Source organism: Streptomyces sp. NPDC001852, assembly GCF_042891825.1.
Classification (GTDB): Bacteria; Actinomycetota; Actinomycetes; order Streptomycetales; family Streptomycetaceae; genus Streptomyces.
Genome location: NZ_JBIATN010000020.1, coordinates 1 through 112537, shown reverse-complemented (window position 1 = coordinate 112537; position 112537 = coordinate 1). Strand labels below are relative to the sequence as shown.

110 protein-coding genes, 1 pseudogene and 1 riboswitch (1 of these 112 cut by a window edge) are annotated in these 112537 nt (G+C 70.5%); of the genes and pseudogenes, 65 read left to right on the top strand and 46 right to left on the bottom strand.

Going from position 1 to position 112537, the window contains the following annotated elements; translation table 11 throughout:
• The 9 genes from ACFYZB_RS30385 to ACFYZB_RS30345 all read right to left on the bottom strand — a co-directional run.
• Nucleotides 1-484: the start of a 50S ribosomal protein L11 methyltransferase gene (locus ACFYZB_RS30385; RefSeq protein WP_388764053.1), read on the bottom strand. Its footprint begins 734 nt before the window's first position; the window shows 484 of its 1218 coding nt (coding positions 1-484); it begins with the start codon at nt 482-484; its stop codon lies beyond the left edge, outside the window.
• A 7-nt stretch (nt 485-491) separates the two neighbouring features.
• Nucleotides 492-1097: a flavoprotein gene (locus tag ACFYZB_RS30380; RefSeq protein WP_388764051.1), complete on the bottom strand. Its 606-nt coding sequence runs from the start codon at nt 1095-1097 to the stop codon at nt 492-494.
• The gene (locus ACFYZB_RS30375; RefSeq protein ID WP_388764050.1) at nt 1094-2044 is read right to left on the bottom strand and encodes a phosphotransferase; all 951 of its coding nucleotides are present in this window, start codon (nt 2042-2044) and stop codon (nt 1094-1096) included. The genes ACFYZB_RS30380 and ACFYZB_RS30375 overlap by 4 nt, the downstream gene beginning before the upstream one ends.
• A complete protein-coding gene (locus ACFYZB_RS30370) occupies nt 2041-3045 on the bottom strand; it encodes a T3SS effector HopA1 family protein (RefSeq protein WP_388764048.1) in 1005 nt (334 codons plus the stop codon). Before ACFYZB_RS30370 ends, ACFYZB_RS30375 begins: the two co-directional genes overlap by 4 nt.
• Nucleotides 3042-4142, bottom strand: a complete 1101-nt coding sequence (locus ACFYZB_RS30365; protein ID WP_388764046.1) for a phosphotransferase — start codon at nt 4140-4142, stop codon at nt 3042-3044. Before ACFYZB_RS30365 ends, ACFYZB_RS30370 begins: the two co-directional genes overlap by 4 nt.
• Nucleotides 4143-4228: 86 nt before the next feature.
• Nucleotides 4229-4492, bottom strand: a complete 264-nt coding sequence (gene tvaA, locus ACFYZB_RS30360; protein ID WP_107481433.1) for a thioviridamide family RiPP peptide — start codon at nt 4490-4492, stop codon at nt 4229-4231.
• 1067 nt (nt 4493-5559) lie between these two features.
• Nucleotides 5560-5778, bottom strand: coding sequence for a hypothetical protein (locus ACFYZB_RS30355; RefSeq protein WP_388764147.1), 219 nt, complete (start codon nt 5776-5778; stop codon nt 5560-5562).
• Between the two features lie 14 nt (nt 5779-5792).
• Entirely contained in the window at nt 5793-6209 is a 417-nt protein-coding gene (locus ACFYZB_RS30350; protein ID WP_388764044.1) for a hypothetical protein, read from the bottom strand.
• On the bottom strand, nt 6209-6628 hold the full coding sequence (locus tag ACFYZB_RS30345; RefSeq protein ID WP_388764042.1) for a hypothetical protein: 420 nt from the start codon (nt 6626-6628) through the stop codon (nt 6209-6211). The genes ACFYZB_RS30350 and ACFYZB_RS30345 overlap by 1 nt, the downstream gene beginning before the upstream one ends.
• Nucleotides 6629-6747: 119 nt before the next feature.
• Here ACFYZB_RS30345 and ACFYZB_RS30340 point away from each other — a divergent pair, with 119 nt between their 5' ends.
• The 5 genes and pseudogenes from ACFYZB_RS30340 (at nt 6748) to ACFYZB_RS30320 (ending at nt 9783) form a co-directional block, all read left to right on the top strand.
• Entirely contained in the window at nt 6748-7791 is a 1044-nt protein-coding gene (locus tag ACFYZB_RS30340) for a helix-turn-helix domain-containing protein (protein ID WP_388764040.1), read from the top strand.
• On the top strand, nt 7788-8477 hold the full coding sequence (locus ACFYZB_RS30335) for a YdcF family protein (RefSeq protein WP_388764038.1): 690 nt from the start codon (nt 7788-7790) through the stop codon (nt 8475-8477). Before ACFYZB_RS30340 ends, ACFYZB_RS30335 begins: the two co-directional genes overlap by 4 nt.
• Nucleotides 8413-8781: pseudogene (locus tag ACFYZB_RS30330) on the top strand (WbqC family protein); the annotation flags it as partial. The gene ACFYZB_RS30335 and the pseudogene ACFYZB_RS30330, both read left to right, overlap by 65 nt.
• 76 nt (nt 8782-8857) lie before the next feature.
• Complete coding sequence (locus ACFYZB_RS30325; protein ID WP_388764036.1) at nt 8858-9232, top strand: WbqC family protein; 375 nt, start codon at nt 8858-8860, stop codon at nt 9230-9232.
• Nucleotides 9229-9783, top strand: a complete 555-nt coding sequence (locus tag ACFYZB_RS30320; protein ID WP_388764145.1) for a flavoprotein — start codon at nt 9229-9231, stop codon at nt 9781-9783. Before ACFYZB_RS30325 ends, ACFYZB_RS30320 begins: the two co-directional genes overlap by 4 nt.
• Here ACFYZB_RS30320 and ACFYZB_RS30315 read toward each other — a convergent pair whose 3' ends face one another.
• The 4 genes from ACFYZB_RS30315 to ACFYZB_RS30300 all read right to left on the bottom strand — a co-directional run bounded on the left by ACFYZB_RS30315 (nt 9784) and on the right by ACFYZB_RS30300 (nt 14311).
• Nucleotides 9784-11454, bottom strand: coding sequence for a mobilization protein (locus tag ACFYZB_RS30315; protein WP_388764034.1), 1671 nt, complete (start codon nt 11452-11454; stop codon nt 9784-9786). It abuts the gene before it with no gap.
• A complete protein-coding gene (locus ACFYZB_RS30310; RefSeq protein WP_388764032.1) occupies nt 11451-11900 on the bottom strand; it encodes a plasmid mobilization protein in 450 nt (149 codons plus the stop codon). Before ACFYZB_RS30310 ends, ACFYZB_RS30315 begins: the two co-directional genes overlap by 4 nt.
• Before the next feature lie 355 nt (nt 11901-12255).
• Nucleotides 12256-13422, bottom strand: a complete 1167-nt coding sequence (locus tag ACFYZB_RS30305; RefSeq protein WP_388764030.1) for a DUF3631 domain-containing protein — start codon at nt 13420-13422, stop codon at nt 12256-12258.
• A 667-nt stretch (nt 13423-14089) separates the two neighbouring features.
• Complete coding sequence (locus ACFYZB_RS30300; RefSeq protein WP_388764028.1) at nt 14090-14311, bottom strand: helix-turn-helix transcriptional regulator; 222 nt, start codon at nt 14309-14311, stop codon at nt 14090-14092.
• A gap of 678 nt (nt 14312-14989) precedes the next feature.
• Between ACFYZB_RS30300 and ACFYZB_RS30295 the strand changes: the two genes are divergently transcribed.
• Nucleotides 14990-16327: a tyrosine-type recombinase/integrase gene (locus ACFYZB_RS30295; RefSeq protein ID WP_388764143.1), complete on the top strand. Its 1338-nt coding sequence runs from the start codon at nt 14990-14992 to the stop codon at nt 16325-16327.
• A 66-nt stretch (nt 16328-16393) separates the two neighbouring features.
• Here the strand turns inward: ACFYZB_RS30295 and ACFYZB_RS30290 are convergent, their stop codons facing one another.
• Nucleotides 16394-16831, bottom strand: coding sequence for a hypothetical protein (locus ACFYZB_RS30290; RefSeq protein ID WP_003974483.1), 438 nt, complete (start codon nt 16829-16831; stop codon nt 16394-16396).
• A 573-nt stretch (nt 16832-17404) separates the two neighbouring features.
• Between ACFYZB_RS30290 and hemL the strand changes: the two genes are divergently transcribed.
• From hemL to ACFYZB_RS30250, 8 genes are all read left to right on the top strand, one after another.
• Complete coding sequence (gene hemL, locus ACFYZB_RS30285) at nt 17405-18721, top strand: glutamate-1-semialdehyde 2,1-aminomutase (RefSeq protein ID WP_388764141.1); 1317 nt, start codon at nt 17405-17407, stop codon at nt 18719-18721.
• 8 nt (nt 18722-18729) lie between these two features.
• Nucleotides 18730-19443 carry a histidine phosphatase family protein gene (locus ACFYZB_RS30280; protein ID WP_388764140.1) on the top strand — a complete coding sequence of 238 codons (714 nt, stop codon included), beginning with the start codon at nt 18730-18732 and terminating at the stop codon, nt 19441-19443.
• Between the two features lie 156 nt (nt 19444-19599).
• On the top strand, nt 19600-20859 hold the full coding sequence (locus ACFYZB_RS30275) for a hypothetical protein (RefSeq protein ID WP_388764026.1): 1260 nt from the start codon (nt 19600-19602) through the stop codon (nt 20857-20859).
• A 103-nt stretch (nt 20860-20962) separates the two neighbouring features.
• Nucleotides 20963-21553: a TlpA family protein disulfide reductase gene (locus ACFYZB_RS30270; RefSeq protein ID WP_388764024.1), complete on the top strand. Its 591-nt coding sequence runs from the start codon at nt 20963-20965 to the stop codon at nt 21551-21553.
• Nucleotide 21554: 1 nt separating this feature from the next.
• Nucleotides 21555-22325, top strand: a complete 771-nt coding sequence (locus tag ACFYZB_RS30265; RefSeq protein ID WP_351211356.1) for a cytochrome c biogenesis protein CcdA — start codon at nt 21555-21557, stop codon at nt 22323-22325.
• 3 nt (nt 22326-22328) lie between these two features.
• Nucleotides 22329-24053, top strand: coding sequence for a cytochrome c biogenesis protein ResB (locus tag ACFYZB_RS30260; RefSeq protein ID WP_388764022.1), 1725 nt, complete (start codon nt 22329-22331; stop codon nt 24051-24053).
• Nucleotides 24050-25129, top strand: coding sequence for a c-type cytochrome biogenesis protein CcsB (ccsB, locus tag ACFYZB_RS30255; RefSeq protein ID WP_388764020.1), 1080 nt, complete (start codon nt 24050-24052; stop codon nt 25127-25129). The genes ACFYZB_RS30260 and ccsB overlap by 4 nt, the downstream gene beginning before the upstream one ends.
• 25 nt (nt 25130-25154) lie before the next feature.
• Entirely contained in the window at nt 25155-25634 is a 480-nt protein-coding gene (locus ACFYZB_RS30250) for a hypothetical protein (protein WP_388764018.1), read from the top strand.
• Between the two features lie 17 nt (nt 25635-25651).
• On the opposite strand, the gene ACFYZB_RS30245 is transcribed toward ACFYZB_RS30250, so the two are convergent.
• The 3 genes from ACFYZB_RS30245 to ACFYZB_RS30235 form a co-directional block, all read right to left on the bottom strand.
• Nucleotides 25652-27067 carry a condensation domain-containing protein gene (locus tag ACFYZB_RS30245; RefSeq protein WP_388764017.1) on the bottom strand — a complete coding sequence of 472 codons (1416 nt, stop codon included), beginning with the start codon at nt 27065-27067 and terminating at the stop codon, nt 25652-25654.
• A 157-nt stretch (nt 27068-27224) separates the two neighbouring features.
• On the bottom strand, nt 27225-28184 hold the full coding sequence (locus ACFYZB_RS30240) for an isopenicillin N synthase family dioxygenase (RefSeq protein WP_388764015.1): 960 nt from the start codon (nt 28182-28184) through the stop codon (nt 27225-27227).
• A gap of 59 nt (nt 28185-28243) precedes the next feature.
• Nucleotides 28244-28843 carry a TetR/AcrR family transcriptional regulator gene (locus ACFYZB_RS30235; RefSeq protein ID WP_388764013.1) on the bottom strand — a complete coding sequence of 200 codons (600 nt, stop codon included), beginning with the start codon at nt 28841-28843 and terminating at the stop codon, nt 28244-28246.
• A gap of 87 nt (nt 28844-28930) precedes the next feature.
• Here ACFYZB_RS30235 and ACFYZB_RS30230 point away from each other — a divergent pair, with 87 nt between their 5' ends.
• Nucleotides 28931-29695: a hypothetical protein gene (locus ACFYZB_RS30230; RefSeq protein WP_388764011.1), complete on the top strand. Its 765-nt coding sequence runs from the start codon at nt 28931-28933 to the stop codon at nt 29693-29695.
• A 15-nt stretch (nt 29696-29710) separates the two neighbouring features.
• Complete coding sequence (locus ACFYZB_RS30225; protein ID WP_388764009.1) at nt 29711-31636, top strand: protein kinase; 1926 nt, start codon at nt 29711-29713, stop codon at nt 31634-31636.
• Between the two features lie 186 nt (nt 31637-31822).
• On the opposite strand, the gene ACFYZB_RS30220 is transcribed toward ACFYZB_RS30225, so the two are convergent.
• The 3 genes from ACFYZB_RS30220 to ACFYZB_RS30210 all read right to left on the bottom strand — a co-directional run bounded on the left by ACFYZB_RS30220 (nt 31823) and on the right by ACFYZB_RS30210 (nt 34015).
• Nucleotides 31823-32176 (bottom strand): hypothetical protein, encoded by a 354-nt coding sequence (locus tag ACFYZB_RS30220; protein WP_388764007.1) that lies wholly within the window; start codon nt 32174-32176, stop codon nt 31823-31825.
• Complete coding sequence (locus ACFYZB_RS30215) at nt 32173-32910, bottom strand: DUF6232 family protein (RefSeq protein ID WP_388764005.1); 738 nt, start codon at nt 32908-32910, stop codon at nt 32173-32175. Before ACFYZB_RS30215 ends, ACFYZB_RS30220 begins: the two co-directional genes overlap by 4 nt.
• A 130-nt stretch (nt 32911-33040) precedes the next feature.
• Complete coding sequence (locus ACFYZB_RS30210; RefSeq protein WP_388764003.1) at nt 33041-34015, bottom strand: zinc-binding alcohol dehydrogenase family protein; 975 nt, start codon at nt 34013-34015, stop codon at nt 33041-33043.
• Between the two features lie 67 nt (nt 34016-34082).
• Between ACFYZB_RS30210 and ACFYZB_RS30205 the strand changes: the two genes are divergently transcribed.
• Nucleotides 34083-34478 carry an ArsR/SmtB family transcription factor gene (locus tag ACFYZB_RS30205; protein ID WP_388764001.1) on the top strand — a complete coding sequence of 132 codons (396 nt, stop codon included), beginning with the start codon at nt 34083-34085 and terminating at the stop codon, nt 34476-34478.
• A 53-nt stretch (nt 34479-34531) separates the two neighbouring features.
• On the opposite strand, the gene ACFYZB_RS30200 is transcribed toward ACFYZB_RS30205, so the two are convergent.
• Nucleotides 34532-34819 (bottom strand): PLD nuclease N-terminal domain-containing protein, encoded by a 288-nt coding sequence (locus ACFYZB_RS30200; RefSeq protein WP_388763999.1) that lies wholly within the window; start codon nt 34817-34819, stop codon nt 34532-34534.
• Nucleotides 34820-34894: 75 nt separating this feature from the next.
• On the opposite strand from ACFYZB_RS30200, the gene ACFYZB_RS30195 reads away from it, so the two are divergent.
• The 9 genes from ACFYZB_RS30195 (at nt 34895) to ACFYZB_RS30155 (ending at nt 42031) form a co-directional block, all read left to right on the top strand.
• Complete coding sequence (locus ACFYZB_RS30195) at nt 34895-36346, top strand: menaquinone biosynthesis decarboxylase (protein ID WP_351211330.1); 1452 nt, start codon at nt 34895-34897, stop codon at nt 36344-36346.
• A complete protein-coding gene (gene mqnP, locus ACFYZB_RS30190) occupies nt 36343-37245 on the top strand; it encodes a menaquinone biosynthesis prenyltransferase MqnP (protein ID WP_388763997.1) in 903 nt (300 codons plus the stop codon). The genes ACFYZB_RS30195 and mqnP overlap by 4 nt, the downstream gene beginning before the upstream one ends.
• A gap of 94 nt (nt 37246-37339) precedes the next feature.
• Nucleotides 37340-37987 (top strand): UbiX family flavin prenyltransferase, encoded by a 648-nt coding sequence (locus tag ACFYZB_RS30185; RefSeq protein ID WP_388764138.1) that lies wholly within the window; start codon nt 37340-37342, stop codon nt 37985-37987.
• A gap of 81 nt (nt 37988-38068) precedes the next feature.
• Entirely contained in the window at nt 38069-38524 is a 456-nt protein-coding gene (locus ACFYZB_RS30180; RefSeq protein WP_059251851.1) for an Lrp/AsnC family transcriptional regulator, read from the top strand.
• Nucleotides 38525-38562: 38 nt separating this feature from the next.
• Nucleotides 38563-39726 (top strand): aminofutalosine synthase MqnE, encoded by a 1164-nt coding sequence (gene mqnE / locus ACFYZB_RS30175; protein ID WP_388763995.1) that lies wholly within the window; start codon nt 38563-38565, stop codon nt 39724-39726.
• Nucleotides 39727-39761: 35 nt separating this feature from the next.
• The gene (locus ACFYZB_RS30170) at nt 39762-40424 is read left to right on the top strand and encodes a UdgX family uracil-DNA binding protein (RefSeq protein ID WP_388763993.1); all 663 of its coding nucleotides are present in this window, start codon (nt 39762-39764) and stop codon (nt 40422-40424) included.
• A gap of 16 nt (nt 40425-40440) precedes the next feature.
• Nucleotides 40441-40965, top strand: coding sequence for a GNAT family N-acetyltransferase (locus tag ACFYZB_RS30165; protein WP_388763992.1), 525 nt, complete (start codon nt 40441-40443; stop codon nt 40963-40965).
• 75 nt (nt 40966-41040) lie between these two features.
• Nucleotides 41041-41349 carry a DUF4229 domain-containing protein gene (locus tag ACFYZB_RS30160; RefSeq protein WP_351211320.1) on the top strand — a complete coding sequence of 103 codons (309 nt, stop codon included), beginning with the start codon at nt 41041-41043 and terminating at the stop codon, nt 41347-41349.
• A gap of 10 nt (nt 41350-41359) precedes the next feature.
• Nucleotides 41360-42031 (top strand): TetR/AcrR family transcriptional regulator, encoded by a 672-nt coding sequence (locus ACFYZB_RS30155; protein ID WP_388763991.1) that lies wholly within the window; start codon nt 41360-41362, stop codon nt 42029-42031.
• Here ACFYZB_RS30155 and ACFYZB_RS30150 read toward each other — a convergent pair.
• Complete coding sequence (locus ACFYZB_RS30150; RefSeq protein ID WP_388763990.1) at nt 42028-42855, bottom strand: MaoC family dehydratase; 828 nt, start codon at nt 42853-42855, stop codon at nt 42028-42030. The two genes, ACFYZB_RS30155 and ACFYZB_RS30150, sit on opposite strands and share 4 nt — an antisense overlap.
• 240 nt (nt 42856-43095) lie before the next feature.
• Between ACFYZB_RS30150 and ACFYZB_RS30145 the strand changes: the two genes are divergently transcribed.
• A complete protein-coding gene (locus ACFYZB_RS30145) occupies nt 43096-45054 on the top strand; it encodes an AMP-dependent synthetase/ligase (protein ID WP_388763989.1) in 1959 nt (652 codons plus the stop codon).
• A 152-nt stretch (nt 45055-45206) separates the two neighbouring features.
• A complete protein-coding gene (locus ACFYZB_RS30140; protein ID WP_388763987.1) occupies nt 45207-46109 on the top strand; it encodes a LysR family transcriptional regulator in 903 nt (300 codons plus the stop codon).
• Here ACFYZB_RS30140 and ACFYZB_RS30135 read toward each other — a convergent pair.
• Nucleotides 46039-46533, bottom strand: coding sequence for an ATP-binding protein (locus ACFYZB_RS30135; RefSeq protein WP_388763985.1), 495 nt, complete (start codon nt 46531-46533; stop codon nt 46039-46041). The genes ACFYZB_RS30140 and ACFYZB_RS30135 overlap by 71 nt on opposite strands.
• 105 nt (nt 46534-46638) lie before the next feature.
• Between ACFYZB_RS30135 and ACFYZB_RS30130 the strand changes: the two genes are divergently transcribed.
• The 5 genes from ACFYZB_RS30130 (at nt 46639) to ACFYZB_RS30110 (ending at nt 52701) form a co-directional block, all read left to right on the top strand.
• Nucleotides 46639-47493, top strand: a complete 855-nt coding sequence (locus tag ACFYZB_RS30130; protein ID WP_388764136.1) for a helix-turn-helix domain-containing protein — start codon at nt 46639-46641, stop codon at nt 47491-47493.
• Nucleotides 47490-47762 carry a DUF397 domain-containing protein gene (locus ACFYZB_RS30125; RefSeq protein WP_388763983.1) on the top strand — a complete coding sequence of 91 codons (273 nt, stop codon included), beginning with the start codon at nt 47490-47492 and terminating at the stop codon, nt 47760-47762. Before ACFYZB_RS30130 ends, ACFYZB_RS30125 begins: the two co-directional genes overlap by 4 nt.
• Nucleotides 47763-47805: 43 nt before the next feature.
• Entirely contained in the window at nt 47806-48642 is an 837-nt protein-coding gene (locus ACFYZB_RS30120) for a hypothetical protein (protein ID WP_388763982.1), read from the top strand.
• A gap of 75 nt (nt 48643-48717) precedes the next feature.
• Entirely contained in the window at nt 48718-49512 is a 795-nt protein-coding gene (locus tag ACFYZB_RS30115) for a BTAD domain-containing putative transcriptional regulator (RefSeq protein WP_388763981.1), read from the top strand.
• Nucleotides 49513-49653: 141 nt separating this feature from the next.
• Nucleotides 49654-52701 (top strand): BTAD domain-containing putative transcriptional regulator, encoded by a 3048-nt coding sequence (locus tag ACFYZB_RS30110; RefSeq protein WP_388763980.1) that lies wholly within the window; start codon nt 49654-49656, stop codon nt 52699-52701.
• A gap of 150 nt (nt 52702-52851) precedes the next feature.
• On the opposite strand, the gene ACFYZB_RS30105 is transcribed toward ACFYZB_RS30110, so the two are convergent.
• The 4 genes from ACFYZB_RS30105 to ACFYZB_RS30090 form a co-directional block, all read right to left on the bottom strand.
• The gene (locus ACFYZB_RS30105; protein WP_388763978.1) at nt 52852-53055 is read right to left on the bottom strand and encodes a hypothetical protein; all 204 of its coding nucleotides are present in this window, start codon (nt 53053-53055) and stop codon (nt 52852-52854) included.
• A gap of 204 nt (nt 53056-53259) precedes the next feature.
• On the bottom strand, nt 53260-53925 hold the full coding sequence (locus ACFYZB_RS30100; RefSeq protein ID WP_388763977.1) for a class I SAM-dependent methyltransferase: 666 nt from the start codon (nt 53923-53925) through the stop codon (nt 53260-53262).
• A gap of 68 nt (nt 53926-53993) precedes the next feature.
• Nucleotides 53994-54308: an AzlD domain-containing protein gene (locus ACFYZB_RS30095; protein WP_388763975.1), complete on the bottom strand. Its 315-nt coding sequence runs from the start codon at nt 54306-54308 to the stop codon at nt 53994-53996.
• Entirely contained in the window at nt 54305-55000 is a 696-nt protein-coding gene (locus tag ACFYZB_RS30090) for an AzlC family ABC transporter permease (RefSeq protein ID WP_388763973.1), read from the bottom strand. The genes ACFYZB_RS30095 and ACFYZB_RS30090 overlap by 4 nt, the downstream gene beginning before the upstream one ends.
• Nucleotides 55001-55068: 68 nt before the next feature.
• On the opposite strand from ACFYZB_RS30090, the gene ACFYZB_RS30085 reads away from it, so the two are divergent.
• Nucleotides 55069-55644 (top strand): helix-turn-helix domain-containing protein, encoded by a 576-nt coding sequence (locus ACFYZB_RS30085; RefSeq protein WP_388763971.1) that lies wholly within the window; start codon nt 55069-55071, stop codon nt 55642-55644.
• A gap of 93 nt (nt 55645-55737) precedes the next feature.
• Here the strand turns inward: ACFYZB_RS30085 and ACFYZB_RS30080 are convergent, their stop codons facing one another.
• Nucleotides 55738-55941: a cold-shock protein gene (locus ACFYZB_RS30080; protein ID WP_003992177.1), complete on the bottom strand. Its 204-nt coding sequence runs from the start codon at nt 55939-55941 to the stop codon at nt 55738-55740.
• 297 nt (nt 55942-56238) lie between these two features.
• Here ACFYZB_RS30080 and ACFYZB_RS30075 point away from each other — a divergent pair, with 297 nt between their 5' ends.
• From ACFYZB_RS30075 to ACFYZB_RS30055, 5 genes are all read left to right on the top strand, one after another.
• Nucleotides 56239-57087, top strand: a complete 849-nt coding sequence (locus tag ACFYZB_RS30075) for a menaquinone biosynthetic enzyme MqnA/MqnD family protein (protein WP_388763968.1) — start codon at nt 56239-56241, stop codon at nt 57085-57087.
• A 52-nt stretch (nt 57088-57139) separates the two neighbouring features.
• Nucleotides 57140-59068 carry a protein kinase gene (locus ACFYZB_RS30070; RefSeq protein WP_388763967.1) on the top strand — a complete coding sequence of 643 codons (1929 nt, stop codon included), beginning with the start codon at nt 57140-57142 and terminating at the stop codon, nt 59066-59068.
• The gene (locus tag ACFYZB_RS30065; RefSeq protein WP_388763965.1) at nt 59065-59808 is read left to right on the top strand and encodes a prepilin peptidase; all 744 of its coding nucleotides are present in this window, start codon (nt 59065-59067) and stop codon (nt 59806-59808) included. Before ACFYZB_RS30070 ends, ACFYZB_RS30065 begins: the two co-directional genes overlap by 4 nt.
• Before the next feature lie 71 nt (nt 59809-59879).
• Nucleotides 59880-61079, top strand: coding sequence for a cyclic dehypoxanthinyl futalosine synthase (mqnC, locus tag ACFYZB_RS30060; protein WP_388763964.1), 1200 nt, complete (start codon nt 59880-59882; stop codon nt 61077-61079).
• A gap of 7 nt (nt 61080-61086) precedes the next feature.
• A complete protein-coding gene (locus tag ACFYZB_RS30055; protein ID WP_388763963.1) occupies nt 61087-61737 on the top strand; it encodes a hypothetical protein in 651 nt (216 codons plus the stop codon).
• A 10-nt stretch (nt 61738-61747) separates the two neighbouring features.
• Here ACFYZB_RS30055 and ACFYZB_RS30050 read toward each other — a convergent pair whose 3' ends face one another.
• Nucleotides 61748-63907, bottom strand: coding sequence for a PQQ-binding-like beta-propeller repeat protein (locus ACFYZB_RS30050; RefSeq protein WP_388764135.1), 2160 nt, complete (start codon nt 63905-63907; stop codon nt 61748-61750).
• Nucleotides 63908-64225: 318 nt separating this feature from the next.
• Here ACFYZB_RS30050 and ACFYZB_RS30045 point away from each other — a divergent pair, with 318 nt between their 5' ends.
• Nucleotides 64226-64921, top strand: a complete 696-nt coding sequence (locus ACFYZB_RS30045; RefSeq protein WP_388763962.1) for a demethylmenaquinone methyltransferase — start codon at nt 64226-64228, stop codon at nt 64919-64921.
• A 26-nt stretch (nt 64922-64947) separates the two neighbouring features.
• On the opposite strand, the gene ACFYZB_RS30040 is transcribed toward ACFYZB_RS30045, so the two are convergent.
• The gene (locus ACFYZB_RS30040) at nt 64948-65256 is read right to left on the bottom strand and encodes a PASTA domain-containing protein (RefSeq protein WP_228625056.1); all 309 of its coding nucleotides are present in this window, start codon (nt 65254-65256) and stop codon (nt 64948-64950) included.
• Between the two features lie 109 nt (nt 65257-65365).
• The gene (locus ACFYZB_RS30035; RefSeq protein ID WP_388763960.1) at nt 65366-65923 is read right to left on the bottom strand and encodes a GNAT family N-acetyltransferase; all 558 of its coding nucleotides are present in this window, start codon (nt 65921-65923) and stop codon (nt 65366-65368) included.
• Between the two features lie 97 nt (nt 65924-66020).
• Here ACFYZB_RS30035 and ACFYZB_RS30030 point away from each other — a divergent pair, with 97 nt between their 5' ends.
• Nucleotides 66021-67313: a geranylgeranyl reductase family protein gene (locus ACFYZB_RS30030; protein WP_351211275.1), complete on the top strand. Its 1293-nt coding sequence runs from the start codon at nt 66021-66023 to the stop codon at nt 67311-67313.
• Between the two features lie 7 nt (nt 67314-67320).
• On the opposite strand, the gene def is transcribed toward ACFYZB_RS30030, so the two are convergent.
• Both def and ACFYZB_RS30020 read right to left on the bottom strand, forming a co-directional pair.
• Complete coding sequence (gene def, locus ACFYZB_RS30025; RefSeq protein WP_388763957.1) at nt 67321-67947, bottom strand: peptide deformylase; 627 nt, start codon at nt 67945-67947, stop codon at nt 67321-67323.
• A gap of 202 nt (nt 67948-68149) precedes the next feature.
• A complete protein-coding gene (locus tag ACFYZB_RS30020) occupies nt 68150-68959 on the bottom strand; it encodes a C40 family peptidase (RefSeq protein WP_351211271.1) in 810 nt (269 codons plus the stop codon).
• Nucleotides 68960-69711: 752 nt separating this feature from the next.
• Between ACFYZB_RS30020 and ACFYZB_RS30015 the strand changes: the two genes are divergently transcribed.
• From ACFYZB_RS30015 to recQ, 15 genes are all read left to right on the top strand, one after another.
• The gene (locus ACFYZB_RS30015; protein WP_003992243.1) at nt 69712-70071 is read left to right on the top strand and encodes an NADH-quinone oxidoreductase subunit A; all 360 of its coding nucleotides are present in this window, start codon (nt 69712-69714) and stop codon (nt 70069-70071) included.
• Nucleotides 70072-70084: 13 nt separating this feature from the next.
• Nucleotides 70085-70639: an NADH-quinone oxidoreductase subunit B family protein gene (locus ACFYZB_RS30010; RefSeq protein WP_007383964.1), complete on the top strand. Its 555-nt coding sequence runs from the start codon at nt 70085-70087 to the stop codon at nt 70637-70639.
• Complete coding sequence (locus ACFYZB_RS30005) at nt 70636-71406, top strand: NADH-quinone oxidoreductase subunit C (RefSeq protein WP_388763956.1); 771 nt, start codon at nt 70636-70638, stop codon at nt 71404-71406. Before ACFYZB_RS30010 ends, ACFYZB_RS30005 begins: the two co-directional genes overlap by 4 nt.
• A complete protein-coding gene (locus ACFYZB_RS30000) occupies nt 71403-72743 on the top strand; it encodes an NADH-quinone oxidoreductase subunit D (protein ID WP_351211267.1) in 1341 nt (446 codons plus the stop codon). The genes ACFYZB_RS30005 and ACFYZB_RS30000 overlap by 4 nt, the downstream gene beginning before the upstream one ends.
• Nucleotides 72740-73606, top strand: a complete 867-nt coding sequence (gene nuoE / locus ACFYZB_RS29995) for an NADH-quinone oxidoreductase subunit NuoE (protein ID WP_351211265.1) — start codon at nt 72740-72742, stop codon at nt 73604-73606. Before ACFYZB_RS30000 ends, nuoE begins: the two co-directional genes overlap by 4 nt.
• Complete coding sequence (gene nuoF, locus ACFYZB_RS29990; RefSeq protein WP_351211263.1) at nt 73603-74952, top strand: NADH-quinone oxidoreductase subunit NuoF; 1350 nt, start codon at nt 73603-73605, stop codon at nt 74950-74952. Before nuoE ends, nuoF begins: the two co-directional genes overlap by 4 nt.
• Nucleotides 74949-77453: an NADH-quinone oxidoreductase subunit G gene (locus ACFYZB_RS29985; protein WP_388763954.1), complete on the top strand. Its 2505-nt coding sequence runs from the start codon at nt 74949-74951 to the stop codon at nt 77451-77453. Before nuoF ends, ACFYZB_RS29985 begins: the two co-directional genes overlap by 4 nt.
• Nucleotides 77450-78814 carry an NADH-quinone oxidoreductase subunit NuoH gene (gene nuoH, locus ACFYZB_RS29980; protein WP_388763952.1) on the top strand — a complete coding sequence of 455 codons (1365 nt, stop codon included), beginning with the start codon at nt 77450-77452 and terminating at the stop codon, nt 78812-78814. Before ACFYZB_RS29985 ends, nuoH begins: the two co-directional genes overlap by 4 nt.
• Nucleotides 78807-79448: an NADH-quinone oxidoreductase subunit NuoI gene (nuoI, locus tag ACFYZB_RS29975; protein WP_351211257.1), complete on the top strand. Its 642-nt coding sequence runs from the start codon at nt 78807-78809 to the stop codon at nt 79446-79448. The genes nuoH and nuoI overlap by 8 nt, the downstream gene beginning before the upstream one ends.
• Nucleotides 79445-80287 carry an NADH-quinone oxidoreductase subunit J gene (locus tag ACFYZB_RS29970; RefSeq protein WP_351211255.1) on the top strand — a complete coding sequence of 281 codons (843 nt, stop codon included), beginning with the start codon at nt 79445-79447 and terminating at the stop codon, nt 80285-80287. Before nuoI ends, ACFYZB_RS29970 begins: the two co-directional genes overlap by 4 nt.
• Nucleotides 80284-80583: an NADH-quinone oxidoreductase subunit NuoK gene (gene nuoK / locus ACFYZB_RS29965; RefSeq protein WP_023547474.1), complete on the top strand. Its 300-nt coding sequence runs from the start codon at nt 80284-80286 to the stop codon at nt 80581-80583. The genes ACFYZB_RS29970 and nuoK overlap by 4 nt, the downstream gene beginning before the upstream one ends.
• A gap of 15 nt (nt 80584-80598) precedes the next feature.
• A complete protein-coding gene (gene nuoL, locus ACFYZB_RS29960) occupies nt 80599-82545 on the top strand; it encodes an NADH-quinone oxidoreductase subunit L (RefSeq protein ID WP_388763950.1) in 1947 nt (648 codons plus the stop codon).
• A 5-nt stretch (nt 82546-82550) separates the two neighbouring features.
• The gene (locus ACFYZB_RS29955; protein WP_388763948.1) at nt 82551-84122 is read left to right on the top strand and encodes an NADH-quinone oxidoreductase subunit M; all 1572 of its coding nucleotides are present in this window, start codon (nt 82551-82553) and stop codon (nt 84120-84122) included.
• Entirely contained in the window at nt 84119-85768 is a 1650-nt protein-coding gene (gene nuoN / locus ACFYZB_RS29950) for an NADH-quinone oxidoreductase subunit NuoN (RefSeq protein WP_388763947.1), read from the top strand. The genes ACFYZB_RS29955 and nuoN overlap by 4 nt, the downstream gene beginning before the upstream one ends.
• 177 nt (nt 85769-85945) lie before the next feature.
• Complete coding sequence (gene recQ / locus ACFYZB_RS29945) at nt 85946-87928, top strand: DNA helicase RecQ (RefSeq protein WP_388763945.1); 1983 nt, start codon at nt 85946-85948, stop codon at nt 87926-87928.
• A gap of 33 nt (nt 87929-87961) precedes the next feature.
• Here the strand turns inward: recQ and ACFYZB_RS29940 are convergent, their stop codons facing one another.
• The 8 genes from ACFYZB_RS29940 to fahA all read right to left on the bottom strand — a co-directional run bounded on the left by ACFYZB_RS29940 (nt 87962) and on the right by fahA (nt 97649).
• A complete protein-coding gene (locus ACFYZB_RS29940) occupies nt 87962-90727 on the bottom strand; it encodes a fumarate reductase/succinate dehydrogenase flavoprotein subunit (RefSeq protein WP_388763943.1) in 2766 nt (921 codons plus the stop codon).
• Between the two features lie 11 nt (nt 90728-90738).
• Complete coding sequence (locus ACFYZB_RS29935; protein WP_388763942.1) at nt 90739-91527, bottom strand: ABC transporter ATP-binding protein; 789 nt, start codon at nt 91525-91527, stop codon at nt 90739-90741.
• The gene (locus tag ACFYZB_RS29930; RefSeq protein ID WP_388763940.1) at nt 91511-92425 is read right to left on the bottom strand and encodes an ABC transporter permease; all 915 of its coding nucleotides are present in this window, start codon (nt 92423-92425) and stop codon (nt 91511-91513) included. Before ACFYZB_RS29930 ends, ACFYZB_RS29935 begins: the two co-directional genes overlap by 17 nt.
• Nucleotides 92422-93765 carry an ABC transporter substrate-binding protein gene (locus ACFYZB_RS29925; RefSeq protein WP_388763939.1) on the bottom strand — a complete coding sequence of 448 codons (1344 nt, stop codon included), beginning with the start codon at nt 93763-93765 and terminating at the stop codon, nt 92422-92424. Before ACFYZB_RS29925 ends, ACFYZB_RS29930 begins: the two co-directional genes overlap by 4 nt.
• A 14-nt stretch (nt 93766-93779) precedes the next feature.
• The gene (locus tag ACFYZB_RS29920) at nt 93780-94007 is read right to left on the bottom strand and encodes a ferredoxin family protein (protein WP_031166915.1); all 228 of its coding nucleotides are present in this window, start codon (nt 94005-94007) and stop codon (nt 93780-93782) included.
• 48 nt (nt 94008-94055) lie between these two features.
• The gene (locus ACFYZB_RS29915) at nt 94056-94844 is read right to left on the bottom strand and encodes a GntR family transcriptional regulator (RefSeq protein WP_388763936.1); all 789 of its coding nucleotides are present in this window, start codon (nt 94842-94844) and stop codon (nt 94056-94058) included.
• Between the two features lie 133 nt (nt 94845-94977).
• Complete coding sequence (locus ACFYZB_RS29910; protein WP_351211235.1) at nt 94978-95916, bottom strand: M56 family metallopeptidase; 939 nt, start codon at nt 95914-95916, stop codon at nt 94978-94980.
• A 515-nt stretch (nt 95917-96431) separates the two neighbouring features.
• Nucleotides 96432-97649: a fumarylacetoacetase gene (gene fahA / locus ACFYZB_RS29905; RefSeq protein WP_351211233.1), complete on the bottom strand. Its 1218-nt coding sequence runs from the start codon at nt 97647-97649 to the stop codon at nt 96432-96434.
• A gap of 305 nt (nt 97650-97954) precedes the next feature.
• Between fahA and ACFYZB_RS29900 the strand changes: the two genes are divergently transcribed.
• The 3 genes from ACFYZB_RS29900 to ACFYZB_RS29890 all read left to right on the top strand — a co-directional run bounded on the left by ACFYZB_RS29900 (nt 97955) and on the right by ACFYZB_RS29890 (nt 101369).
• The gene (locus ACFYZB_RS29900; RefSeq protein WP_388764133.1) at nt 97955-99199 is read left to right on the top strand and encodes an ATP-grasp domain-containing protein; all 1245 of its coding nucleotides are present in this window, start codon (nt 97955-97957) and stop codon (nt 99197-99199) included.
• Between the two features lie 49 nt (nt 99200-99248).
• Nucleotides 99249-100451 carry an FAD-dependent oxidoreductase gene (locus ACFYZB_RS29895; RefSeq protein WP_388763934.1) on the top strand — a complete coding sequence of 401 codons (1203 nt, stop codon included), beginning with the start codon at nt 99249-99251 and terminating at the stop codon, nt 100449-100451.
• Nucleotides 100452-100556: 105 nt separating this feature from the next.
• Complete coding sequence (locus ACFYZB_RS29890; RefSeq protein ID WP_388763933.1) at nt 100557-101369, top strand: HAD family hydrolase; 813 nt, start codon at nt 100557-100559, stop codon at nt 101367-101369.
• A 112-nt stretch (nt 101370-101481) separates the two neighbouring features.
• Here the strand turns inward: ACFYZB_RS29890 and ACFYZB_RS29885 are convergent, their stop codons facing one another.
• Entirely contained in the window at nt 101482-101976 is a 495-nt protein-coding gene (locus ACFYZB_RS29885) for a transglycosylase SLT domain-containing protein (protein WP_351211227.1), read from the bottom strand.
• A 4-nt stretch (nt 101977-101980) separates the two neighbouring features.
• A riboswitch (cyclic di-AMP (ydaO/yuaA leader) is annotated at nt 101981-102163 on the bottom strand.
• Between the two features lie 521 nt (nt 102164-102684).
• Between ACFYZB_RS29885 and ACFYZB_RS29880 the strand changes: the two genes are divergently transcribed.
• The 4 genes from ACFYZB_RS29880 (at nt 102685) to ACFYZB_RS29865 (ending at nt 107311) form a co-directional block, all read left to right on the top strand.
• A complete protein-coding gene (locus ACFYZB_RS29880) occupies nt 102685-103695 on the top strand; it encodes a polyprenyl synthetase family protein (RefSeq protein WP_351211225.1) in 1011 nt (336 codons plus the stop codon).
• A 444-nt stretch (nt 103696-104139) separates the two neighbouring features.
• Nucleotides 104140-105339: an outer membrane lipoprotein carrier protein LolA gene (locus ACFYZB_RS29875; RefSeq protein WP_388763930.1), complete on the top strand. Its 1200-nt coding sequence runs from the start codon at nt 104140-104142 to the stop codon at nt 105337-105339.
• Nucleotides 105340-105408: 69 nt separating this feature from the next.
• Nucleotides 105409-106431: an ATP-binding cassette domain-containing protein gene (locus ACFYZB_RS29870; protein WP_388763929.1), complete on the top strand. Its 1023-nt coding sequence runs from the start codon at nt 105409-105411 to the stop codon at nt 106429-106431.
• A complete protein-coding gene (locus ACFYZB_RS29865) occupies nt 106418-107311 on the top strand; it encodes an ABC transporter permease (protein WP_388763928.1) in 894 nt (297 codons plus the stop codon). The genes ACFYZB_RS29870 and ACFYZB_RS29865 overlap by 14 nt, the downstream gene beginning before the upstream one ends.
• A 2-nt stretch (nt 107312-107313) precedes the next feature.
• Here ACFYZB_RS29865 and ACFYZB_RS29860 read toward each other — a convergent pair whose 3' ends face one another.
• A complete protein-coding gene (locus ACFYZB_RS29860; RefSeq protein WP_388763927.1) occupies nt 107314-107907 on the bottom strand; it encodes a flavodoxin family protein in 594 nt (197 codons plus the stop codon).
• Nucleotides 107908-108103: 196 nt separating this feature from the next.
• Between ACFYZB_RS29860 and ACFYZB_RS29855 the strand changes: the two genes are divergently transcribed.
• Nucleotides 108104-109267 (top strand): hypothetical protein, encoded by a 1164-nt coding sequence (locus ACFYZB_RS29855; protein WP_388763925.1) that lies wholly within the window; start codon nt 108104-108106, stop codon nt 109265-109267.
• A gap of 120 nt (nt 109268-109387) precedes the next feature.
• Here ACFYZB_RS29855 and ACFYZB_RS29850 read toward each other — a convergent pair whose 3' ends face one another.
• The 3 genes from ACFYZB_RS29850 to ACFYZB_RS29840 all read right to left on the bottom strand — a co-directional run bounded on the left by ACFYZB_RS29850 (nt 109388) and on the right by ACFYZB_RS29840 (nt 111924).
• Entirely contained in the window at nt 109388-109855 is a 468-nt protein-coding gene (locus ACFYZB_RS29850) for a VOC family protein (RefSeq protein WP_388763924.1), read from the bottom strand.
• A gap of 152 nt (nt 109856-110007) precedes the next feature.
• A complete protein-coding gene (rarD, locus tag ACFYZB_RS29845) occupies nt 110008-110958 on the bottom strand; it encodes an EamA family transporter RarD (RefSeq protein ID WP_388763922.1) in 951 nt (316 codons plus the stop codon).
• Between the two features lie 111 nt (nt 110959-111069).
• Nucleotides 111070-111924: an SDR family oxidoreductase gene (locus tag ACFYZB_RS29840; RefSeq protein WP_388763921.1), complete on the bottom strand. Its 855-nt coding sequence runs from the start codon at nt 111922-111924 to the stop codon at nt 111070-111072.
• A 102-nt stretch (nt 111925-112026) separates the two neighbouring features.
• Between ACFYZB_RS29840 and ACFYZB_RS29835 the strand changes: the two genes are divergently transcribed.
• On the top strand, nt 112027-112431 hold the full coding sequence (locus tag ACFYZB_RS29835) for a winged helix-turn-helix transcriptional regulator (protein ID WP_388763919.1): 405 nt from the start codon (nt 112027-112029) through the stop codon (nt 112429-112431).
• The last annotated feature ends 106 nt before the right edge of the window (nt 112432-112537 follow it).

Below are 112537 nucleotides of genomic sequence, written 5' to 3'. Positions count from 1 at the left end.
CGTAGACCTTGCGGGCTCCCGCCTGCGCGGCGGTGATTGCCAGGATGCCGGAGCCGGTCCCCAGGTCGAGGACGACATCCCCCTCCCGGACCGTCTCGCGAACGGCTTGTTGGAAGGCGGCCTTGCGCACTGGGTCGTCCAGCATGGCGATGTGGACGAACGCAGCGTCGTAGCCGCCTTTGGGGAACGGCTGGTTGCTGAATCCCGCGGACGCATCGGTGCGCAGCAGGCCGGCCTGGTGGAGCGAGACCACGGTGGTCAGCGCTTCCTGAGCGGCCCGGGGCCCCTTCAGCCGGGGGCTGAGCAGTGTCAGCGCCTGGCCGACCGTGCGGGGCTGGTGAAAGAGATCGAGGAGGCCGAGCGCGTCATGGCCGAGTTTGAGGATACGGCTCTCGAAGTGGATCTTCACCTCGTTGCTGGTGTCGACCTCCGCGATGAAGGACGGCGCCCGGTGGAGCACGGTGTCGGGTGAGAGTTTCGGCATGTGCTGATCACTGTCCTCGTGGATGTGTAAGTCGGGCGGCCGCCTGCACCAAGGCGGCGGAGATGGCCGGCTGGAAGTCGCCGAGCGAACCGGCTTCCCGGCGACCTTCGGTGAGGGAGATGCCTTCCTTCGGCTCGACGATCTGGTAGCCGTCCTCGCGTAGTTGGTCGGCGTTGCGGCGTACGGCGGGCTTGGACCACATGGCTGCGTTCATGACGGGCGCGATGATCACGGGGCACTCGGCGGCGAGGAGGGTGGCCGTCAGGACGTCGTCGGCGATGCCGTGCGCGGCCTTCGCTAGGAAGTTCGCGGTGGCCGGAAGCACCACCAGCACGTCCGCCCAGGAACCGAGGGCGACGTGCGCGGCGCCGCCGCCTGTGTGGTCCTCCCAGTCGGTCACCGGGGCGTGGCCGGTGACGGCCTCGATCATGCGCGGCCCCATGAGGGCGTGCGCCTGCGCGGTCATGATGGTGCGGATCTCCTGGATCCCCACGGTGCCGCGCAGCCATGCGTTCACATGGGGGACCGCGACGGCGGAGAAGGAGCCACACACCCCCCACAGCAACCGCACCTCGGCGAACGCCTCCTCTGGGCTGCTGGCGCGCTCGCTCATCGGCCGATCACCTCTTCGGGAGTGCCGACGGCACGCAGGACGCCCGGAAGGGCTAGTTCGCCCTGCCGCAGCAGTGCCTCGGCGCCCTGCTGATCGGACGCTGACCAGGCGCGCAGGGCCACGTGCTGGAGGATGCCAGCGGCGAGGTGTGTTGCCAGCCGTGCATGCTCGTCCTTGCTCAGCTGAACGCCCCGGGTCGTCTCGTAGCCCCTGACCGTCTGTTCGGCCCGCCGTTCCTGGAGTTTCCGCGAGCCCATGGCCGCGGCGGCCTGCACCAGGTCCCGCAGCAGGAACGCGAGGTCGGTCATGGGGTCGGCGATGCCGGCTTCCCGCCAGCCGAGCACGCGCGGAACGGTGCCGGGGACGCAGGAGCCGATTGACAGCCGACCGTGCACGACGGCCTGTGGACAGGCATCGGGCCCCGGTACTGAATCCGTGTCGGCGAGACACCGGATGCGTGGAGCTGTGTTTTGGTCCAGCCGGTCGCGCGCGGCGCGGATGCCCGCTGCTGCGTCCGGTGCCGCGTCCAACCAGGCCGGGCGGGGCCTGACCGGCAGGGCGCGCACCCGTGCGACGGGGATGGCGTGCAGGTGCGCGAGGAAGATGCCGAGCTCGCGGAATACCTGCACGTCGTTTGGGTCGGCTGCCTCACCGGGCGCCGAGCCGCTGAAGACGGCGTCGCCGAGCAGCGCCGGTGTGCCCACAACGGGGTGGATGGCGGTACGGGCGTCGGCCAGTTGCGGAAGGCAGGCGTACCGGGCGGCTGGCGTCGGGGTGATCGCGTCGGCGAGAGCGTTCAGCGCGTCGGCGTCGAGATAGGCGGGTGTGACCTCCGGGATGCTCTCTCCCCAGCGGTACCCACCGTCGACCCGAAGACAGACGCGGGTGACGAACGGGCCAGGAAGCGAGCGCACCGGCTGCCCGGCCTGCACAGTGGTGTGAGTCATCGAGCGGTGCTCCCTTGCGCGTTGAGGTACGGCTTCGCGGGATCGAGTCGCTCGGCCCGGTAGCGCTCCTCGATGGCGCCGAGCCGGTCCGCCGCGGTCGTCCGGCCGTCCCGCCAGGCCGCCACGAGCCCCTCAGCGACCAGCAGGCAACGGTGCTGGCCGAAGCTCATCAGTCGGCCCTGTCGCTGCTCGGGCTCGTCCGCCAGCCACCAGCCCCGGCCCAGCTCCAGCGCGAATGCGGGGCCGGTGTCCCGGAGCGTGCCGCTGTGCTCCTGGTGCAGGTCCGTCAACGCGCGCTCTTGCGAACGCCAGTCGTCCCGGTACAGATAGAGGACCATTGCGTCCCGCCGCTCGTACCCCTCCGGGTGGTTGGCCGCCTTCAACTGGTACGGGACACCTGCGCCGCACAACAGCTCGGTGATCGCACGCATCAGGCCGGCGGCCGCCGCCGGATCCAGGGGCGTGTAGTACAGGCGTACGACGGGACGTTCGCCGTGGCGGGGCAGTCCCGCGTCACCGATGGCGAGGTACCAGCCGGGGTACATGTACGGGCGCTCGGGCGGAAACCTGACGCTCACCGGTTGCCCCGGTCCGGCCGTCGGCGGAAGCATCTCCTCCGCGGTGACGGTCAAGGTCAGGCTGTTCTTGCGCACGCGGCACCTCTCCGGCCCCGCCGTGACCGTGCGCCAGTCAGAGTCCCAATACCCGCTGCCCTGATTTGCTTCGGACAGGGCATGGGCCACGGCTGGGGCCTCCCGCCTGCGCGTGCCCAGCACCACGGGTGCGCCGTCGATGAGCCAGCGTGCGGCGCGGGTGTCGCCCGCGTAGTAGCTCAGGTACAGGAACCGGGACAGGTGGGGCAGGACGGGGAGATCCTCGGGCACGGACTCGACGCCAGGGGCGGGGCGAAGCTCTCCCCACTCGCGGTGGTGGAAGGCTGACTCGTTCAGCACCTCCACGTCCTCGGCGATCGCGGCGAACGCCGCCTGGTATCGGTTCATGCGCCTGCCTTCCGGAGGATGCCGGGAGCGAGTAGCTCGGCCACGCCTCGGGGGTCGTTCAGCAACGTGCGGCCCACGAAGAGGCACAGATGCCCGATCCGCCCTAGTGAGCCGATCTGCTCCAACCGCCCGGCCGCGTACATCAGGACGGACAGTCCGGCGTAGCGGAACGCGAGGTCCCGCTGCTCCAGCGAGAGCGGGGCGCTGTGTTCGTATGCGGTGAGGAAAAGGCCGACGTTGCGTCGCACGGTGGCCCACGTGCTGGCGTCAGCCAGACGGCCGGCGTCGCCCCGCACGGTGTGCAGCCACTGGATCAGGAACTGTCCGGCGAGGGTGCCCACGTCGAGCATCGGGTCGCCGAAGCCTGACAGTTCCCAGTCGACGAGCGCGACTTGGGGGCGCGCACCGTCGGCGTCCTTGACCAGGATGTTGTCGTCCCGGAGGTCGAAGTGCACCAGCCGGCTCGGGGTCCACTCCTCGCGCATCCGGGCCACGCTGTTGTCGACCGCCTGCATGGTGGCCGCGTAGTCGGAGTAATCCATTCCCGGTCCGCTCGCGAGCTCGCTCGGGGTCAGGGTGACGAAGGAAGCGAAGGGAAAATCGATGAGTTGCGGACGGTACCCCGGGTCCGTGGTGAAGCGCTCGACCGTGGAGGTGTGAAGCCCGGCGGTCACGGAGGCCAGCGACACCAGTAGTGGTACAGGGATCTCGGGGAATTTCCGGCCGACATCCCGCATCGAAACGAAGCCGGTCTTTCCCTCCATGACGAGTGTTTCGGTTTCCGGGTCGGTTGCAATGAAACGAGGAACAGCCGCCCTAACGTAATGTGGAACGTCGGATTCGGGTATCAGTCTGAGCATTTTCTCTTCGTTGCCGGTTGCCGTGCCGACGGCTCTGGCCGTTGCTGGATCAACCTGTTTCAGGAAGAGTGCCGTCCCGTCCTCGAAGTGCAGCATTGCCACGCTGTTGCGAGCTGCGAAGGTCTGTATCCGAACGATGCCGCCCCGGTCGATACCGAGCGAAGAGAGCCAGGAACGAGTCCGGGCCTTTTCGGGCCCGGACTCGTTCGGCAGCGCCCCGCACCAAGGCGAAGACATGCTGCCGCCCTCCCGTCCGGTCTTCGGCGACGCGACACCGGCTGGGCTGTGCGAAGCGCTTGTCATCATGAGATGAACGACTCAGATCAACAGTGGAAGGCCACCGTCGCGGCAGCGGCCATCACGCTGCCCTGAGCCTCCTCGTCGGGCGAGATGCCGGCCTTCTCCTCCAGGAACGCCTGCAGCTCCTCCGGGCTGACGCCCGCGAGCTCCTGCAGGGCCTTCTCGCCGGAGGCGGGGTCGATGACCGCGCGCTGCTCGTCGGTCATCGACGCCTCGGCGTCCTGGATCTTGCTGACGAGGTCGGCGAACGCGGTCTCGTCGACCGCGGAAACCATTGCTTCAGACATGTGATCCTCCTGATTCGGCCCCTGCCAGTCGGCGGGGGAATCGAATGGACGGATGTGATCTAAACAAACGTTCCCACCCCCCTGTCAACGGGTTTCCTGTATTCCGCTTATGTGTGTTGGGAATTCAAATCCGGACATGCCAATGAGCCTGTCGGCGATTTTCCGGCAGGTGATTGTTGCGCCATCTAGCTAAGTGAGTGAGCCGAGAGCTGGCGTCGTGAGGGTTACAAGGGTGCGGGAACCCAGGAGCTGGCGCGCGCGCATGGCGAGTAAGTCATCAGAAGCCCCCGTGGACAATCTCGTGGTCGAGAGGAGGGTAGGCATATGTCGGCGGCTGCGGCCAGAGGTTGCTTGGCTGGGAGAAAAGATCAAGACGTTCCCGGAGGTGCGATCCTCGGTCGTCGCTGGCTTGCGTGTGTCCCGTTTGGCGGAAACAGCACCCAGCTGGTCGACAGGACTACCGGTTGAGGATTTGACCATCTTGTTTTCGGCCGTCGAAACCCATCTGGCCGGTGCCATGGCGAGATATGGACCATCTCGACGGCCCCTTTGTCCCTGGTGAGAGACGTAATATGCGACGGCAACGCTATGGCGGGCACTCACCGATGGTGGCTTGATCAATGCGGAAGCGGGCACGCCGCTTCATGCCAACGCGACTCGGCGGGCTGTTCCAGCCGGAACACCGCAGCAGAGCCAAGCATCCGGGACCGGAAAATGGAAGGGGCTCAAGGCCGGTGAAGAGGCCGACGATGCCACATTCTCCGCCCACGAGCGGGACTGTCTGAAAGACGCTCCGGGCCTCACACGGTGCATGGTGGGGGTGCTTGCGCCTGCCACGGGTCGGTTGGGCGGTGGAGCCGCCCGGGACGGGGCTTGCGACCCGCCCCTGTCGGGGCTTCTCGAAGTGGGGGAACCTCTCGATCGGCTACGTTCCGGCAGGGACGGGGGTTCAGGGGCCACCAGGGCGGTGGAGACCGCGACGTCGATCACGAACCCGCAGGACGCGGGGATCAGTACGATCAGCAGCGGTCCCGTGTAGCGCGCCAGCCAGCTCATGGCGTGGCCCATCACGGCTTCCACCACGCCTGCCACGGCCGGGTGATGATCTCGCGGTAGGTGTGGTGCGAGGGGTTGCGGCCACCGTGCTCGAACACCCAGCTCTGCGGTTCGGCGAAGCCGACGCCGGGCGACGAGCTCTCACCACAGACCGCGCACTGCATCGCATAAGTGGTGGGCTCGGCGTCGGGCTCCCGGTCGGGCTGGAGGGTCCATTCCTTGTGGCACATGATCGCTCGGGTACTCACCGGCTCACCTCCTCCAGTGCGGCAGTGACGAACGGGTGCTGGAGTGCGGAGAGGAGGGCGTCGGCGTCGGTGAGGGTGTCGTCGTCGGGCAGCTCGCACCAGCCGCCGAACCAGTCGTCGAACCGTTCCAGGCCGGGCGCGACGAGCCATGAGTTGGCGGACAGATGCCGTACCGGCAGTCCGTCCCAGCGATCCGCGGTGCCGGTCTCGACGGCGTAGTAGAGGCGTTCGTTAGGTCCGTCGTAGAGCACCGGACCGATCGCCGCACCGGTGGCCCGCAGGTGGGCCAGGGCCAGGAATCCGATGTCCGCGGGGGCCCGTACGAGGTCCCAGCCGTCGCCGACTCGGAGCAGGCGCAGGCTGGGGGCGTCGTTGACCATGGGTGCGCTGCGCAGCGCATCACGAACGGACATCACGTGTCTCCCCCTTGATGCTGGAGGCCGGGGCTCGCGCAGAGGGAGGGCGCGGGGTGTGTCGCCAGCCTGGTGGAGCGGGCCACGATCAGGCGGGTACCTGTCGCTGCTATCTGCCGCTGCCGGTCGGCCGCAACGCGTTTCGGGCCGAGGTGGCTGAGGGCGGGAACCACGGCGCCATAGATGTCGGGCAGTTCGAGTGCGTCGAGGAGGCCGACGAAGGCGGGAGACCGGATGGCAGCCGTTGCCTCTCGGTCCGTGAACACTCCGCACAGGCGTAGTTCGTGCTGCCGGCAGTACTCGGTAAGACAGGAGACGAGCGCCGCGTGGCGGGCCAGGCCACCGGTGACATGGCGCAGGTAGCCGAAGACCTGGGGGAATGCGACGGGGCGGCGTTCCGTGATGAGTTCGTCGTCCATGTCTCCAGCGTCGGCCGCCGCGAACGGCCTTGAAATGAACCGCTGTTGCACTTCCGTTGCACTTCTCGCCCCGCGCCGTCACCGAGAGTGCTTCTATACGTGACGGAGGGAGGACATTCGTGGTCAGCGTGCAGCAATGGACCGGCCGGGAAGCGAGCGTCCTGCGCGCAGCCCTGCGCATGAGCACGCGCGCTTTCGCCGAGCACCTCGGTGTTGCGCTACGGACGGTCGCCAAGTGGGAGAGCCTCGGCACCGAAACCCAGCCCCGCCCGGACACTCAAGCCATCCTTGATACCGCGCTCTCCCGTGCGGACTCCGCCGCCCAGACCCGGTTCGAGACGTTGCTGTACCCCGAGCGCAAGAGCGCGCGGCCAGCGGACTACGAGACCTGGACCGAGGACATTGAGCGCGCGGTCGTCTGCATCAGCCGCCAGGACTTTCCCTTCGCCACCACCTTGCTGAACCGCCGACTGGGATGCCTTGACCCGCATTACCTGGACGGCACGGGGTTGTACCTGTACGGCCGCTCCCTCGTCCTCCTCGGCGACCTGCAACGCGACCAGGGTGTGATCCTCGGCCCGCTCTCCGCCCGGCACTCTTACCTGACCGCACGCGATATGTTCACCGAACTCGACATCCCACGCCGAGTTGCCCAGATCGATCTTTCCCTCGCCGTCGTCCAGGAGATGGCGGGTCAGCTCGACGCCTCGGCCCGCCAGTACGAACTCCTCACAGGCGACGAGCGCCTGAGCCCTCGCGACCGAGCCAGGGCCCGGCTCTGGGTGGGTACCGCCCTGAGCAAGGAGGGCAACAACGAGTACGCCACCCAGGTCATGACAGCCGCCACCCGTGCCTTCGAGGACCTCGGCGAGCCGGAGGACTGGTCGGTCGCCCACCAGAAGCTGGCCCTCGCCCACCGAGGCGCCGGCGACCTGACCCAGGCACTGCACTACATCGACATCGCGCGCACCACCGGCACGGTCGACTCCCCGATGCAGCGAGTGAGGCTGGACACCGCCTACGGGCACATCCTTCTGTCGGATGCGGCGACCCGGAATGATGGGCTGTCCGTCCTCGATCAGGCGGCACAGGTGGCCCGCCAGTACGGGCTGAGCCACCAGCTGCGCAGTATCGAGGGCATCCGAAAGGGCCAGCAGGGATGAGCCAGGGAGTGCCAGTGCCGGAGCACGAGCAGCGCCAGATCACCGACGAGCAGTTCCACGACGCGACTCTGATCTGGAGCTACCACCAGATGGGCCACGAGCAGCGGCCCTGCTCGGCGGCGATCGGCCTGGGCAGTCACGACCTCGGGGTGGCCACTACGGCCGCCGACCTCTACCGCGCCGGCCTCTTCCCGGTCGTGGTGTTCAGCGGGGGCAACAGCCCCACGACTCGGGCCCGCTTCCCGCGCGGTGAGGCCGTCCACTACCGCGAGCATGCCCTGAGCCTGGGCGTGCCGGACGAGGCGATCCTGGTTGAGCCGAAGGCGGCCAACACAGGCCAGAACATCACCTTCTCCCGCGAGCTGCTGGCCGAGGCAGGCATCGCGGCCGAGTCGCTGCTGTTGATCTCCAAGCCGTACATGGAACGCCGCTCGTATGCGACCTGCCGCAAGCTGTGGCCCGAGGCTGAGGTCGTGTGCGCTTCCGAGCCGCTGGAGTTGGACGACTACATCAAGTCCATCGGCGACGAGAAGCTCGTCGTCGACATGCTCGTCGGCGACCTGCAACGGGTGATCGAGTACCCCAAGCTCGGCTTCGCTGTCGAGCAGGACGTACCGGGGGATGTGTATGACGCTTACGAGCGCCTTCTGCGGGCCGGCTTCGACAGCCGTCTCATCAGCACCTGATCGGCTCCGCGTCGGGGCGCTGGGCGGGGTGTGTGCGATCCACCAACCAAACCTGTTCCCGCGGCTGTCCACTCTGGCGAAGCTGTACGCCGCTGGCCGGTGGATCGCCCTCGACGACGTCCAGTTCGCCCGGCGCGACTATCAGCACCGGGCTCGGCTCGCAGCCCTGGACAGCCCCGCCAGGCAACAGTGGCTCACGCTCCCCACACACCTGCCCAATGGGCGCACGACACTGATCAGCCAGGCGCGGCTCGCCGACCCCAGGCGCTCCCGCCGTACCGTCAGCCTGCTGATTCGCCAGTACTACGGCCGAAGTCGCCACTGGCCAGCGGTGCGTGGGGTCTTGGACGCGGTTCTCGATCAGTTCGAGGCCGCCGACCGTGTCTCCGAACGTAGCCAGGGCGTCGACGATCGCGCTGCTCACCGCCCTTGGCTGGAGCGGCGAAGTACTGGACAGCAGCACGATCCCGACTCGGGAAGGCCGATCAGAACGGCTCGCCGACCTGGCCGTGGCCACGAGCAGTACCCACTATCTCTGCGGCACGGGTGGCTGGCGCTACCTCGACCCGGCTCCGTTCGAGGCCCACGGCATCCCGGTGCTGGCTTTCCACACTCCTGTGGATACGGAAGACCCACTCTGGCGGTGGTCCCGAGGGATCAGCAGTCTCTGGGCGCTGAGCCAAATCGGGCCGGAAGCCCTGGTCGCCATGCTGGTGGCCCAACGAGACCAACTGCTTCTGGAGGGCTTCACGTGACCGAACCGCAGGCGCCGGGCAACAAGCCGTTCCTGTACGTAGTCGTCTGCGCGGCCGGGGTCGCCAGCGACGTCGGCAAGCTGATCACGGTTGCTCAGGAGGCGAACTTGGACGTGGGCGTTGTGGCCACCCCGCAGGGTCTGGGTTTCATCGACACGGAGGCGGTCGAGGCCCAGACCGGCTACCCGATTCGCTCGGCTTGGCGCTCACCCGGGGATCCTCGCCCGCTGCCGCCCGCCGACGCCATCGCGGTGGCCCCGGCCACGTTCAATACCGTCAATAAATGGGCGGCAGGGATCTCCGACACCCTGGCGCTGGGCATCCTGTGTGAGGCGTACGGCATGGGCATCCCCACTGCCGTCCTGCCGTACGTGAACTCAGCCCAGGCCGCCCATCCCGCGTACCGGCAGAGCCTGGAGCGCTTGCGTGAGATGGGCGTCCTGATCGGTTCGTACGAGCCGCATCGGCCGAAGGCCGGCGGCGGGGCCGACCGCTACCGCTGGGAAGAGGCGCTGGAACTGCTCACTCCCAAGGTGTCCGCGCGGCCGTAATCAGCGCTGCCGTGCCGACTGGGGTTGTGAGGGAGGTGCTGCTGCCGCAGGTTGGACGGGATGAGCCCGGGCTGCCTCGGCTCGTGGACTGGGCGGACGGCGTTCGCCGAGGCGGCGGATGCGCCAGGTCAGTGCGCGGGCGGGGCTGCGGGCGTCGTCCAGGGTGCGCTGTCCGAGCGCCTGGTCGAGGACGATGGCCGCTTTGTGTCCTGCTGATTCGGCCTCGGCGAGCACGGTGGCGAGTGCGTCCCAGGCGGAGTCAGCCAGGATGCGCTCGGCGTGTTCCGGTACCGCCTGCTGGAGGTGGTGGGCGAAGCGGCGTTTGGTCTGCGGGCTGGGTGCCCGGCTGGCGAGGCCGACCAGGACCGGCCCGGCGACCTGTGCGTACGCCACCTGCAAGTGGAAGAGGGCCTGCTCGGTTGCGGCCTCCTGCTGTGCGTGCTGACGGATGCGGTGCCAGTGAATCGCGAACGCCACCGCGGTGAGCGCGGCATCCAGGAGCATCGCGAATCCGGCCCCGTCCCTGTCCTGGGGCCGGTCACGCCAGATCGTCTGGACGCTGCGGCGGAGGACGCGGGTGCTGTCCAGGTCGGCGGTAATGCGGGAGCGGGTAGCGCGCTCGAAGACGGCGGCGGCCTGTTCGAGTTTGGCCTTGAGCGCGGCCGGTGCGGTGACGGGCAGGAGGTCCAGTGCGGCGCCGAGCGCGACCAGCTGTCCTTGGGCCGTGGAGTCGTCGCCGTGAGTGAGGTGGTGGGGGATGCGCTCGATGGCGGCAGTGGCCTGGTGCCACGGATTGCCCGGCCGGACGGCGACCGGTTCGGGGCTGGTGGTAGCGAGGCGTCGGCGAATCTGGGGGAGGGAGAGGTCGGGGGCGAGGGTGGAGCCCGTGTAGAACACGGGCTCGCCCTTGTCGTTGGTGTCGCCGGGCAGGGCGAAGTTGCAGCCGAGCGCGTCGCCGGAGGGGCCGCGCTTGAGGCGCACGGTCACGCCGGTGGCGTCCAGCAGGGCGAAGAACTCGGCCTCGTCGACTGCGGCGGCGACGGCGCGGCGGACTCGCTGGCGCAGGACATCGCGGGTGGTCGCTTCCTGGCCCAGGCGCTTGGCCTTGAAGTGCTCCTTGCTGGTGGGGCGTTTGGCGGCGGTGCCGTCGCCCGGCTTCAACCTCCGCAGCCCGTAGTCGACTTCGATCTGGCGGGCCTCACGTTGGACCGCCCGGATGTCGAAGTCCCGTCTGGGGCGTCGGCCGTCCTGGCGGACGAGGGTGGCGGCGATGTGGATGTGGTCGTCGGCGTGGCGTACGGCCACCCAACGGCAGGCTTCGGTGTCCCCGGCGGGGGCGATGCCGGCGGCGGCCACGATCCGGCGGGCGATCTCCGCCCACTGGGCGTCGGACAGGATGGGGTCCTCGGGGGCGGCGCGGACCGGGCAGTGCCAGACCGTCGTCTGAGGAGCCCGTCGCCCGAGCATCGCCACCGGCTGGTCGAGCTGAGTGAAGAGCTGCTTCTCCACCTGCTTCGGGTCGCGGTGCGGGCTGCGGCCGGGATCGGGTGCGAAATCGTTCCAGGACGCGACCAGGTGCGGGTCGACGTGTTCGTTGGCGTCGCCCTTGCCGAAGAGGTAGGCGATCAGGCGGCGGGTGCTGCCCTTGCCGGTGATGATCTTCGGTATCACCGGCCCTGCCTTCCCTCGGTGACCTGGGCGACGGCGGTGTCCACGTCGGCGATCGATGCTTCGACGCGGGCCAGGAGCCGGTGGACGACATCGGGCTCGGGCCAGGCGCCGTCCTTGTGGAGGTGCCAGGTGAGCTGGTTGAGGTTGTTGCCGATCATGCCGAGCTGGCGGTTGGCGGCCATCAGTGCCTTCACCATGGCGCGGTAGTCGGCGATCGCGGCGGTGGGGTCCTCGGCGTGGGCTGCGGCGAGCGACGCCTCGGCGACGTAGCCGCCGATCTGCATACGGCTGAGTGCGGCGGCGTGGGCGAGGTCGGTGAACTCGCTGTCGCTGTAACGGGGGTGGACGCGGCGCTCGCGCAGTCGCGGCTGACGCAGGCGGCGCTGCGGCGTCGGCGTCTGCGTGGCGTGCGGCGACGGTCTGGTGTCTCCCGTCTCGGTCGGCACCCCCGGGCCGACCGATCCCTGCGCCCCCTCGGCGCCGGGTGCCCCGGCCACCCCTGGGGCGGAGGCCGGGTAAGGACTCCTTACCCGACAACTTGCTGCGCTGTCTGGGGCTGAGGTGGTGTGCGTCGGCTGTTGAGCTGTGGGGAGTTCGTGGTGCTGTTCGTGCATGGTGATGCTCCGGCGGTGATGGGGCGGGGCTGTGTCACGTGCGTCGCATGCGTCCCACGCCTGGTCAGGACAGGTACGGACACTTCGGCAGGTACGGAGAAGTCCGTCCCGGTGAGGACATCCGTCCCCGCGCTGACCTGCGCGGGGACGGATGCGACGCAGTGATACGGACCCAGCGGGAGGCGGGTCAGCGGGCGCGTTTGGGGCCGGCGGGTCCGCCGGGCGGGCCGATGGGCAGCTGACCCGCCGGGGCGGCAGGCGGCTTGCCCCGAGCCGGGGGCGCGGGTGTGGCGTCGTGCGCGGGGGCGGGAGCCGGCTCGGTGAGGTCGGGGCAGTGCCGGGCCCAGCTGTCGAGGAACCGGTTACGGGCGTACCCCTTGGCCTGCCTACCCTTGTCGAACCGGTAGTTGGCCGGGCGGATGTCGAAGTCCCGGAGCATTCTGCCCAGGTGGTAGGCGTTGAGCCCGTTGGTGCCGTGCTCTGCCCAGGGGGCGTCGGGGTCCTGGAGCAGGGCGGTGACCAGATCCAGGGAGGACAGGGCTTCGGGGTTGCCGTGTGCCTCGAAGACGCGGTGGATGTCGCGCAGCAACCTTGTCTTCAGGTTGGTCTGCTCGTCCTGGACGGCCTCGTACCGGGTCATCGCGACACAGGCCGCACGGGCGCTGGCTGGCCAGTGGCCGCCGGCCAGGTCGGCGATGATGACCAGCGGTTCCCAGGTGTCCGCCGCCCGGTCCTCCACCGGCATGGTCGGCGCCATGTGGCCGGCCGTGCCGCGCAGCGGGCCCAGCCAGGCGGCCAGCTTGTCCCGTAGCGCGTTCAGTTCCGGTGTGGCGTAGCGCGAGCGGAACGGGGTCACCTTCTCGCCCGGCTTGCGTTTTTGCATGCGGAGCACGACCGCCCGGTCTGTGATCGTGTCGGGCAGGTCGCCGATCGAGGCCAGTGCGGCCATGGCGAAGGTCGGATACGGGGTCGGCTTGTGTTCCGGGCCGGAGATGCGCCAGGCGGGCCGGTTGCGCTGGTGTCCGGCGTTCAGCAGGCCGCGCAGTTCCTCGTTGTCACCGGCCTTGCTGAAGATGGTGTCGGCCTCGTCCACCAGGATCGTGCGCGGGTTCTTGCCGATGATGCGGAAGAGCACCGCCGTGGACATGTTCACCGTCATGATCGGCTGGTGGACGGTCTCGTGGAGCACGTCCAGAACGCGGGACTTGCCGCAGCCCTTCGTCGGGCCGACGACCGCCAGACGCGGCGCGTGCTGCAGAACGGTCTGGATGTGCGTGGCCGCCACCCACAGGGTGACCGCTGTCAGCGCCTCGTCACTGGGCAGCACGACGTACTTGCCGATCGCCGCCCGCAACTCATCCAGCAGTTCCGCACCCTCACCGGAACCCCATTCCCCAGGGTCTGCCGATCCCCGAGGAGGCCGGGAGTCGGTCCCCTGATCCGGTTCCCGTGCGTCGACGGGACCGGTCCCCGCCTGCTGGGCGGTTCCCGCCACGGGGGTGTCGGTCCCCAGCGACTGGCGGGGACCGTGACCACGGTCCCCTGGTGCAACTACAGCCTCTTGGGGACCGGTCCCCATTTTTGCGCCGCTGACCTGCAGGTTTGCTTCGGATGTCGATACGGGGACTGGGACGTGCGGGGACCGAACAGCGGACACTTCGCGGGGACGGTCCCCAACAGCGGCATCAGCAGACGGCTGGGGACGGTCCCCGTGTGCTTCCACATCCGCCGAGTGCTCGACAGTCCCCGACGCCGGGGACCGTGTGTTCGCCTGATCCCTGCGGCGCCATGGGATGCCTTCGCCGGGGACCGCGGGAGTGGGCCAGCCGGTCGGGGAGGTGTTCGTGGAGCTGGGGGACGTAGAGTCCTCCATAGGCGTTCCTATCCGGTGAGAGGCAGGACGGGCAAGGTCCCGCCCCTCACCAGCTCATTCGTTCAGGGATGGGCGATCAGTTGGGAAGTCTTCGGCCCTCGGCGTTGGCGCGCCGGGGGCCGCTTCGTTGTCCGCGCCAGAGGCGGGGTCAGGCCGAGAGGTCGTACGACGTCTGGGCGTCCAGCCACGCGTTCACCTCCCGCCACCGGTAGCGCAGGTGACGGCCGACCTTGTGGACGCTGGGGCCGATGCCCCGGTACTTCCACTGGTAGAGGGTCTTGACCGGCACCCCGAGGTACGCGGCCACGTCGGTGGGAGTGGCGAGCTGGTCACGCTCGGCGCCGGCAAGGCGCGGGGAGTGGTTCGGCAATGAGGTCTCCATATCGGAATCAGGGTTTTGGATGGCAGGCGTGGGCAACACAGCCACACCACCTGGGAAGCGTCCAGAGTGAATTCTGAAACCCCCGGCTACTTCCCTCAGCGTCGCCGGGGAAGACCAAAACAGTAAGGGTGGATCCCCGGTTGCCGAAATCGCTCCCACGGAAGCCGAAATTTTCTGCGGAGAAGCAACCGGCTGAAGTGCCGGAATCCGGTACCTCAGCAGCTCAGAGGTGGCGCCCAGCGCTGAGAAGTGGCGTGGCTCGTCCAGCGGACATCGCATCCGATAGCCGCTCAAATCGCCCACTTCTTTGACGCGGAGGGAAGGTAGCACAACCTCCCCGCCGAAACGGCTCGTGATGTGCCGGAATTCGACGAGACGAACACCACTTCGCCTCCGGGCGACTTTTGGAGAGTTTAAGAACTAACTCTTGCCATGACGGCCGACTGCAAGTTACAGCTATTTGTCATGCCCAACCGACCTGTCGAAATAGGCCCCGCCGGCCTCCACGCCGCCCGCGCCATCGAGCACCCACGCCTCGTGCCAGCCGGCCCCAGCACCAGCTCGCCGCTCCTCCCGCAGCCCTGCTGCCCCCGTGGCTGACGCACACCGCCGCGACCCACACCCCCCAGTCCCCAAACCCCATCCAGGAGGCCCTTCTTGGCTGACGTGTACGACCGCTGGCACAAGTCCCACCCCAAGCCCACCGAGGCCGAGTGCCGCGAGCACAAGAGCCGTACGAAGCGGATGGTCCCCACCGGCGACCACGGCATCGGCAAGCGCTGGCAGGTCCGTTACCGTGACCTGGATGGCCACCAGCGCAAGGAGAACTTCCACACGAAGGCCGAGGCGGACAACCGCGCCGCCGAGGTCGACGTCGAGATCCGGCGCGGCTCCTATGTCGTCCCGGCCGAGACCAAGCAGACGCTCGGCGCCTACGCGCAGAAGTGGCTCGATGCGAACTCCGTCGGCCCGACGACTGCGCTCCGCTACGAGGCGACCGTCCGTAACCACATCGTCGAGCACATCGGCCGACGTGAGCTGCGGTCCCTCAACCAGCCCTCGGTCATTCAGGGTTGGATTCGCACGCTCCAGGACGCCGAACTGGAGGTGTCGACGATCGAGGGCATCTTCGACATCCTCTCCAGCATCCTCGGCATGGCCGTGGAGGACGGACTGCTGCCGAAGAACCCCTGCAAGGCGAAGTCGGTCAAGCTGCCGACCGCGACCAAGAAGAAGATCATCCCTTGGTCGCTGGAGCGCGTCCACGCGGTCATCGCCGGACTCCCGAAGCGCTTCCAGGGCGGCGGCAGACTCGCTTTCGGCTGCGGCCTGCGGCAGGGCGAGGTGTTCGGCTTCGCCGACGAGGACATCGACTTCAAGGGCGGTTGGATACACGTCAACCGTCAGGTGCGGCTCGTCGGTACGAAGCCCGTCTTCGCGCTGCCCAAGGGCAACAAGATCCGGTCAGTACCCCTGCCGGCTCAGATCGCCCTCGGCCTCAAGGCCCACATGAAGGAGTTCCCGCCGGTCCAGATCACCCTGCCGTGGGGCAAGCCGGACGGCGAGCCGAAGACCTTCCGCCTCCTCTTCGTCGATGCGAAGGGGCGGGCCTACAACCGCAGTGTCTTCAACATGGGCGACTGGAAGCGCGCCCTGGCCGCCGCCGGCGTGGTCCCTCCCCGTGAGCGCGGCGCACGCTACCTCCAGGCGGCCCCGGAGGACGGCATGCACGCCCTCCGGCACGCCTACGCCTCCGTGCTCCTGGACGCGGGGGAGAGCATCAAGGCGCTCTCCGAGTACCTCGGCCACTCGGACCCGGGCTTCACGCTCCGGACGTACACGCACCTGTTGCCGTCCAGCGAGACCCGCACCCGCAAGGCGATCGACGATGCCTTCACGGAAACGGAAGCCGAGGCGGAAGGCGAGGGCGACCCGCCCGCCTCCCAGGGCACATCCGTGCCCCCAGCAAAACCAATGTGCCCTCAATGTGCCCTCGCGGCCTGACGGCCCTTCCCGGCACATGACGAGGGCGGGGCTCAAAACCCCGCCCGAAACCAGTGAAACCCCAGCTCAGGGCCACACAAGGCAATACGGCTGATGCCCCGCCTCATGCAGCCGATGGCTGAAGTCCTGCCACTCGTGCAGCAACTGGTACACGTTGAACGCGTCCCGCGGGCCGCCCCGGTCGGGGACCGTGGACCAGATGAAGGCCGCCGCGCCGACCGCCTCCTCGCCGATGCCGCGCAGGGGGTCGACGACGGTCATGGGGAGCTTGACGACGGCGTAGTCGGGGTGGAGGACGACCAGTTCCAGGGGCGGGACCTTGTGCAGGGGGACGCCCTCGATGCCGGTCAGCACCATGGCGGCCATGGTCTCCGGCTTGATCTTGGTGAACATGCCGTTCATGCCCAGCTCGTCGCCGCCGAGTTCCTCCGGGCGCATCGAGATGGGGACGCGGGCCGCGGTCGCGCCGTCCGGCGCGCCGAAGTATTTGTATGTCACCCCCACTCGACCACCATTTCTGCTCCCCGCCCTCAGGCGGTCGGCCCGGTGGTCGAGCCGGCGGTCGCCCGGCCGGTCCAGCTGGCTCTCCAGCTGCCGGTCGGTCCGCCGGTCGTACCGCTCGGGCTCACCCGGTACACCCTGTGTCTGACGTGCGTCGCTCTGCCGTGCCTCGGTCGTTTCCTCCGCGTCGCGCCGGTGCCTTCCCCGCCGGGCACGTCGAGGACCCAGGTCATCAGTCCCCTCGCCCAGTCCGCCACCGCGATGCATATCTCCACCCGACTGCTTTTCTAGGACGCGTGGCCCCCGCCGCGCAACCCGATCATCGTGTCAGTGACCTCCCCCACGGCCGCCCGCCGAAACGTGCGGTGGAACAACAGTCCACGGGTTCTTTTCCGGCCTCTGATCATTACGTGCGTAAGAGCTGTGTGTATCAGGTCTCAGTCTCGCAGATGGGACGCGCGGGGTGCTGCGGACCGGAGGTCGGCCGCCCCGCGCCCGGCCCGCGGCCTACCCTGAGGGGGTCACCCAAGCAGCCCGGAGTCCGAGAAGCCGGAGAAGTCGCACGTCATGAGTGCCCTGAGCGAAACGCCCTATCCCTACGATGCGCCCGTCTCCCAGGCGCTCTTCGACCGCGCCTCCGCCGTCACGCCCGGCGGTGTGAACTCCCCGGTGCGCGCCTTCCGTGCCGTCGGCGGCACGCCCCGTTTCATGGTGTCCGGCCGCGGCCCCTATCTGACGGACGCCGACGGGCGGGAGTACGTCGACCTCGTCTGCTCCTGGGGGCCCATGATCCTCGGGCACGCGCACCCCGAGGTCATCGCCGCCGTCCAGGAGGCCGTCGCCCGCGGTACGTCCTTCGGCACGCCCGGTGAGGGCGAGGTCGCACTCGCCGAGGAGATCGTCGCCCGGGTCGAGCCCGTGGAGCAGGTCCGGCTCGTCAGCAGCGGGACCGAGGCGACCATGTCCGCCATCCGGCTCGCCCGTGGGTTCACCGGGCGGTCGAAGGTGATCAAGTTCGCCGGGTGCTATCACGGGCATGTCGACGCCCTGCTGGCCGCGGCCGGGTCGGGGGTCGCCACGTTCGCGCTGCCCGACACCCCCGGTGTCACCGGTGCGCAGGCCGGCGACACGATCGTGCTGCCGTACAACGATCTCGAAGCCGTGCAGGAGGCCTTCCACCGGCACCCCGGCGAGATCGCGTGTGTGATCACCGAGGCCTCGCCCGGCAACATGGGCGTCGTGCCGCCGGACCCCGGGTTCAACCAGGGGCTGCGGGACGCCTGCCACAAGAACGGCGCCCTCTACATCTCCGACGAGGTGATGACCGGGTTCCGGACCAGCCGCGCCGGGTGGTACGGGGTCGACGGGGTCGAGCCGGACCTGATGACCTTCGGGAAGGTCATGGGTGGCGGGTTCCCCGCCGCCGCCTTCGGAGGACGGGCCGATGTGATGGCCCATCTCGCGCCCGCGGGGCCCGTGTACCAGGCCGGCACCCTCTCCGGTAACCCCGTCGCCACCGCCGCAGGGCTCGTCCAGCTGCGGCTGCTCGACGACGCCGCGTACGACACGGTGAACGCCGTGTCCGCGCAGATCCAGGGCCTGGTCAGCGAGGCGCTGAGCAAGGAGGGTGTCGCGCACCGGGTGCAGACCGCCTCCAACATGTTCTCGGTGTTCTTCACCGACCGGCAGGTGCGCACCTACGAGGACGCCAAGCGGCAGGAGTCGTTCCGCTTCACCGCGTTCTTCCACTCGCTGCTGGCGAACGGCGTCTATCTGCCGCCGTCGTCCTTCGAGTCCTGGTTCGTTTCCACGGCCCATGACGAGCGGGCCGTCCAGAAGATCGCCGACGCCCTTCCGGCGGCGGCCCGGGCGGCTGCGGAGGCCACCGCGTGAGCAGCAGCATGAACAGCAGCAGCGGCAGCAGCAGGGACAAGGACGTCACCGTCGTCCATCTCATGCGGCACGGTGAGGTCGAGAACCCGACCGGGATCCTCTACGGGCGGCTGCCCGGCTACCACCTGTCCGAGCTGGGGCGGCAGATGGCCGACCGGGTCGCCGAGCACCTCGCCTCGCGGGACGTGACGTACGTCTGCGCCTCGCCGCTGGAGCGGGCGCAGGAGACGGCCGGCCCGATCGCCAAGGCGCACGGTCTCGACCTGGACACCGACGAGCGGCTGATCGAGGCCGACAACGTCTTCCAGGGCAAGACCTTCGGCGTCGGCGACGGCGCGCTGCAGCGGCCCGGCAACTGGAAGCACCTGGTCAACCCGTTCCGGCCGTCCTGGGGTGAGCCGTACATCGACCAGGTGGTGCGGATGACGGGCGCGCTGAACGCGGCCAAGGACCAGGCGCGCGGGCACGAGGCGGTGCTGGTCAGCCACCAGTTGCCGATCTGGATCGTGCGGTCCTATGTCGAGCGGCGGCGGTTGTGGCACGATCCGCGCAAGCGGCAGTGCACGCTGGCCTCCCTGACGACGTTCACCTATCTCGGCGACAAGATCGTGTCGGTCGGTTACAGCGAGCCCGCCATCGATCTCGTCCCGGCCCATCTGCGGGCCGGTGCCAAGCCGCAGAAGGGCAAGGGCGCCGCCCAGGGGAAGGCCTTCGGGGCCTGAGGACGTCTGATTGCCGTTTTCTGACGGCCCGTTTGACGTCACTTAGGGTGCCTTTGCCGCAACTATTGCGAAAAACATAAGAATTATCGGAACCCCCCCGATCGTCGTCGCCTCTCAGTGAGTGACCACGAACAGGCGCGATGATCGGGGAACTCCATGCGCACCGTCTCCCGGACCTTCTCCCGCCGGGGCATACTCGGCCTCGGCGCGGGTGCCGCGGCCGCAGCCACCCTCGCCGGATGCGGGAGCCACACGTCATCGGACGGCACCGGGGCCTCGGACGGTTCCGGCGGCGGCAAGGGCGGCGACGCGAGCGGCGCGCCGCAGGGCCGGCTCATCGGCGACGGCTCCACGTCCTTCACCGGCAAGCAGCCGCACCAGCCGGCCGCGCCGGAACCGCTGCAGCCCGGCCAGACCCCGCCGCAGTTCGTGGTCTTCTCCTGGGACGGCGCCGGCGAGGTCGGCAACGGGCTCTTCCCGCGCTTCCTGGACCTCGCCAAGGAACACGGCGCGAGCATGACCTTCTTCCTGTCGGGCCTGTATCTGCTGCCCGAGTCGAAGAAGCGCCTGTACGTGCCGCCGAACAACAAGATCGGCGCCTCCGACATCGGCTACCTCAGCGACGACCACATCAAGGCGACGCTGACCAACGTCCGCCGGGCCTGGCTCGAAGGCCACGAGATCGGCACCCACTTCAACGGTCACTTCTGTGGGGATGCCCACACCTCGGTCAAGTGGTGGACGCCCCAGCAGTGGCACAGCGAGATCAAGCAGGCCAAGTCCTTCGTCAAGAACTGGAAGACCAACACCGGCCTCACCGACATGCCGGCCCTGCCGTTCGACTACGACAAGGAACTCGTCGGCGGCCGTACGCCCTGCCTGCTCAACCAGGAGAACCTGCTGCCCACCGCCCGTGAACTGGGCTGGCGTTACGACGCCTCCTCGCCCGGCGGTCTGCAGATGTGGCCGGTGAAGAAGCACGGCCTGTGGGACTTCCCGCTGCAGGAGATCCCCTTCCCCGGCAGGAAGTTCCAGGTCCTGTCGATGGACTACAACATGATGTTCAACCAGTCGCAGAACTCGACCAAGGCGCCGGCCTACAACTACCCGGCCTGGCGCGAGCAGGCGGCCGGGGCGTACATCGCCGGCTTCAAGCGGGCATACTTCTCGAACCGGGCGCCGTTCTTCATCGGCAACCACTTCGAGCACTGGAACGGCGGCATCTACATGGACGCCGTCGAGCAGGCCTTCAAGCACATCGCGCAGGCGAAGGAGAAGGGCGCCGACGTCCGCCTGGTCTCCTTCCGGCAGTTCTGCGACTGGATCGACGTACAGAAGCCCGAAGTGCTCGCCAAGCTGCGCACACTGGCGCCGGGGCAGGCGCCGGCCGGCGGCTGGAAGACCTTCCTGGCCTAGCCGCGTGCCGGAAATGTCCCGTGTAAATACGCCCTGAAATGCGGTTTTCCGCCCGGCAGGGGGGTGCCACAGAGCGCCGGAGGGGACATGCGAAACTTTTCACATGAGTACCCGTAGCCGCGCCGTCCTGCTCAGCGCCGTGGCCGCCGCCCTGGCCCTGACCCTGTCCGCGTGCGGCAAGGGCGGCACCTCCGGCGGCGGTGGCAACACCAACTTCGTCACCGGCAACAACGGCATCGACACCGTGCCGTCGGGCAAGCGCGCCGCGGCCCCGGAGCTGTCCGGCAAGACCATCGACGGCAAGACCCTGGACGTCGCCGACTACAAGGGTCAGGTCGTCGTCATCAACGTCTGGGGCTCGTGGTGCAGCCCGTGCCGGGAAGAGGCGCAGTACTTCGCCAAGGTCTCGAAGCAGTACGAGGGCAAGGGCGTGCAGTTCGTCGGGATCAACACCCGCGACACCAGCACCACGCCCGCGGTGAACTTCGAGAAGGAGCACGGGATCTCCTACCCCAGCCTGTACGACCCGACCGGCAGGCTGATGCTCCGCTTCAAGAAGGGCACCCTCAACCCGCAGCTGATCCCCTCCACGCTCGTCATCGACAGGCACGGCAAGGTCGCCTCACGGGCCCTGGAGGCGCTCGACGACACGACCCTGCTGAAGATGCTCAAGCCGGTCATGGCGGAGAAGTGACGTGAGCGCGGTCGTGACGCTGGCCCTGACGGGCCAGAACGAGACGGTGCGCAGCGGCGCCCTGCTGATCGCGCTGCCGGTCGCGCTGCTCGGCGGGCTCGTCTCCTTCTTCTCGCCCTGCGTACTGCCGCTGGTCCCCGGCTACCTCTCCTATGTCACCGGGGTCGCCGGCACCGATCTGGCCGAGGCCAGGCGCGGGCGGATGGCCACCGGCGCCTTCCTGTTCGTCCTCGGCTTCACCGCCGTGTTCGTCTCCGGCGGTGCGCTGTTCGGCTTCTTCGGCTCCACGCTCCAGGAGTACAAGGACACCCTGTCCAAGGTGCTCGGCGTCCTCATGATCCTGCTGGGCGTCTTCTTCATGGGGCTGATGCCCTGGCTGACCCAGCGTGAGTTCCGCTTCCACAAGCGGCCCACGGCGGGTCTGGTCGGTGCGCCCCTCCTCGGCGCCCTGTTCGGAGTCGGCTGGACCCCCTGCATCGGTCCGACCCTCGCCTCCGTCATCGCCCTGTCCTCCCAGCAGGCGAGCGCCGGCCGGGGCGCGATACTGACCGTCGCCTACTGTCTCGGCCTCGGCGTCCCCTTCGTGCTCACCGCGGTCGCCTTCCGCAAGGCCCTCGGCGCGTTCGGCTGGGTCAAGCGCCACTATGTCTGGGTGATGCGCGTCGGCGGCACGATGATGATCGTGACCGGTGTGCTGCTGCTGACCGGCGCCTGGGACAGTCTGGTGCAGCAGATGCAGACCTGGTCCGACGGCTTCACTGTGGGGATCTGATCGATGAGCAAGACCGAAACGGACAAGAGCCGGGACCAGGCGAGCCAGGACCAGGAGGACCTCGGCGCGGCCGGTTCCCAGCTGTCCACCGCCCCGGCGGAGGAGCTCTCCGCCCCGCCCGGCCTCGGCGTCATCGGCTGGGCCCGCTGGTTCTGGCGGCAGCTGACCTCCATGCGGGTCGCGCTGCTGCTGCTCCTGCTTCTCTCGCTCGGCGCGATCCCCGGCTCGCTCATCCCGCAGACCGGCGCCGACCTCAACAAGGTCGACGACTTCCGCAAGGCCCACAGGACGCTCGCGCCGATCTACGACAAGCTCGGCCTGTTCCACGTCTACAGCTCGGTGTGGTTCTCCGCGATCTACATCCTGCTGTTCGTCTCCCTCATCGGCTGCATCGTCCCGCGCACCTGGCAGTTCGTCGGCCAGCTGCGCGGCCGCCCGCCGGGCGCCCCCAAGCGGCTGACCCGGCTGCCCGCGTACACGACGTGGCGTACGACCGCCGAGCCCGAGCAGGTCCGCGAGGCAGCGCTCGCCCTGCTGAAGAAGCGCCGCTTCCGTGCCCATGTCGCCGGTGACGCCGTCGCCGCCGAGAAGGGCTATCTGCGCGAGCTGGGCAACCTGGTCTTCCACATCGCCCTGATCGTGCTGCTGATCGCGTTCGCCTCCGGCCAGCTGTACAAGTCGGACGGCACCAAGCTGATGGTGGAGGGCGACGGCTTCTCCAACGCGCTGCCGATGTACGACGACTTCAAGTCCGGCAGCCTGTTCCAGAACGACGACCTGGTGCCGTTCAGCTTCGACCTGAAGAAGTTCACCGGCACCTACGAGGTCACCGGCCCCAACAGGGGCACGCCGCGCACCTACGAAGCGAGGATCGACTACAGCGAGGGTGCGTTCGGCAGGCAGAAGTCGACCACCATCAAGGTCAACCAGCCGCTGCACATCGGCGACGCCAAGGTCTACCTCGTCAGCCACGGCTACGCGCCGGTCATCACGGTCCGCGACGGCAAGGGCAACGTCGTCTACCGCGACGCCGTGCCGCTGCTGCCGCTCGACGGAAACGTCACCTCCAACGGTGTGATCAAGGTGATGGACGGCTACAAGAACGCCCAGGGCCGGCAGGAACAGCTCGGCTTCCAGGCCTTCTTCGTGCCGACCTTCGACCCCAAGAGCGGCACGATGCTCTCCCAGTTCCCCGCGCTGGTGAACCCGCTGCTCGCGCTGAACGCCTACCACGGCGACCTCGGCGTCGACTCGGGCATTCCGCAGAGCGTGTACCAGCTGGACAAGACGCACATGAAGGCGTTCAAGGACGGCAAGGGCCAGCTGCTGAAGAAGCTCCTGCAGCCGGGCGACACCCTCACGCTGCCGAACGGCGCCGGGTCCGTCACCTTCGAGAAGGACATCAAGGAGTGGGCCGGCTTCGAGATCGTCCAGGAGCCCGGCAGCGGCTGGGCGCTCGGCGGTGCCCTCTCCGCGATCTTCGGCCTGGCCGCCTCCCTGTTCATCCAGCGCCGCCGGGTCTGGGTGCGCGCGGTGCGCGGAGCCGACGGCGTGACGGTCGTCGAGATGGCCGGGCTCGGCCGCAGCGAGTCCGCCAAGGTGCCCGAGGAACTGGGCGACCTCGCCGGAATCCTCTACGACCAGGCGCCGGGGGCACCCGACCCCGACGACGAACCTTCAGAATCCCCCGACACCCCAGTCGTACCTGCCGAAGGGGCTGAGAAGTGACTCTCGCCGCCGCTACCAACGAACACCTCGCGAGCATCAGCAACACGCTGATCTACTCGTCGATGGCCGTCTACACCCTGGCCTTCTTCGCGTACATCTTCGAATGGCTCCTCGGCAGCCGCAGCAAGGTGGCCCGTACAGCGGCAGCGCTGACGGCGGACACCTCGGCGAAGGCCGCTCCCGCCGTCACCGTGAAGCAGGCCGGCGGCACCGCCGTGCTGGAGCGGCCCAAGGTCGTCGTCCGCTCGGCCTCCGGCGCCCGCGACGTGCCGGACGGCCCCGGCGCGCACGGCGGGGACGCGCAGGGCGACCTCTACGGCCGTATCGCGATCTCGCTCACCGTGCTCGCCTTCCTGGTGGAGCTGGCCGGTGTCGTCGCCCGCGCGGCCTCCGTGGAGCGGGCGCCGTGGGGCAACATGTACGAGTTCAACATCACCTTCTCCACGGTGGCGGTCGGCGTGTACCTCGCGCTGCTGGCGCTGAGGAAGAACGTGCGCTGGCTCGGCCTGTTCCTGATCACCACGGTCCTGCTGGACCTGGGCCTCGCGGTCACCGTCCTGTACACGGCGAGCGACCAGCTCGTGCCCGCGCTGCACTCGTACTGGCTGTACATCCACGTCTCCACCGCGATCTTCTGCGGCGCGGTGTTCTACGTCGGTGCGGTCGCCACGATCCTGTACCTGTTCAAGGACTCGTACGAGAACAAGCTGCAGACCGGAGGCAAGCCCGGCGCCTTCGCCACCTCGGTCCTGGAGCGGCTGCCCGCCTCGGCCTCGCTGGACAAGTTCGCCTACCGGGTGAACGCGGCGGTGTTCCCCCTGTGGACGTTCACGATCATCGCGGGCGCCATCTGGGCCGGCGACGCCTGGGGCCGCTACTGGAACTGGGACCCGAAGGAGACCTGGTCCTTCATCACCTGGGTCGCCTACGCCTGCTACCTGCACGCCCGCGCGACGGCCGGCTGGAAGGGCCGCAAGGCCGCCTACCTGGCGATGATCGCCTTCGGCTGCTGGCTGTTCAACTACTACGGCGTCAACATCTTCGTCAGCGGCAAGCACTCCTACGCGGGCGTGTGAGCGGAGGTTCGCCCACACTGGTGTCATGAGCGGTTCCATCGCACAGGGCACCAGTCGGACCCACGGGAACACGCACATACTCCACTTCCTGGTGCGGCTCCCGAGGCCCATGGAAGACGTCTGGCCGGCGGTGGCCACCCCCGAGGGACTCGGGGCGTGGTGCACCGCCGTCGACGTTCTGCAGCCCCGCCTCGACGGCGCGGTCGCCCTGCGTGACCTGGGCTCCGGCCGGGTCACCGCCTGGGACGTGGACCGGGTCGCGGAGTACACCGTCGGGAGCGGCGGCCGGATCCGTTTCCATCTGGAACGCGGCGGGGAGGGTGGGAGCGTGCTGCGTTTCACCCATGAGTTCCGGGGCGAGGCGGCGTCGGAGTCCGACTGGCGCAACAGATTCGAACGTCTGATCGAAGTGCTGGAGTCTCCGGGGCCCGCCGAGCCTGTAGGGCCCGCCGAGGCCGCCGAGGCCGCAGAGCCCGCCGAGCCCCTTCCCGGGCAGCTCACCTAGGGCCTGGGGCGGCGGGCTCAGGACACCGCGGGCAGGCTGCCGTGGGCCACCGAGGCGATGTGGTCGCGCAGCCGCTCGACGTACAGCCGCAGGTTCTTCGCCGCCACGTCCGTGTCCGGATACCGGCTCGCCAGCCACAGCCCCTCGTGCAGCCGGTTCACCCACACGCACACCTGGTCGCCGTACGACACCCGCAGCAGCGCGTGCGCCCGCTGCTCCGTCCAGCGCTCGGCGCCGACGACGGTCCGGGTGTCGACGTAGGAGACGATCGAGTACAGGTCCGGCGAGGTCGGCCGGAAGTCCGCCCCGAGCAGGCTCAGCACCCGGGCCAGCGGCATCCGGGCCAGCGAACGGTTGGCCTGCAGCTCCGCGCGCACCGCCCGCAGGGTGCCCGGGAAGCCCGTCGTACGGTCCACCGGGACCTCGATCGGGGCGCCGCCCACGTACCAGCCCACCGAGTCGCTCCAGCGCGACTTCACCCGGGTGTGGAACGGCACCACCGTCCGGTACACCGGCTGCCCGCCCAGCTCGTGCAGGATCAGCCCGGTCGCGGCCAGCAGACCGACCAGGCTGCCGCCGTACGGCCTGCAGTACGCCTCGAACGCCGCCGCCTCGGCCGCGTCCGCCAGCGGCTCGCACAGCAACTGCTGCCGCGGCAGCGGGCCGCCCGGCTCCAGCCCGAGGTCGACCGGGAAGCCGGGCAGCACACCGTCGCAGCGCCGGATGAACTCGCGCCAGCGGCCGACGATCGCGTGCCGGGCGTCGATGCCGTCCGCGTCGGCCCGTTCCAGCTCGCAGAAGTCGACGTAACTGGCCGCCGGATCACCGGAGTCGGGGCCGGCGTCGGCCAGGCCTGCCGTGTACAGCTCGTGCACCTCGGCGGCGATCCGGGTCAGGGAGTAGGCGTCGACGTTGCTGTGGTCGAAGGCCATGTACACGCTGGCGCCGTCGTCCCGGACGACCGCCGTGTAGATCAGGTTGGGCCAGCGCAGCGCGTCCGCGACGGTGTCGAAACGGTCCTGGAGGTGCCGGACCAGCTCGTCCGCGTCGGGGAAGTCGCCGGCCTCCGCCCGCTGCAGGGACACGTCGGCGGCATCCAGGGTGAACCGGCGCAGTTCGTCTCGCGCGGGGCCCGCCCAGCGGAAGCCGCTGCGCAGCGTCTCGTGCCGTACCGTCCAGGCGCGCAGCGCCTCCTGGAGCGCGTCGAGGTCGACCGGGCCCGGCAGGTCGAAGGCGGTGCCGAGCCAGGTCGGCACGAACAGCCCGTCCTCCCGCACGCACCGGGCGGTCCTGATGTGCGACTCCTGGATGTAGGCCGGGGGGCGGGAGTCCTCCGGGAGTGCCGTCGCCGCCGCCACCGTCGCCGGGCTCAGTGTCCACTCGACGAGCCGTCCCGGCCGGACCTCGCAGCGCTGGATGTCAGTGATTCGCACGCGTCTCCCATCGCCAGAAAGGGGGCCCTGGTTGCGGGCCCCCTTCAAGGCCAATGCCGGGGGACGCGGCGGGGACATGCCCGTCGGGTTCGTTTCAACACAACGGGTGGTGGTTCGAACGCGGGTGTGAGTGACGGGCGGTGGGCCCAGGGCGGGTTCACCCGACGGTGATCGAGTCGAGCTTCTCGCGCAGATACACATGGGAGTCGACCGGCGGGTACGCCACCCGGCCCACCGGCGCCGGCACGGACTCCACGAGGGTGCCCGGGGTGCACTCGCCGAAGTACACGAGCGACATCAGTTCCTCGGCGGGCGCGTCGACGGGCGGCGGCAGCACCCGGTGCCGTCCGGACCGCCACCGGTCACCGGTCCAACGGGCCAGCAGATCACCGACGTTGACGGTGAACGCGGCCGGGTCGTACGGCGCGTCCTGCCAGCCGCCCGCGTCGGTGTACACCTGCAGCCCGCCCTTCCCGGCCTGCCGGTCGAGGACGGTCACGGTGCCGAAGTCGGTGTGCGGCCCGATCCGGAACTGCCCGGGCAGCGGCGCGCCGACGACGTCCGTCCCCGGATACCAGTTGATGTTGAATCCGTAGGTCGGGTGGTCCATGTGCCGGGAGAAGAAGTCGCGTTCGAGTCCCAGTGCGTGGCCGAGCAGCGACAGCAGCTCCTTCTCCAGGGCGGCCATGTGCGCGAGGTACGCCCTGCACAGGGTCCGGAGCTCCGGCACCTCGGCCGGCCACACGTTGGGCGCGTACCACTCGGCGTTGACGGCCGGGTCCTCGAACGGCTCGTCCGTCGCGAAGGTCAGCGACTCCTTCAGGTCGGGCGGTGTCTCGGTGCCCTCCGCGTACCCGTTGGCCTCGGCGCCCGGCCCGAGCCAGCCCCGGCCGCCGACCTTCGCCTCGTACCGGCGCTTGACCTCGGCGGGCAGCAGGAAGAACTCGCGCGCCGCCCGCCGGATCCCCGCCCGCAGCCCCGGGTCCACCCCGTGCCCGGCGACCAGCAGGAACCCGGCGGTCTGCAGCGCCTGGTCGACGGTACGGGCGAGGGCGGCGCGGGCCTCCTCGCCGCCGGCCGACCAGGGCCGCAGGTCGATGGTGGGAATGCGTTCCATGGCTTCACTGTGCTGTGCGGGGGAGCGCGGGGCAACGGCGCGCCCCGAGGGGGTGGCGCTCAGTCCTGCGCCGCCACCGCCCGCCAGATCCGCTCCGGCAGGAGCACCGCCGCCTGGTCGAGGTCCACGTCGTCCACTCCGGACAGCCAGCGGCGGGCGACCGCGGTGACCGGTCCCAGGATCAGCGACTCCAGCAGGGGCGCCGGAAGGGGCGCGAGGTCGCCGGCGGCCACGTGCCGCCCCGCCCACTCCGCCAGCGGCGACAGGCGGGCCTCCTGGGTGTCCCGGAGGCGTTTGCCGTCGGCCATGCTCTGCCGGTCGGCGTAGGGGGAGTGCAGGAGCAGCGCGGCGTCCCGGTGCTCCTGGACGAAGTTCAGGTAGGCCCGGACCAGGGCCCGGATGCCGGTGTGGGCGGTACGGGTGTGCTCCAGCGCCGCGAGCAGCTCGCCGAGCAGTCGGCCGAGCCACCGCGTCAGCAGGGCGTTCATCAGGCCGTCGACGCTGCCGAAGTGGTGGTACAGGCTGCCGAGACTGACCCCGCTCGTCCTGGTGACCGCCGCGACCGTCACTCCCTGCTCACCCGACTCGGCGTAGACCCGCAGTGCGGCGTCCAGGAGCTGTTCGACGGTGGCCTCGCCACGCTGCTGCTTGGGGCTCATTCTGAAGTACTTTTCTAGAAAGATATTTTAGTTCTGTGGGCTGTTGGCCCACACTGGTTGCCTCATCCTCACATCCAGGAGCGGCTGGTGTCGTCACCCGAGAACCAGGGCATCCCCGAGATCCCCGTCTCCCTCACCCCTCAGCAGGCCGCCTCCGGCACGGTCCTCAGACTGCCGCCGGGCACGGGCGTGCGCGTACCGCCCGTCCGCATACCGCCGGTCCGCGACGGGGACGTCGTACGGCTGCACACCGCCGACGGCGAGGTGCGCCTGCGGATCCGCGTCACGGCCTCGCCGTCGGCGGAGAAGAAGCAGGGCCTCGCCTGCCTCGGGGTGCTCGGTGTCATCGCGGTCGTCGTGTTACTCCTGGTGCTGACCAACCGGAGCGGCGGCAGCGGTGATGCGTCCGACGACGCGGCGGGGTCGTCGTACTCGCCGTCCGCGCCGTCGTACCCGACCGCGACGGCGACCGACGAGCCGTCCACCGGCGATCCGTACAGCGGTACTCCGGACACCGGCGAGCCGTACAGCAGTGATCCGTACGGAACCGGCGACCCGTACGACGGCTCCCCGAGCCCGGATCCGAGCCCCTACACCTCGGGCACCTGCCTCAACGGCACCCTGCCGAACTCCACCACCGCGCAGTCCGTCAGCGGTGTGGAGGAGGTCTCCTGCTCCGCGTCCGACGCGCACTACAAGGTGATCGAGACCATTCCGCTGACCTCGGACATGAGCCGCTGCAACGACAACCCCCGCACCGAGTACGCCTTCTCCTCGCGCTACACGATCAACGGCGCGACCGTGAACGAGTATGTGTACTGCCTGGTCGGCCTCGGGTCCTACGCACGCTGAAACAGGGGGAGAGAGTTGAACGGGGAACACTGCGGAGCCGAGCCGCTGGAGGCCGGTGATCCGCGGAGGATCGGGCCGATTCCGCTCGTCGGGCGGCTCGGGGCCGGCGGTATGGGGCGGGTCTACCTCGGTGTGCACGAGGAGCGGTACGCCGCCGTCAAACAGGTCCTGCCGTCGGTCGTCGGCGAGGACAAGGACTTCGTCCGCCGCTTCGGGCACGAGCTGGACAACCTCCGCCGGCTGCCGGCCGGGGCCACCGCACCGCTGCTCGCCGGGGACCGGGACGCGCGGCCACCGTGGTTCGCGACCGCGTACGTCCCCGGGCTGACCCTGCGCGAGGCCGTCGACGCGCATGGCGGGCCGCTGCCCGCCGAGTCGCTGTGGCTGCTGCTGCGGGAGGCGGCGGCGGGGCTGGCCGCGGTGCACGGGCTGGACATGGTGCACCGGGACGTCAAGCCGTCCAATGTCATGCTGACCCTCGACGGGGTCACCCTCATCGACTTCGGGGTCGCCCGCGCCGCCGAGCAGAGCCGGCTGACCCTGACCGGCATGGTGGTCGGCACCCCGGCCTACATGTCTCCCGAACAGGCCTCGGGCGCACGGCGGTCGACCGGCGCGGTGGACGTCTTCGCCCTCGGGTCCGTGGTGGCGTACGCCGGGTGCGGGCGGCCGCCGTTCGGCGACGAGTCCGGGCACGCGGTGCTGTACCGGATCGTGCACGAGCAGCCCGACCTGTCCGCACTGCACGCCCTGGACCCCGCGTTGGCGTCCGTGATCGCCTCCTGCCTGGACAAGGACCCCGAGGGCCGCCCCACCGCCGCCGAACTGCTGGAAATGACCGCGGACCACCTGCCGTCCGGCACACCCCGGTGGCCTGCCACCCTCACCGAACTCCTCACCGCACGCGCCGAGTTCGCGGCGAATGTGCCGGAACTGTCAGCGGCGGCAGGGGAGTCCAGGACCGTTTCGGCCCCGGAGGGAACAGCCGAGCCCCATCCCGCGTCCGAGCCCGAGCCCGGTCCCGGGAGTGCCGGCCCGGGAGCCGGGAGCGACCGGTCCGAGCCCGAGGTCGTCGTCCGGCCCGCGGGGTCCACCGGGCGCCGGCCCGAGCGGGAGGGGCGGCGTCCGCGTGTGCTGGTGGCCGTCGTGCCGATCGTGGTCGGCGCCGGTGTCGCGACCCTCGCCTTCCAACTGGCCCCGTACGCCACCGACACCCATCGAAACCGCGCCGTCGGCACACCCGGCGCCTCCGTCTCCGCGTCGGCCGCCCCGGCACCCGGCGCCTCCTCGGGGAGCCCGTCCGGGACACCGACGCCCGGCAAGAAGGGCTCCGCCTCACCTGCGGGTGAGAAGCGGCAGCGCGGGAAGGGGGACGCGGGGGGCGGCCGGCAGGGCGGCTCGGACGGCTCCGGTACCGCTGCCGGTGGCGGCTCCGGTACCGGGACCGGCAGCGGTGGCAGCAGTGCGGGCGGCGGTTCCGGCGCCACCGGAGGGTCCGGCGCCACCGGAGGGTCCGGCACCACCGGCGGTTCCGGTGGCCCCACGAGTACCGGTGGTTCGACCGGAGGGGGCGCCGGTTCCGGTACCTTCCGGCTGAAGAACGGCGAGAACGGCAAGTGCCTGATCCAGGTCTACGGCTCCACGGGCCTCGGCGACTGTTCGGACGCGTCGGCCCACTGGACCTTCCGCAGCGCCGCCGGCGGCACCGTCAAGGTCGTCAACGCCTCGAGCGGCGCCTGCCTGAGCGCCAACGGCAACGGTCAGGCCGTCTTCGTCGGCGACTGCTCGCAGGGCGGCGGCAACCTCCGCTGGACGACCGGCTCCGGCAACTCCCTGCGCACGGTCTACGACGGCGGCTGCCTCGACCTCGCCTTCGGAGGCGGCGTGGCCGAGGCGACCTGTCGGTCCGGGACCTCCTCCCAGAGCTGGGCCAGGAGCTAGTGCCCCAACAGGCAACGTTCGCCCCGTCGCGACGCCCGGCACGCACTCTCGCCGCACCGGGCACAAGCCCAAGTACATCCAGTACGAGGACTTGCACCCGGCACTCCCCCAGCCTTCGGCCGGGGGGACCCCCAGAGCACGCACCGGACGCCGCTCCTTGACGGGCAAACGTTGCCTGCCGGGGCACTAGCCGGTGATCATGCCCACCACCGCCCGTACCGCCTCCGCCACCGGCTGGCCGACGGCCCCCACGGTGGCGGCGATCCCGGCGATCGCCATCAGCGCCCGGTGCCGCTCCTGCGCGGGCACTGCGGCGTCGGGGCGGAGGGCGGGCAGGGACTCGTCCAGGAGCTGGGCGCTGGGCGTCGGCACCTGCGCGCGCAACTCCGCGATGAGCCCGTGCAGTTCGGCGAGGGCGGCGACCAGGGCCGGGTCCTGCTGCCCGGCTCCGGCGCCCGCCTGGTTCTTGACGATGCCCTGGTTGCCCTGGCCGCCGTACATGTTCACGTTGTCGCCGTAGTAGTAGTTGCTCCCGCTCATGCGCCGATCCCCACGTTTCCGCTGCCGCCGTACATGTTGACGTTGTCGCCGAAGTAGTAGTTCTTCGGCGAGATGGTGAGGCTTTCCACCGTGACCTTGAACTCCGTGTCCGGGTGGTCGATGGCGTACGAGATCTGGCCGACGACCTGGTCCAGGTACTGCGCGTTCTGGCTGGTGACCAGCGCCGTCGACGCGCCCGAGGTCTCGACCGCCATGACGTGCAGCGGCGCGGCAGTCAGCACGCCGAGCATCTCGATCAAGAAGTAGATCTCGGCGAGGGCGGCGACGATCCAGACGAACACGACATAGCCGGCGGCTCCGGAGTTGCCGTTGGGACCTCCTCCGCCCGAGTTGATGGCGGCCAGCAGCCCCGGCAGCATCACGACGAACCCGACGATCAGCGTCCCGGCGGTGTACCGCAGGAACCGCAGCACCGCCTCCTTGCGCTTGGGCCGCATGACGAAGGTGTAGACACGGGTGATGTTGTGCAGCGGGTACACCGCCGCCCCGATCCACAGGATCCGTTTGCTGACCCGGAGGTCGATCCTGGACGGCGTCGGATGCGCCGGCGGCGCCGGGACGTCCGGCATGGGCGGAGCGGCGTGCGGTGCGGTGGCGGGCGGTGCGGTGGGCGCGGCCGCCGGTGGCGGCGAGGCGGGTGCGGCGGCGGGCGGAACCGGTGCCGTGGACGGACCCTGGTCCGGGCGCTCGGGTGGTGGCTGGCCGTTCTGCATCTGCTTCTGTCCCCCAGAGGTCAGCGATACCTCACATCTCGGTGACGACCATTAACCACACGCCCGGCGAGGGATGGCAAGTCGTTATGGACGGCGAAGTTCCGCCGGGGCGGGGACAGTTGACGGACGCTCAGTCCGCGACCCGCAGCAGCAGCTTGCCCGTGCTCGACCGTCCGCCCATCAGCCGGTGTGCCTCCGCCGCCTCCGCGAGCGGGAACTCGGCCGTCACCGGCAGGTTCACCGTGCCGTCGGCCGCCTTCGCGAACGCCCGCTCCGACAGTGCGCGCAGGGCCTCCGGCGCCGTCCGGGCCAGGCTCAGGACGGAGAAGCCGGAGACCGAGACGCCGAGCGGGTACAGCTCGGGCTGGCCCACGCTCCACGGCTCGGCGCCGCTCGCGTTGCCGAAGGAGACCAGGCGTCCGAAGGGGGCCAGGGAGGCCAGCCCGGCGCGCAGGGTGTCGCCGCCGACGGGGTCGAGCGCCAGGTCGACGCCGCGCCCGCCGGTCGCCGCGCGCACCGGCTCCTGGAAGGCGCCGACGAACACCTCGTCGTAACCGTGGTCCTTGGCGTGGGCGGCCTTCGCGGCCGAGGACACCACGCCGTACACCGCCCCGGCGCCCGCGGCCCGCGCGAGCTGCCCGACCGCCGTGCCGACCCCGCCGGCCGCACCCTGGACGAGGACCGACTCGCCGCGCTGGAGCCGGCCGACGGTGTGGACGAGGGCGTACGCGGTGGTGAGGACCGTCGGGAGGGTGGCGGCGGTGCGCAGGTCCAGGCCGGCGGGGACCGGGAAGACGGTGGTCGCCTCGGCCACCACCACCTCCGCGTATCCGCCGCCCGCGGTGTGTGCGACCACCTCCTGGCCGACGGCCGGGTCCGTGACGCCGGCGCCGAGCGCGCGGACGCGGCCGGAGACCTCCAGGCCGGGGACGTACGGCAGCGCGGGCACCCGGTAGCCGTCCGCGCGGGCCTTGAGGTCGGCGAAGTTCACGCCGGTGTAGGCCACGTCGATGCTCACCTGCCCGGGCCCGGGCTCCGGCGCCTCGGCCGTCACCAGCCGCAGCACCTCGGGACCGCCGTACTCCTGGAACTCCACCGCGCGCATGCCACACCCCTGGCTCTACTCGACCGTTCGACCGACTGTTCAATCAAAAGCGAACACTCGCGAGTGTATGGTTTTCATCGAACACTCGGCAAGCGGAAACGGAAGAGGGGAGCGTGGCGTGACCACCGGCAGTCACCGGGCCGCCCCGGAGCACACCCACCCCGACGACGTGCCCGTCCTCGCGGCGCTCGCCGCCCTGGCCGACCCCGTGCGCCTCGCCCTGGTCAGGGAGCTGGCCGGCTCCGCCGACTGGACCCGCAGCTGCGGCAGCTTCGACGTGCCGGTCGGCAAGGCCGCCCTCAGTCACCACTTCGCGGTACTGCGCGCGGCCGGACTGGTGGAGCAGCGGGACGAGGGCCCCCGACGGGTCAACCGGCTGCGCCGGGCGGAGTTCGAGGCCCGTTTCCCGGGGCTGCTCGGCCTCGTCCTGCGCACCGACGACGGCCGTCTTCCAGCGGGCTGAACTGCGGGTACCGGCACCGCCGATGCCCCCACCAGCGCGCAGGCGGGCCTCCGTCAGCCCTTCTCGGGGTCGTCCCGGTTCAGGGACTTGAGGAACTCGGGGTTGTCGTCGGGGGCGACCCACTGCCCGGCCGCGGTGCCGCCCGCCGGGACCGACCGCCGCGCCCTGCCCGTGATCAGCCAGGCGACCGGGCCGACCAGCACCTCGCCGAAGAGCAGGATGATGAGCACCCACGCCACCTTCGGCAGATGCCGCACCTCTTCCTCCGGGGTGTTCAGGCAGTCCACGAAGGCGTAGATCCACAGGGCCAGGACCAGCAGGAACGGCAGATACCTGAGCATGGTGTGCGATCCCCCGACGAAGTGAGACGGCCCCGGTGACCGGGCCAGAGTAACGGGTGGCAGATACTGGGACACATGGCTTACGACGATCTTCGCTCCCTGTTGCGGGCGCTGGAGCGCGAGGGCGACCTCAAGCGCATCAAGGCCGAGGTCGACCCGTATCTGGAAGTCGGGGAGATCGTCGACCGGGTGCAGAAGTCCGGCGGCCCCGCCCTGCTCTTCGAGAACGTGAAGGGCTCGGCGATGCCGCTGGCCATGAACGTCTTCGGCACCGACCGCCGCCTGCTGAAGGCGCTGGGCCTGAAGTCGTACGGCGAGATCTCCGAGAAGATCGGCGGACTGCTGCGGCCCGAGCTGCCGCACGGCTTCGTCGGCGTACGGGAGGCCTTCGGCAAGCTCGGCGCGATGACGCACGTGCCGCCGAAGAAGATCAAGGAGGCACCCGTGCAGGAGGTCGTCCTGCACGGCGACGAGGTGGACCTGGACCGGCTGCCGGCGCTGTTCACCTGGCCCAAGGACGGCGGCTCCTTCTTCAACCTGGGGCTGACGCACACCAAGGACCCGGAGACGGGCATCCGCAACCTCGGGCTCTACCGCCTCCAGCGCCACGACCGGCGCACCATCGGCATGCACTGGCAGATCCACAAGGACAGCCGCAACCACTACCAGGTCGCCGCGCGGCGGGGCGAACGGCTCCCCGTCGCCATCGCCTTCGGCTGTCCCCCGGCCGTCACCTACGCCTCCACCGCCCCGCTCCCGGGCGACATCGACGAGTACCTGTTCGCCGGGTTCATCGCGGGCAGGCGGATCGAGATGGTCGACTGCAAGACCGTCCCGCTCCAGGTACCGGCGAACGCCGAGGTGGTCCTGGAGGGCTGGCTGGAGCCGGGCGAGATGCTGCCCGAGGGCCCCTTCGGCGACCACACCGGCTTCTACACCCCGCAGGAACCCTTCCCGGCGCTGAAGATCGACTGCGTGACCATGCGCAGGCGCCCGCTGCTGCAGTCGATCGTCGTGGGCCGCCCGCCGACCGAGGACGGCCCGCTGGGCAGGGCGACGGAGCGTTTCTTCCTCCCGCTCCTGAAGATCATCGTCCCGGACATCGTGGACTACCACCTGCCCGAGGCGGGCGGCTTCCACAACTGCGCGATCGTCTCGATCGACAAGAAGTACCCCAAGCACGCGCAGAAGGTGATGCACGCGGTCTGGGGGGCGCACATGATGTCCCTGACCAAGCTGATCGTGGTCGTGGACGCCGACTGTGACGTGCACGATCTGCACGAGGTCGCCTGGCGGGCCCTCGGCAACACCGACTACGCCCGTGACCTCACGGTCGTCGAAGGCCCCGTCGACCATCTCGACCACGCCTCCTACCAGCAGTTCTGGGGCGGCAAGGCGGGGATCGACGCGACGAAGAAGTGGCCCGAGGAGGGCTACACCCGCGACGGGGGCTGGCCGGACATGGTCCTGTCGGACCCGGATACGGCGGCCCTGGTGGACCGCCGCTGGAAGGAGTACGGCCTGTGAGCAGCGCTTCCGCCGCGATCCCCCAGCCGGGACGCACGAAGGCCTTCCTGCGCCTGGTGATGATCGAGCACTCGGTCTTCGCGCTGCCCTTCGCCTACATCGCCTCCCTCACGGCGATGTACGAGTGGGACAGGAACATCCACTGGGGCCGGCTGCTGCTGGTCACCGTCTGCATGGTCGGCCTGCGCACCTTCGCGATGGCGGTCAACCGGATCATCGACCGCGAGATCGACGCCCGGAACCCGCGCACGGCCCACCGCGAGCTGGTGACCGGCGCGATGTCGGTCCGTCACGCCTGGACCGGGGCCCTGATCGCGTTGGTGGTCTTCCTGGGCGCGGCGGCCCTCCTCAACCCGCTGTGCCTGGCCCTGGCGCCGGTGGCGGTGATCCCCATGGTGGTCTACCCCTACGGCAAACGGTTCACGAACTTCCCGCAGGCGATCCTGGGGCTCGCCCAGGCCATGGGGCCGGTGGGCGGCTGGCTGGCCATCTCCGGGACCTGGAACTGGGACGCGGTCGTCCTCGGCCTCGCCGTCGGCATCTGGATCGGCGGCTTCGACCTGATCTACGCGTGCCAGGACGTCGAGACCGACCGCGAGATCGGCGTCATGTCGGTCCCGGCCCGCTTCGGCATCCCGGCCGCGATCTGGGGTGCCCGCGCCTGCCACACCGTCACGACGGCCCTGTTCGTCTGGTACGGCGTCGTCACCGGCGCGGGTGTTTTCTTCTGGCTCGGCCTGCTGATCGTCGCGGGCGCGTTCCTCTACGAGCACTCGATCGTCCGGCCGCACGACCTGTCCCGCCTGAACAGGGCGTTCTTCTCGACGAACGGCTTCATCGGGATCAGCCTCTTCGTGTGCACCCTCATCGATCTGCTGGTCCGCGGCCTCACGCCGTAGCCCCCGCGCCTGCGGGGATCGTGGCCCGGCCGCCCGACACGCACGTCGGACGGCCGGATAGGCTCGATATGTGAACGCAGGAGAAAAGCAGCGCGTGCCTTGGATCGTGGGGGTGTCCGGTGCGTCCGGGACGCCGTATGCGGCAGCCGTGCTGCGGGCGCTGCTCGGCGCGGGGGAGGCGGTCGACCTGGTGGTCAGCCGGGCCTCGCGGCTGACGCTGCTGGACGAGACGGGCATCTCGTTCCGCGACGCCCACTGGCAGGACGACCTGCGGGAATGGCTGGCCCGGGGGGCCGACGGCAAGCCCGGGACGTTCGACGTGGACGTCAGCGGGGTGCGGTACTGGAGCGCGGGCGACCTCGCGGCCGGGCCGTCCTCGGGGTCGTACCCGGTGAAGGGGATGCTCGTCGTGCCCGCCTCGACGGCCTGCGTCGCGGGCGTCGCGCTGGGCCTGTCCAAGGATCTGCTGCAGCGGGCGGCGAGCGTCACCCTCAAGGAGCGCCGCCCCCTGGTCGTGGCCGTCCGCGAGACCCCGCTGAACGGCCAGACCCTGAGGCACCTCGTGGCGCTGGACGACGCCGGTGCGAGCGTCGTACCGGCCTCGCCCGCCTTCTACGCGGGCGCCACCCACATCCAGGACCTGGTGGACTTCGTCGCCGGGCGGGTGCTGGACGCGGCGGGCGTCGGGCACGGCCTGTACCGGCGCTGGAAGGGCGAACTGGGCGGCGGCACGAACCAGTAGCGCACATGGCGGTACGTCCCAGCAGTACGGCTCATCACTTCAGGAACTCTTCAGACCTCTTCAGCGGAAGGCTTCGATCGCATGGACGCGGTGGACAGGCAGCTCATCCAGGCCCTGAGGGAGAACGGCCGGGCCTCGTACGCGGAGCTGGGGCGCCTCGTCGGCCTGTCGGGCCCCAGCGTCACCGACCGCATCAACCGTCTCGAGGCGGCCGGTGTCATCACCGGCTACCGGGCCACGGTGAACGCGGCCTCCCTCGGCCTCGGCGTCACCGCCCTGATCGGCATCTCGCTCTCCGACGCCGCCGACCACGAGGACGTCGCCCAGCGCCTCAGGGACCTCCCGGAGATCGAGGACTGCTGGTTCATCGCCGGCGACGACTCCTACATGCTCAAGGTGCGGGCCACGGACGTGGACGGCCTGGAGCGGATCATCCGGCGGCTCAGCGGCACCAAGGGCGTCTCGCGCACCCGTACCACGATCGTGCTCTCCACGAAGTGGGAGAACCGGGTCGGGGAGCTGCCCGAAGAGGTCTAGGGATACGGTTGGCCGTGCTGTCGTAGAAAGGTGTTGGCATGGACGTCGGGCTGAGGCGCGAGCTGGAGGAGAAGGTCCGCTCCGGTGAGCGGCTGACCCGCGAGGACGGCATCGCGCTGTACGAGTCGGACGACCTGGCGTGGCTCGGCGGCCTCGCGCACGAGGTGCGCACCCGCAAGAACGGTGACGTGGTCCACTTCAACGTCAACCGGCACCTGAACATGACCAACGTGTGCACGGCCTCCTGCGCCTACTGCTCCTTCCAGCGCAAGCCGGGGGAGAAGGACGCGTACACGATGCGCATCGAGGAGGCCGTCAAGCTCGCCAAGGCGATGGAGTCGGAGAACCTCACCGAGCTGCACATCGTCAACGGCCTGCACCCGAACCTGCCGTGGCGCTACTACCCGCGCTCGCTCAGGGAGCTGAAGGCCGCGCTGCCGAACGTGTCGCTGAAGGCGTTCACGGCGACGGAGATCCACCACTTCGAGACGATCTCGGGTCTGTCGGCCTCCGAGATCCTCGACGAGCTGATCGACGCAGGGCTGGAGTCGCTGACCGGCGGTGGCGCCGAGATCTTCGACTGGGAGGTCCGGCAGCACATCGTGGACCACCGCACCCACTGGGAGGACTGGTCCCGCATCCACCGCCTGGCGCATGAGAAGGGCCTGAAGACCCCGTGCACCATGCTCTACGGCCACATCGAGGAGCCCCGCCACCGCGTGGACCACGTCCTGCGCCTGCGTGAACTCCAGGACGAGACGAACGGCTTCCAGGTCTTCATCCCCCTGCGCTACCAGCACGACTTCGTGGACATGAAGGACGGCAAGGTACGCAACACCCTCCAGGCCCGTACCCAGATGGCGACCGGCGCCGAGGCCCTGAAGACCTTCGCGGTCTCCCGGCTCCTCTTCGACAACGTCCCGCACGTGAAGGTCTTCTGGGTGATGCACGGCGTGCAGACGGCCCAGCTGGCCCTCCAGCACGGCGCGGACGACATGGACGGCTCGGTCGTGGAGTACAAGATCACCCACGACGCGGACAACTACGGCACCCCGAACAAGCTGACCCGCGAGGACCTGCTGGACCTGATCCGCGACGCCGGCTTCCGCCCCGTGGAGCGCAACACGCGGTACGAGATCATCCGCGAGTACGACGGCCCGGACCCGGCGCGCAGGGAGTCGCCGCAGCCGATGCGGGTCTGAGTGAAGAGGGCGCTCCGAGGGGGTACCCGGGGGCCGTGAGCTCCCGTACCACTGCCCCCGAGGACGCCTACACGGCGGCGCCCTTCGTGCCGGAGGGCGCCGGTCTCGCCGCCCTGCGCGAAGCCGCCGCCGACTGTCGTGGTTGCCCCCTGCACGAGAACGCCACGCAGACGGTGTTCGGCGCGGGCAACGCGCACGCGCGCGTGATGCTCGTCGGCGAGCAGCCCGGCGACCAGGAGGACCGGCAGGGCAAGCCCTTCGTCGGCCCCGCCGGCAAGCTGCTCGACAGGGCGCTCGAGGAAGCCGGCCTGGACCCGGCGGACGCGTACGTCACCAACGCGGTCAAACACTTCAAGTTCACCCGGGCCGAGCCCCGCAAGCGCCGGATCCACAAGGCGCCGAGCCTGCGGGAGATGACCGCCTGCGGACCCTGGCTCGCGGCGGAGCTGGCGCTGGTCGAGCCGGAGCTGATCGTGGTGCTGGGCGCCACGGCCGGGAAGGCGCTGCTGGGGTCGTCGTTCCGGGTGGGGGAGGTGCGCGGGACCGTCCTGGAGCGGGAGATCCACGGCCGCCCCGAGCGGCTGGTGCCGACCGTGCACCCGTCCTCGGTGCTGCGGGCGCAGGACGACGAGGACAGGAAGGCCGCGTACCAGGGGCTCGTCGCCGATCTGAAAGTGGCTGCGCGCGCCCTTGGGTAATAGGTAGACTCCCCGTATGCCACTTACTTTCACGTTGGACCCCGCCATCACCCCGGCCCTGCGCGACGGCATCCTCGACCTGTGGACGGAGGTCTCCAACGCGGGCGGCGCCGTGGGCTTCGTGCCGCCGGTGAGCCGGGAGGACGTCCGGCCGGAGCTGGTGAAGCACTTCGTGGGCATGGCCGAGGGACGCCACCGGTTGCTCGTCGGCCGCGACGAGACGGGCACCCCGGCCGCGACCGCCTTCTTCGCCTTCAACACGCACCGGCTCCAGACGCACTGGGTGTGGCTGTACACGGTGATGGTCCACCCGAGGCACCAGGGCCAGGGGTACGGCCGTGACCTGCTGGCGGCCGCCGCGGACGCGGCCCGCACCTTCGACGGCATCGAGGCGATCCGCCTCGGCTGCCGGGGCGGACACGGCCTGGAGCACTTCTACGCGTCCTGCGGCTACAAGGAGGTCGGCCGGGTGCCGGGCGCGATCCGGGTCGCCCCGGGGGACGACCGCGACGACATCACCATGCTGCTGCCACTCGGCTGACCCCCGTGCAAGATCCCTCCCCGCTCGTGCTTCACTGGACGATGACCCCTTTTGGAATCGGACGAGTGGATTGAGATGCTCCGCTACACGCTGATGCGCCTCGGCATCTTCGCCGGCTGCCTCGTGGTCGTCTGGGGAGCCGTCTACTCCGGCATCTTCCCGCGCGGCTTCGGCGCCTCCAACGGCCTGTGGGTGCTGCTGCTCGCGCTGATCCTGTCGGCGCCCATCAGCTGGGTGGTGCTGCGCAAGGAGCGGGACCGGGCCTCGGTGCAGATCGTGACCAAGGTCGACCGGATGAAGGCCAACCTGGAGGCCAACCGCAGCCAGGAGGACGGCGCCGACGACACCGCGAGGGCGCGGGGCGAGGCAGCCGCGTCCAATTAGTCTTGCCCTCATGGGTGGGGCGAAGACCAAGCGCATGCCGCGTGCGGTGCGGGAGCAGCAGATGCTCGACGCCGCCGTACACGTTTTCGGGCAACGCGGCTACATGGCCGCCTCCATGGACGAGATAGCCGAACTCGCCGGCGTCTCCAAGCCGTTGGTCTACCTGTACCTGAACTCCAAGGAAGACCTCTTCACCGCCTGCATCCGCCGCGAGGCCACCGCGCTCACCAAGGCCGTCCGCCTCGGCGTGCGCACGGACCTGCCCGCCGACCGCCGGCTCTGGGACGGCCTGCGGGCGTTCTTCGCCCACACCGCCGAGCACCCCGACGCCTGGTCCGTGCTCCACCTCCAGGCCCGCACCCACGGCGAACCCTTCGCGACCGAGGTCGCCGCGATGCGCAAGGAGATCGTCGCCTTCGTGACCGGCCTGGTCGCGGTCGCGGCGAGGGAGGCCCACAGGGACCCCGACCTGCCGGAGCACGAGGTCGCGGGCCTGGCGGAGGCACTGGTGGGCGCGGCGGAGTCATTGGCCGCGTGGGCCAACACCACACCTGGCGTCACTGCCCGCCAGGCGGCGACGACCTTGATGAACTTCGCCTGGTCGGGCCTGGGCAACCTGATGCAGGGCACCTCATGGACACCGCCGGCGGAACCAACCGGCGAAGCGGCCTGCGGCGCCTAGCTCACCTCTCCCAGCAGGTGCAGTCGCCCCCCGTCGCCCCGAAGCTCGAACCGGCCGGATCCGTCCGCCCCATAGGCCACCACCCCCGGCAACAACACCGGCGCCAGAAACCGCACGCTCACCCGCGTCCCGCCGGAGCCCCCCGCCGCCAGACAGCGGGCCACCGTCCACATGCCGTGCGCGATGGCCCGGGGGAAGCCGAAGAGGCGGGCGGTGAACGGGTGCAGATGGATGGGGTTGCGGTCGCCGGACGCGGCACCGTACCGCCGCCCGATGTCCCCGGCGAGCCGCCACTCGGCGACGACCGGCAGCGGGACGGACCTAGGCCGACCGGGCCTGGCATCTCCCGGTTCGGCGGACCTGTCGGTGTGATGCCGCGCGAGGTACGTGCTCCGCGACTCCCATACGACACCTCCGTCGGCCCGCATCACGGTGGCCACCGTGGCCTCGGTGCCGCGCCGGTGCGGAGCCAACCCGTCGATGTGCACCGCGAGTTCATAGTCCCCGCTCGCCGGGAGGGGTGCGTGCCGGACGATCTCGATCGAGGTGTGCACGAGCCCCGGCAGCGGCAGGGGGAAGGCCCGGTCGCTCATCAGCCGCATGGCCAGGGGGAAGCCGAGGACGTGCGGATAGGTGAGGGGGAGGGCGCTGTCGCCGGTGGGGAAGCCGCAGACGCGCTCGTAGGCGGCCAGCCGTGCCAGGTCGATCCGTGGAACGGGCCGCACCAGAGGGGAGCGTGGGAAGTCGCGCTCGGGGGAGGGCCGTTTGAACGGAGCGCGCAGCGCGCCACGTACCAGTAGCAAGCCGAGACCGTGGTCCGCCATGTCCTGCCCCCACCGCTTACTCTGGAGTAAGTTACCGCCGGTAATGCTACGTCACGAGGGAGGTGCAGCTCAAACATGAGCCCCTGTCACACAACCCCCGAGGCTGCACATCCCTGGCTCCGGACCATCCCCGAACCCGCACAATCCCCTCACGGCCGACCCGTACGATCGCCTCCCTAACCTGCGGTAACCCCTTTCCGTCAAGGCGCCGCAGGTACACGCACGCCAGAGGAGCCGCCCGTGTCCACCCCCTTCCCGAACACCCCCGTCTCCTCCGGCACCCCCGTCTCCGCGATCGACTACGACGGCCGCCCGGTTCTCGTGGAGCCCTGGGTCCAGCGCCTGGACGGCGCCGTTCGGGAGGTGTCCGTACCGCCGTTCGTGCCCCCGGTGAAACACGGCTCCCTCGCGGACCTGCCGTTCGACAACGCCGAGACCGCGCCCGCCCGGAGGGTGCTCAGCCGCAAGCTGCAGGACGGCCGCTGGACGGACGTGACGGCCGCGCACTTCGCCGAAGAGGTCCTCGCCGTGGCCAAGGGGCTGATCGCGGAGGGCCTGGTGCCGGGCGACCGGATCGCCGTCATGGCCCGCACGAGGTACGAGTGGACGCTCCTCGACTTCGCCGCCTGGGCCGCGGGCCTGGTCACCGTGCCGATCTACCCGACCTCCTCCGTCTTCCAGACCCGGTGGATCCTGCACGACTCCGGCGCGGTCGCCCTGATCACCGAGTCCGCCGACCAGGCCTCCGCCATCGGCCCCGAACTCCAGCACCTGCCCGATCTGCGCCATCTGTGGGTGATGGAGAAGGAGCACGTGACGCGGCTCGCCGAGGCCGGCGTGCAGGTTCCGGACGGGGAGGTGGCCGTACGGCGCGGCATGCTGGGGCCCGACACCCTCGCCACGCTCATCTACACCTCGGGCACCACCGGCCGCCCCAAGGGGTGCGCCCTCTCGCACGGCAACTTCTTCGCCGAGGTCGACAACGCCATCGAACTGCTCCACCCGGTCTTCAAGGCCGAGACCAAGGAAGAGGAGCCCTCGGTCCTCCTTTTCCTGCCGATGTCCCACGTCTTCGGGCGCATGGTGGCCATCGCCTGCGTCCGGGCCCGCGTCCGCCTCGGGCACGCGCCGAGCCTGGCCGCCGAGGACCTGCTCCCGGACCTCGCCGCCTTCCGGCCGACCTGCCTGCTGACCATCCCGTACATGCTGGAGAAGGTCTACAACTCGGCCCGCGCGAAGGCGGAGGCGGGCGGCCGGGGCGCGGTCTTCGACCGGGCCGCGGCGGTCGCCGTCCGCTACGGCGAGGCGCTGGAGGCCCGGCAGACCAGCACCGGCAGCGGGCCGGGCCGCTCCCTGAAGACGGCCCGCACCTTCTACGACCCCCTCGTCTACCGCAAGATCCGGGCCGCGATGGGCGGACGCGTCCGGTACGCCATCTGCGGCGGCTCCCCGCTCGGCCGGCGCCTGGCGGCCTTCTACGCCGGGGCCGGCATCGAGATCTTCGAGGGCTACGGCCTGACCGAGACCACCGCGGCCACGACCGTCACCCCGCCCCTCAAGCCCCGCCTGGGCACGGTCGGCTGGCCGATGCCCGGCACCCGCGTCCGCATCGCCGCCGACGGCGAGATCCTCGTCGCCGGCGACCACGTCCTGCGCGGCTACTGGGACCCGCAGGCCGGCGGAGTCGTCCCCGCGACGAGGGACGGCTGGTTCGCCACCGGCGACCTGGGCGAGCTGGACGACGAGGGCTATCTCACCATCACCGGCCGCAAGAAGGAGCTGCTGATCACGGCGGGTGGCAAGTCGATCGCCCCGGCCCCGCTGGAGAACTGGCTGCGCCAGCACCCGCTGATCTCCCAGGTGATGCTGGTCGGTGACGGCCGCCCGTACGTGGCCGCGCTGATCACCCTCGACATCGACGGCACCACCCACTGGCGGCAGATGATCGGCAAGCACCCGGTGCCGCCGGAACTGCTGGTCGGCGACCCGGAGCTGGAGGCGGTCCTGCAGCGCGCGATGGACGAGGCCAACAAGCTGGTCTCCCGCCCCGAGTCCATCCGCCGCTTCGCCGTACTGCCCGTGGACTTCACCGAGGAGGCAGGCCATCTGACCCCGTCGATGAAACTGCGCCGCGAGCAGATCATGGCCGACTTCGCGAGCGAGGTGGAGGGCCTGTACGGCCCCGCCACCGGCCCCTGAGGAGGTCTCCGTGAGGGTCGGCACCCGCTCCTCGCGCGCGAAGCGGGTTGCCGCCCGGGTCCGGCCGTGTCCCGGTTCTGATCCTCGTACGGTCCCTGATTCCAGTCAATCCTTGGGTTTCCTCCCCAACCCCAAGCGTTAACTTGGGGGTTGTGACTCTCGACGACCTCCGCGTGTTCGTGGCCGTGTGCCGCGCCGGCAGCCTCAGTTCCGTCGCCCGGGACCTCGGCTGCACTCAGTCCGCCGTCAGCCAGCATGTGAAGAGGCTGGAGAAGGAGACCGGGGTCGCGCTGCTGGAACGGCAACCGCGTGGCGTGGTCCCCACACAGGCCGGGCGGATCCTGGAAGCGGCGGCGGCCGAGGGCATATCCGGACTCGACCTCGCCGTACGGCAGCTGCGCGATCTCGTCGACGGCCACAGCGGACACGTCCGCGTCGCCACCGGCGCCACCACCGTCCGGCACTTCATGTCCGACGCGGTCGTCGCCTTCCGCCGCCGTCACCCCAGGGTCAACCTGGAGTTCCGCACGGTCAGTTCGGGGCGCGGCACCTTCGACGCCCTGGCCGACGGCACCCTCGACCTGGCCTGGATCACCGTCGGCCCCCGAGTCCGCGGCATCGAGCAGCGGACGGTCGCGGAAATGCCCTGGCTGCTCGCCCTCCGCGCCGACGACCCCCTCGCCGAACGGCAGGATCTCGACCCCGCCGAACTGCGCGACGTCCGGCTCATCCGGCTCCCCCCGAACTCCACCTCCGCCTCCCACCTCGACGCGGCCTGCGCCGAGCTGGGCGTCCGCTTCACCTACGACACGAGCGTCGCTGACTGGGACACGGCGCTGCTGCTGGCCGAGCTGGGGGTGGGCCGGGCGGTCGTCCCCGCCGTACCGGGCCTCCCGGTGCCGGGGGTGGGCGAACTGCGGCTCGTCCCGCTGACCGGACTGCGCCCCCTGCCCGTCGGCTGGGCCGTCCGCCGCTGGGACTCCCTCAGCCCTCCGGCCCGGGCCTTCGCCCACACGGTGGCGGAGTTCCGGGGCGGGGTCGCCGGCACGGGCTGAGCGGGAGTTCCGCCCACACCGTCTTGCCCACGGCGCGCTCGGCCACGCCCCACCGCGCCGACAGCACGAACACGACCACGAGTCCGCGTCCGTGCTCGTCCTCCAGGTCGCCGTCCAGGAACCGCAGTTCCCTGTCTCCCCGGGCGTCACTGACCTCGATACGCAAGGTGTCCCTCTCGGGGAGGAGGCGCAGTCGCAGCTCGAAGTCCCGGCCGGGTACACGACCGTGGGTGACGGCGTTCGCCGCGAGCTCGGCGACGATCAGCTGCGCTGTGCAGTTCGGGTCGCTGTCGTGCGGGTATCCCCAGGTGGCGAGCTGATGGGCGGTGAGGCGGCGGGCCAGCCGGGCGCCGAGAGGGGTGGCGCTGAGGCGTTGGACGAGTTCGGTGGCCTCGGTTGTGGGGGTGGAGATTTCCAGATTCACGTCACCGAGCGTGGTCGGTTCTCCCTACGCTGACCAGGGGAGAACCGGCGACTGTGCGTAGTCGTACGGCTGCGTTCGCGTGCAGTACGAGTGTCGGAGGTGACGGTGGAGGAGCGGAGGCCGGAGACGCCCGCCGAGGCCAACGGGTCGGCGGCAGTCTTCGTCGTACTGGGCAAGCAGTTGAAGTTGCTGAGGGAGCGGGCGGGGCTCAGCCAGCGGGAGTTCGGCGGCCTGGTGGGGTACGGCCCCGACCAGATCTCGGCCATGGAGCGAGGGGTGCGGACGCCGAGGCCGGAGTTCCTGAAACAGGCGGACGAACTCCTCAACGCCGAGGGGCTGTTCATCGAGGTCATCCCCCAGGTCGAGGAGGCGATGAGCAGGGCGCGGACGCGGCATCCGGAGTGGTATCGGAGTTACGCGGCTATGGAGGCGGAGGCGGTCGAGCTGCACCATTACAACAACCACGCTGTGCAGGGCCTGCTTCAGACCAAGGAGCACGCACGGGCTGTGTTCGCCAAGCGACGGCCGTTTCTCGATGAGGAGACCATCGAGAAACGGGTGGCTGACCGTCTCTCACGCCAACAGGTCTTCCAGCGGTGGCCCCGGCCCATCGTGAGCTACATCCTCGAAGAGGTTGTGCTCGACCGGCCGATCGGAGGGCGGCGCGTCCACGCGGAGCAGCTCCGTCACCTGCTCAGCCTCAGCAGTATGCAGAACGTCGAGATTCAGGTGATGCCGACGCAAATCGAGGAACACCCCAACCTCGGAAGCGCGTTCAACCTGCTGGTACCCAAGGGACACAGCCAGGTGGCGTACGTCGAGGCGCAAGGATTCCCGCAGCTCATCACCGACCGAGAGGAGGTCCGGAAGATCGCCGACCGCTATGGGATCATGCGCGCAATGGCACTCAGTCCCATGGAGTCCCGGTCTCTGATCGCAAAGAAGCTGGAGGATCTATGAACACCGAGAACCTAGCCTGGTTCAAGTCCAGCTACAGCGACGGTGAGGGTGGCGATTGCGTCGAACTCGCCTACACCTGGCGCAAGTCCACGTACAGCGATGGCGAAGGCGGCGAATGCCTGGAGGTCGCCACCCAGCCCACCACCATCCACATCCGCGACTCAAAACAACCCCCCACCGCCCCCCACCTCACCGTCACCCCCGTAACCTGGTCCGCCTTCCTTGCCCAGGGAACCGTCCGGGACCCGATCGGTAACGCCGGTTCGTAGCCTGCCTTTCCACCCTCGCCGACTCCACCCCCCGAGCAGAGGCATGAAAGAAGACAACGACGTCCGCCGGATCTTCCTGTTGAACCCGGACCCGCGTCTCCTCCACGAAGCCGCACGGACCGGGGTCCAAGTGCGCTCCGCCCAGGCCGACCCGCTCGACGAGAGCGCGCTGCGGCCTGTGCTGGAGGAGGCCGTCACGGCCGGGCTGTTCGTCAACTCGGCCCGTTCCCTGCGGCTGCTCGCGGACCCGGCAGCCGTCCAGCGGCTGGTGCGCGACAACCGGCTCTCGCCGGACGACACCGTGCCCGCCGCAGGCGCGAACGCGACGCGGCTGAGCGTGGAGACGCTCAGTGTGCACGGGATGCACCAGGCCGTGGGGATCACCGCCCGGATGCCGTACGGGCTGCTCCACCCGGCCCCGCTGACGGAGGACGCGGCGGCCGAGGTGCGGGCCGTGGTGACCGCGCTGCTGGATCTGACCGGGTACCAGTACGGACCCGCGCACACGGGTGTCGTGCTGACTTCGCGTGGGCCGGTGATCACCGGGTGCCGGGCGGGGCTGGCCCGGGACCCGGTGCCGGAACTGCTCCGGGTGGCCGGCGGTTTCGACCTGGCGGCCGGGGCCGTGGAGGTGCTGTCCGGGCGGCTGGTGGACGCGGTCCGGCCGGCCCGGTACGCGGCGGCGGCCGTGCTGAACCCGCCGTGGCGGCTGGAGACCGCCGAGGTCGTGGTCCTTCCGCACGTGCGCCATGTCTCGCCGCCGGACTCCCTCGGCCCGGGGCATCTCGTCGTACACGCCGACTCGCCCGAGGTGGCGGCCCAGCGGGTGACGTCCCTGACGGCGCTGGTCACCGGGAACGGATCGGGAACGAACCGGTAGACCCTGCCCCCACTGTTGATACGTCGCCGGAATCAGGACGACGACGCCAGCGACGTCGACAGGAGGCCGAGTCAGATGCTGAAGTTCTCGATCCTCGGGGCACTGCAGATCCGTACCGTGTCCGGGCCCGCGGAGATCTCCGGCGACCTGCAGCGCGTCCTGGTGCAAACGCTGCTGGTCAGCGAGGGCCGACCGGTGTCCGGGGAGAGCCTGGCCGAGGAGATGTGGGGCGAGGCCGTACCCGACAACCAGGCCAACGCGCTGCAGGCGCACGTCAGCAGGCTGCGCCGCAAGCTGCGCGCGCTGGAGCCGGACCGGCCGGCCTCCCGGGTGACCATCCATCCCTCCGGTTACCGGCTCGTCGTCAGTGACGGCGAGCTGGACGCGGCGGAGTTCGTGTGGGCGGTACGGCAGGCGGAGGCGGCGTCGCCCGACGACGCGGCGCACGTGGCCCGGCTGCTCGGCGAGGCCCTGGGGATGTGGCGCGGGCCCGTCTTCGGCGGGTTTCCCGGCGGCACCCTGTGCCAGCTGGCCGGGGCCCGCTACGAGGAGTACCGGATGCGGGCCATGGAGCTGCGGTTCGACGCCGAGCTGCGGCTCGGCCACCACGCGGCCGTGCTCGCCGAGCTGGCCGAGGCGCACACCAACCATCCGCTGCGCGAACGCTTCTGCGAGCAGCTGATGATCGCCCTGTACGGCTCGGGCCGGCAGGCCGACGCCCTCGACGTCTTCCGGCGTATGCGGGGCCGGCTCGACGCGGAACTCGGCATCGAGCCGTCTCCGGCCCTGCGGCAGGTGGAGAGCGCCATACTCCGCCACGATCCGGCCCTCGCCCCGGACGCGGGCTCCGTCCTCCTCCAACTGGCTTGAAAACGGTGCTCATCCCGCTCGTACCGAGAGGCGTTCGAGCGGTAGCGTGAAGACGCCTTCACGCGCTGCCCGTTCGGGTACAACCTAGGATTGGCCCGGACTCTCGGGCTGGACGACGAAACGTAGCGGGGGGATCGGTACGTGGAATCGGCGGCATTGGGCCATCCTGTCGTACGGTTCAACATTCTCGGCCCGCTGGAAGGATGGCACGGCGAGCACCGGGTGCGACTCGGCAGCCCGACACAGGAGCGGGTGCTCGTCACCCTGCTTCTGGAGCCGGGGCGGATGGTTCCGCTGACCCGGCTCGTGGCCGCCGCCTGGGACGACGAGCCGCCGCAGACCGCCTCCCACCAGGTGCGCAAGGCCGTCGCGGCCCTGCGCACCCGCATCCCGGGCGGCTCCTCGCTGATCGTCACGGACGGCGCCGGATACCGTGCCGTCCTCGGTGAACACCAGCTGGACCTGCACGAGTTCGGCCAGTGGTCCCGGCAGGCCCGGCAGGCGACGGCCGACGGCCGGCCCGAGGAGGCGGTCGGCCATCTACGGGCCTGTCTCGACCTGTGGCGCGGGCCGGTCATGGCGGGTGCGGGCGGCGCGGTGATCTCCGCCGCCTCCCTGGCGCTGGAGGAGCGCCACATGGCGGTCGCCGAGCAGTACTACGAGCTCCAGCTCGAACGCGGCCAGTCCACCGAACTCATAGGGCCGCTGCGGGAGCTGGTGACCGCCCACCCGCTGCGGGAGACCCTGCGCGGGCGCCTGATGCTGGCCCTGTACCGGGCCGGCCGGCAGGCGGAGGCGCTGGAGGAGTTCGGCCGGGTGCGCGCGCTGCTCGTGGAGGAACTGGGCATCGACCCGGGCGCCGAGCTGACCGGGCTGTACGAGGCGATCCTGCGCGACAGTCCGGAGGTCGCCCCCCGGGTGCCGCAGTCCATGGCCGACCGCGCCGCCCTCCTGCTGCCGGCCCCGCTCGACCGGACCCCCGACTCCGAGCCCGCGCCCTGCACGCTGCCCTACGACCTGCCGGACTTCACCGGCCGGGACGAGGAACTGGGACGGCTGCTGGAGGTGGGCCGGGCTCCGGCGGGCCGGGGCACCCGGATCATCGGTGTGGACGGCATGGGCGGCAGCGGCAAGACCGCCCTCGCCGTCCACGCCGCCCACCTGCTCGCCGCCGACTACCCCGACGGGCAGCTCTTCATCGACCTGCGCGGTTTCAGCCCCGGCGAGAAGGCCCAGGAACCGGGAGCCGTGCTGCACTCCCTGCTGCGCACGCTGGGCGTCCCCGACGAACGCATTCCGGACGATCTGGAGCGACGCACCGCCCTCTGGCGAACCGTTTCCGCCCAGCGAAAGCTCCTGGTGCTTCTCGACAACGCGGCCAATGCGGCCCAGGTACGGCCGCTGCTGCCGGCCTCCGAGAACTGTCTCGCCCTCGTCACCGGACGGGTGCGCATGCTCGACCTCGACGGCGTCGAATGGCTCTCCCCGGGCCTGCTGTCCGCCGATGAGAGCACCACCCTGCTCACCCGGATGCTCGGTGCCGACCGCACGGGCGCCGAACCCCAGGCCGTCGCCCGGCTGGCCGGCCTGTGCGGCGGCCTGCCCCTCGCCCTGCGCGTCACCACCGCCCGGCTGCGCAACCGGCCCCGCTGGACCGTGCAGTACCTGGTCGACCGGCTCGCCGACGAGACCCGCCGGCTGCGCGAGCTCAGTGCCGGGGAACGCAGCGTCGAGGCCACCCTCCGGCTGTCGTACCAGGCGATGGAGGAGGGCCAGCGCGGCGCCTTCCGGCTGCTCGGCCTGCACCCCGGCAGCGCCATCGACGTCCACTCGGCCGCCGCGCTGCTCGGCACCGACGCGCATGACGCCGAGGACGTCCTGGAGGACCTGCTCGACGCGCATCTGCTGGAACAGCACGAGGCGGGGCTGTACGGCTTCCACGACCTGGTGCGGACGTACGCGATGAGCGTGCGGGAGGCGGAGGACGATGCGGAGGGCGCGGTCGAGCGGCTGGTCTCGTACTACACGCTGGCCACCGACCAGGCCTGCGAGATCCTCTTCCCCGGCCGCAACCGCTACGGCGACCCGCCCGCGCCGGGTGCGGCCGAACTGCCGCGTCTGGACGGCGACGAGCAGGCGCTGCGCTGGTTCGACCGGGAGCACGACGCGCTGCTCGCGACCGTCGCCCAGGCGGGCACCCACGGTATGCACCGAACGGCCGCGCTCCTCGCCCGCAACGTGCTGTTCTACCTGCACCTGCGCGGGCGCTACGAGGAGTTCCGGGCCGTCAACAGGGTCGCGGTGACCGCCTGCCGGCAGCTCGACGACCCGGTGCTGCTGAGCCTGAGCCTGTGCAACCTGGCTGTGGGCCAGTGGTGGCTCGGCAACTTCCACGACGGCATCACCACCGCTCAGGAGGCCCTGGAACTGATCGGCGGCAACGATCCCCGCACCCGGGCCTTCAGCATCGAGGTGCTCGGTCTGCTGCACGGCGCACTGGGGGACTTCGACGAGGCCCGCGCCTACCTCGCCCAGGGCATCGCCCTGCACCGGGAGCTGGGCATGGACCGGGCGGAGGCGGAGGCACTGGTCAACCTCAGCACCGTGCAGACCTGGTCGGGCCACTACGCCGAAGGTGCCTGGCTCGCGGCCCGTGCCACCGACCTGAACCGGCGCCTCGGCGAGCACAACCACGAGATCTCCTCGCTGTCCTGGCTGGCGCTGGCCCACCTCGGCCTCGGCGAGGACGAGCGGGCGCGGGCGTGCCTGTCCCAGGCGCTCGAACTGTGCGACGAGTCCCGGCAGCCGGGCAACGTGGCCTTCGTGCTGGCCCACTGGGCCCGCGTCTGTCAGCGCCTCGGCGAGGTGTCCCTGGCCGCGGAACACGCCGAGCGCGCCCTGGATCTGGTCGCGACCGGGGGCACGGTGCTGCGCCAGTCGTCCGTGGTGAACGTGGTCGGATCGGTCCACCTGCGCGCGGGAGCGGCCGACCGCGCCATGGAACTGCACCGCCGGGCCCACGAGCTGGCCACCCGCCTCGGCTATCGCATCGAGATCGCCCGCGCCCTGCACGGCATGGCGGAGGCGGCACAGGCACTGGGCGACCGCACGGCGGCGTCCCGGCACCAGCGCGCGGCCGAGGCCCTGTACGACGCGATGGGCGTGACGGAGGCGGGGCGGCGTCTGTAGGCCCGCCGTCACATTCCCGCCCCAGCCTTCGGCCGGAGGACGGACCTCCGGAGCACGCACCTGCCCGGTCTCGTGGAAACGGCACCGGCGGGGGTGAGCCCGGTCGGTGCCGTCGGCGCTGTGCCGGCTGGTCCGCGGGACGCCGCGCGATCAGGGTGTGACGCCGAACGGGTCGCGGTCGTCCGCCAGCGCCGGGCCGGGGTGCGCCTGGTGCCCGGTCAGGCCGGCGGCGACGCGCGCGAGCTCGTTCTGCACCCCGGCCGCCGGAACGGCCGCCGCGGTGCCGAGCGCGATGACGCCCGCGCCGGTGAGCGTGACCAGAACCGTCTTCGTACGCAAGGCGATGGAGTGCATGGAGCGCATGAGGAACCCCCAGGAGGAGACGGATCGCATCCGGCCGCCGGGGCTGCTCCCCGACGACGCGACCGATGCTCTTGGGCGCCGATCCCCATGCCTTCCCCACCGGTTCCCGGAGCAGGTCAGGCCACCGGTACTCCAGGATTCAAGCGATTCTCGAGTGGTTCTCAAGCGGTTCTCGAGCGGCTCCGCAGGTGTCTTTCAGACAGGCTTCCGGGCGAACAGGAAGGCCTGCGGGATCGGCTCCGGGCCGGCCTCGGCCTTCCCGCTCTGCTCCTCCGGTTCGCGCACGGTGCTGGAGGCGAGCGTGAAGCCGGCGATCCGGAGCAGCTCGGCGATCCGCTCGGGGCGGCGCCGCTGGAAGTCCAGCACGACGGGGTGGCCCCACGGCCGGTCGAGCCGGCGCGGCTGCTCGCCGACCTGGAAGGCGAGCAGAAGATGCCCGCCGGGAGCGAGCACACGGTGGAACTCGGCGAAGAGGGCGGGGAGTTCGTCCACCGGCGTGTGGATGCTGGAGTACCAGGAGACGGCGCCCGCGAGGGAGCCGTCGGCCAGGGCGAGGTCGAGCATGGAGCCCTGTGCGAAGCGCAGGCCGGGATGGTTCCGGCGGGCGACGGCGAGCATGGACCCGGACAGATCGATCCCGAAGGCGGACAGCCCGAGCCCGGCGAGGTACGCGGTGACCACGCCGGTGCCACAGCCGAGGTCCGCCACGGTCCCGCCCGCCCCGACCGACTCGGCGAACACCCCGAGCAACGCCTGCTCCAGCGGCTTGTCCTGGAGGTGGTCCCGGAACTGCGCGTCGTAGTCCTCGGCGACGGCGTCGTAGAAGGCACGGGTCTCAACAAGAAAGTCAGACTTCTCCATCACGCCCCGCGACCTTACCCACCCCCACCGACACCGCCCCGCTCACATCACCCGCTCACACCGCGGAACTAAGCGACCCCCGCCACCCTCAGCAGCGCGGTCACCGCAGCCGCTCCCACGACCACCACGACGAACGGCGCCCTGAACCACGCCAGGACCCCGCCCACGAGCACCCCGGCCGACCGGGCGAACCCGGCGAATCCCCCGCCCTCGGTCAACGCCCCCGTGGCCAGCAGGGCGACCAACAGCACCACCGCCCCGGCCGACGCCAACTCCTGCACGCGCGCCGGTATCTCGACCCGCCCGTGCAGCACCGGCCCCACCAGCCGGAAGGCGTACGTCCCCACAGCCAGCGCGAGGATCACCACAACGGTGGCGTTCATACGGCGGCCTCCACGGACGTCCGCTGCCGGCGATGCAGGAACAGCCCGCCCAGCGCGAGCAGCACCGGCACCCCCGCGGGCACCGCAGGCGTGACCGCCAGCGCCACCGCCGCCCCGGCCAGCGCACACCGCCGTACCGCCGCATCCGCCCGGACCTGCGGCAGCACCAGCGCCACCAGCACCGCGGGGAACGCGGCATCGAGTCCGTACCGCGCGGTGTCCCCCAGCGCGCCCCCGGCGAGCGCGCCCGCCAGCACCCCGGTGTTCCACACGGCGAACAGGCCGATCCCGGAGATCCAGAACGCCCTGCGCTGCCGTAGGGGATCGGACTGGGCGAGGGCGAAGGCGACCGTCTCGTCGGTGACCAGATGCGCGCCGAGGAAACGGCTCGCCCGGCCGGTCCCGATGATGTCCGCCACCGCCAGGCCGAAAGCGGCCGTACGGGTGTTGAGCAGCAGCCCCGTCGCCGCGGCGGCGACCGGCCCGCCCCCGGCGAGCAGCACCCCCACCGCGCTGAACTGGGCCGACCCGGCGTACACCACCAGGGACATCACCACCGGCACCCACATCGGGAGCCCGCCCGCCACGGAAACGGCGCCGAAGGAGACGCCGACGATGCCACTGGCGAGCCAGACGAGCGCGCTGTCGCGGATCAGGGAACGGTCACGGGATGTTCGGAGTGGCGAACGCATGTTTCCTACAATGGACAGCGGACAGGCTGTCCGTCAATCCGAACGATCGTACCGATGGAGCGAACGACATGACCGAGCCGCCTCCCCGGACCCCCGCCCGGCTCCCGCTGGAGTGGATCGCCGCCTCGCTCAAGCGCGAGCGCACCCGCACCGGGCTGTCCCTGTCCGAACTGGCCAAACGCGCCGGGATCGCGAAGTCCACGCTCTCCCAGCTGGAGGCGGCGAGCGGGAACCCGAGCATGGAGACCATCTGGGCGCTCGCGGTGGCCCTCGGGGTGCCCTTCAGTGTGCTGGTGGAGCCGCCCGCTCCGGCCGTGCAGGTGATCCGGGCCGGGCAGGGGCCCACCGTCCACTCCGAGCAGTCCAGCTACCTCGCCTCACTGCTCTCCGCCTGCCCGCCCGGCGCGCGCAGGGACATCTATTACGTCTGGCTGGAACCGGGATCCGTACGGGATTCAGAGCCCCACATTCCCGGTACCACCGAGCACATCGTGGTCGGCGAGGGGAGGGTGAAGGCAGGGCCGCACGGAGAAGCGGTCGAGCTGGGGCCCGGAGATTACCTGTCGTACCGCGGCGACGTACCGCACACGTACGAGGCGCTCACCGCCGGTGCGAAGTTCGTACTGATCATGCAGCACATGTGAACCGGAAATGAACAGGAAAAGGCAGGAGCCCCGTCGCCGGAACGGCGCGGGGCTCCTTGGGTACTGCTCTCAGGTTCTGCGATCAGGCAGTGATCAGACGGGGGTGACGTTCTCCGCCTGCGGACCCTTCGGGCCCTGCGTCACGTCGAAGCTCACCTGCTGGTTCTCCTCGAGGGAGCGGAAGCCGGAGGCGTTGATCGCGGAGTAGTGAACGAAGACGTCGGGGCCGCCGCCCTCCTGGGCGATGAAGCCAAAGCCCTTTTCGGCGTTGAACCACTTCACGGTTCCGGTAGCCATAAGCCCTCCTTGGGCTCAAAAGGGTTGCCCTGCTCCAGAACCTGCACGTGCGAAACGGTGCTGCGCAACTGCATACGTCTGAAAACGACGAGAGCCTGCGGTTACATGCTCCGCAGGCTCTGTACTGCAAGGGAAACCAAACTGCAACTTGCGGCAAGCCTAGCATCCGGGCTGCCGAAAGCAATAGAGGTCAAGATCACGTCACCCGGATGTTTGAACATCCGTTGGGCCATTTGACGGCGCGTCGACGGTGGGGCCGGTCCCGGCACCGTACAGCACGGGGTCTAGTCTCGCGATGTGGACAATTCTCGCACCCGGCCGCGCGTCGGCCACATCCAGTTCCTGAACTGCCTGCCCCTCTACTGGGGGCTCGCGAGAACCGGCACCCTCCTCGACTTCGAGCTCACCAAGGACACCCCGGAGAAGCTCAGCGAGCAGCTCGTGCGCGGCGACCTCGACATCGGCCCCGTCACCCTGGTCGAGTTCCTGCGCAACGCCGGCGACCTGGTCGCCTTCCCGGACATCGCCGTCGGCTGCGACGGCCCGGTGATGTCCTGCGTGATCGTCTCGCAGGTCCCGCTGGACCAGCTGGACGGCCGCCGGGTCGCCCTCGGCTCGACCTCCCGCACCTCCGTCCGCCTCGCCCAGCTCCTCCTCGCGGACCGCTACGGTGTCCAGCCCGACTACTACACCTGCCCGCCCGATCTCAGCCTGATGATGCTGGAGGCCGAGGCGGCGGTCCTGATCGGCGACGCGGCGCTGCGCGCGAACCTGCTGGACGGCCCCCGCTACGGCCTCGAGGTGCACGACCTCGGCGCGCTCTGGAAGGAGTGGACCGGCCTGCCGTTCGTCTTCGCGGTCTGGGCGGCCCGCCGGGACTACGTGCACCGCGAGCCGGACATCACCCGCCAGGTCCACGAGGCCTTCCTCGCGTCCCGCAACCTCTCCCTGGAGGAGGTCGGCAAGGTCGCCGAACAGGCGGCCCGCTGGGAGGCCTTCGACGAGGCGACCCTGGCCCAGTACTTCACCACCCTCGACTTCAGCTTCGGCAGCCCTCAACTGGAGGCCGTCGCCGAGTTCGCCCGCCGCGTCGGCCCGACGACCGGCTTCCCGGCGGACGTGCGGGTGGACCTGCTGCAGCGGTGAGCATGCGTCACTAGTCTGCTCACCACTGGATGTGGGTCGGGGGGAGCGCTTCATGCAGCCGCTGGACGTGGACGAGCCGGCGAACGTCGGGCCCTACCGGCTGCTCGGCCGGCTCGGCTCCGGCGGCATGGGCCGGGTCTACCTCGGCCGCAGCGCGGGCGGCCGTACCGTCGCCGTGAAGATCGTGCACCCGCACTTCGCGCTGGACGAGGAGTTCCGCGCCCGCTTCCGGCGCGAGGTGGCGGCCGCCCGCCGGGTCGGCGGCGCCTGGACGGCACCCGTCCTGGACGCGGACCCGGACGCCCGGGTGCCGTGGGTCGCCACCGCCTACGCGGCCGGCCCGTCCCTCGCCGCGGCCGTCACCGACACCGGCCCGCTGCCCGCGCACACCGTACGGACCCTGGGCGCGGGCCTCGCCGAAGCGCTGAGGGCCGTACACGACCTGGGCCTCGTCCACCGGGACGTCAAGCCCTCCAACGTCCTGCTGACCCTGGACGGGCCCCTCCTCATCGACTTCGGCATCGCCCGTGCCATGGACGGTACGGCGTCCCTCACCTCCACCGGCGTGTCGATCGGCTCCCCGGGCTACATGGCACCCGAGCAGATCCTCGGCAAGGGCGTCACGGGCGCCGCCGACGTCTTCTCCCTCGGCGCGGTCCTCGTCCACGCGGCCACCGGTGAACCGCCCTTCCGCGGCGACACCTCGGCCGCGCTGCTCTACAAGGTCGTCCACGAGGAACCGGAACTGTTCTCGCTGGAAGGGGACTTGCGGGAGGCGGCGGCAGCCTGCCTGACCAAGGATCCCTTGTCCCGCCCGAGCCCCACCGAGCTGGCCCACCGCCTCGCCCCCGAAGGCGCCACCCGCCTGGTCACGGGCGGCTGGCTCCCCGGGGCCCTGGTGGAACAGGTCAGCCGGAGCGCCGTACAGCTGCTCAACTTGGACACGGGGGAGCCGGCGCCGTCGGGCCCGGTGCCCTTCGACAGCCCCGCGGCAACGGGCTCATCGCTGCCTGCGCCGGTTTCGGGTCCGGCGCCGGTTTCGGGTCCTGCGTCGGTTTCGGGTCCTGCGTCGGTTTCGGGTCCTGCGTCGGTTTCGGGTCCTGCGCCGGTTTCGGGTTCGTCTGCGGTTTCGGGCGTGGCCCCGGACGCGGCGTGGGGCGCCGCGGCCCCGGCCGAGCCGAACCCGGCTCCGGGGAGCGGGGTTTTCGGTCCTGCGCCGGTGATGAATCCGGGGGGACCGGCCACCCCGGGGACCGTGCCGGGGCCCTCCTCGGGGGCCGTCACCGGTGTGAACGGGGTTCCGGTGACGCCGGCCGGCGAGGGCGGCGTCTCCTCGGCAGTGCCTACCGTCGTGCCCGCGCAGCGTGACGCGGCGCCGGGGCGGTTCTCCGTCAGCGTGGCGGCGGCCTCCACGCCGTCCGAGGGCGGCCGTGGGCGCCGGCTGAGCTGCACGGTGGCGCTGGCCGTCGCCGGTGCGCTGGTTGCGGTCGGCCTGGGGCTCGGTGTGCTGTTGCAGCCCTGGTCCCAGCACGACGAGGCCGGCGGCAAGAGCGTGGGCGGCGTTCCCTCCGCCTCCCAGGAGCCGAGTGCGGGCTCCACCGGCGACGTCGAGGGAGGCGGGCCGCCCGGCACGGTCCCGGCCCGCTACCTGGGCACCTGGGAGGGACAGGCCACCGGTCTCGGCGGCACTCTGCCCATGGGCACCTTCCGGCTCACCGTCCATCAGGCCGGTGTGGGCAAGGAGTTGGGACGGCTCCGGCAGACCGACCAGATCGGCGGGGTGTGCACCGACGTCCTCACCCTGAAGAAGGTGACGAAGACCCAGATCCTCGCGACCTCGACCGGCGCCGAGGACAACCCCGGGCACTGCGTGCCGACGCCGCACCAGGTCGAGTTGACCCCGGTCGGCGACGACCTGAGGTTCACCTCGGACAGTTCCGCCGAGGGCAACCCGGTGGCGCGCCTGTCGAGGGCGGGATGAGCACGGGGACGTTGGCGGCCGCCGCCGCACTGTGGGGCGCACTCGTGGGCGCACTACTGCCCCGCGCCGCCTACCGCTTCGCCGTACCGCCCGGTGAGCCCTGGCGGGACCGCTGCCCGGACGGCCACCCGATCCGCGGCTGGCTCGGCCGGATCACGTGCGGCGCCTGCGGGCGAGCGGCCCACCGTACGGACATACCGCCCACCGCCGCCCTCCCCGTCTCCCTCGTCACCGCGCTGACCTGCGCCGCTCTCGCCGCCGCCACCGGCACCCGGCCGGAGCTGGCGGTCTGGCTGGTGCTCGCGCCGGTCGGGGTGCTGCTCGCCGTGGTCGACTTCCGGGTGCAGCGGCTGCCCGACCCGCTGACCCTGCCCCTCGCCGCGGCCGCCCTCGCCCTGCTGGGCCTCGCCGCGCTGCTGCCCGAGCACGCCGGCCACTGGCTCACCGCGCTCTACGGAGCCCTCGCGCTCGGCGCCGGCTACTACGCGCTGTACCTCATCAACCCGGCCGGCATGGGCTTCGGCGATGTGAAGCTGGCGGTCGGCATGGGCGCCGTACTCGGCTGGTACGGCTGGTCCACCGTCCTGCTCGGCGCCTTCGCCGGTTTCCTGCTGGGCGCGGTGTACGGCGCGGCCCTCGTCGTTGTACGGCGGGCGGGCCGCAAGACCGCGATCCCGTTCGGGCCGTTCCTGCTGGCCGGCGCCTTCGCCGGGCTGCTGATCGGCGCGTACGCGGCCTGACGTCCTTAGGGTGAAACCGCTGGCGTAGGCTGGTCCGGTCCGTCCGCACCCTCCCCGAAAGGGACGCCCTGGTGACCGAGAAGGCCGACCTCCAGTCTGTCCTCGACCGTGCCGCTGCCGGTGGGCGGATCACCCCGGAAGAGGCGCTCGACCTCTACCGCGACGCCCCCCTGCACGCGCTGGGCGCCGCCGCTGACGCCGTGCGCCGCCGCAAGTACGCCGGCATCGAGCACATCGCGACGTACATCATCGAGCGGAACATCAACTACACGAACGTGTGCGTCACGGCGTGCAAGTTCTGCGCCTTCTACGCGGCCCCCAAGGACACGGAGAAGGGCTGGACCCGCGACCTCGACGACATCCTGCGCCGCTGCGCGGAGACGATCGAGCTGGGCGGCACCCAGATCATGTTCCAGGGCGGCCACCACCCGGACTACGGCGTCGAGTACTACGAGAAGCACTTCCGGGCCATCAAGGAGGCCTTCCCGCAGCTGGTGATCCACTCGCTGGGCGCCTCCGAGGTCGAGCACATGGCCCGTATCTCCGGTGTGCCGGTCGAGGAGGCCATCACCCGGATCCACGAGGCCGGCCTCGACTCCTTCGCCGGCGCCGGCGCGGAGCTCCTCCCCGAGCGCCCCCGCGAGGCCATCGCGCCCCTGAAGGAGTCCGGCGAGCGCTGGCTGGAGATCATGGAGACCGCGCACCGGCTGGGCGTGGAGTCCACCTCGACCATGCTGATGGGCACGGGCGAGACGAACGCCGAGCGCATCGAGCACCTGCGGATGATCCGGGACGTGCAGGACCGCACGGGCGGCTTCCGGGCCTTCATCCCGTACACCTACCAGCCCGAGAACAACCACCTGAAGGGCCGGACGCAGGCGACGATCTTCGAGTACCTCCGCATGATCGCCATCGCCCGCATCTTCCTCGACAACGTCCAGCACATCCAGGGCTCGTGGCTGACCACGGGCAAGGAGGTCGGCCAGCTGTCGCTGCACTACGGCGCGGACGACCTCGGCTCGATCATGCTGGAGGAGAACGTGGTCTCCTCGGCCGGCGCCAGGCACCGCTCCAACCGCCTGGAGATCATCGACCTCATCCGCAAGGCGGGCCGGGTCCCGGCGCAGCGCGCCACGACGTACGAGCACCTGGTCGTCCACGACGACCCGGCGAACGACCCCGTCGACGAGCGGGTGATGTCCCACATCTCCTCGACGGCGATCGAAGGCGGCACGGCCCACCCCGAACTGAAGCTGCTGGCGTCCAACTGAGGCCGTTTTGCTGACGATTCACACCGCTGACCTGCTGGTTCCCGGGGACGGGCGGCCTTCTCTGCCGGGTGGGGCGGTGCTTGTCGACGGGCGTGAGATCACCGCCACGGGGCCGTACGAGGAACTGACGGCGGCGTTTCCGACCGCGCGGGTGCGCCGCTGGCCGGGGCTGCTCGCGCCGGGACTGGTGAACCCGTACGGGCCCGAACTGCTGGAGCAGGCCTACCATCCCGACCCGCGCGAGGCCGGCGAACTGGGCACCGAGCCGCTGACCGGCCGGGCCCTCGCCGCGCTGGAGCTGACCGACGCCCGCTGGGGCGCGAGCGCGCGGCGCGGGGTGCAGCGGATGCTGGCGCACGGCACCGTCGCGGTGGCGGGGGAGCGGTGGCGGCCCTTCGCGCGCGACGCCGTGGTCCGGGCGGGGATGGACGTCCAGCAGCGCTACGGGGATCCGCCGGGCCGGCCGACCCTCGACCCACTGGCCGGCCGGAGCCTGACGGAGGCCCTGGCGCTGCCGCTCGCGCCACCGGGCCCGGAACGACGGCCCGCGCACTTCGCCGCCTTCGACGCGCCGGACGAGGCCGCCCTCGCCGAACGCGGCGCCGCCTGCTGCGTCGCGACGGTCGTCTCCGGACGCCTGGTGTACCGCCGCCGCTAGACGGCCGACGTCACACAGCGGGGAGGCCGAAGACGTACCCGGCGGTGCAGGCGACGATGCAGTTGCCGCCGTCGGCCAGTACCCAGAGGTCTTCGGTCTTCGAGATCTGGCTGGTGCGGAAGTTCCAGAGGATTTCCCCCGTGCGGCGGTCCAGTGCGTAAACGCCGTTGGACCCGTCGCCGCTGCCGACGTACACCCCGGTCGCGGTCACCACGAGATCCATGCCGTTGGTTCCTCCGTCGATGTTCCGCGACCAGACCTTCCGACCGTCGGAGGCGCTGAGAGCGTGTACACCTCGGTCGTCGCCGACGTACAGCACGCCGTCCGCGACCCGTGGGGCGCTGAAGGCGCTGTCTGAGTCGTGGCTGAGTGCCGTCCACTTCTTTCTGCCCGTGGCCAGGCCGTAGGCGACGATGTGCTGGGCGTTGGTGAACACGGTGCCGTTGTCCACTGCGGGCAGGTAGCCCCCCTCCTCAACAGGCTCGGACCAGGCCAAGCGGCCGTCGGCCGTATCGCGGACGTGCAACGCCTTGGTGGCGTCGTCGGTATAGACGAGGTGGTCGCCCGACACGGTGCCCGAGGACAGTGAGACGGGCTTCTTCCCGTCGAGTGGCACGCGCCAGCGTTCGCGCCTGGTACCGATGTCGATGCTCAGCAGCACCGTACGGCGCTTGCCCGGACCCGGGTCGGGGCCGTCCGTGGTGGGACTGCCGGACCCGAAGGCGTAGATGGCCTTGTCATCCGCGGCGACGAACGTGGCGATGGAGGCGAGGTTCGACGGCTTGGGCCACTGCCACGTCGGCTTGCCGGTGGCCGGGTCCACCTGGATGACATGCGACTTCCGGTCCAGGGCGACGAAGGCGCTGTCCGTCACGAGCATGGGTATCAGCCCGGTCGGGTGAGCGAAGGTGGCCGAGCTCGACCACGTGCGCCGGCCCGTGCCCACGGCAAGGCCGACCGGCGGGACCTGCGGCAGGATCACCGTGTTTCCGGAGACGGCCACGAGCGAGTTCCTCGGGTCGCCGCCGGTGTACGCCCAGAGTGCCGGCGCCACACCGCCCGGGAACCGGGTACGCCGCGGAGCCGGTGTGCCGCTGCCCGTCGGGCTCGGCTTCGGCGTCGGTTTGCCGCCGGGTATCAGCGCGTAGGCGGCTCCGCCACCTGCGACGCCCAGCGCCCCGACGACGGCCGCGCCCGCCAGGAACCGCCGCCGCGTCGGAGTTCCGCCGGCGGACCCGGTGCCCACCAGGCCGCCCGAGGGGGGTACGACCTGCGTCGGCGTGTAGGACGGCCCGGCCGCCGCCGGAACGGGGGACGAGCCCTCCGGCGGCGTGTCCAGGTCGAGAATCCGAGCAGCGTGCTGGGCGATGGTGGAGGCCACCTGCGCCGGCAGCCAGGCTCCGGCCACGACCGAGAACCCCAGGCGCGCAACGCCGTCGACGATCTGCTCGGGTGTGGGCCGCTGAGCCGGATCCTTGACCAGGCATGCCGCGACCAGTGCCCGCAGCGCCTCCGGCACCCCGCTCACATCCGGCTGCTCATGCACCACCTGGTACAGCAGCGACGCCGCGGCGCCCATCCCGAACGGCATCTGCCCGGAGGCGGAGTACGCGAGGACGACACCGAGCGAGAAGACGTCGCCCTCGGGCCCCACCGCCTTCCCCATGGCCTGCTCCGGCGACATGAAACCGGGTGAACCCACCACGACTCCGGTGCTGGTGAGGCGCTCGCCGTCGATGGCCCGGGCGATGCCGAAGTCGATCACGCGCGGCCCGTCCGCGGTCAGCAGAATGTTGGACGGCTTGAGATCCCGGTGCACCAGCCCCGCTCCGTGGATGCCGCGCAGTGCCTCGGCCAACCCGCCGGCCAGCGCCCACACGCTCGTCTCCGGCAACGGACCATGCTGGGCGATCACGTCCTCCAGGGAGGGGCCGAGCACGTACGTCGTGGCCAGCCAGGGCAGCGGGCCTTCGGTGTCCGCGTCCACCACCGGAGCGGTGTACGGCCCGGAGACGGCCCGCGCCACCTCCACCTCATGCCGGAAACGCCGCCGGAACTCCCCGTCCTCGGCCAGGTCGGCCCGTACGACCTTGACCGCGACGGTCCGCCCACCTCCGCTGCGCGCGAGATAGACACGGCCCATCCCACCTGCCCCGAGTCGCCCGATCATCCGGTACGCCCCGAGCACGCGCGGATCTTCCGGCCGCAACGGCTCCACAACCGCCCCCTGTCTCAACCACCGAGCGCTCGGCACACGCCCGGATGACCATGGATTCGGCAGCTTAGCCAACGCGTTCGCCGGAGCATTCGGCGCGGGCGGGCCGCGGGCCGCCCCGCCCGCTCAGCCGGAGAACTCCCTCCCGAATGCCCCCGAACTCTGTCTCATCCCACTGCAGTTGTTCGACCGGCTCTGGAACGTGCCCGCCTTCGAGGCGTACCGCGGGAAGCCGAGGCTCCTGCCGTGGGACCGGGCTGCAACAATGAGCGGGTGACCCGCGCTTCCCTGAACAAGCAGCCGCACGAAGTCGCCTCGATGTTCGACGACGTGGCGGAACGGTACGACCTGACGAACGACGTGCTGTCGCTCGGCCAGGACCGGCGCTGGCGCAAGGAGGTGGCGAAGGCGGTCGACGCGCGCCCCGCGCAGAAGGTCCTCGACCTCGCCGCCGGTACGGCCACCTCCTCGCTGCCCTTCGCGCGGACGGGCGCGTACGTCGTCCCGTGCGACTTCTCGCTCGGGATGCTCCAGGTCGGCAAGAAGAAGCACACCTGGCTGCCGTTCACGGCCGGCGACGCGACCAGGCTGCCGTTCAAGGACGACACCTTCGACGCCGTGACGATCTCCTTCGGGCTGCGCAACGTGCAGGACTTCGACGGGGCCCTACGGGAGATGTACCGGGTGACCCGGCCCGGCGGACGCGTGGTGATCTGCGAGTTCTCGCACCCGACCTGGGCGCCCTTCCGGACCGTCTACACCGAGTACCTGATGCGGGCGCTGCCGCCGGTCGCGCGCGCGGTCTCCTCGAACCCGGACGCGTACGTCTACCTCGCCGAGTCCATCCGCGCCTGGCCCGACCAGCCGGCCCTCGCCGAGCGGCTGCGCAAGGCGGGCTGGTCGAAGGTGGCCTGGCGCAACCTCACCGGCGGCGTGGTCGCGCTGCACCGGGGCTTCAAGGAGAGCTGAGGCCGTCCGGGCTCGACGGGCGGGGCCTAGCGGTTGATCATCTCGAAGGCGTCACCGGGTTCACCGAGTTCGCGTTGGAGGCCACCGGCGGGCGGCCGTGGGATGCGTGGCTCGCGCACGCCTCCGCCGCCCTCTCCCTCACCGAAGTCGAACCACACGTACACCATGGATTCCCTGGGCACCTCGGCGCCGGGCTGCGGGTACTGGCGTACGACGTAGTCGACGACCGCGAGGTGGAAGTCCGGGCGGTCCGGCGCATTGAGGAACAGGCCCTGCGCCCGGGCCGTTTCGCGCGCGTCCACGGCCATCAGTCCGACCAGCCGCGGTACGCGCACTTCGGGTGTTTTGGGTGTTATGCGCACAGATGTCACCCCCAGCGGTACTGGAAGGGTAACCCCCGCGCGCCCCGGCCGGAAGGCGTTGGTGTCTTTCTGTGACAGACGGCTACTCTGTGTGATCGGCGGTGTCGGGCTTCAGGCCGGTTCGGGGCACGGGATCGAGCCGGAGCCGGAAGCAGAGGGCCTGCTCGTCCAGCGTGGGGTGGGGATAGCTCTCCGCCGGTTCCATGCCGAGCCGCCGGGTGACCGCGATCGACCGCTCGTTGCCCGGCCGGACCATCGCCACCACCTCCTCGACCCCGGCCGCCCGCACCCGCTCGAGGGTCTCGCGCGCGGCCGCGGTGACGTACCCCTTGCCCCAGTGGGCGCGGCCCAGCCGCCAGCCGATCTCCGTCTCGCCGACCGGACCCCAGTCCGGCCGCCACGGCTGCGCCCCGGTGAAGCCGATGACCTCACCGGTCTCGTCCAGCATGGTCCACAGGCAGAAGCCGAGCTCGGCGTCGTGCCGTCGCTGCCGCGCGGTGAGTTCCTCGTACACCGACAGCGCCGCCGGTTTGCCGCCGTAGAACTCCATGACCTCTGGGTCGTCGAAGACCCGGTGCCAGGCGATCGCGTCCTCGTGGGTGGGAACGCGCAGCCGTACCACGGGGAGAGGTCGGTTCACAGGGCAGCCCTTCAGCCGGGTGATCAATTCTGCTGAATAGACTGCCCATGTCCAGTGCCGGTCGGCACATTGATTTCGAACTTGGGGAGATCCCGCCGTGACCGTCGTGACCGAGCCCCTCTCCGAGAACACCGCCGATGTGATCGTCGTGGGCGCGGGGCCGGCCGGCTCCACCACCGCGTACCACCTCGCCAAGGCCGGTCTCGACGTCCTGCTCCTGGAGAAGACCGAGTTCCCGCGCGAGAAGGTGTGCGGCGACGGCCTCACCCCGCGCGCGGTCAAGCAGCTCGTCGCCATGGGCATCGACATCTCCGAGGAGGCCGGCTGGCTGCGCAACAAGGGCCTGCGCATCGTCGGCGGCGGCGTCCGACTCCAGCTGGACTGGCCGGAACTCGCCTCCTACCCGAACTACGGACTGGTCCGCAAGCGCGACGACTTCGACGAGCAGCTCGCCCGCAACGCCCAGAAGGCGGGGGCGCGGTTGTACGAGCGGTGCAACGTGAGCGGCCCGGTCATCGACGACCGCACCGGCCGCATCACCGGCGTCACCGCCAAGCTCGGCGAGGAGAAGCGCGAGGTCACCTTCCACGCGCCGCTCGTCGTCGCCGCCGACGGCAACTCCACCCGGCTGTCCCTCGCGATGGGGCTGCACCGCCGCGAGGACCGCCCGATGGGCGTCGCGGTCCGGACGTATTTCGAGAGCCCCCGCCACGAGGACGACTACCTGGAGTCCTGGCTGGAACTGTGGGACCGCCGCGGCTCCCAGGACCGGCTGCTGCCCGGCTACGGCTGGATCTTCGGCATGGGCGACGGCACGTCGAACGTGGGCCTCGGGGTGCTGAACACCTCCGCCTCCTTCAAGGAGCTGGACTGGCGCGAGATCCTCAAGGCCTGGTGCGCCTCCATGCCGGAGGACTGGGGCTACACCCCCGAGAACATGACCGGCCCCATCCGCGGCGCCGCCCTCCCCATGGCCTTCAACCGCCAGCCCCACTACACGCGCGGCCTGCTGCTCGTCGGTGACGCCGGTGGCCTGGTGAACCCCTTCAACGGCGAGGGCATCGCCTACGCCATGGAGTCCGGCCAGATCGCCGCCGACGTCATCGTCCAGGCACACGCGCGTGCCACACCCGCCCAGCGCGAGATCGCCCTGCAGCGCTACCCGCGCGTCCTCAAGGACACCTACGGCGGCTACTACACGCTGGGCCGCGCCTTCGTGAAGCTCATCGGCAACCCGAAGGTCATGCAGATCGCCGCCCAGCGGGGTCTCACGCACCCGATGCTGATGAAGTTCACCCTCAAGCTGCTGGCGAACCTCACCGACCCCACGGGCGGCGACGCGATGGACCGCATCATCAACGGCCTGAGCAAGGTGGCGCCGAAGGCCTGAGCCTTCTTCAGGCCCGGCTCAGCTCCTCGGCGCGGGCGGCCCGGCAGGCGAACACCTCGTCACGCCGGGCCGCCATTTGCCGCAGCGCGTCCTTTTTCTCCCTCTTGGAGAGCCGATCCAGGTAGATGTACCCGTTGGTGTGGTCCGTCTCGTGGATGAGGCAGCGCGCGAAGTACCCCGTGCCCCCGATGACGACGGGGTTGCCGTCCCTGTCCTGCCCCCGCACGACGGCCCGGTCCGGCCGCGGTACGGCCATCACCGCGCCCGGCACCGACAGGCAGCCCTCGCCCTCGTCCAGCAACCGCCGCCCGGTCGTGGGCGTTTCGAGCACCGGATTGACGATGTGCCCGACATGTCGGACTCCTTCGTCGTCGAGGCAGTCGTACACGAACAGCCGCAGATCGACCCCTACCTGATTCGCCGCGAGTCCCGCCCCTTCGGCGACGTACAGGGTGAGGAACATGTCGTCGATGAGTGCGGCGAGGTCGGGCCCGAACTCCGTGACGTCCCGGCACGGCTTGTGCAGGACCTCCTCGCCGACCTCGGTGATCCGGCGCACCGCGCCGCGCCCGGCCTCGGGGGCGTGGCGGGGGTAGTGGTCGGCGGGCGTTCCCTGGACGAAAACGCGTGGCATGGCGCGGTCTCCTTCGCTCATGGACGGACCGCCGGACGGCGGCCCGAGCCGAGCATGTCAGGAACCGGCGCTCTGACGTGCCGGGAACGACGCACTGCCGGGACCGACGCAGCGCCGGGACCGACGCAGCGCCGGGAACGACGCAAGGGCCGCTGCCCCCGAGCGGCTGCGGCCCTACGCGCGTGAGAGGCGCGGGAGTGCTTCAGAGCACCCGCACGGCGCCGGTCGGCGGGTCGTACGACAGCGGGTGCTCACCGACGCCGCTGGAGGGGTTCTGCGCACCGACGAACATGCCGTCGCCCACGTACACCGCGACGTGGTAGGCGCTGCCCGCACTGCCCCAGTACAGGATGTCGCCCGGCTGCAGGTTGCTCAGCGACACCTGGGTGCCGGCCGTGGACTGGTCCTGGGAGACGCGCGGCAGGCTGACGCCCACCTGCTTGAAGGCCGTCTGCACCAGACCGGAGCAGTCGTACGCCGACGGGCCGGTGGCCCCCGAGACGTACGCCTTGCCGATCTGCGCCTTGACGAAGGCGACGATGGCGGCGGCCGAACCGGTGGCCGTGGAACCGCTCGTGGAGGTGCTGCCGCTGTCCGTGGCGGCGAGCGTCGTCCGCTCCGCGTTGCGCGAGGCACGCGCGGCGGCCTCCGTGCGGGCGGCCTCCTCGGCCTTCTTCTTGGCCTCGGCGGCCTTCTGCTTCGCTTCGGCGAGGTCCGCCTTGGCCTGCTTCGCGGCGTTTGCGGCGGCTGCGTCACGCTCGGCCTGCAGCTGGTAGTTCGCGGCGGCCTGCTGGGTGGCGTCCGCGGACTTGGCTGCCTGAGCGGCCAGGTCGGCCGTCAGGGTGGGCAGTTCGAGGGTCTGCGTCACCGGCTCGGCCGCGTTCGCCGCGCCGGACGCCCCGGCGACTGCCAGGGTGCTGAGGACGCCACCGGCAACTCCGGCCCGCATCGCGAGGGTCGACGCGCTGCGGCGGGGTTTCCGGTGGCTGCGTATGTGAGCGGTGTGGGACATGGGAATAACCGGTACCAGGGGCTCCTTCATATCTTCAAGAAACGTGTGCTGCGCCACAGTTGCTCAATCGAGACCTGGAATCCCGGGCGTGTCGCTCTTTATTGACGCCGTAACGGACATTGCGGACGTCGGTGATCAAGGGCTTGATCACGGTCTTTGATCATTACGTCCGAATTGCCCCCCGCCTACCACCGGTTGCGGTTGTTGGCCAAGCCCGGTTCTCGGACGCCTCTCGTCGATGTGGCGGAGGTCACGGAACGGTCACCGGAATCGTGGCGTCCCGTGCGCGCGGAGCTCGTGAATGTGTGCACGCGTCCACACCCGCGTCCACACCGCACCTCACGCCTCCCTCTGATGTGTGAACGCGCCCCTCTAGCAGGCGCCGGCGCCCAACGCCAATTTGCATGCAGCGGAACTCTCTTGATATTGAGACGCACCTTCCGGCCTGCGATGACAAGCAAAAATGTCACTTCTCGTGATCAGCTGAACGCTTCGCGTATGAAGATCACTCATCATCCGACTTCATGATCCTTCGTCAGGTGGTGGAGATCACAAAGCTCGTGCAATACCCCGTGTCGCAGATCACAGAGCGGCGGGCATAAGATGCGTGGCAACTGGGCTTGTGACCTGCTTCACATGTTCTCGATCTTCGCCCGGGACGGCGGGGTTCGTGGGGCCGGTGAGGCGGAAGTGAGCGCAGTGCACCAGTGCAACCGCCAGCAGTCAGCGCCGACTGAGAGGAGCGAGGAGCGGTGAACGCGTATGCGCCCATCCTCGTACTGGGAGCCCTCGGGGCAGGCTTTGCGATCTTCTCCGTGGTCATGGCCACGCTGATCGGTCCGAAGCGGTACAACCGCGCCAAGCTCGAGGCCTACGAGTGCGGCATCGAGCCGACCCCCACGCCGGCCGGCGGCGGGCGCTTCCCCATCAAGTACTACCTGACGGCGATGCTCTTCATCGTCTTCGACATCGAGATCGTCTTCCTCTACCCCTGGGCCGTCACCTTCGACGCCCTGGGGATTTTCGGGCTCGTGGAGATGCTGCTCTTCGTGCTCACCGTCTTCGTCGCGTACGCGTACGTATGGCGGCGCGGCGGCCTGGAATGGGACTGAGGGGCCTTAGGACATGGGACTCGAAGAAAAGCTGCCGAGCGGCTTCCTGCTGACCACCGTCGAGCAGGCCGCGGGCTGGGTGCGCAAGGCGTCCGTCTTCCCGGCCACCTTCGGCCTCGCCTGCTGCGCCATCGAGATGATGACCACCGGCGCCGGCCGGTACGACCTGGCGCGCTTCGGCATGGAGGTCTTCCGCGGCTCACCGCGCCAGGCCGACCTGATGATCGTCGCCGGCCGGGTCAGCCAGAAGATGGCGCCGGTGCTCCGGCAGGTCTACGACCAGATGCCCAACCCGAAATGGGTGATCTCCATGGGCGTCTGCGCCTCCTCGGGCGGCATGTTCAACAACTACGCGATCGTCCAGGGCGTCGACCACATCGTCCCGGTCGACATCTACCTGCCGGGCTGCCCGCCCCGCCCCGAGATGCTGATGGACGCGATCCTCAAGCTCCACCAGAAGATCCAGTCCTCCAAGCTCGGCGTCAACGCCGAAGAGGCCGCCCGCGAGGCCGAGGAGGCGGCGCTCAAGGCCCTGCCCACGATCGAGATGAAGGGGCTGCTGCGGTGAGCGACGCGAACGGCAACGGCACGGGCGGCGTGAACGGGTCCGCGAACGGGGTGAACCCCGAGAAGGACCTCTCCGCCTCCAACCTCCCCGGCCAGCGCGGCCAGGGCGGCGAGGAGATCCGCGTCCAGCGCGGCATGTTCGGCGCCAACAACGGCGGCGACACCTCCGGCTACGGCGGCCTGGTCCGCTCGGTCCGGCTCCCGGGACCGGCGAGTCGTCCCTACGGCGGCTGGTTCGACGAGGTCGCCGACGAGCTGGAGGGGGCTCTGGAGGAACAGGGCCTCCTCCCCGGCAACGCCATCGAGAAGACGGTCGTCGACCGCGGCGAGCTCACCTTCCACATCGAACGCGAGCACCTGCTCCGCGTCGCCCGCACCCTGCGCGACGACCCGGCCCTGCGCTTCGAGCTCTGCACCGGCGTCAGCGGCGTCCACTACCCGCACGACAAGGGCCGCGAACTGCACGCCGTGTACCACCTGCGCTCGATCACCCACAACCGGTTGATCCGCCTCGAAGTCAGCGCCCCCGACGCCGATCCGCGCATCCCGTCCCTCGTCCCCGTCTATCCGACGAACGACTGGCACGAGCGCGAGACCTACGACTTCTTCGGAATCCTCTTCGACGGTCACCCGGCCCTGACGCGGATCATGATGCCGGACGACTGGCAGGGCCACCCGCAGCGCAAGGACTACCCGCTCGGCGGCATCCCCGTCGAGTACAAGGGCGCCCAGATCCCGGCTCCGGACCAGCGGAGGTCGTACTCGTGAGCACGCAGTCAGCATCCGCCGCGTCGGCCGCCTCCGCGCGCGAGACCACCGAGGGCACCGTCTACACGGTCACCGGTGGCGACTGGGACGAGGTCGTCCAGTCCGCGACCCGCGCGGACGACGAGCGGATCGTCGTCAACATGGGTCCCCAGCATCCCTCCACCCACGGAGTACTCCGTCTGATCCTGGAGATCGAGGGCGAGACGGTCACCGAGGCCCGCTGCGGCATCGGCTACCTCCACACCGGCATCGAGAAGAACCTCGAGTACCGCACGTGGACGCAGGGCACCACCTTCGTCACGCGCATGGACTACCTGACGTCCTTCTTCAACGAGACCGCCTACTGCCTCGCCGTCGAGAAACTCCTCGGCATCGAGGACGACATCACCGAGCGCGCCAAGATCATCCGGGTGCTCCTGATGGAGCTGAACCGGCTCTCCTCCCACCTGGTGTGCATCGCCACCGGCGGCATGGAGCTCGGCGCGACCACGATCATGATCTACGGCTTCCGTGATCGTGAAATGATTCTCGACCTCTACGAGCTCATCACGGGCCTCAGGATGAACCACGCGTACATCCGCCCCGGCGGACTCGCCCAGGACCTGCCGCCCGGTGCGGTGGACCAGATCCGCGAGTTCGTGAAGAAGATGAAGAAGAACCTCCCGGAGTACGACAAGCTCGCCACCGGGAACCCCATCTTCAAGGCCCGCATGCAGGACATCGGCTACCTCGACCTGGCCGGCTGCATGGCCCTCGGCGCCACCGGCCCGATCCTGCGCTCCACCGGCCTGCCGCACGACCTGCGCAAGGCACAGCCGTACTGCGACTACGAGACGTACGACTTCGAGATCCCGACCGCCGACACCTGCGACGCCTACGGCCGCTTCCTGGTCCGCCTGGAGGAGATGCGCCAGTCGCTCGGGATCGTCGAGCAGTGCCTGGACCGTCTCCAGCCCGGCCCGGTCATGGTCGCCGACAAGAAGATCGCCTGGCCCGCCCAGCTCGCCCTGGGACCGGACGGACTCGGCAACTCCCTCGACCACATCAAGAAGATCATGGGCACCTCTATGGAAGCCCTGATCCACCACTTCAAGCTCGTCACCGAGGGCTTCCGCGTCCCGCCGGGACAGGCGTACGCGGCCGTCGAGTCCCCCAAGGGCGAACTCGGCGTGCACGCCGTCTCCGACGGCGGCACCCGCCCCTACCGGGTCCACTTCCGTGACCCGTCCTTCACCAACCTGCAGGCCATGGCGGCAATGTGCGAAGGCGGCCAGGTCGCCGACGTGATCGTCGCCGTCGCGTCCATCGACCCCGTGATGGGAGGCGTCGACCGGTGACCACCTCTTCTTCGGAGCGGGGCGTCAGCCTGGGCATGCCCGAACTGCCCGCGCCCGCCTACCCGGACGACGTCCGGGCCCGGCTGGAGGCGGACGCGCGCGAGGTCATCGCGCGCTACCCGGACTCCCGGTCCGCCCTGCTCCCGCTGCTCCACCTCGTGCAGTCCGAGGAGGGCCATGTCACGCGCACCGGAATGCAGTTCTGCGCGGACATGCTGAACCTGACCACGGCCGAGGTCACCGCCGTCGCCACCTTCTACACCATGTACCGCCGCAAGCCCTCCGGCGACTACCAGGTGGGCGTGTGCACCAACACGCTGTGCGCGGTGATGGGCGGAGACGCGATCTTCGAGACGCTCCAGGAGCACCTGGGCGTCGGCAACGGCGAGACCACCGACGACGGCAAGGTCACCCTGGAGCACATCGAGTGCAACGCGGCCTGCGACTACGCGCCGGTCGTGATGGTCAACTGGGAGTTCTTCGACAACCAGACGCCGGGCAGCGCCAAGCGCCTGGTCGACGATCTGCGCGCAGGACGGCCCGTACAGCCCACGCGCGGGGCGCGGCTGTGCACGTTCAAGGAGACCGCGCGGATCCTGGCCGGCTTCCCCGACGAGCGGCCCGGGGCCGTCGAGGAGGGCGGCGGTGCGGGACCCGCGTCGCTGGTGGGCCTTCGCCTGGCAAGGGGAGAGGCCGCACCCGCGCGCGTGGTCCATCCGCGCGGAGGTCCCCACGAGGAACCGCAGGACAGGGTGCACGAGCCGTCGCCGGCCGAGCACCTCAGTTCCCATGATGCGCCGCAGGAGACATCGGCCTCCGACCCGGCTCACCCCGCAGGGCCTACTGCAGAGGAGGGGGAGTGATGACCGTGGCACCCGAACTGAAGGACTCGAGCCCCGAGAAGCTGCTCGCACCCGTGCTGTCGGCCTTCTGGGACGAGGACCGGTCCTGGACTCTGGACGTCTACCGGAGGCACGAGGGGTACGAGGGACTCCGCAAGGCGCTCGCCATGTCCCCGGACGACGTGATCGCCTACGTCAAGGAGTCCGGGCTGCGCGGCCGCGGCGGCGCGGGGTTCCCGACCGGAATGAAGTGGCAGTTCATTCCGCAGGGTGATGGAAAACCGCACTATCTAGTTGTCAACGCCGACGAATCGGAGCCCGGGACCTGCAAGGACATCCCGCTCCTCTTCGCGAACCCGCATAGCCTCATCGAGGGCATGGTGATCGCGTGCTATGCCATCAGGTCGTCGCATGCCTTCATCTATCTGCGTGGTGAAGTCGTTCCCGTTCTGCGGCGGTTGCACGAGGCCGTGCGCGAGGCCTGTGCGGCGGGCTACCTCGGCGAGAACATCCTGGGCAGCGGACTCGATCTCCAGATCACCGTGCACGCCGGCGCCGGCGCGTACATCTGCGGTGAGGAGACCGCACTGCTGGACTCGCTCGAAGGCCGCCGTGGTCAACCGCGGCTCCGTCCCCCCTTCCCTGCGGTGGAAGGCCTCTACGCCTGTCCGACTGTTGTGAACAACGTCGAGTCGATCGCGTCGGTTCCCGCGATCCTGAAAAACGGGAAAGACTGGTTCAGGTCGATGGGCAGCGAGAAGTCCCCGGGCTTCACGCTCTACTCGCTCAGCGGCCACGTCGCGAGCCCCGGCCAGTACGAGGCGCCCCTCGGCATCACGCTCCGCCAGCTCCTCGACATGAGCGGCGGCATGCGGCCCGGCCACCGCCTGAAGTTCTGGACACCGGGCGGCTCCTCGACGCCGATGTTCACCGACGAGCACCTGGACGTCCCTCTTGATTACGAGGGCGTCGGCGCCGCCGGCTCGATGCTCGGCACCAAGGCCCTGCAGTGTTTCGACGAGACCACCTGTGTGGTGCGGGCGGTGACCCGCTGGACCGAGTTCTACGCCCACGAGTCCTGCGGCAAGTGCACGCCGTGCCGGGAGGGGACGTACTGGCTGGTGCAGTTGCTGCGGGACATCGAGGCCGGCAAGGGCGTCATGTCCGACCTCGACAAGCTGAACGACATCGCCGACAACATCAACGGCAAGTCCTTCTGCGCCCTCGGCGACGGCGCCGCGTCCCCGATCTTCTCCTCGCTGAAGTACTTCCGTGAGGAGTACGAGCAGCACATCACGGGCCGGGGCTGCCCCTTCGACCCGGCCAAGTCGACGGCCTGGGCGCACCGCCCGGAGGTGAACGCATGACCGTGACCACCAGTGCTCCCGCCGGTGGGGGAGAGACGGCGGTCCCGCCGGAAGACCTCGTCACGCTGACGATCGACGGCATCGAGATCAGCGTGCCCAAGGGCACCCTGGTCATCCGGGCCGCCGAGCAGCTCGGCATCGAGATCCCCCGGTTCTGCGACCACCCCCTGCTCGACCCCGCCGGTGCATGCCGTCAGTGCATCGTCGAGGTCGAGGGCCAGCGCAAGCCCATGGCGTCCTGCACCATCACCTGCACCGACGGCATGGTGGTGAAGACCCAGCTCACCTCGCCGGTCGCCGAGAAGGCCCAGCACGGCGTGATGGAGCTGCTGCTCATCAACCACCCGCTGGACTGCCCCGTCTGCGACAAGGGCGGCGAGTGCCCGCTGCAGAACCAGTCCATGTCGCACGGCAGTGCCGAGTCCCGCTTCGACGGCAAGAAGCGCACCTACGAAAAGCCCGTACCGATCTCCACCCAGGTGCTGCTCGACCGCGAGCGCTGCGTGCTGTGCGCCCGGTGCACCCGGTTCTCCAACCAGATCGCCGGCGACCCGATGATCGAGCTGATCGAGCGGGGTGCGCTGCAGCAGGTCGGCACCGGCGAGGGCGACCCGTTCGAGTCGTACTTCTCCGGCAACACCATCCAGATCTGCCCGGTCGGCGCGCTCACCTCGGCGGCCTACCGTTTCCGCTCCCGCCCCTTCGACCTCGTCTCCTCGCCGTCGGTGTGCGAGCACTGCTCCGGCGGCTGCGCCACCCGCACCGACCACCGGCGCGGCAAGGTCATGCGGCGGCTCGCCGCCAACGACCCCGAGGTCAACGAGGAGTGGATCTGCGACAAGGGACGCTTCGCGTTCCGGTACGCGCAGCTCAAGGACCGCCTCGACACTCCCCTGGTGCGCAACGCCGACGGCGCCCTGGAGCCCGCGTCCTGGCCCGAGGCCCTGGAGGCGGCCGCGCGGGGCCTGACCGCTGCCCGCTCCCGGGCCGGCGTCCTCATCGGCGGCCGGCTCACTGTCGAGGACGCCTACGCGTACAGCAAGTTCGCGCGCGTGGCGCTCGACACCAACGACATCGACTTCCGCGCGCGCGTGCACAGCGGCGAGGAGGCCGACTTCCTGGCCTCGCGGGTGGCCGGGCACGGCCGTGACCTCGACGGTACGGGTGTCACGTACACCTCCCTGGAGAAGGCGCCCGCGGTCCTGCTGGTCGGTTTCGAGTCGGAGGAGGAGGCGCCCGGCGTCTTCCTGCGGCTGCGCAAGGCGTGGCGCAAACGCAAGCAGAAGGTGTTCGCGCTGGCCACGCACGCGACCCGGGGCCTTCAGAAGGCGGGCGGCACCCTGCTGCCGGCCGCGCCGGGCACCGAGACCGAGTGGCTGGACGCCCTCGCGAGCGGCGTGGGCCTGGAGGAGCCCGGCACCCGCGCCGCCCAGGCCCTGCGCGCCGAGGGCGCGGTCATCGTCGTCGGTGAGCGGCTCGCCGCGGTCGCCGGCGGCCTCACCGCCGCCGTACGCGCCGCCACCGCGACCGGCGCCCACCTGGTGTGGATCCCGCGCCGGGCCGGTGAGCGCGGTGCCGTCGAGGTGGGCGCGCTGCCGTCGCTGCTGCCGGGCGGCCGCCCGGCGACCGACCCGCGCGCGCGGGAGGAGGTCGCGGCCGCATGGGGCCTCGCCGAACTCCCGTCGCGCTACGGCCGCGACACCCACGACATCGTCGAGGCGGCCGCCACCGGCGAACTGTCGGCACTCGTGGTCGCCGGGGTGGAGGTCGCCGACCTGCCCGACCCGGCACGCGCGCGTGAGGCACTCGACAGCGTCGGCTTCCTGGTGTCGCTGGAGCTGCGGCCCAGCGAGGCCACCACGCACGCCGACGTCGTCCTGCCGGTCGCCGCGGTCGCCGAGAAGGCCGGCACGTTCCTCAACTGGGAAGGCAGGGTGCGCTTCTTCGACGCCGCCCTCAAGCCCGACCAGATGACCCGCCACCTGGCACCGACCGACGCGCGCGTGCTGCAGATGCTGGCCGATGCCATGGACGTCCACCTGGGTCTGCCGGATCTGCGCACCACGCGCGCGGAGATCGACCGGCTCGGTCCCTGGGACGGTCCGCGCGCCTCCGAACCCCAGGAGTCGGCGGGCGCGCTGCCCCGTCCGGCCGCCGGCGAGGCCGTACTCGCCGGGCACCGGCTCCTCCTCGACCAGGGCGTTCTCCAGGAGGGCGACGAGGCGCTCGCCGGCACCCGGCACGCCGCGCACGCGCGCGTGTCGGCGGCGACGGCCGCCGAGGCGGGCGTCCAGGAAGGCGACGTCCTCGCGGTCACCGGCCCCTCCGGCACCGTCGAACTCCCGCTGCGGATCACCGAGATGCCCGACCGGGTGGTCTGGCTTCCGCTGAACTCCGTCGGCGCGGGCGTCGCCTCCGACACCGGCGCACAGCCCGGCTCACTCGTCCGCATCGGCCCGCCGGCACCCGCCGAACAGGCCCCCAAGGAGGTGGAGGCATGAGCCCGTACCTCGCAGCTGAAGACCTCTCGATGTTCGGCCGCGACCCCTGGTGGCTGGTCGTCGTCAAGGCCGTGTTCTGCTTCGCCTTCCTGATGGTCACCGTGCTGTTCTCCATCGTCTGGGAGCGCAAGGTCGTCGCCTGGATGCAGCTGCGCATCGGCCCGAACCGGCACGGTCCCTGGGGCATGCTCCAGTCGCTCGCCGACGGCGTGAAGCTGATGCTCAAGGAAGACATCATCGTCAAGCGCGCCGACAAGGTGGTGTACGTCCTGGCGCCGATCGTCGCGGCCATCCCGGCCTTCATGGCGATCGCGGTGATCCCCTTCGGCCCGGCCGACAACGAGATCTCGATCTTCGGCACCCGCACCACGATGCAGCTCACCGACCTGCCGATCGCGCTGCTCTACATCCTCGCGGTCGCCTCCGTCGGCATCTACGGCATCGTGCTGGCGGGTTGGAGTTCTGGATCCACCTACCCGCTCCTCGGCGGCCTGCGCTCCTGCGCGCAGATGATCTCCTACGAGATCGCCATGGGCGCCGCGTTCGCCTCCGTGTTCCTGTACTCGGGGTCGATGTCGACGTCCACGATCGTGGCGCAGCAGCACGACCGCTGGTACATCCTGCTGCTGCCGGTCTCGTTCGTCCTCTACATCGTCACGATGGTCGGCGAGACCAACCGCGCCCCCTTCGACATGCCGGAGTCCGAAGGCGACCTGGTCGGCGGCTTCAACACCGAGTACTCGTCGATCAAGTTCGCGATGTTCATGCTCGCCGAGTACGTGAACATGGTGACGGTGTCGGCCGTGTCGACCACGCTGTTCCTCGGCGGCTGGCGCGCCCCCTGGCCGATCAGCTCCTTCTGGCAGGGCGCGAACCACGGCTGGTGGCCGCTGCTCTGGTTCGTGATCAAGGTTCAGCTGCTGCTGTTCTTCTTCATCTGGCTGCGCGGCACGCTCCCTCGCGTGCGCTACGACCAGCTGATGAAGCTCGGCTGGAAGGTCCTCATCCCGGTCTCCGTGACCTGGCTGATGCTGGTGGCGACCGTACGGGCCCTGCGCAACGAGCACTACGACTTCCCGAGCATCGCGCTGCCCGTCGTGGGCGGAGTGCTCGCCCTGCTGCTGATCTCCTTCGTCGCGGACATGTTCCGGGAGAAGGCCAAGGCGGCCGAGCAACCTGCCGCCGAGCAGACCGGATTCGACCCGATGGCGGGCGGATTCCCCGTACCTCCGCTGCCCGGACAGGAGCTGCCTGCGGTGCCGAGGCGCCGCCCGCGCCACGAGCGGGAGCTGATTGTCAGTGGTGGGTCGGACACTGTCAGTGACGGATCTTCGGATGGAAAGGAGGCGTCCGATGGCTGAGGAGCCCAAGGAGACCAAGCCCGGTTTCCTGAACCCCGTGGCCGGCTTCGGCGTGACCTTCAAGGCCATGTTCAAGAAGCGGCTGACCGAGCAGTACCCGGAGCAGAAGAAGACCACGGCTCCGCGGTTTCACGGACGGCACCAGCTCAACCGCCATCCGGACGGCCTGGAGAAGTGCGTCGGCTGCGAGCTGTGCGCGTGGGCGTGTCCTGCCGACGCCATCTACGTGGAGGGCGCCGACAACACCGACGAGGAACGCTACTCGCCGGGCGAGCGGTACGGCCGCGTCTATCAGATCAACTACGCCCGCTGCATCCTGTGTGGCCTGTGCATCGAAGCGTGCCCCACGCGCGCGCTGACGATGACCAACGAGTTCGAACTGGCCGACTCCAGCCGCGCCAACCTCATCTACACCAAGGAACAACTCCTCGCCGGGCTCGAAGAGGGCATGGTCGACACGCCGCACGCGATCTTCCCGGGGACCGACGAGCAGGACTACTACCGGGGCCTCGTCACCCATGCCGCTCCCGGCACGGTCCGCCAGGTTGCCCTGTCCAAGGGAGAGGTCCCGCAGGAGGCCGCGTCCACCTTCGGCGAGGAGGAGCCGGCCTCGGAGAAGGTGATCGGCCGATGACCGCGCAGCTCGCCGCCTACACCACCTCCACCGGTGAGGCCTTCCAGTTCTGGGTCCTCGGCACCGTCGCGGTGATCGGCGCCCTGTGCACCGTCTTCATGAAGAAGGCCGTGCACAGCGCGCTCTCCCTCGCCGGGACCATGATCGTCCTGGCGGTGTTCTACCTCGCCAACGGCGCCTACTTCCTGGGCATCGTGCAGATCGTCGTCTACACCGGCGCGATCATGATGCTGTTCCTGTTCGTGGTGATGCTCGTCGGCGTCACGGCCGCGGACTCGCTGAGGGAGACCATCAAGGGCCAGCGCTGGCTGGCCCTTCTGTGTGGCGTCGGCTTCGGTGTCCTGCTGTTCGCCGGCATCGGCAACGCCTCCCTGAAGGAATTCGCCGGCACGGGCCAGGCGAACGCGAACGGCAATGTGGAGGGCCTCGCCTCCCTCATCTTCACCAAGTACGTCTTCGCCTTCGAAATCACCGGCGCCCTGCTGATCACGGCCGCCGTCGGCGCCATGGTGCTCACCCACCGCGAGCGCACCGAGCGCGCCAAGACCCAGCGCGAGCTGTCCGAACAGCGCGTCCGCGAGGGCAAACACGTGCCGCCGCTGCCCGCCCCCGGTGTCTACGCCCGGCACAACGCCGTCGACATCGCGGGCCTCCTCCCCGACGGCACCCCGTCCGAGCTGACGGTCAGCAAGACACTGCGCGAACGCGGCCAGATCCGCGACGTGTCGGCGGAGGCGCTCAATGACCTGCGGGCGCTGGAGCAGCGAGCGCAGGAACGCCTGGAGCGCAAGGCGATCGAACCGGCGACGTTCAAGCGGCCCGAGGAGGCGTCGAAATGAACCCGGTCAACTACCTCTACCTCGCCGCCCTGCTGTTCACGATCGGCGCGACCGGCGTACTGATCCGGCGCAACGCCATCGTGGTCTTCATGTGCATCGAGCTGATGCTGAACGCCTGCAACCTCGCGTTCGTCACCTTCTCCCGGATGCACGGCAACCTCGACGGCCAGATCATCGCCTTCTTCACGATGGTCGTCGCCGCCGCGGAGGTCGTGGTGGGCCTCGCGATCATCGTGTCGCTGTTCCGTACCCGCCACTCGGCCTCGGTCGACGACGCCAGCCTGATGAAGCTGTAAGGGGTCGGAAGAATCGTGGAGAACCTGATCGCGCTGCTCATCGCGGCGCCCCTGCTCGGAGCGGCCGTCCTCCTGGTCGGCGGCCGGCGCCTGGACCGCGTCGGCCACTGGATCGGCACGCTGCTCTCGTTCGTCTCCTTCGCCATCGGCCTCGTTCTCTTCGCCGATCTGCTCGGCAAGGGAGCCGAACACCGGACCCTGATGCAGCACCTGTTCAGCTGGGTCCCGGTGGCCGGTTTCCAGGCGGACGTCACCTTCCGCCTGGACCAGCTGTCGATGACGTTCGTCCTGCTCATCACGGGCGTCGGCTCGCTGATCCACCTGTACTCGGTCGGATACATGGAGCACGACGAGCGCCGCCGCCGCTTCTTCGGCTATCTGAACCTGTTCCTCGCGGCGATGCTGCTGCTCGTCCTCGCCGACAACTACCTGCTGCTGTACGTCGGCTGGGAGGGCGTCGGCCTCGCCTCGTACCTGCTGATCGGCTTCTGGCAGCACAAGCCCAGCGCCGCGACGGCAGCGAAGAAGGCCTTCCTGGTCAACCGGGTCGGCGACATGGGCCTGTCGATCGCGATCATGCTGATGTTCGCCACCTTCGGCACCTTTGCCTTCGGCCCGGTCCTCAGCCACACCGGCGACACCTCCGAGGGCAAGCTCACCGCCATCGGCCTGATGCTGCTCCTCGCCGCCTGCGGCAAGTCCGCCCAGGTGCCGCTGCAGTCCTGGCTCGGCGACGCCATGGAGGGCCCGACCCCGGTCTCGGCCCTGATCCACGCGGCGACGATGGTGACCGCGGGCGTGTACCTCATCGTCCGCTCCGGAGCCGTCTTCAACGCGGCACCCGACGCACAGCTGGCCGTCACCGTCGTAGGCGCTGTCACACTCCTCTTCGGTGCGATCGTCGGTTGCGCGAAGGACGACATCAAGAAGGCGCTGGCCGGCTCGACCATGTCGCAGATCGGCTACATGGTGCTCGCCGCGGGCCTCGGCCCCATCGGCTACGTCTTCGCGATCATGCACCTGGTCACGCACGGGTTCTTCAAGGCCGGGCTGTTCCTCGGCGCCGGCTCCGTTATGCACGGCATGAACGACGAGGTCGACATGCGCCGCTACGGCGGCCTGCGCAAGTACATGCCGATCACGTTCATCACCTTCGGGCTCGGCTACCTGGCGATCATCGGCTTCCCGTTCCTGTCCGGCTTCTACTCCAAGGACAAGATCATCGAGGCCGCCTTCGCCAAGGGCGGCACCGAGGGCTGGATCCTCGGCGGCGCGGCCCTGCTGGGCGCGGCCATCACCGCCTTCTACATGACGCGGGTGATGCTGATGACGTTCTTCGGCGAAGAACGCTGGCGCAACGCCCCGACCCCGTCCCCGGCCGAACCGAGCGTGGAACCCGCCGCGGAGACACACGGCGAGCACGCCGTGCCGCACCCGCACGAGTCGCCCAAGGTCATGACGATCCCCATGATCGTGCTGGCCGTGGGTTCGGTGGCCGGCGGCTTCTTCTTCAACCTCGGTGACCGCTTCCTGCACTGGCTGGAGCCGGTCACCGGGTACAGCGAGGGACACTCCCCGGTCAGCACCTGGACGGTCACCGGCGCCACTCTGGTCTGCCTGGTCGTCGGCGTGGGCATCGCCTGGGCCCAGTACGGCCGCAAGCCCGTCCCTGCCCTCGCCCCGCGCGGCTCGCTGCTCACCCGCGCGGCCCGCCGTGACCTGCTCCAGGACGACTTCAACCACGTGGTCCTGGTACGTGGCGGCGAGCACCTGACGCGCTCCCTGGTCTACGTCGACCACACCCTGGTCGACGGCGTCGTCAACGGCACGGCGGCCGGCTTCGGCGGCCTGTCCGGGCGGCTCCGCCGGATCCAGAACGGCTTCGCCCGCTCCTACGCGGTCTCGATGTTCGGCGGTGCGGCACTTCTGGTCGCCGCGACCCTGCTGATGAGGGCGGTCTGATACCGATGTCCTTTCCTCTGCTGACAGCGACGGCGGCGCTCCCGGCCGTAGGGGCCGTCGCAACGGCCGCCGTACCGGCCGCGCGGCGCACCGCCGCCAAGTGGCTGGCGCTGCTCGTCTCGCTCGCCACGCTCGCCCTGGCGATCACCGTGCTGGTCCGTTTCGACCCGAACGGCGCCCGCTACCAGCTCACCGAATCCCACGCCTGGATCAAGGACTTCGGGGTGAGGTACGAGCTGGGGGTCGACGGCATCGCGGTGGCGCTGATCGCGCTGACCGCCGTACTGATCCCGTTCATCATCCTCGCGGGCTGGCACGACGCGGACCCGCTGGAGACGGGCAGCCGCCGCTGGCGGCCCACCCAGGGCTTCTTCGGGCTGATCCTCGCCGTCGAGGCGATGGTGCTCATCTCCTTCGAGTCCACCGACGTATTTCTCTTCTACATCTTCTTCGAAGCCATGCTCATCCCGATGTACTTCCTCATCGGCGGCTTCGGGGACCGCGCCCACGCGCAGGGCGAGGAGGCGGCGTCGACGCAGCGGTCGTACGCGGCGGTGAAGTTCCTGCTCTACAACCTGGTCGGCGGTCTGATCATGCTGGCCGCGGTGATCGGCCTCTACGTGGTGGCCGGAAACTTCAGCCTCCAGGAGATCGCGCAGGCCCGCGCGAACGGCTCGCTGCACATGGCGACGAGCACCGAACGCTGGCTGTTCCTGGGCTTCTTCTTCGCGTTCGCGGTGAAGGCCCCGCTGTGGCCGCTGCACACGTGGCTGCCCAACGCGATGCAGGAATCCACCGCCCCGGTGGCCGTCCTCATCACCGCGGTCGTCGACAAGGTGGGCACCTTCGCGATGCTCCGCTTCTGCCTCCAGCTGTTCCCCCAGGCCAGCAAGTGGGCGACGCCCGTCATCCTCGTCCTGGCGCTGATCAGCATCGTCTACGGCGCACTGCTGGCCGTCGGCCAGCGGGACATCAAGCGGCTGGTCGCCTACGCGTCGATCTCCCACTTCGGCTTCATCATCATGGGCATCTTCGCGATGACCAGCCAGGGCCAGTCCGGAGCCACGCTCTACATGGTCAACCACGGCATCTCCACGGCAGCGCTGATGCTGGTCGCCGGCTTCCTGATCTCCCGGCGCGGCTCGCGGCTCATCGCCGACTACGGAGGCGTGCAGAAGGTCGCCCCGGTGCTCGCCGGCACCTTCCTGATCGGCGGCCTCGCCACCCTCTCACTGCCCGGTCTCGCGCCGTTCGTCAGCGAGTTCCTGGTCCTGGTCGGCACGTTCACGCGCTACCCCGCGATCGGCATCATCGCCACCTTCGGCATCGTCCTCGCCGCGCTCTACACCCTCGTCCTGTACCAGCGGACGATGACGGGCCCGGTGAAGCCCGAGGTCTCGGCAATGCCCGACCTGCGCGTGCGTGAACTTGTGGTCATCGCCCCGCTGATCGTGCTGCTGATCTTCCTGGGCGTCTACCCGAAGCCCGTCACGGACATCGTCAACCCGGCGGTCAAGCAGACGATGTCCGACGTACACAAGACCGACCCCAAGCCCTCGGTGGAGGCGGCCAAGTGAGCACAACAGCCGTCCACAGCCTGTGGACAACCGCGGCCGACCCGATCGCGAAGATCCCGGCACCGAAGATCGAATACGGACAATTGTCGCCGACGCTGATCGTCGTCGGTGCGGCGCTGGTCGGGGTGCTGATCGAGGCATTCGTCCCGCGCAAGTCCCGCTACTACGCCCAGGTGTTCGTGTCCGTCGTGGCGCTCTGCGCCGCCTTCGCCGCGGTGGTCGCGCTGGCGGCGGACGGTTACGGCACCACCAAGGCGCACATCGCGGCCATGGGGGCGATCGCGGTCGACGGCCCGTCCCTGTTCCTGCAGGGCACGATCCTGCTGGCCGGCCTCGTGGGCCTCTTCACCTTCGCCGAGCGTCGCCTCGACCCGGCCGCGCACGGCAACCGCGTCGACTCCTTCGCCGCGCAGGCCGCCTCCGTACCGGGCAGCGACAGTGAGAAGGCCGCAGTAAAGGCCGGTTTCACCACCACCGAGGCCTTCCCGCTGCTGCTCTTCGCGATCGCCGGCATGCTGGTGTTCCCCTCGGCCAACGACCTGCTGACGCTGTTCGTGGCCCTGGAGGTCTTCTCGCTGCCGCTGTACCTGCTGTGCGCACTGGCCCGCCGCAAGCGGCTGATGTCGCAGGAGGCCGCGGTCAAGTACTTCCTGCTCGGCGCGTTCGCCTCCGCGTTCACGCTGTTCGGCATCGCCCTGCTGTACGGCTACGCGGGCTCGGTGTCGTACGCGCGCATCGCACAGGTCGTCGACGGCACGGTCACCAACATCGATCCGGCGCTCGCCAACACCATGGGCAACGACGCGCTGCTCCTGCTCGGCGGCGCCCTGATCGTGATGGGCCTGCTGTTCAAGGTGGGCGCGGTGCCGTTCCACATGTGGACGCCCGACGTCTACCAGGGCGCGCCGACCCCGGTGACCGGCTTCATGGCGGCGGCGACGAAGGTGGCCGCGTTCGGCGCCCTGCTGCGACTGCTGTACGTCGTCCTGCCCGGGATGCGCTGGGACTGGCGGCCGGTCATGTGGGCGGTGGCGATCATCACCATGCTCGGCGGTGCGATCGTCGCGATCACCCAGACCGACATCAAGCGGCTGCTGGCGTACTCGTCCATCGCGCACGCCGGATTCATCCTTGCGGGTGTCATCGCCACGTCGAAGGACGGCGTCTCGTCCGTCCTCTTCTACCTGGCCGGCTACTCGTTCGTGACGATCGGCGCCTTCGCGGTGGTCACGCTGGTGCGCGACGCGGGCGGCGAGGCGACCCACCTGTCCAAGTGGGCCGGGCTCGGCCGCCGCTCCCCGCTCGTGGCAGCGGTCTTCGCGGTGTTCCTGCTGGCCTTCGCCGGCATCCCGTTGACGTCGGGCTTCGCCGGGAAGTTCGCCGTGTTCAAGGCGGCGGCGGACGGTGGCGCGGCCCCGCTGGTCGTGGTCGGTGTGATCTCCTCGGCGATCGCCGCGTTCTTCTACATCCGCGTGATCGTCCTGATGTTCTTCAGCGAGCCGAGGCCGGAGGGCCCGACCGTGGCCGTTCCGTCCCCGATGACCACGGCGGCGATCGCCGTCGGTGTCGCGGTGACGCTGGTGCTCGGCGTGGCGCCGCAGTACTTCCTGGACCTGGCGAGCCAGGCGGCAGTGTTCGTCCGCTGACGCTCCGCTTGCCCGTGCCGCTGCCCGGCACCCTCGTTTCGGAGGGGCCGGGCAGCGGCATGTGGCCGGCGGTGCCGACCGGTGCTTGTGGATAACTCCGAGGCTGTCGGTCCCGCCCCCTATCGTGGAGGCAGTGGTCGAGGAACGACACGCGGGGGACCGACGGGGGACACGACGATGGGTGCGACGGGCGGGATCAGCGAGATGTCACAGGTGACCGAGGGGCCGGGCGCGGCCGACAGCGAGGCGCTGGCCACGCTGCACCGGGTCTTCGGATACGAGGCCTTCCGGGGCGAGCAGGAAGCGATCATCGAGCATGTGGTGGCGGGCGGCGACGCGGTCGTCCTCATGCCCACCGGTGGCGGAAAGTCGCTGTGCTACCAGATCCCGGCCCTGGTCAGACCCGGTACGGGCGTGGTGATCTCGCCGCTGATCGCACTCATGCAGGACCAGGTGGACGCCCTGCGCACCCTCGGCGTGCGCGCCGGCTTCATCAACTCCACGCAGGACTTCGACGAGCGGCGCGTGGTCGAGGCCGAGCTCCTGGCCGGCGAGCTGGACGTGCTGTACCTGGCGCCGGAGCGGCTGCGCCTGGAGGGCACGCTCGACCTGCTCTCGCGCGGCAAGATCTCCGTCTTCGCGATCGACGAGGCGCACTGCGTGTCCCAGTGGGGCCACGACTTCCGCCCCGACTACCTCACCCTGTCCCTCCTCGGCGAGCGCTGGCCGGACGTCCCCCGTATCGCCCTGACGGCCACCGCCACCCACGCCACCCACCAGGAGATCACTCAGCGGCTGAACCTGCCGACGGCTCGCCACTTCGTCGCCAGCTTCGATCGGCCCAACATCCAGTACCGGATCGTGCCCAAGGCCGATCCCAGGAAGCAGCTGCTCGCCTTCCTGCGCGAGGAGCACCCGGGGGACGCCGGCATCGTCTACTGCCTGTCGCGCAACTCCGTGGAACGGACGGCGGAGTTCCTGAGCGCCAACGGCATCGAGGCAGTGCCGTACCACGCAGGCCTGGACGCGGGCATGCGCGCCGCCCACCAGGCCCGGTTCCTGCGCGAGGACGGGCTGGTCGTGGTGGCGACCATTGCCTTCGGCATGGGCATCGACAAGCCGGACGTACGGTTCGTCGCCCACCTGGACCTGCCCAAGTCGATCGAGGGCTACTACCAGGAGACCGGCCGCGCGGGCCGCGACGGACTGCCGTCCACGGCCTGGATGGCGTACGGCCTGAACGACGTCATACAGCAGCGCAAGCTGATCCAGTCCGGCGAGGGCGACGAGGCGTTCCGCCGCCGGGCCGGCGCCCACCTCGACGCCATGCTGGCACTGTGCGAGACGGCCCGCTGCCGCCGCGGCCAGCTGCTCGCCTACTTCGGCCAGGACCCGGATGCGGCGGGCTGCGGCAACTGCGACACCTGCCTCACCCCGCCGGAGACCTGGGACGGCACGATCGCCGCCCAGAAGGTGCTGTCGACGGTGGTACGGCTGCAGCGGGAGCGGGGGCAGAAGTTCGGCGCCGTGCAGATCGTCGACATCCTGCTCGGCAAGCGCACCGGCAAGGTCATCCAGTTCGACCACGACCAGCTGTCCGTGTTCGGCATCGGGCAGGACCTCGCCGAGGCCGAGTGGCGGGGTGTCATCCGGCAGCTGCTGGCGCAGGGGCTGCTCGCGGTCGAGGGGGAGTACGGCACTCTGGTGCTCACCGAGGCGAGCGGCTCCGTGCTGCGGAGCGAGCGCGAGGTGCCGCTGCGCAAGGAGCCGAAGAAGCCGGCCGCCTCCCGGTCCCGGTCGGCCGGTGGCTCCGGCGGCGACCGCAAGGCCAAGGCCGTCGCGGCGGAGCTGCCTGGCGAACTCCTGCCCGCCTTCGAGGCGCTGCGTGCCTGGCGCGCCGAACAGGCTCGCGAGCACGGTGTGCCTGCCTATGTCATCTTCCACGACGCCACCCTGCGGGAGATCGTCACCCGCAGGCCCGGCTCGGTGCGTGAGCTCGGCACGGTGAGCGGTGTCGGCGAGAAGAAGCTGGCGACGTACGGGGAGGGCGTGCTGGCCGTGCTGGCCGCTCTGGACGACCCGGCCCCGGCCGACGGTGACTCGCAGGACACCGACTGGCCGGAGCCGGACGAGGCGCCGGAGCCGGACGACTGGATATAGCAGGGCCGGTCCGGAGCGTACGCGGCGTCGCCGTCACAGCCCCCGAGCCGCATACGCCCTGACGTCCGCGTCCGTGTCGGCCGTGGCCGTGGCCAGGGCCGCGCGGGCCTCTTCCGTGGCCCGGTGCCGGGTCAGGGCGAGCACCGCCGCCTTGCGCACATCGGCGTTCGGATCGGCCAGCGCCTTGGCCAGGGCGGGGACGGCGGTTTCGGCGGACGCTGCCGACAGCGCGGTGGCGGCGCCGGAGCGGACCTGCCAGGCCGGGGCGGACAGCGCGGCGACGGCGCGGTCGGCGAGCGGGCCGGGACAGCCGGTGCCGGACAGCGCGGCGAACGCGGCCCCCCGCACCAGGGGGTCGCTGTCCTCGGTGAGCCGGTCCAGAGCTGCGGTCAGCAGCTCCCGGTCGGCCGCGGTCAGGGACACCGGGCCGACGGCGGCCAGAGCCTTGGCCACGGTGACCCGGACCTCCCGCGAGGGATCGTCCGCGGCCCCAGCCAGCGGCCGGACCGCGTCGACGGAGACGAGCGCTCGTACGGCCTCGGTGCGCACAGCGATGTCGGGGTCGTCCAGTGCCGCGGCGAACACGCCTGCCTCGCCGAGCCGCAGGGCGCGCAGCACATCGAGGGCGGCGGCACGGACCACGGGGTCGGCCGAGGCGAGGACACCGGCGAGGGCGGCACCCAGGGCGGGTTCGGGCGGCAGGGTTTCGACCAGTTCGCGCAGCGAGGCAGCGGCGGCCGCGCGGACCTCGGCATCGGGATCGGACAGGGCGTCGGCCAGGGCCTGCCCGGCACCGGGCGGCACGGTCTCGGTCAGGACTGAGACGGCCGTACGCCGGACGGCGGGGTCCCTGTCGGCCAAGTAGCTCTCGAGCAGGCTGAGTTCGGGCTCCGACTCGGCCAACTCCAGCAGTTCCAGGAGCCGGGGCGAAGCGATGCCCGGCGCCTCGGCCCGGTCGGTGGAGACGGTGGCGCGCCCGGACGTCGGTGCGGCCGCGACCGGGGCCACTTCGAGCGGCCCCGCTGTGGCCACGTGCTCGGGACGGACTTCGCCCAGTTCCCGAGAGGGACCGCCGACCGGCGCGAACTCCTCGACCGGGACCAGATACGGAGCCACGGGACGGGCCGTGAACTCCATCGCACCAGAGGGGGACTTGTGCAGATCGAGATGGTGGAACCAGGAGACGTCGTCGCGGCTGGGGTGGTCGAGACGGTCGTGGTAAAGGCCCCAGCGGGACTCGGTGCGGGCGAGAGAGGCGCGGGCGGCCATTTCGGCGCAGTCGCGGATGAAGGTGACCTCGGCGCAGCGCATCAGCTCGTGCGCGGTGCGGGCGCCCATGGCGGCGATGTCGGCGTGCATCCGCTCGAAGGCCTCCAGGGCGAGCGAGAGCCGTGCGCCGGACTTCGGGGGTGCCACGTAATCGTTGACGAAACGGCGCAGCTTGTACTCGACCTGGGTCTGCGGCGGGCCGTCGGGGTTGCGCAGCGGGCGGTAGACCAGCTCGTGCGCCTCACGCACCTGCTCCGCGGGAAGCTCACCCTCGTACGCGGTGTACTGGGCGGCGTCCGCTCCCGCGAGGTCGCCGAAGACGAAGGCGCCGATCATGTAGTTGTGCGGGACGCAGGCGAGGTCGCCGGCGGCGTACAGGCGGGGGACGGTCGTACGGGCGTGGTCGTCGACGCGTACGCCGGAGGCGGAGTGGCCGCCGCACAGGCCGATCTCGGAGATGTGCATCTCGACGTCATGGGTGCGGTAGTCGTGCCCGCGGCCGGCGTGGAAAGTGCCACGGGTGGGCCGCTCGGTGGAGTGCAGGATCGACTCCAGCGCGGAGATCGACTCCTCCGGGAGGTGGCTGAGCTTGAGGTAGACCGGCCCTCGGTCGCTGGCGACCTCGGCGGCGAACTCGGCCATCATCTGCCCCGACCAGTAGTCGGAGTCGACGAACCGCTCCCCGTGCCGGTTGACCTGGTAGCCGCCGAAGGGGTTGGCGACGTAGGCGCAGGCGGGCCCGTTGTAGTCCTTGATGAGCGGGTTGATCTGGAAGCACTCGATACCGGTCAGCTCGGCGCCCGCGTGGTAGGCCATGGCGTACCCGTCGCCGGCGTTGGTGGGGTTCTCGTAGGTGCCGTAGAGGTAGCCGGAGGCGGGCAGGCCGAGCCGGCCGCAGGCGCCGGTGGCGAGGATGACCGCGCCCGCGCGGACGGTGACGAAGGCGCCGGTACGGGTGTTGAAGCCGGCGGCGCCCACGGCCCGCCCCGCGGCGGTCAGGACCTGGACCGGCATCACCCGGTTCTCGATCCGGATCCGCTCCCGCATCTCGCGCCGCCTGAGCTGCCGGTACAGGACCTTTTTGACGTCCTTGCCCTCTGGCATGGGCAGTACGTACGAGCCGGAGCGATGCACCTGGCGCACCGCGTACTCACCGTGCTCGTCCTTCTCGAACTTGACGCCGTACGACTCCAGCCGCTGCACCATCGCGAAGCCGCGGGTGGCGGTCTGGCGCACGGTGGACTGGTCGACGATTCCGTCGTTGGCGCGGGTGATCTCGGCGACGTAGTCGTCGGGTTCGGCGCGGCCGGGGATGACCGCGTTGTTGACGCCGTCCATGCCCATGGCGAGCGCGCCGGAGTGACGGACGTGGGCCTTCTCCAGCAGCAGGACGCTCGCGCCGCGCTCGGCGGCGGTGAGGGCGGCCATGGTGCCGGCGGTGCCGCCGCCGATGACGAGGACGTCGCAGGTCAGCTCCTCGGCGTCGGCGACATCGGGGATCTCCAGGGAAGTGGACGCGGGGGTGGTCACCGGAGTGCCTTTCAGGAGCCGAGCGAGGTGAGGATGTCGCGGCGCAGGGCCACACGGGCCGGGTCGCCCACGGCCGCGCGGTCCCGCGGCCCGGGCACGTCCCGTACGGCAGCCACCCGGCCGGAGCCGAGCAGGGCGACGCGGTCGCCGAGGAAGAGGGCCTCGTCCACGTCGTGCGTGACGAAGACGACGCTCGCGCCCGTGCCGCGCAGCACCTCCACCAGCAGGTCCTGCATGCCGGAGCGGGTCTGGGCGTCGAGGGCGCCGAAGGGCTCGTCCATGAGGACGGCGCGCGGGCTGTCGGCCAAGGCGCGCGCCAACTGGGCGCGCTGGCGCTGCCCGCCGGACACCCGGTGCGGCAACTGCCCCGCCTGCGCGCTGAGTCCGACCCGGGAGAGCCAGTCCTCGGCCCGGGAGCGGCGCTTGGATCGCGGTACGCCGCTGATGGCGAGCGGCAGTTCGACGTTCCCACGCAAGGTGCGCCAGGGCAGCAACGCGTCCTCCTGGAAGACCAGCGCGCGGTCGGCCGACGGCCCGGTCAGCGGCACCCCGTCCACCTCGGCGGTGCCGCCCAAGGGCGGCAGCAGCCCGGCGAGGGTGCGCAGCAGTGTGGACTTGCCGCAGCCGGAGGGGCCGACGACGGTGAGGATCTCGCCGGGGGAGACGTCCAGGTCGACGTCGTACAGCACCGGCGCGTCCGGGCGGCCGAGCACGGCGGAACGCAAGGTGAGCCGGGTGCCGCGTACGGCCTCCGACGTCGGGGCGACGGGAGCGGTGACGGTCTCAGACGAGGTGCTCATCGCGGGCCTCCTCGGTGTTCTTCTGGCCCTGCTGTTCGGGCTGGGCCTGGTGCTGGGAATCGCTGTCGGCACGAACGGGGGCGGCGACAGGCCGGGGCACGCGGGTGCGGCCGCCGGGGACGTACGAGGTCCGGGGCAGCCAGCGGGTCAGGCGCCGGCCGAGGAGTTCCACGGCCGTGGAGGTGACCCAGCCGAGAACGCCGATCGTGACCATGCCGACGAAGACACCCGGGTAGTTCACCACCGTGTAGTCCTGCCAGGTGCGGTAGCCGACCCCGTACTGGCCGGAGATCATCTCGGCGGAGATCACGCAGATCCACGACACGCCGATGCCGACCGACAGCCCGCCGAAGATGCCGGGCAGCGCGCCCGGCAGCACGACGGAGCCGAGGATTCGCAGCCGGCCGCCGCCCATGGTCCGCACCGCCTCTTCCCAGACGGGGGTCAGAGCGCGGACCGCGTGCCGGGTGGAGACCAGCACGGGGAAGAAGGCGGCGGTGCAGGTGATGAAGACGATGCCCTGCTCGTTGGACGGGAAGAGAAGGATCGCAACCGGGACGAGGGCGATCGCCGGGATCGGGCGGATGACCTCCAGGACCGGGCCGAGCAGATCTTCGGCGAGGCCCGAGCGGGCCACGAGCACGCCGGCCGCCACGCCGAGGACGGCCGCCAGCGCGAAGCCGGTGAGGATCCGGGTGAGGCTGTCGGTGAGGTCGGTCCAGTAGTCGCCTCCGGAGAGCCGGCCGGCGAAGGCGCGGGCCACGTCGGTGACCGTCGGGAACTGCGAGAAGCGCAGCCACAGGTCGACGTTCAGGCTGGTCAGCACCTGCCAGAGCCCGAGGAAAGCGGCGAGGGAGGCCGTCCGCAGCGCATACCGGGCCAGGGGGCGCCGCGTCATGAGGCACGCTCCAGAGCCTCGCGGTACGACACCGTACGTGCGCCGCCGTGGGCGGTGACGTATGCCTGTGCGGTCGCCGGTGTGATGAAGGGCAGCAACTGGTCGCCGTCGGCCACCCAGACTGCCTTGTCGGCGAACCAGAGGGTTCCGGTGGTGGGGTCAGGCACGTAGGCGGCGCGGATGCCGCTCTGGTGGCCGGCCACGTAGGTCAGCAGTTCCTTCGGGGACTTGAGGGAGACGGTCTTCTCGCTGCCTTTGGGCCACACCTCGCTCGCGGCCGGTGCGGGCCCGGTGACGAGGTGGCGGGCGTACGAGGCGCCGAGGGCCTTCTTGACGTACCGGTCGTCGACGAAGGAGTCCACGTCGATGTCACCGGTCAGCTTGGCGGCCTTCAGCACGGACACGTCCTGCTTCAGCGCGGAAACGAGCTGTGGCCTGACAGCAGGGTCGAACGTGGCGATGCCGTGGGCGCCGTTGTAGAGGTACACGACCTCGGCGGGCAGGCCGGTGGCCTTCGCGACCCTCTCGGCGGCGGCGACGGGGTGGGCGTTGAGGTAGTCCGTGGCCTCCGCCTGGGCCTTGAGGAAGGCCTCCAGGACAGCCGGGTGCTGCTTGGCGAAGTCCTCGCGGGCGGTGACGCCGTGGAAGGTGGGCAGGTTCAGCTGGGCGCCGTCGTACAGGGCCTTTGCCTTGCCCTGGTAGGCGAGCAGCCCCGGCCAGGCGACGAACTGCGACAGGGCGTCCACGCCCCCGGAGGAGAGCGCAGAGGCCCCCACGGCGGGCTGCTGGTTGAGTTTGGAGATGCCCTTGTCCGGATCGATGCCGGCGCGCTGCAGGGCCCGTACGAGTGTGCCGTCGGCGGCGGAGCCGACGCTCGTGGAGACCTTCTTGCCCTTCAGATCCTGCAAGGAGGTGAGCTTCGAGCCGGGCGCGGTGACGACGGTGTTGAGGCCGCCGCGCAGGTTGTAGCCGGTCACCGAGACCAGGTGGGTCGGGCGGCCCAGCTGTTTGCCGCGGGTGGCGTTGAGCAGCAGCGGGAAGTCGCCCATCGAGCCGATGTCGATCTTGCCGGCGGTCATCTGCGCGGTGATCGGGGCGCCGGTGGCGTAGTCCTGCCAGTCGACCTTGTAGGTGTGGCCGTCGTGCAGGGAGTTGAGCTGCCTCTCGAATGAACCGAGGGAGCGCAGCAGTGTGCCTGCGGTGACGGTGTTGATCGTCTTGGACTGGTAGCCGACGGTCACGGTGACCGTGGAGCCGCTGCCCGCCTCGGCGCTGCCGCCGCAGGCCGACAGCGGAACGAGGAGCACGGCGGCGGACGCGGCGACTGCTGTTCGTTTCATGGTGGTGGTACCTCTCACCGGAGCAGGTAGGGCATGTTGACCGTGACGGCCCCGGTGGGGCAGCGGGCCGCGCAGGGGCCGCAGTACCAGCACTCGTCGACGTGCATGTACGCCTTGCCGTTGGTCTCGTCGATGGCGAGCGAGTCCAGCGGGCACATGTCCACGCAGAGGGTGCAGCCGTCAATGCACTTCGACTCGTCGATGGTCACGGGCACGTCGGCCCGCTGGGGCGCCAAGGGCATGGCTGTCTCCAGGAAACGTGCAGGCAGGGGCGGGTGTGGCGGGGGTATCTACGACCGGTGGAGCAGGCCGCTCATGGTGATCCGGTCGCCGCGGAAGCGGATGAACTCCAGGTCGACGGGGCGGCCGTCGGCAAGGTGGGTGAGGCGCTCCAGCATCAGTACGGCGGCGCCGCGCGGGGCCTGGAGCACGGCGGCGGAGTGGGCGTCCGCGGTCACCGCCTCCAGGGTGATCTCGGCGTGGCCCAGGGGGCGGCCGGTGATGGCCTCCAGGAGGCGGAAGACATCGGTGTTCTCGAGGTCGGCGCCGAGCAGGGCGGTGCCGATGTCGAGCGGGATGTAGGTGAGGTCGAGGGAGAGGGGGAGGCCGTTCAGGCGGCGCAGGCGTTCGATGTAGAGGACGTCGGCGCCGGCGGGGACGTGGAGGCGGTCGGCGACCGGGGCGGGTGCGGGGGCGGGGCCCATGGTGCGGACCTCGTTGGTGACGCGGCCGTGCTCGCGGAGTGTTTCCGCGAGGCCCATCAGGCGGTCGAGCCCGTGCAGGTATTTCCGGGCGACGACCACGGTGCCGACCCCGGGCAGCCGTTCCACCAGGCCTTCGGCCCGGAGGAGGTCCAGGGCCTGGCGAACGGTGTTGCGGGAGGCGCGGTAGTCGGCGGCGAGGATCGACTCGTGGGGGAGGGGGCCGTTCTGGAAGGCGCCGGTGAGGATCTGGTGGCGCAGCAGATCGGCGAGCTGCCGGGCCCGGTCCGCACGCAGCCGACGACGCGTGCGGTGGGCGGCGACGGTGGTCGCGGCGCCCTGACCGGCGTGGTCGCGGGGGCGGTCGGTGGGTGGCATGGCTGGAACCATACCGATGCCATAGGGAAAGTCGTGTTGCCGAAGTGTTGCGCCAGGTGAGGGGGCGTCGAATACGCCGCGCACCTGCGGATTTGCCTCGCGGTCCGGGAAGATCTGCCACCCGGTGAGCCGGTCAGGACAGTGCCGTCAGACCCGGCGCGAACGTGATCAGCAGGGGCAGCAGCGGCACCAGGGCCGCCACCGTCGTCGTCAGGGCCCGGTGCCGGCGCAGCAGCCGTGGCGGCGGTTCCAGCAGCCGGTCCACGCGTTCGCCGAGCAGGCGGCGGCTGGAGTCGCAGGACAGGACGCCCCGGTGCTGGTTCAGCTCGATGAGAGCGAGGGCCGTGGTGAGGTGACCGCAGCGCCGGGACGCCGTGTCGTCGGCGGCCAGCTCGACCAGGCGGTGCGTCTGGTCGCAGAAGTGAGCGAACAGGGGCACGCGCGGGAAGCCCGTGGCGAGTGCGGTGGACAGGTGCAGCAGCCAGTCGTGGTGGGCACGCGCGTGCCCGCGCTCGTGGGTGAGGACGGCGTCCAGCTGGTGGTCGGTCAGCCGGTGCAGCGCGCCGGTGGTGACGACCAGCTGCGGCGGGTGTCCGGGCATCCACCAGGCGTCCGGGTACTCGTCCTCCAGCACCAGCATCGGGCCGCGTGCCGCCGGCAGTCCGGCCGGCAGGTCGGGGGCGCGCTCCCGCAGCTGGGCGCGGGTCTGGCCACGGCGGCGGCGGGCCTCGGCGAGTTCCCGCGCCAGCATCGCCGTCGTCCAGGCGGCGCCGCAGGCCAGCAGCACGGTGAGGGCGGTGGCCCATACCGGCGACGAGGAGAGGTCGTAGGCGGCGGTGACGGAGGGCGGCGCGGGGGCGAACACGCGGTCGCGGACGGTGTGGAAGACGGCCGCGGCGCCCAGGACCAGTGCGGCCAGGCAGCACAGCAGGACGGTGGCGACCAGGCACTGCCACACCCACAACGCGACCACGGGATCCCGCTCGGGCCAGGCGGCACGGGTCAGCGCACGCGGCGCCGGCAGGGCGGCCGTCAGGGCGACGACGCTCAGCAGGAGCAGGCAGACGGTCATGCCGGGGCTCCGGTTCCTGGTCGGAGAGTTGCGCGGGTGTCGGGTGATGCGGTGGTGCGGGGCGATGCGCCGAGGGCGCCTCGCGTGGTGCGTGCCCGCCCAGTATGACGGTGCCGGGCGGCGAGAGTCAGGTCTCGGCACTGATCGATCGCGTGGTTGAAGCTGCCCGTTCTCCCCCTCGTCCGGCCGGACGGAAGCCTTGCGGCTCCCGCTCCGACAAGGCCTGCCCCACCGCCTCGAGCATGTCGTCCGCTCCGGGCCCAGGACCAGTTGTCGGCCATAAAGTCCTGGATACGTCCTTGAGTTCGGCGTCTTGCTGCGGCGTGGGGGGCCACGTGCGTTCCCGCGCCGCACCGGGTCCGCATCAGGGACGCCGTGGCCGGTCGTGTCGGCCCGGACTGCGGCCCGTTCACCGGCCCGCCCTCGGTCCGTCCGGCGGAGGCGTCCCGCGCGGGGCGAGCAGATGGTGCTCGCCCCAGCGGGACTTGTGTCGGCCCCCGGTTGCAGGGCGTCGCTCAGCCCGTCACAACCCGTCCGCTGACCTCCCCCAGCCCGACCCGGCGCCCGTCCCCGCCGGGGGCCCAGGCCGACAGGGTCACCACGTCGCCGTCTTCCAGGAAGGCCCGCTTGCCCTCCGGGAGCTCGAGGGGATCACGTCCGTTCCAGGTCAGCTCCAGCAGGGAGCCGCGCTGACGCTCCTCCGGGCCGCTCACCGTGCCCGAGCCGTACAGGTCGCCGGTGCGCAGCGAGGCACCGTTCACCGTCATGTGGGCGAGCTGCTGGGCGGCGGTCCAGTACATGGTCGAAAAGGGCGGCTCGGAGACCACATGTCCGTTGATGGCGATGGAGATCCGCAGGTCGTAGCCGCCGGGCTCGATGCCGGGTGCCGAGTCGTCCAGGTAGGGCAGCAGTGGGTGCGTGCGCTCCGGAGGCGCCACGCGCGCGTGCTCCAGCGCTTCCAGCGGGGTGATCCACGCCGACACCGAGGTCGCGAAGGACTTGCCGAGGAAGGGGCCGAGGGGGACGTACTCCCAGGCCTGGATGTCCCGCGCGGACCAGTCGTTCAGCAGACACAGCCCGAAGACGTGCTCGCGGAAGTCGCCGAGTGCGACCGGTGTGCCCAGCGCGGACGGCACGCCCACGACGAAACCGACCTCTGCCTCGATGTCCAGCCGGACCGAAGGGCCGAAGACGGGTGCCGGGTCGGCCGGGGACCTGCGCTGTCCGGAGGGCCGTACGACGTCCGTGCCCGACACGACGACGGTGCCGGAGCGGCCGTGGTAGCCGATCGGCAGGTGCTTCCAGTTCGGGGTGAGGGAGTCCTCGGCGTCGGGGCGGAAGATCTGGCCGACGTTGCGGGCGTGGTTCTCCGAGGCGTAGAAGTCGACGTAGTCCGCCACCTCGAAGGGCAGGTGGAGGGTCACCTCGGACAGGGGGTGGAACAGCGGCTCGACGGCCTCGTGGTGCGCGGGGTCGGTGATCCAGGCCGTGATGGCGCGCCGTACCTCTGTCCAGGCCGGGCGGCCGGCGGACAGCAGTGCGTTGAGGGTGGGCCGTGCGAGCAGCGCGTGGTGCGGCGAGCCGAGGGCGGCGGCCGCGGCGCCCGCGTCGAGGACCTGGTCCCCGAGCCGGACGCCGACCCTCCGCTCCGTGCTGCCGGAGGGCGAGAACACGCCATAGGGAAGGTTGTGCGGGCCGAAGGGGTCGCCCTCGGGGACGTCGAAGGGGGGCATGGGGTGCTGCCTCACTCTCATCCGGGCCGTGCATGGCGCTCGTTCCATGTGATCGGGCCACACGTTACGGCCGCGATGCGTGTCTTGGGCAGACCCTCCTGCGGCACTCGCCACGGTGTCCGAAAGATGTGTGTCGCGTTACCTTCGAAAGGTTGCTCGCACCCTGTCTAAAGAGTTCGCAATGTCCGAATAGGCCTTGTCGGAGGCGGCAATTCCGGCTTAGCGTCCTTTGGGGACACGGACGGGGTGGGTCCGTTCCGTTGGGGGGACACGTGGGGGGACCCGTGGCCGGAGACACCGTCGGTGTGCCGTTCGAGGCGGACCGGGACGTACCAGGACTGATCGTCAAGTTCGGCGACTATCCGCTGCACCACGGCGGCGTCGGCGCGATCCGCAGCCTGGGTCGGCTCGGTGTGCCCATGTACGCCATCACCGAGGACGCCTACACGCCCGCGGCCTCCTCCCGTTATCTCAAGAAGGCCTTCGTGTGGCCGACGACCGGCGCGGAGGACCCGGGTCACCTGGTCGATGGCCTGCTGCGGATCGGGCGCCGTATCGGCCGCCCCGCCGTCCTCGTCCCGACCGACGAGGAGGCCGCCGTACTGATCGCCGAGCACCAGGACGAGCTGGCCGGTTCCTTTCTCTTCCCGCGCGTCGACCCCGCGCTGCCGCGCCGGCTCGCCAGCAAGCAGGGCCTGCACGAACTGTGCGTGGAGCACGGCATCGCAAGTCCCGCGTCGGCATTCCCGGAGTCGTACGACGACATCGTCTCCTTCGCCGACACGGCCCGCTTCCCGGTGGTGGCCAAGAACCGGGAGGCGTTCGTCCGGCGCACACGGCCCGCCGTGGGCGGCACCACGCGGATCGCCACCCGCGAGGGCCTGCTCGCCCTCGCCCGCGACTGGGGCCCGCGGCCGGGGGTGATCCTCCAGGAGTACCTGCCGCGCGAGGACGCCGAGGACTGGATCGTGCACGCCTGCTTCGACCAGGACGCAAGCCCCGTCGCGATGTTCACCGGCGTCAAGGTCCGCTCCTGGCCGCCGCACGCCGGCATGACGGCGAACGCGTACGTCGTCGACAACCCGGAACTCACCGACCTCGCCGCGCGTTTCATCAAACAGATCGGCTACAGCGGCATCATCGACCTCGACCTGCGCTTCGACCGGCGCGACGGACAATACAAGCTCCTCGACTTCAACCCGCGCATGGGCGCACAGTTCCGGCTCTTCGAGAACGAGTCGGGCGTGGACGTTGTACGCGCGATGCATCTGAACCTGACCGGCCGCCCCGTTCCGGAGGGGGAACAGCGCGCCGGCCACCGTTACATCGTGGAGAACATCGACCTTCCCGCCCTCCTCGCCTACCGCCGCAGCGGCTATACGACGCCGCACGCGCCGGCCACGGCGAGCGGGACGGAGCTGGCCTGGCTCGCGGGTGACGACCCGCTGCCGTTCCTCACGATGCTCGCCCGCTTCGTGCGTCCGGGCGCGAAGCACCTCTATCAGCTGTGGCGGACCAACCGCCGCGGCAGCAGCACCTCCACGAAGTAGGCAGAGCCACGCAAAGAGTGGCGCGCACCATGTCCTGGGGAGGGACTTCGTGACTCGACCGGTTGCAGTCATCGGGGCCGGGCCGTTCGGCCTGTCCACCGCCGCCCATCTGCGGGCGCGCGGCATCCCCGTCCGCGTCTTCGGTGACCCCATGGTCAGCTGGCGCGACCACATGCCCGAGGGCATGCTCCTGAAGTCCACGCCCGCTGCCTCGAACCTCGACTGCCCGCAGCCCGGCCACACCCTCGCCGACTACTGCGACGCGGCCGGGATCCGCCGCCTGGTGGCCGACGAGGACATCATCCCGGTGGAGACGTTCACCGCCTACGGCGAGTGGTTCCGGCAGCAGCTGGTCCCCGGCCTGGAGCAGGTGCGGGTCGTCTCCGTGGACCGCGACAAGAGCGGCGGATTCGAGCTGAAGCTGGACTCGGGGGAGATGTTCACCGCGCGCGCGGTCGTCGTCGCCACGGGTCTGTCGGGCCTCGCGTACCTGCCGGCGGAGCTCGCGGCAGCCGCGGCCGACGGACCGGCGCCCACCGGGCCGGTCTCGCACAGCTCGCAGCACCACGACCTGAGCCGGTTCGCCGGCAAGGAGCTCATCGTGGTCGGCGCCGGCCAGTCCGCTCTGGAGACGGCGACGCTCGCCGCCGAGGCGGGGGCACGCGTGCGTGTCGTCGCGCGCGGCCGCGGCCGGGTCGCCTTCGGCGCGCCGCCCTGGGAGCAGCCGAAGCTGCGCCCGGAGTCCCCGTTCGGCCGCGCCTGGTCGCTGTGGGCGTTCAGCTACTACCCGCACCCCTACCGCTATCTGCCCGAGGCCACCCGCCACTTCCTGGTCCGCCGGGTCCTCGGACCGCTCGGTGCCTGGTGGCTGCGCGCGCGCTTCGAGAGCGCCGTGCAGGTGCAGGACGTCGAGCGGGTGATGGGCGCCGAGGCACCGGACGGCGGCCCCGTCCTCACCGTCCGCACCCACGGCGGGCACACCGAGCGGCTCACAGCCGACCACGTCATCGCCGCCACCGGTTACCGCGTCGACATCGCGGCCATGGGCTTCCTCGGCCACGAACTGCGCACCCGGCTCGCGGTGAGCCGGGGCACGCCCAGGCTCGGCCCCGGCTTCGTCTCGTCCGTCCCCGGCCTGTACTTCACCGGCCTGCCGGCGGCGTCGTCGTACGGCCCGGTGATGCGTTTCGTCTGTGGCACGGAGTTCGCCTCACCGCGCCTGACCAAACACCTGGCGGCCGCTCACGGCTGACGGGGTCAACGAGGTGCGGGCGGGCCCCACTTGAGGCTGATCAGCACGTAAGTGCGCAGGACGACAAGATGAGTCGGCGGGGCCCGGTATCCGTATTCTCTGATCATGGCAGCCTCCCCCGCGTATGCACTGATCGCCACCGACCTGGACGGAACGCTGCTGCGCGGCGACGACACCGTCTCCGACCGGTCGCTCGCCGCGCTCGCGCGGGTGGCGCGGGCCGGCGCCCGGCACCTGGTGGTGACGGGCCGCCCGGCCCCGCGGGTACGGCAGCTCCTTGCGCACCTCGGCTGCACGGGGCTCGCGGTGTGCGGGCAGGGCGCGCAGGTCTACGACGCCGGGACCGGCCGTCTGCTGTGGTCGGTCCGGCTGGACCGGGAGCTGGCCGAGACCGCGCTCGGCAAGATCGAGGCCGAGGTGGGGCAGGTGTACGCGGCCGTCGACCAGGACGGGGTGGACGGGCTCACGCTCATCGAGCCCGGGTACCGGATGCCGCATCCGACCCTGCCGGCGGTCCGGGTCGGCCGGCGCGACGAGCTGTGGTGCGCGCCGATCAGCAAGGTGCTGCTGCGCCATGCGGCCCTGTCCGACGACGAGTTGGCTGCCATCGCGCGCGCGGTGGTGGGCTCCCTGGCCACGGTCACCATGTCGGGGCCGGGGACCGTGGAGCTCCAGCCGTCGGGGGTGACCAAGGCGACCGGTCTCGCGCTGGCCGCCGAGCGGCTCGGGATCGCGGCGGAGGAGGCGCTGGCGTTCGGCGACATGCCCAACGACATCCCGATGTTCGACTGGGCCGGACGCGGCGTCGCCATGGCCGACGCGCATCCCGAACTCAAGGCGGTGGCCGACGAGATCACGCTGTCGAACGAGGACGACGGCATCGCCGTCGTCCTCGAAAGACTGTTCCCGACCGACTGACCGGCACATCAGTAGGCGACCGCCCGCGGGAGGCGCGACGGCCGCCCGGGGTGCCCTCCGTCAGGTGTGGGCACACGCCGGGCGGCCGATGCCGTGCCGGTCAGCGGGACTGTCAGTACGCGCTGAACACGTTGTCGATCGACCCGTACCGCGCGGCGGCGTAGTTGCAGGCCGCGGTGATGTTGGCGACCGGGTCGTACGGGTTGAAGGCGGTTCCGGCCACGTGGTACGCGTTGAAGGTCGGGTCGATCACCTGGAGCAGGCCCTTGGACGGGATGCCCTTGGCGGCGTTGGAGTCCCAGAGGTTGATGGCGTACGGGTTGCCGGACGACTCCCGCATGACATTGCGGTAAATGCCGTTGTAGGAGCCGGGGATGCCCTTCTGGGCCATGATCGCGAGGGACTCGCGGATCCAGCCGTCGAGGTTGTTCGGGTACCCGGCCGGGGTGGTGGAGGCCGTCTTGGTGGTCGTGACGGTGGCCGCGGAGGCGCTGGTGGCGCCGATGAGCGGCAGGGCGAGGACGGCGGCACCGGTGCCGGCGACGGCGAGGACGCGGGCGAGACGGTTGGCGCGGGGGCGGCGGTGGTGCTGAGCGGCAGCAGGCATGGGGAAGTCCTCTCCGTCGCCTGCGAGGTGAGCTGTCGGGTTCGGGCGGGGAGGTGCCCGGCCGTGCCTTCGCGAGAAGGCATGGCTTCACCCCGAGCCGTCCCGGTGCGGCGTGTGCCGACCGGTCCGGCGGACTTACCTGGGTCCCCCGCTCCTGCCGTACGAATGAGTTCGTCGATGGGTCACGCGGGCGGCGGCAGGATTCGGCGTCCGCCCGACGGCCCGGAACGTATGCGAGAGCACATGTCGGGAACAAGTGGTGGATTCACACAATGCACGATTTGACCTTGGTCTGTGCCGTATGTGGTACTTGATCCTTTGCGTTTGCCAACCCTCAACTCGCGGATGGGTCAAGGGGGGAAGGTGGCCTGACGGGCCTCGGTGCCGGAGGTGGCACGTGACCCAACTCACGAAATAACAAAGTATTTCAAATCGGGCATGAGGGATTCGGGCGGCTCGGGCGGGTGAGGGAACCTGTGGCGGAAGCCGCGGCGGGACCAAAGTGCGTGTATTCCTATTAAGTCGATAAATGTCCGTTCTTATCACTTGATCAAAAACATACCGGCCGTGATCCGATACCGCCCGGGCTGGACCGGTGGGCGCTATCGGTGATCGAAACAGGACCGGATACGCTGACTTGAGTGAGGGCAGCGACCTATCGACAAACCGTGTAATCGCCAGCAGACACCAGCAGACAGGAGACCCCTCGTGACCGTCGTCGGGCCGTTCGGGCTGAGCGTGCGGGACCAGGCTCTGGAAGCCGATGTCCAGGCCGGATTGGCGGCTGTCGAGGAAGGCTTGCTCGAGGCCACCAAGAGCGAGGTCCCGTTCATCACGGAGGCCGCGCAGCACCTCGTACGAGCCGGCGGGAAGCGGTTCCGGCCGCTGCTCGTGATGCTCGCGGCCCAGTTCGGCGACCCCTACGCGCCGGGCATCGTGCCCTCCGCCGTGGTCGTGGAGCTGACCCACCTCGCCACGCTGTACCACGACGACGTCATGGACGAGGCGGCCGTGCGGCGCGGCGTGGACAGCGCCAACACCCGCTGGGGGAACTCCGTCGCGGTCCTCACCGGCGACTTCCTCTTCGCCCGCGCCTCCCAGATCCTCGCCGACCTCGGTCCCGAGGCGGTCCGGGTGCAGGCTCTCGCCTTCGAGCGGCTGGTCACCGGCCAGATCCTGGAGACCGCCGGTCCCTCCGACGGCCGTGACCCGGTCGAGCACTACCTGGACGTGCTCGGCGGCAAGACGGGCTCGCTGGTGGCCGTGTCGTGCCGGTTCGGCGCGATGATGTCCGGCGCCGACGAGACGGTCGTCGACGTGCTCACCCAGTACGGAGAGCGGCTCGGGGTCGCCTTCCAGCTCGCCGACGACGTCCTCGACATCGCCTCCGACTCGCACGAGTCCGGCAAGACCCCGGGCACCGACCTGCGCGAGGGCATCCCCACCCTGCCCGTGCTCCGGCTGCGCGAGCGCGCCGCCCGCCTCGGCCTGGCCGAGGACATCGCGCTGTGCGAGCTGCTCGACTCCGACCTCGGCGACGACGCCCGGCACGCCGAGGCGCTGGCCGCGCTGCGCGCCCACCCCGCGCTGGAGCAGGCCCGCCGGGACACCGTCCGGTACGCGGAGGAGGCCCGTGCCGCGCTGGCGCCGCTGCGGGAGTGCGACGCCAAGGCCGCGCTGATGGAGTTGTGCGACGCGGTGGTGCACCGCGCCGGCTGACCCCGGAGCCCGCCACCCCCACGCCACACCGTGCGGAGCTCCGGCCGCACGACCTGGCACAGTGTCGGCACGGCTCCGGCCGTCCGCCGCGCCGGGCCCGTCACACGGCGGCCGGGACGGGCCCGTACACCCCGTACGACCAGCGCGATCCGTGCATCCGTACGGCCCGTGTTGCCCGCATGCCCCGTGCGTCCGTACGGCCTCGTCGGGCCCGTACGGCCCCTCCGTTCCGGTGAGACCCCTACGGGTCGGCGGAGTCCTGGCCCCTACGTGTCATACCGCAGGCGTACGCGGAGTTGGCTCCGTGGTCTGACGCTTCCTCATGGCTGATTTGGTGAGATGGAAACCAGGGAAATCACCACTCCTCACCGATTCGGGTGAGAATGGCGGCTCTGGTGGACCAGCGTGAGAACAGCCGCCGCCGACGACGGAGGTAAGGCACACATGGCACCGTACGAATCCGACGACGCAGTGGACGCCGCGCGGGACGAGGAGCGGCACGCCGGACGCCGCAGGGCGGCCCGCTACGCGGTCCCGGTCGCCGTGGTGGGGGTCGCGGCGGCCACGATCGGTCTGGTCCCGGCGCTCGCCGCCTCCGGTGACCCGGACCTGCCCAGGATCACGGCACAGCAGCTCATCGAGAAGATCGCCAAGTCGGACGTGCAGCAGCTGTCCGGCACCGTCCGTATCGACACCGACCTCGGCCTGCCCAACCTCGGCGGCCTGGAGAACAACCTCGCCTCCGGCGCCGTCAAGGGCTCCGGCGACGGTTCCTCCGCCGACCCGCGGTCCCAGCTCACCTCGCTGGTCTCCGGCACGCACACGCTGCGCGTCGCCGCCGACGGCCCCGAGAAGCAGAAGCTGTCGCTGCTGGAGAGCGGCTCCGAGTACAGCCTCATCCACAACGGCAAGAACGTGTGGGGCTACGACAGCAAGACCAACGAGGTCTACCACAGCACCTCGGCCGACTCCGGCAGGGAGCACAGGGCCGAGCCCCCGGCCACGCCGAAGGACTTCGCCGACCAGGCGCTGAAGTCGGTGGACGACACGACGTCCGTCACCGTCGACGGCACCGAGCGGGTCGCCGGCCGGGACGCCTACAAGCTGCTGATCAAGCCCAGGCAGTCCGGCACCACGGTCGGCGCCGTCAGCATCGCCGTCGACGCGAAGACGGGTACGCCGCTGAAGTTCACTCTGACGCCGAAGAGCGGCGGCGCCGCCGTCCTCGACGTGGGCTTCACCCAGGTCTCCTTCGCCGAGCCGGCCGCCTCCACGTTCGCCTTCACCCCGCCCAAGGGCGCGAAGGTGACGGAGGAGAAGAAGGACGACGCGGCCAGGAAGCGCGCGCCCGGATCCGGCGAGGACTTCGCCAAGGGCATGAACGGCGCGAACGTGCTCGGCAAGGGCTGGACGTCCATCGCCACCTTCGACACCGGTACCAAGGGCGGCCTGCCGACCGGCTCCCGGGGCGGTGACCTCGGCGGCTTCCTCGGCTCGCTCGGTGACAAGGTCTCCGGCAAGTTCGGCAAGGGCACGGTGTTCTCCACCCGCCTGGTCAACGCGCTGATCACCGACGACGGCAAGGTGTACGCCGGCGCGGTGACGAAGGACGCCCTGGTGAAGGCGGCGAACACGGGAAAGTGACCCCGTCCGGGCACTACGGACCGTGATCGTGCGTTCACCCTTCACGGAGGTACGAATCGAGGGGGGCCGATGGACGGACCGTCCGCCACGGAGCGGGAGGCGGGGGACGCAGAGGAGCGTGCCCCGGGGCAGGCGGAGGCGCGTCCCCCGGGGCAGGCGGAGGCGAGCGTCATCGCCGCCCGCGGCCTCACCAAGCGCTACCGCGGCGGACAGCTCGCCGTCGACGGCCTCGACCTGACCGTCCCGGCGGGCAGCGTCTTCGGCTTCCTCGGCCCGAACGGCTCGGGCAAGACCACCACCATCCGCATGCTGATGGGCCTGATCGAGCCCACGGCGGGCACGGCTCACGTGCTGGGCCGCCCGATGCCCCGGGCGGCCCGGTCCGTCCTCCCCCAGGTCGGCGCGCTCATCGAGGGCCCCGCGCTGTACGGCTTCCTCTCCGGCCGGGACAACCTCCTGCGCTACGACGCCGCCGACCCGACCGCCGACCCCCGTACCCGGCGCGCCCGCGTCGCCGCCGCCCTGGACCGGGTGGGCCTCGCGGCCGCCGCCGGCAAGAAGGCGAAGGCCTACTCGCTGGGCATGAGACAGCGCCTCGGTCTGGCCGCCGCGCTGCTCCAGCCGCGCCGGCTGCTCGTCCTGGACGAGCCCACCAACGGCCTCGATCCGCAGGGCATGCGCGAGATCCGCACCCTGATCCGGGAGCTGGCCGCCGACGGCACGACCGTGTTCCTCTCCTCCCACCTCCTCGACGAGATCGAGCAGGTCTGCACCCACGCGGCGGTCATGGCGCGGGGCCGGCTCATCACCCAGGGCGCGGTGGCCGACCTGGCGGCCGGGGCGCGCGGCAGGCTGGTGGTGACCACGCCGGATCCGGCCGAGGCGGCCCGGGTGCTGAAGGAACAGGGCGTCGGCGACGTCAACGCCGACGGCGACCGGGTCACCGGCGAACCGCCCGCACGAGACCTCGCCGAAGTGAACGCGGCCCTGGTCGAGGCGGGGATCCGGGTCCGGGGGTTCACGGTCGAACGGGCCTCGCTGGAGGACGCGTTCGTGGCGCTGACGGGGGAGGGCTTCGATGTCGCGGGCTGAGATGGTCCCCGTGTCCGGCACCGCGGCCTCGGTGCGTCGGCGGAACCCCCTGTGGACGTTCGGGCTGCTGCGCAGCGAACTCGTCACGACCCTGCGCCGCTGGCGCACGCTCGCCCTGCTCGGGGTGCTGGCCGCCGTGCCGGTGCTGGTCGGGATCGTGGTGAAGATCCAGACGCAGGGCGGCCGCACGGTGGATCACAGCGGCCAGGGCCCGGCGTTCATGACACAGATCACCAACAACGGCCTGTTCCTGGTGTTCACGGCACTGGCCGCGACCCTGCCCTTCTTCCTGCCGATGGCCGTCGGGGTGGTCGCGGGCGACGCGATAGCGGGCGAGGCCGGCGCGGGCACCCTGCGCTATCTGCTGGTCGCCCCGGCGGGCCGTACCCGGCTGCTGCTCACCAAGTACACGACGGTGATGGCCTTCTGCCTGCTGGCCACGCTGGTCGTGGCCGCCTCGGCGCTGATCGTGGGCGCGCTGCTCTTCCCACTGGGCGACCTGACGACGATATCCGGCACCCGGATCAGCTTCACCGAGGGCCTCGGCCGGGCCCTGCTGATCGCCCTGGTGGTCGCCGCCTCACTGGTCGGCATGGCGGCGCTCGGCCTGTTCGTGTCGACGCTCACGAACAGCGGCATCGCCGCGATGGCGACGACCGTCGGCATACTCATCACGGTCCAGATACTCGACCAGATACCCCAGTTGGACACGGTTCGGCCGTACCTCTTCTCGCACTACTGGCTGTCCTTCGCCGACCTCGTGCGCGACCCCGTCTACTGGGACGACCTGGTGAAGAACCTCGGCCTCCAGGCGCTGTACGCGGCCGTGTTCGGCTCGGCGGCGTGGGCGCGGTTCACGACGAAGGACATCAGCGCGTAGGGCTAGCCGGCGGACGTCTCGTACGGGAAGCGCGCGAAGGGCGGGTCCTGCGCGAAGAAGGTCTTCGCGCGTGCCAGCGCGTCGGTGTCCTTCAGCACGTCACCCGGGGCACTGCCGTTGCCCAGCAGGACTCCGCCGAACCGCATCCCCATGTAGGCGGCCGAGTTGTTGAGCGTCCCGGTGTAGGGGTCGGCGACCGACGTGTCGTCATGGGCGAGCGCGGCGATGCCCCAGAGCGTGCGCCCGGCCAGGGTCGCCTTGAAGTCGACGCCCGGGGTGCGCAGCCAGCCCGACCAGTGGTCCAGGTAGCGCTTGGTGAGGCCGGACACCGAGTACCAGTACAGCGGAGAGGCGATCACGATGTCGGTGGCCGCGAGGGTGGCGCCCAGCAGCAGACCGGTCGGGCTGTCCGACGGCGGCCGTACGTGGTCGTCTTCGTGCCGCAGGTCCACGAAGTCGGGCAGCGGGTGCTCGGCCAGGCGGATCCAGCGCTGTTCGACGTCACCGGACAGTTGCTCGGCCGCCGCGCGGGCCAGCAGTTCGGTGTTGCCCTCGGCGCGGGCGCTGCCCAGGACGAAGAGAAAACGACGGTTCATGGGTCCCCCGTGGGCGTGCTGTCGTGCGGGCGGATAAAGACGTATGCATTTTATGCACATGCAAGCAACATGCGCCAGGGTGCGGCTGGTGCGATGCTGTGACGCTGCGGTGACGCGGAAACCGAAGGCAGCCGACACACTGGTCCGCAGGACGCGTACGACCGGATCGCGGCGCCGGGGGAGTGAGGGAAAACCGATGTCTCGAGTCAGCTTCGAGAAGAAGCGGGCGCAGCAGCCCGTGACGCATCCGGCGGTGGTACCGGTCCGGGTGTACGGCGCGGGGGGCGCGTCGGTCGGCGGGACGTCGGTGGTGGCGGCGCCGGGCGAGGAGATCCAGCAGGCCGTCCTCAACCACCTCCAGCGCCTGGCCATCAGCCTCGGCGCCCCGATACGCGCCACGATTCACGACGACCGCGCGCGCTGCGTGGTTCCCCTGGAGGTCTCGGCGGACGGCTCCAGCCGGGTCACCGGGCAGGCCGTACGGGTGGCCGGGCCGGCGAAGTCGGAAGCGGTGGGCGCCGCTTCACCGGGTCGGCCGACCGCGGCGGGCGTGACCTCCCAGGTGGCCGTCGGCCGACAGGCGGTTGCCGGTGCACAGGGAGCCGAGATTCCGCAGGCAGCCGCCATGCCGCAGGCTTCCGTGCCTTCGCCGCAGGGCGTACGGGACCTGCCCCCGGTGAAGCAGCAGGCGCCCGTGCCGGCCGCAGCCGTACAGGCGCCGACGGGACAGTTCGGCCCCGCGCCGGTCATGTCGGTCGCGGAGGCTCCGGCGCCCGTCGCCTACGTCCCCGAGCCTGAGCCCGCCTCCACGGCCGCCCCCACCCCGGCCCGGGGATTCGACGCCGTCGCCGAGGAGGTGCTCGGCGACGCACCCGTGACCGAGACCGCGGAGGGGGCCGAGCTGCTCACCGGGCAGATGACGCGGATCAACGAGGCCGTGCGGGCCGGCCGTATCGAGGCAGCGGCGCAGCTCGCCGACCGTACGGTCGCCGAGGCGTCCACCGTGCTGGGACCCCGTCATGCCGAGGTGCTGCACCTGCGCGAACTGTCGGCCTACATCGCCTACTTGGGAGGCGACCCGGTCGGCGCCTGCCGGCAGTCCCTGGACCTCGCCCGGCTGCGCCGGCAGGCGCGGGACGCGGAGGCCGCGTACGGCAACGTGCAGAGCGCGGCGACCGCGTGGCGCGCGGTGCGCGAGCCCGAGGAGGGCCTGCGGCTGGGCCGCGACCTCATCGAGCTGTGGGCGGACCTCACCACCGAGCCGGGCCCCGCCGCCGACGACCCCCGCCCCCTGGAGTCCGCCCGCGCCCGCATGGTCCGCCTGACCGACCGAGCGGCCCGCGCCGCCCAGGCCTCATGAGCGCCCAAGCCTGACCACCGCAACGGCCTGCCGCCCCGCCCCCGGACCCGATGACCGTACCGGCCCGGCAATCGCGAGACCCGACGACCGGCCACGCCCGAACCGGCCCCGGCGACAGCCCTACTGCACGCAGAACTCGTTGCCCTCCGGGTCCGCCATCACCACCCACTCACCGGAGGGCTCCTTCACCTCGCGCAGCACCCGCGCGCCCAGCCCCCGCAGCCGGGCCACCTCGTCCGCGCGCTGTCCGGCCCCGGCGTGCAGGTCGAGGTGGAGCCGGTTCTTGACGGTCTTCGGCTCCGGCACGCGCTGGAACAGCAGCCGCCGCCCGAGCCCGGTGCCGGTCTGAGGGTCGTACGGGTCGTCGGGGTGCCGTACGGCGATCAGGTCACGGAAGGCGGGTCGGCCGTGGTACTCGACCGTGGCCTCGCCGGGCAGCGCGCCGAGGGACAGCAGCCGTTCGATCAGGGCGCCGTTGTCCTCGGCCGTGTAGTGCAGCGCGGCGGCCCAGAAGTCGGCCTGGGCGTGCGGGTCGGCCGCGTCGATGACGAGCTTCCAGTGCAGTGGTGCGGGTGTCTGCGTCGGCATGGTCGTCACTTATAGCGCGTGGCACTGACAACGGCCGGACCCGCAGCCGCACCACGGCCCACGGCAGAGGGTCACGACAGCGGCCGCCATGCCTCGCACGTCGGCCACGGCAGCGGCCGTCAGGCGCCGCCCGCTGCCGACGACCAGGGCCGTCAGGCCTCCACCGCGGTCGATTCCGTCCGTTCGCCGCGCGCCACCACCAGCGATGCCCGGGCCCGGCGCGCGGAGCGCAGCGCGTCGCCGGTGAGCAGCATCAGCGCCAGCCAGACCAGCGCGAACCCGGCCCAGCGCTCGGGCGGCATGGCCTCGTGGAAGTAGAGGATGCCGAGCAGGAACTGGAAGACGGGCGCCAGGTACTGCAGCAGGCCCAGCGTGGACAGGGGTACGCGGATCGCCGCCGCGCCGAAGCAGACCAGGGGCAGCGCGGTGACCAGGCCGGTGGAGGCGAGGAGGGCCGCGTGCCCGGTCCCGTCGTTCAGGAAACTGGCCTTTCCGTGCGCGCCGAGCCAGAGCAGATAGCCGAGCGCGGGCAGGAACTGGATCGCGGTCTCGGCGGCCAGCGACTCCAGGCCACCGAGGGCGACCTTCTTCTTGACCAGGCCGTAGGTGGCGAAGGAGAACGCGAGGACGAGCGAGATCCACGGGGGACGGCCATAGCCGACGGTCAGGACGACGACGGCGGCGAGGCCGGTCGCGACCGCCGCCCACTGCACGGGCCGCAGTCGCTCCTTCAGCAGCAGCACGCCCATCGCGATGGTCACCAGCGGGTTGATGAAGTACCCGAGGGAGGCCTCGACGACATGGCCGGAGTTCACCGACCAGATGTAGACGCCCCAGTTCACGGTGATGACGGCGGCGGCCACGGCGATGAGCCCGAGCCGGCGGGGCTGGCGCAGCAACTGCCCGGCCCACGCCCAGCGCCGTACGAAGAGCAGGGAGACGGCGACGACGACCAGGGACCACACCATGCGGTGGGCGAGGATCTCCAAGGCTCCGGCGGGCTTCAGCAGCGGCCAGAACAGGGGCACCAGGCCCCACATGCCGTAGGCCGCGAAGCCGTTCAGCAGGCCTATCCGGTGCTCACCCTTGGACTTCCCGGCCACGGGCCCCTCCCTCTCACATCAAGCACGCGAGAACGAAGGTAGCGCCGAACGCCCCGGATGTCATGGCCGTATCGCCATACGGTCATGACATCCGGAGGGTTGCCGGAACGCTCAGTCCTTGAGCGCGGCGGTGACCGCCTCCGCCAGCGGGGTGGTGGGACGGCCGATCAGCCGCGACAGGTCCCCGGAGGAGACCACCAGCTCGCCCTTCTCGATCGAGGCGTCCACGCCGGCCAGGATCCCGGCGAGCGGCCCGGGCAGCCCGGCACCGGTCAGGATGCCGGCGAAGGCCTCGACGGAGACGGCGTTGTAGGCGATCTCCTTGCCGGTCTGCCGGCTCAGCTCGGCCGCGTACCCGGCGAAGCCCCACGCCTCGTCGCCGCCCAGCTCGTACGTCGTGTTCTCGTGGCCCTCGCCGGTCAGCACCGCCACCGCGGCGGCGGCGTAGTCGGCGCGGGCGGCCGAGGAGACCCGGCCGTCGCCGGCGGCCTGGACGACCGCGCCGTGCTCCAGCACCGGGGCCAGGTTCTCGGTGTAGTTCTCGTGGTACCAGCCGTTGCGCAGCAGCGTGTACGGCAGGCCGGAGGCGAGCAGCACCTCCTCCGTCGCCCGGTGGTCGTCCGCGAGCGCGGCCGTCAGGCTGCCCGGGGCGCTGGTGTAGGCGAGCAGTGCCACACCCGCGGCCTTCGCGGCGTCGATGACGACCCGGTGCTGCTGCACCCTGCCCTTGTCGAACTCGTTGCCGGAGATCAGCAGGACCTTGTCACCGGCGGCGAACAGGCCGTCGAAGGTCTCGGGCGTGTTGTAGTCGGCGACCGCGAGCTTCACCCCGCGGGCCGCGAAATCGGCGGCCTTGGTCTCGTCGCGTACCACGGCGGTGATCTCCTCCGCGGGAACCTTCTCCAGCAGCTGCTCCACGACGTGCCGGCCGAGGTGTCCGGTGGCTCCGGTGACGACGATGCTCATGGTTCAGAACTCCTTGTGGGATGCCGTGTCTCTGCGTATGACACTCACCCTAGGAGGGGCGCTAACCAAGCGAAAGTACCCACTTTGAAGTAAGGTACGCGCATGTCGGTAAGTGCATGGAAGAGCGACGGCGAGGCCATGTGCCCCCACCGCCTGGTCCTGGAGCACGTCACCAGCCGCTGGGGCGTGCTGGTGCTGATCCAGCTCCTCGACCGCCCGTATCGCTTCAGCGAACTGCGCCGGGCGATCACCGGCCTCGGCGGGCGCGGCGTCAGCGAGAAGATGCTCACCCAGACCCTCCAGACCCTGGAGCGCGACGGCCTCGTCCACCGGGACGCCAAACCCGTCATCCCGCCGCGCGTCGACTACTCCCTGACCGGGCTGGGCCGCGAGGCGGCCGAGCAGGTGCGCGCACTGGCCCAGTGGACCGAGCGGCGCATGGACGACGTGCTCGGCGCGCGCCGGGCATACGACGAGGCCCGGGACGTCCGGTCCCGGGCCTCGTGAGGGAACAGCAGGTCAGCCGATGACGGTCCAGGTGTCGCCGCCGGCGAGGAGTGCGGCGAGGTCGCCCTTGCCCTTCTGCTCGATCGCGGTGTCCAGTTGGTCGGCC

Excerpts from the sequence above, each read along its gene's own strand:
- ACFYZB_RS30380 (WP_388764051.1), bottom strand. The coding sequence starts at position 1,097 with ATGAGCGAGCGCGCCAGCAGCCCAGAGGAGGCGTTCGCCGAGGTGCGG.
- ACFYZB_RS30375 (WP_388764050.1), bottom strand. The coding sequence starts at position 2,044 with ATGACTCACACCACTGTGCAGGCCGGGCAGCCGGTGCGCTCGCTTCCT.
- ACFYZB_RS30370 (WP_388764048.1), bottom strand. The coding sequence starts at position 3,045 with ATGAACCGATACCAGGCGGCGTTCGCCGCGATCGCCGAGGACGTGGAG.
- ACFYZB_RS30365 (WP_388764046.1), bottom strand. The coding sequence starts at position 4,142 with ATGTCTTCGCCTTGGTGCGGGGCGCTGCCGAACGAGTCCGGGCCCGAA.
- tvaA (WP_107481433.1), bottom strand. The coding sequence starts at position 4,492 with ATGTCTGAAGCAATGGTTTCCGCGGTCGACGAGACCGCGTTCGCCGAC.
- ACFYZB_RS30355 (WP_388764147.1), bottom strand. The coding sequence starts at position 5,778 with ATGTGCCACAAGGAATGGACCCTCCAGCCCGACCGGGAGCCCGACGCC.
- ACFYZB_RS30350 (WP_388764044.1), bottom strand. The coding sequence starts at position 6,209 with ATGTCCGTTCGTGATGCGCTGCGCAGCGCACCCATGGTCAACGACGCC.
- ACFYZB_RS30345 (WP_388764042.1), bottom strand. The coding sequence starts at position 6,628 with ATGGACGACGAACTCATCACGGAACGCCGCCCCGTCGCATTCCCCCAG.
- ACFYZB_RS30335 (WP_388764038.1), top strand. The coding sequence starts at position 7,788 with ATGAGCCAGGGAGTGCCAGTGCCGGAGCACGAGCAGCGCCAGATCACC.
- ACFYZB_RS30280 (WP_388764140.1), top strand. The coding sequence starts at position 18,730 with ATGAACAGCAGCAGCGGCAGCAGCAGGGACAAGGACGTCACCGTCGTC.
- ACFYZB_RS30275 (WP_388764026.1), top strand. The coding sequence starts at position 19,600 with ATGCGCACCGTCTCCCGGACCTTCTCCCGCCGGGGCATACTCGGCCTC.
- ACFYZB_RS30270 (WP_388764024.1), top strand. The coding sequence starts at position 20,963 with ATGAGTACCCGTAGCCGCGCCGTCCTGCTCAGCGCCGTGGCCGCCGCC.
- ACFYZB_RS30260 (WP_388764022.1), top strand. The coding sequence starts at position 22,329 with ATGAGCAAGACCGAAACGGACAAGAGCCGGGACCAGGCGAGCCAGGAC.
- ACFYZB_RS30250 (WP_388764018.1), top strand. The coding sequence starts at position 25,155 with ATGAGCGGTTCCATCGCACAGGGCACCAGTCGGACCCACGGGAACACG.
- ACFYZB_RS30240 (WP_388764015.1), bottom strand. The coding sequence starts at position 28,184 with ATGGAACGCATTCCCACCATCGACCTGCGGCCCTGGTCGGCCGGCGGC.
- ACFYZB_RS30235 (WP_388764013.1), bottom strand. The coding sequence starts at position 28,843 with ATGAGCCCCAAGCAGCAGCGTGGCGAGGCCACCGTCGAACAGCTCCTG.
- ACFYZB_RS30220 (WP_388764007.1), bottom strand. The coding sequence starts at position 32,176 with ATGAGCGGGAGCAACTACTACTACGGCGACAACGTGAACATGTACGGC.
- ACFYZB_RS30215 (WP_388764005.1), bottom strand. The coding sequence starts at position 32,910 with ATGCAGAACGGCCAGCCACCACCCGAGCGCCCGGACCAGGGTCCGTCC.
- ACFYZB_RS30210 (WP_388764003.1), bottom strand. The coding sequence starts at position 34,015 with ATGCGCGCGGTGGAGTTCCAGGAGTACGGCGGTCCCGAGGTGCTGCGG.
- ACFYZB_RS30205 (WP_388764001.1), top strand. The coding sequence starts at position 34,083 with ATGGTTTTCATCGAACACTCGGCAAGCGGAAACGGAAGAGGGGAGCGT.
- ACFYZB_RS30200 (WP_388763999.1), bottom strand. The coding sequence starts at position 34,819 with ATGCTCAGGTATCTGCCGTTCCTGCTGGTCCTGGCCCTGTGGATCTAC.
- ACFYZB_RS30195 (WP_351211330.1), top strand. The coding sequence starts at position 34,895 with ATGGCTTACGACGATCTTCGCTCCCTGTTGCGGGCGCTGGAGCGCGAG.
- ACFYZB_RS30180 (WP_059251851.1), top strand. The coding sequence starts at position 38,069 with ATGGACGCGGTGGACAGGCAGCTCATCCAGGCCCTGAGGGAGAACGGC.
- mqnE (WP_388763995.1), top strand. The coding sequence starts at position 38,563 with ATGGACGTCGGGCTGAGGCGCGAGCTGGAGGAGAAGGTCCGCTCCGGT.
- ACFYZB_RS30165 (WP_388763992.1), top strand. The coding sequence starts at position 40,441 with ATGCCACTTACTTTCACGTTGGACCCCGCCATCACCCCGGCCCTGCGC.
- ACFYZB_RS30160 (WP_351211320.1), top strand. The coding sequence starts at position 41,041 with ATGCTCCGCTACACGCTGATGCGCCTCGGCATCTTCGCCGGCTGCCTC.
- ACFYZB_RS30155 (WP_388763991.1), top strand. The coding sequence starts at position 41,360 with ATGGGTGGGGCGAAGACCAAGCGCATGCCGCGTGCGGTGCGGGAGCAG.
- ACFYZB_RS30150 (WP_388763990.1), bottom strand. The coding sequence starts at position 42,855 with ATGGCGGACCACGGTCTCGGCTTGCTACTGGTACGTGGCGCGCTGCGC.
- ACFYZB_RS30125 (WP_388763983.1), top strand. The coding sequence starts at position 47,490 with ATGAACACCGAGAACCTAGCCTGGTTCAAGTCCAGCTACAGCGACGGT.
- ACFYZB_RS30120 (WP_388763982.1), top strand. The coding sequence starts at position 47,806 with ATGAAAGAAGACAACGACGTCCGCCGGATCTTCCTGTTGAACCCGGAC.
- ACFYZB_RS30115 (WP_388763981.1), top strand. The coding sequence starts at position 48,718 with ATGCTGAAGTTCTCGATCCTCGGGGCACTGCAGATCCGTACCGTGTCC.
- ACFYZB_RS30105 (WP_388763978.1), bottom strand. The coding sequence starts at position 53,055 with ATGCACTCCATCGCCTTGCGTACGAAGACGGTTCTGGTCACGCTCACC.
- ACFYZB_RS30100 (WP_388763977.1), bottom strand. The coding sequence starts at position 53,925 with ATGGAGAAGTCTGACTTTCTTGTTGAGACCCGTGCCTTCTACGACGCC.
- ACFYZB_RS30095 (WP_388763975.1), bottom strand. The coding sequence starts at position 54,308 with ATGAACGCCACCGTTGTGGTGATCCTCGCGCTGGCTGTGGGGACGTAC.
- ACFYZB_RS30090 (WP_388763973.1), bottom strand. The coding sequence starts at position 55,000 with ATGCGTTCGCCACTCCGAACATCCCGTGACCGTTCCCTGATCCGCGAC.
- ACFYZB_RS30085 (WP_388763971.1), top strand. The coding sequence starts at position 55,069 with ATGACCGAGCCGCCTCCCCGGACCCCCGCCCGGCTCCCGCTGGAGTGG.
- ACFYZB_RS30080 (WP_003992177.1), bottom strand. The coding sequence starts at position 55,941 with ATGGCTACCGGAACCGTGAAGTGGTTCAACGCCGAAAAGGGCTTTGGC.
- ACFYZB_RS30070 (WP_388763967.1), top strand. The coding sequence starts at position 57,140 with ATGCAGCCGCTGGACGTGGACGAGCCGGCGAACGTCGGGCCCTACCGG.
- ACFYZB_RS30065 (WP_388763965.1), top strand. The coding sequence starts at position 59,065 with ATGAGCACGGGGACGTTGGCGGCCGCCGCCGCACTGTGGGGCGCACTC.
- ACFYZB_RS30050 (WP_388764135.1), bottom strand. The coding sequence starts at position 63,907 with ATGATCGGGCGACTCGGGGCAGGTGGGATGGGCCGTGTCTATCTCGCG.
- def (WP_388763957.1), bottom strand. The coding sequence starts at position 67,947 with ATGCCACGCGTTTTCGTCCAGGGAACGCCCGCCGACCACTACCCCCGC.
- ACFYZB_RS30020 (WP_351211271.1), bottom strand. The coding sequence starts at position 68,959 with ATGTCCCACACCGCTCACATACGCAGCCACCGGAAACCCCGCCGCAGC.
- ACFYZB_RS30010 (WP_007383964.1), top strand. The coding sequence starts at position 70,085 with ATGGGACTCGAAGAAAAGCTGCCGAGCGGCTTCCTGCTGACCACCGTC.
- ACFYZB_RS29985 (WP_388763954.1), top strand. The coding sequence starts at position 74,949 with ATGACCGTGACCACCAGTGCTCCCGCCGGTGGGGGAGAGACGGCGGTC.
- nuoH (WP_388763952.1), top strand. The coding sequence starts at position 77,450 with ATGAGCCCGTACCTCGCAGCTGAAGACCTCTCGATGTTCGGCCGCGAC.
- nuoI (WP_351211257.1), top strand. The coding sequence starts at position 78,807 with ATGGCTGAGGAGCCCAAGGAGACCAAGCCCGGTTTCCTGAACCCCGTG.
- ACFYZB_RS29970 (WP_351211255.1), top strand. The coding sequence starts at position 79,445 with ATGACCGCGCAGCTCGCCGCCTACACCACCTCCACCGGTGAGGCCTTC.
- nuoK (WP_023547474.1), top strand. The coding sequence starts at position 80,284 with ATGAACCCGGTCAACTACCTCTACCTCGCCGCCCTGCTGTTCACGATC.
- ACFYZB_RS29955 (WP_388763948.1), top strand. The coding sequence starts at position 82,551 with ATGTCCTTTCCTCTGCTGACAGCGACGGCGGCGCTCCCGGCCGTAGGG.
- recQ (WP_388763945.1), top strand. The coding sequence starts at position 85,946 with ATGGGTGCGACGGGCGGGATCAGCGAGATGTCACAGGTGACCGAGGGG.
- ACFYZB_RS29935 (WP_388763942.1), bottom strand. The coding sequence starts at position 91,527 with ATGAGCACCTCGTCTGAGACCGTCACCGCTCCCGTCGCCCCGACGTCG.
- ACFYZB_RS29930 (WP_388763940.1), bottom strand. The coding sequence starts at position 92,425 with ATGACGCGGCGCCCCCTGGCCCGGTATGCGCTGCGGACGGCCTCCCTC.
- ACFYZB_RS29925 (WP_388763939.1), bottom strand. The coding sequence starts at position 93,765 with ATGAAACGAACAGCAGTCGCCGCGTCCGCCGCCGTGCTCCTCGTTCCG.
- ACFYZB_RS29920 (WP_031166915.1), bottom strand. The coding sequence starts at position 94,007 with ATGCCCTTGGCGCCCCAGCGGGCCGACGTGCCCGTGACCATCGACGAG.
- ACFYZB_RS29915 (WP_388763936.1), bottom strand. The coding sequence starts at position 94,844 with ATGCCACCCACCGACCGCCCCCGCGACCACGCCGGTCAGGGCGCCGCG.
- ACFYZB_RS29910 (WP_351211235.1), bottom strand. The coding sequence starts at position 95,916 with ATGACCGTCTGCCTGCTCCTGCTGAGCGTCGTCGCCCTGACGGCCGCC.
- fahA (WP_351211233.1), bottom strand. The coding sequence starts at position 97,649 with ATGCCCCCCTTCGACGTCCCCGAGGGCGACCCCTTCGGCCCGCACAAC.
- ACFYZB_RS29890 (WP_388763933.1), top strand. The coding sequence starts at position 100,557 with ATGGCAGCCTCCCCCGCGTATGCACTGATCGCCACCGACCTGGACGGA.
- ACFYZB_RS29885 (WP_351211227.1), bottom strand. The coding sequence starts at position 101,976 with ATGCCTGCTGCCGCTCAGCACCACCGCCGCCCCCGCGCCAACCGTCTC.
- ACFYZB_RS29875 (WP_388763930.1), top strand. The coding sequence starts at position 104,140 with ATGGCACCGTACGAATCCGACGACGCAGTGGACGCCGCGCGGGACGAG.
- ACFYZB_RS29870 (WP_388763929.1), top strand. The coding sequence starts at position 105,409 with ATGGACGGACCGTCCGCCACGGAGCGGGAGGCGGGGGACGCAGAGGAG.
- ACFYZB_RS29865 (WP_388763928.1), top strand. The coding sequence starts at position 106,418 with ATGTCGCGGGCTGAGATGGTCCCCGTGTCCGGCACCGCGGCCTCGGTG.
- ACFYZB_RS29860 (WP_388763927.1), bottom strand. The coding sequence starts at position 107,907 with ATGAACCGTCGTTTTCTCTTCGTCCTGGGCAGCGCCCGCGCCGAGGGC.
- ACFYZB_RS29855 (WP_388763925.1), top strand. The coding sequence starts at position 108,104 with ATGTCTCGAGTCAGCTTCGAGAAGAAGCGGGCGCAGCAGCCCGTGACG.
- ACFYZB_RS29850 (WP_388763924.1), bottom strand. The coding sequence starts at position 109,855 with ATGCCGACGCAGACACCCGCACCACTGCACTGGAAGCTCGTCATCGAC.
- ACFYZB_RS29840 (WP_388763921.1), bottom strand. The coding sequence starts at position 111,924 with ATGAGCATCGTCGTCACCGGAGCCACCGGACACCTCGGCCGGCACGTC.
- ACFYZB_RS29835 (WP_388763919.1), top strand. The coding sequence starts at position 112,027 with ATGTCGGTAAGTGCATGGAAGAGCGACGGCGAGGCCATGTGCCCCCAC.